Source organism: Dactylosporangium sp. CA-139114 (genome assembly GCF_050955725.1).
Classification (GTDB): Bacteria; Actinomycetota; Actinomycetes; order Mycobacteriales; family Micromonosporaceae; genus Dactylosporangium.
This window is the reverse complement of the sequence record NZ_CP192080.1, coordinates 6254884-6368395: the sequence shown is the minus strand read 5'-3', so window position 1 is coordinate 6368395 and position 113512 is coordinate 6254884. Positions and strand designations below refer to the sequence as shown.

Here is a 113512-nt window from a genome sequence, read left to right as displayed (position 1 = left end):
AGGGCGCGAAGGCCCTGGTCCAGCAGGGCGCCGGGCCGGGTGAGCCGGCCGGACATGGCGGCCGCCGCCAGTAGCAGGCCCCAGCGAAGCTTGTGCTGGCGCCCGAGCAGATAGCCGGCTCCGGCCGCCAGGGCAACCTGTGTCTTGCAGTTCATGGCCTCTCCCTCGGCGTGTGGCCGACCGGCACCTGGCCTGTACGACGCCGTCGCGGTGGACGGCCGGCGTGAAGATGAACTGACGTGTGAGCCTTACAAGAGCGGCCAGCTACCCCCAGCCCCCGGGGTGAAACCGTGAACGGTTCGCCGGCCCGGCCGCCGCCCGGCCGCCGTCCGTGTCGCGACCGGCCGGCTCGCGGGCCGCAGATCGGCTGATCGGCGCCCGTCGGTGTCCGTCCGGCTGCACCATCGAGCCGATCGGTCGATGCGATCCGGGTATCGCCTCGCCGTCGAATGGATAGTCAGTTGTCGCTGTCTGCCGGCGCGGCCGATCGGACCGGCCGGGAGGGTGCCGTGATCGACGTGATCAACGCCGCCGCCGTGGTGCGGGACGTGGCACGGTTGCATGCCGTCGTCGCCACCGGCCTGCATGCGCAACCGACGCCCTGGTGCGACCGCCTCGCCGAGCTGGCGAGCCGGATACTCCAGGTGCCGGTCGTCCTGCTCGTCCTGGTGGAGCGCAGCCGGCAGATCATGCCCGGATCGGTCGGACTGCCCGAGCCGTGGCAGCGGCGGCGGGAGACGCCGCTGACCCACTCCATCTGCCAGTACGTCGTCGGCTCCGGTCGCCTCCTCGCGACCGCCGACGTGCGCCGCGACCCGGTCCTGCACACCAGCCACGCGATCCGTGACCTCGGCGTCGTCGCCTACGCGGGCGCCCCGCTGCTCGGCCCCGGCAACCAGGTCGTGGGCACGCTGTGCGCCATCGACGTCAAGCCCCGCACGTGGACCGAGGCGGAGCTGAGCACCCTGCACCGGCTCGCGGCCCGGTGCGCGATCCGGCTCGGGGCGCCGGGCGAGGCCCGGCCGGTCGCCCCCGACAACGGTGGCGTGCTGTGGGAGCCGGCCTTCCCGCCGGCCCTGACCCTGGACCGAAGGCCACCGGCGGCCGGCGGGACCGGTGAGCTGGCCCTGGCCGGCCGCTGGAACGGCGAGCCCGTCACCGCGATCGTCCGGACCGCGGACAGCCCCGGTGCCCTGCGCCGGTTCCGTCGCCGCGCCGAGATCGCCGTGGCGATGCGCCGCGACCCGCCCCGGGTGCCGGTCGAGGAGCATCGCTGGCACGACGATCGCGTCCTCGTCGTCAGCCGGGCCGTGGGCGAACCGCTGCACCAGCGCCCCGACCGCCGCCCGCGGCTCGGCGGCGCCGACTGGGCGGCGGTCGTGCGAGCCGCGGCGCTGCTGTCGACCTGGCAGCCCCCGGCCGAGGACGCCCGGCGGTGGACCGTCGACTACACCGCCTGGATCGACCGGCACGAACGCGCGGGCCGCCTCACGCCCGACGAGGCCGGGCGGCTCACCACGCTGCTGCACCGCTGCGAGCGGGACCGGACCTTCGCGCACGGCGATCTCACCCTGCGCAACGTCATCCGGCTCCCGTCACGCCGGCTCGCGCTGACCGGCTTCGCCGACGGCGGGATGTACCTCGCCGGGCTCGACCTCGCCGCGCTCGCGCACGCGGCCCCCGACGCGGCGTGCCGCCGGGCGGTGCTGCAGCGCGCGGTCGACGCCGACATCGTCGAGCCGTTCGCGATCAACCTGCTGCTGCGCACGGCGGGCCAGGCCGCCCTCGCGCGTCCCGTGGCCTCGGCCGACCGGCTCACCGGCCTGCTCCTCGTCCGGCGCGACGCCCTTCGTCTGCTGCGCGACCTCGGCGTGTGACGTCTTCGCCGCCGCGGGCGGGGCGCCCGCGGCCCCGCCCGCCGTCGTGTCGGACATCATCGGAATTTTCCCGTTGCCGCGCCGATCGGACTTCGGCGCGGCGATCCGGTGACTACCCGTCCGGCGCCGCCGAACCTCACACCACCGGGCGATGTGACGACCCTGGCACCAGCAGGCCCGGGCTAACGGACCGCCCTTCGCCGAGCGAGCCGGTGGCGGTGGCGGTAGGCGGTCCGGCGTGTGGGTGCCGTGCTGACGAAACGCCGCCGGTCGCCGGGGTCGCGGCTACGTCGGGCCCACCTTGCATGAGCAATTCGGCCGTGTCAGCCGTTTGCCCGGGTGGCAGTCCACGGACGGTGCGCACTCATGGCGCCGATGACAGCGCACGGGATCATGACGCTGGCCCTGCACGCGGCCGCTGGCACGGAGCCTGGTCATGCAGATGGCAGGATCAGCACGAGTACGACGTGCGTAGCAACAATCCTCTGTCGGGGAGTTCGGGGGTGCAGATGACGCTGGCTGAAGTGTTTCGTCACGTCGAGACGCTGGACGGTGACCCGTGGCCGGCAGCTCACAAGCTGGCCAAGCACGAGTGGTACGGCCGGGATTTGATGGTGTACATCCTGGCCGGCCTTCGCGGGGTTGCCGCGTTCCCGCTGCTGCTGCGCGCCTTCGCCCGTCCCTGGCGGAGCGACGACCGCGACAATTTCTGCGCATGGCCGGCCGACATCATGGAGACGGACCCAGCGGCCTGCCGTCCCACCATGCGGTCGTTCATCGCTAGCGGGCATCGCGACCTGCGAAGTGCCGGGCTGTGGGCCCTCGGCTATGTCATCCAGCCCAGCGATGTGGAACTGCTGCGGCAGGCGCTGGCCGCCCCGGACCCGAAGATCCGTCGAGATGCGCTCGTCGCGCTGAACAGCCTCAAGGGTGACCGGCGCGCCTGCGAGCTGGTGCTGCCCGCCGTGAACGACCGCGTCGAGACCAGCCACTATGCTGGATGAAAATGGCTCAATGGTGACGATAAGACGGTTCGACATCGCCGATGCCCTCGCCGTGGCGGGCCTCATCGAACGCTGCCTGCGTGAGGTCAACAGTCGCGACTATCCGAGCGAGATCATCGAGCGAATGTGTGACCACTTCACCGAACAACGCATCAAGGAACTCGCCACGCAACGGCAGATGTTCGTCGCCGAAGCGAACGGGATCGCCGGCACGGTCTCTCGCGACGGCAACAAGGTCTACACCATGTTCGTGCACCCTCGGGCCGCCGGTCGCGGTATAGGACGGCTCCTCATGCGCCACATCGAGGCGCTGGCCGTGATCGACGGCTACGACTACATGGAAACCGGCGCGAGCATCACTGCGCATGACTTCTACCGCCGGCTCGGCTACATCGACGTCCGCTCCACCGAGACAGAGTTCGGCTTCAACTACGTCCTGCGCCGCGATCTGCCCTGACGGAAACGGCCACCGAAGCCGGACGGCAGGTGCGCGCTCATGCCGCTGTTCGTGGGCGCAGCAGGTCGCCGCTCCCCACGACCTGTGACCTCCCCAGCGGAGCCGATGACGCCCGCAACTGCCGAATAGTGGTTGCCGTCATAGCTACAGATGCCCGGTGTCGTTGAAGCTGACCAGAGTCGGCGGTCGATCGGAGTCCCACTGCACGATGGTGATTGCGCAGTTGGCTTGGTTGAGGCCGATCCAACGCCACACCGGGGCGTCAAGCACGTGTCGAACGAACCAGCCGATGACGAAGTTGTGCGTGATCAGCAGTTCGTGCCGGTCCTCCTTGCCGGTGACGCCCGACGAGGACGGCATTGCCCTGCAGGCCGCTGTCGAACCGCGTTGCCCGGCGGAGGGCACCGGCGTTCGGTCCGCCACGAAGTCGGCCAACCGGTCGAGCGTCTTGACCTCCATGATGACCGCGTTCCGGTTCGCTTGACGAACGCGTTCCGAATCTGGTGGTAAAGCTCGTAGCAGTACACGCGCTCCCGGTACACCGCTGAGGGCTGGGCGGCCGGATCGACATCCTGATGCGGCAGGAGGAACCACGGGTCCGCTATCGACCGGGTTGCTCTGGCGAGAAGACCGAGGAACTCGACCGCAGCCTGCTGATCGCGCTGGTGTCGCCGATTTTTGAAAATTGACCCCTTTTGGGTTCGGGAATTTTGACCCCTCCGGTGGTTGGTCAGTTGTGGTTGGTGCGGTCTTTGTTGAGGAGTTCGCGGCGTTGGCGGGTGCGGTAGGAGTCGCCGGTGAGGGTGAGGACTTCGGCGTGGTGGACGAGTCGGTCGATCATGGCTGCGGCGACGACGTCGTCGGAGAAGGTCTCGCCCCAGCGTCCGAACGGCAGGTTTGCGGTGACCATGACGGAGCCTTGTTCGTAGCGGGATGCGATGAGTTGGAAGAACAGGTTCGCGGCGTCCTGGTCGAACGGGATGTAGCCGACTTCGTCGATAATGATCAGCTTGTAGCGGCGGATCTTCTTGAGTTCGGCCTCGAGGCGTCCGGCGTGGTGGGCTTCGGCGAGGCGGGTGATCCAGTTGCTGGCGGTGTCGAACAGCACGGAGTGCCCGGCCTGGGTGGCTTTGACGCCGAGGGCGATGGCGAGGTGGGTCTTGCCGAGGCCGGGCGGGCCGAGCAGGATCACGTTCTCGGCCTTGGCGACGTAGGTGCTGGTGGCCAGGTGCGCGAGGACGTCACGGCGTAGTGAGGGCAGGTGGTCGAGGTTGAAGTCCTCGAGGGTCTTCACGGTCGGGAAGTGCGCGGTGCGGATGCGCATGACGGTGCCTTTGGACTCGCGGTCGGCGACCTGCCGTTGCAGCAGCGCGGCCAGATACTCTTCATGCGACCAGTTCTCGTCGCGGGCCTGTCCGGCGAGCTCTTCCCAGAACGCGCCGATGGTCGGGGTCTTCAGCACCCGGGTGAGGTAGGCGATCATCGACGGCATCCCGTCTTTGACCCCGCCGCTCGGGCCGGTGGTGGCGGGTCTGGTCTTGGTGGCGCTCATTCGTTGCTCGCTTTCACGGTTGTTGGGCTGAAGTCGACGCCGAACAGGGCGTCGTAGTCGTGCAGGGCCCGCAGGGTGACGGGGTGCCCGTCTGCGTGGTGGCGGGTGGCCGCCTGGCGGCGTTGACGGTCCTCGGCGAGGGCGTGGCGCATCAGCTTCGCCGTTGCCGTGTGGCCGGGATCGGTGATCACGCCGTGTTTGGCCCAGGACCGGTCGTGCCGGGCCACGATGGTGCCGTCGCAGGACACGGTCACCACGTCCGGTGAGGCGGTGACCTCGACGAACCGGCCGATGACGCGTGGGTCGACGGAGTAGTCGACGGTGTCGACCCGCACGTAGTAGTCACGGCCGAGCCGGATTCGTTGCTGCAGACCGATCTGCGGGCCGACCGGAGGCAGCGGCAGCATCGCCGGCCGGTCGGTTTCCAGAAGGTCCACGGGCCGGCCCTGGATCGACCGGACCGTGCGGGTGTTCGCCGTGGCCGCCAGCCAGTCACTGAGCTGGGCGTTGAAGTCGGTCGGTGAGACGAACCGGCGTCCGGGCAGGAACGACGTCTCCAGATAGCCGTTCGCGCGTTCCACCATGCCCTTGTGTTCCGGGTCGCGGGGCGGGGCCAGCTGGATGCGGGTGGCGAGGGTCCCGGCGAACGCCGCCGCCGGCGCGCTCACCCTGCCGGTCCCGCCGATCGCGGACTCCCGGTCCCAGACCAGGGTCCTGGTCACCCGGCCGATCTCGCAGATCAGCAGCCACATCCCGGACAAGATGTCACCGGCCTGCCGGGTCGGGATCATCGTCGCGGCCATGAACCGGGAGAACCCGAGCGTCATCACCAGCACCGGCAGCACCCGGTCCTGACCGGCAGCGACCGGGATCCGCGGCTGCGGGAACCACAGATCGCACTGGGTGATCTGCCCCGGCTCATACACCGTCCGGTCGACCGGATCGACACCTACGTACTCCGGGCGGATCTGCGCCAGCCGCTTCTTCAACGGCGACAACGAATACGGCCACCCGATCCGCTGTGCGATCACCGGGACCGGCATCCGCGGCCAGTCCTGCAACAGCACCCGGATCTGCGGCTCGAACGCATCCACCACCGACCCACGCGACGCCCGCTGATACCGCGGCGGACGATCCGAGGCCAACGCCGCACGAACCGTGTTCCGAGCCACCCCCAACCTGCGGACGATCTCCTTGATAGGCACACCCTCCGCCCGGTGCAGACGGCGGATCTCTGCCCAGTCCTCCACGCTCAACACCCTCCAAGATCATCAAAGAGGAGGGGGTCAAGATTCAAAAACCCGCTGGGGGTCAGTCTTCAGGAAGCCGCGACAGCTGGTCCATAGCAGCAGTTTTATCAGCGAATCCCGGGGACGGACGGCAGCTCGCAGCCGGGCCGAAGCGGCCGGGCCCGGGAGCCGGCGGGGCGGGTGACGTGGCCGGAGAAGGGCACGAAAAAGACCTACGAGGCGGTTTCCCTTCGCCAGTGTTACCTGGCTCCGGTAGTTGGATCGCCGTTCGACCTTTCGATCGTCGGGCTTCCAACTCGTCCCGTAGGCCCACGTCCGAAATTACCCCCCGGGGGTGGGTGACCGGGGTGAGCCGGAGGGTGATCGTGCACCGCCGGCAAAAGGGTGAGGCGAGTTGAGGGCGCCCTTGGGGACAACCGGTATCCGCTGGTGCCGAAACCCGCAGACGCAGAGTCCCGCGTGCGGCAAGGTGGTCGGCCATCCGTACGAGAAACGTGGACTCAGTCGCCCTGCACACCCCCACCGTTGGACAGGTGATCCACGATGACGAACACGACTTTCCAGCTTGACCCGGTCCTCGCCATGGCGCTGTTCGTCTCGGACACGCCGAGGTCCGGCGACCTGGACGACGCCACGATCCGGGCCACGGTCGACCGCACGCTGGAGCAGCTCGGGCCGGACGAGTGCTACGCCCGCGCCGCCGAGGTGTTCGGCGATCGGCCCGAGACCGCGCTCGAGCGCATCCAGTGGGCACGCGAGCGGTGCGCCCGCGCCATGGCGCCGGCGCTGGCCGGCTGACGAGGCCGCGCGAGGCCGCGCCAAGCCGCGGGCCCCCCGTCAGCCGAGGGCCCGGTCCAGGTTGAACGCGGCGCTGATCAGCGCGAAGTGCGTGAACGCCTGCGGGGAGTTGCCCTGTTGCTCGCCGGTGCGGGCGATCTGCTCGGCGTACAGCCCGAGGTGGTTGGCGTAGGTGAGCATCTTCTCGAAGGCCAGCTGCGCCTCGTCGAGCCGGCCCGCGCGGGTGAGCGCCTCGACGTACCAGAACGAGCAGATGGAGAAGGTGCCCTCCTCCCCGTGGAGGCCGTCCTGGCCGCTCGTGGGGTCGTAGCGGTACACCAGGGAATCGGAAACCAGCTCCGCGCCGAGTGCGTCCAGGGTGGAGAGCCACTTCGGGTCGGTGGGGGCGATGAACTTGGTCAGCGGCATCATCAGCAGCGCGGCGTCGAGGACGTCGTTCTCCTCCTGCTGCACGAACGCCCGCCGCGTCGGGGACCAGCCGTGGCGCATGATGTGCCGGTAGATCTCGTCCCGGGACCGGCCCCAGGCCAGCAGGTCTGCGGGCAGGCCGCGGCGGCGGGCCATCCGCATGGCGCGCTCGATCGCCACCCAGCACATCAGCCGGGAGTACAGGAAGTTCCGCCGCCCGCCGCGGGTCTCCCAGATGCCTTCGTCCGGCTGGTTCCAGTGGTGGCAGACCCATTCGACGATGGCGCAGACGGCGTCCCACTGGTCGCTGGAGATCGGCTTTCCCCACTTGTCGAAGAGGTACACCGAGTCGAGGAGCGCGCCGTAGATGTCGAGCTGGAGCTGGTCGGCGGCGGCGTTGCCGATGCGCACCGGCGCGGAGCCCCGGTAGCCGTGCAGGTGCCTCAGCTCGATCTCGGGCAGGTTGGTGCGCCCGTCGATGCCGTACATGACCTGCAGCGGCCCGGTGGCACTGGTGCCGGGCCGGGCGATGCGCTCGGCGAGGAACGACATGAAGGCCTCGGCCTCGTCGGTGAAGCCCAGCCGGAGCAGCGCATAGGCGCAGAAGGCGGCGTCGCGGATCCACACGTACCGGTAGTCCCAGTTGCGTTCGCCGCCGATCCGCTCGGGCAGGCTTGTCGTCGGCGCGGCCACGATCGCGCCGGTCGGTGCGTAGGTGAGCAGCTTGAGGGTCAGCGCGGAGCGGTGGACGGTCTCGCGCCAGCGGCCGCGGTACCGCGAGGCCGAAAGCCACCGCCGCCAGAACGCGACCGTGGCGTTGAACTGGGTCTCGGCCTCGGCGTGCGGGCACCCGCGGGGCATGACGTCGTCGCCGATCCGGTCGAGCGCGAAGACCGCGGACTCGCCCTCCAGGAGCTTGAACGTCGCCGTCGCGTCCAGGGCCTCGTGCTCGACCGGCACCGTGGCGGTCAGCGCGAGCGCGAGGCCGGCGGACTCGAAGCGGGTCTGCCCGGCGCGCCACCTCACGGTGTGCGGCTGCCTGGCGTAGTCGAACCGGGGCGCCACCCGCGCCCGGAAGGGCATCGTGCCGCGCACGCACAGGACGCGGCGGATCAGCCGATGGCGGGCGGTGTCGCGGGCGTCGCCGGTGATCGGCATGAAGTCCTGTACCTCGCCGACGCCCTCCTCGGTGAAGAACCGGGTGATCAGCACGTTGGTGTCGGGGAAGTAGAACTGCTTGGTCGTCGCGGGCGCGTCGGCGGCGAGCTCGAAGCACCCGCCGCGGTCCTCGTCGAGGATCGAGGCGAAGACGCTCGGGGCGTCGAAGCGGGGGCAGCAGTACCAGTCGATGGTGCCGTCGGTGCCGACCAGCGCCACCGTGCGCAGGTCGCCGATCAGGCCGTGCTCGGCGATCGGCAGGTAGGTCATGCCTGGGCGCTTCCCCGTTCCGGCCCTACCTAACGGGGTCCGCACGCGAAGCCCGACAGCCCTTGCCGGCTTGGCCGGCGGCGACGGGGGTAGCGGGTGGGGATGCCCGTACAGCTCAATCACACGATCGTCGCGGCCCACGACAAGGAGACGTCGGCCCGGTTCCTGGCGGCGATGCTCGGCGTGCCGGTGCGCCCGCGCTTCGGCCCGTTCGTCCCGGTCGAGGTGAGCAACGGCGTCACCCTCGACTTCGCCGACGTCGGCGGGCGGCCCATCGCCTCGCAGCACTACGCGTTCCTGGTTTCCGAGAGCGAGTTCGACGCCATCTTCGGCCGCATCAAGCAGGCCGGGGTGGCCTACTACGCCGATCCGCAGCACGGCCAGCCGCAGGAGATCAACCACCGCGACGGCGGTCGTGGCGTGTACTTCGACGACCCCAACGGGCACAACCTGGAGATCCTCACCCGCCCGTACGGCAGCGGTCCCGGCTGAGCCGGCAACGACGCCGGTGCCGCTCCTCCGGCGCAGGAGCGGCACCGGGCGTTGGCCTGCGGTTCAGTCGGCGGGGCCGAAGAGAGCGTCCTGGACGAGGCGCTGGGCGGCGGTGTCGAGCCGTTCGAGCGCCCGGTGGATGCGCTTGAGCGTGCCGATGGCGGTCTTCGCCGCGTCGACGCTGTCCTCTCGGAAGGGGAATTGGTCGAGCTGCCAGACCCCGTTCCAGTTGTTCTTGCGCAGGGGGTGGAGGAACTCGAAGATCTCGGTGAGGTGGACGGTGCCGACGACCAGGTCGTCGTCCCGCGCAGGTTGTCGTTGACGTCCATGCCGAAGCGGCGACCGTGGTCGATGATGAGCTGTGCGGCGTCGGCGGGCGACTCGCCGCCGTAGAGGCTGTGGCCGTCCAGCAGGATGCCGACGTTGTCGAGGCCGATCTGCTGGATGCCGGGCAGGGTGCGCGCGGCGGAGTCGAACGTCATCTTCACGCGCGGCTCGCGCGGCTTGTACTCGATGGCGAACTTGAGGTCGGGGTGGGCGCCGGCCAGCTCGCGCATGCCATCGACGGCGAGCTTCCACAGGGTGCGGTGATCGACCTGGAACGGGTAGTCCCAGCCGTCCTGGCCGGGCCAGAGCTTGACGTAGTCGGCGCCGAGCTCGCGGACCACGCCGGCGGCCTCGTGCATGAGGTCCAGCGCCGCGGCCCGGGCGGCGCGACCTCGCCCTTGCCCTCGACCGCGCCCTCGCCCGCGACGTCGCCCGCGCCCACCACCGCGCGCCCGCGACCTCGCCCGCCGCGACCTTGACCTCGCCCTCGATCGCGGCCTCGCCCTCGACCGCGACCTCGGCCTCGCCCGGAATGACTTCACGAAGGGCGACCTCAGTGGTGTGGATCTGAGCAGGATTTCGCTCACTCGCGTGCGCTGGTATTTTGCCAGGGAGATGGGTCGATGATCCACCGCTACCGGTTCATCTCCGAACACCGCGCCATCTACGGCGTCACGCGGCTGTGCCGTGTCCTGGCGGTACCGCGGCGGCAGGGCTTCTACGAGTGGCTCGCCGCCCAGCCCGCCCGCGAGCAGCGCACCGCCGCCGACGACGACGACGAGCTGACCGCCGAGATCAGGGCCATCCACGCCGAGCGTCGTGGCCGCTACGGCTCGCCGCGGGTGACCGACGAACTGCGCCGCCGCGGTCGCCTGGTCAACCGCAAACGCGTCGAGCGGCTCATGCGGCAACGCCGCATCACCGGGATCACCCGCCGGCGACGACGATCACTGACCAGTCCCGACCGTGCGGCTGATCGGCCGGGACTTCACCGCCGACGCGCCGGGCCGGCGCCTGGTCGGTGACATCACCTACCTGCCCACCGGCGAGGGCTGGCTCTACCTGGCCACCACGATCGACCTGTTCAACCGGGAGGTCATCGGCCACGCCATGGCCGAACACATGCGCGCCGACCTTGTCTGCGACGCCGTCGAGCTGGCCCACCGCCGCGGCCTGACCCGCCCCGGCGCGATCTTCCACGCCGACCGCGGATCGCAGTACACGTCCGCCCGGTTCCGCGCCACACTGACCGCTCTGCGGATGCGGCCGTCGATGGGCCGGACCGGCTCCTGCTACGACAACGCCGTCGCCGAGTCGTTCTTCGCCAGCCTCAAAGCCGAGATCGGCACCCGGATCTTCACCACCCGCGCCGAGGCCCGCCGCACCGTGTTCGCCTACCTCACCTACTACAACCGCAACCGTCTACACTCGACACTCAACCGGCAGACCCCATACGAAGCACGCGTCTGCTACCGTCCAACCACCGCCCTCGCGGCATAAAACCCGGTGTCCGATCCTGGGGTGGAACTTCACTATGCCCCGACCATCAGCGGTGTCGGCTTGGCGAACACCGCCCGTAGCGCATCCGACAATCCCGGACGGCTATGGCGCGGGTGCCGGTAACCGGCCAGCCAGCGCACGTTCGCCGTCGTGATCACATCCGGTGCACCGACCAACCGGTATTCCCATCCCAGCAACTGGCATACCTGCCTGATTACTCCGAACACGGCCAGATCCGCAGCCTTACGGCGCTGGACCGGCCGACAGTCCACCACCAGCGCGGAGCCGTCATCGCGCCGTGCGAAAAAGTCCGGCACGTGCGCGCGGGCCCCACCCTCCTCGTCGGTCCAGGTCAGCCAATACGGTTGTGAGGAAACGCCGACCACGCTCGGGTCGAAGTCGAGCAGCATCAGATGATCACGTTCCAGCCACGACTCGAACCCGACGTGGCGGCCCATCGTCGCGGTCCACCAGCGGCCCGGAAAGTGCCGCTGTCCTCGGTACGAGGTAAACCGACGCGCCGGTGCCGCCGACTCGAACCGCACCGCCCAGGCGTCCGTCCACGGCAGCTGGCACTGCGTGCCGTCCTCCACCACGAAGCGGACCTCAAACCCGGCGGCCGGTCCGCGCGTCGACTTCGTCACGTCGACCATGCGCTATGGGGCCTTGTCGATGGTGGCCTGGTCGACCCATCGGGCCAGGACCGAGAACGCTGCCAACTGCTCCAGCGCCTCATCGGCGGGCAACTCGCCGAGCACGCTGTGGTTGGCGGGGTTGCGGATCGCCGCGTAAATGCCCTCGGCGTAGCACATCGCGCCGCGGTGCAGGTTCTTGTACGTCTCCGACCCGTCGTCAGCCATCAGCCGCAGCCGCGGCTTGCCCGTCTGGGGCGCATCCAGGGTGAAAACCTCCTTGAAAGGTTGGTCTCACTGACATCGCGCCGGTCCACTTTGGTCTGAGTAAAGGCGTTCACCGCTCGTGCCGGCGCGGAGACCGCCTCCCGGTAGTGGCCGCTCGACCACATCGTCCTGGCCGACTCCCACACCCGGGGGTGAAGGTGACCGGCTGACCCCTCCCTGTCACGCTGATGTGAGACAGCCCGCCTACCAGGGGATACTCTTCCTGGACGGTTGTGAGGAGAGATCATCAGCATGACGTTGAGACCCAGTTCGAGCCCGGATCCGGACGCCCGGCCCCAGCGGCGGACATTCACCGCAGCGTTCAAGGCTCGGATCCTGGCCGAGTACGACGCGGCGCCGGATGCGGCGGCGCGTGGGGTATTCTGCGCCGGGAACGGCTGTACGGGTCACACATTCTCGACTGGCGCAAGGCCCGAGACGCCGGAGCGGCGGCCGGCTTGACGGACCGCCGTCAAGCGGCCGCTCGGGCAGGCAAGAAGGCCGAGAACGCCGAACTTGCCCGGCTGCAGCGGGAGAACGCCCGGCTGCAGGCCAAGCTCGCCAAGACCGAGACCGCGTTGCAGATCATGGGAAAAGCGCACGCGCTCTTGGAATTGCTCTCCGAGAGCGCGGATGCCGCGCCGTCGCCGAACCCGTCCTCGCCGAGGCGCAGCAGGCGCTGACCGACCTGTGGGGTGTCGCCGCGGCGTGCCGGCTGACCGGCCTGTCCCGCGCCACCCTCTACCGGCACCGCAACCCACCGGCACCACCGAAACCACGGACTCCGCGCAGGCCACCACCTTCGGCACTGTCCGATGTGGAACGCCAGCAGGTCCTGGAGCTGTTGAACCGGCCCGAGTATGTCGACATGGCGCCGGCGCAGGTGTGGGCCCGGGAGCTCGACGAGGGCCGCTGGTGGTGTTCGGAGTCCACGATGTACCGGATCCTGCGCGCCGCCGGCCAGACCGGCGAACGCCGGGCTCAGGCCACGCATCCGGCCCAGACCAAACCCGAACTCGTCGCTGACGCACCGAACCAGGTCTGGTCCTGGGACATCACGAAACTGCGCGGTCCGGTCAAGGGCGTCTGGTTCAACCTCTACACGGTGATCGACATCTGGTCCCGGTACGTCGTCGGGCATCTGGTCGCCGCCTACGAGGACGGCCAGCTCGCCGAAGCGCTCATCGCCGACGCCGCCGCCCGGGAACGCGTCGACCCCGACCAGCTGACCGTCCACGCCGACCGCGGCGCCGCGATGATCAGCAAAACCGTCACCCAGTTGCTGACCGATCTGAAGATCGGCCGCAGTCACAGCCGGCCGAAGACGTCCAACGACAACCCGTACATCGAGGCCAGCTTCAAAACGTTGAAGTACGACCCGACGTTCCCGGAACGGTTCGGATCGATCCAGCACGCCCGGCAGCACTGCGAAGCGTTCTACACCTACTACAACCACGAACACCGCCACTCCGGGATCGGCCTGCACACCCCGGCCTCGGTCCACCACGGCACCGCCGGGCAGACCCGCCAACAGCGGCAACGCACCCTCGACGCTGCCTGGACCGCCCACCCCGAACGGTTCGGCCGCCGCCGTCCGCAGCCACCCCGGCTCCCGTACCGGGCATGGATCAACAAACCCGACACCAACGACCCGCACCAGGCCGTCACCCCAGCCGGAACCGCCCCTCCACCAGCACAAAGCTAAACAAAATCAAGAAACTGTCTCACTTGACTTGACAGGTTCCGGACAGTCGCGGTGCGTTGTCGCCCAGCTTCTCCGCCAGCTCCTCTTGCCGCTGTAGCTGCGCCTTCGCGTGGGTAGCCGCCTCCATGTGCTGGCACCACCGGTTGACCGACTTGTTCCGATCCTTCGGCACCAACGTACGCCAGTCCGGGATTACCCGGTCGACAATCTGCTCGACCGCCTGGGCGCTGGCCCGGACGTCCTCCTGGCTCCCTCGGTTGCTCATGGAAGCGGAGAAGCTGACGATGCCAGGCGGGTCCGGCCGCCGGTACAACTCCGTCAGCTCCAGAAAACGATCAATCTCCTTGATCGCCCAGTCAGTGTCCACGCAAAGATTCTCGCCGCGCGAAGGCCAAGCAGCCCGGCATGACTCGCCAGGTAAATCTGAAACTCGCCAAGATCTTCGCCACGTAAGTACGAACTTCGCCACTTCGAAGCGGAAAGGACAACTGCTGTCGCGTCCGTCTGCAGGTTGCGGATGATCAAGGCGCTGACCAGCGGCTCACAAAGTAGGTCCGGACGTCGACGAGCCGAAGTGTCCGGACCTAGTTTGTGGTTTCCCGGCTTGATCACTGGCGCCGTCCGCCTGGACATTCGCGTCGTAGCTGGGTCACGGCGTTGCTCGCAAAGTTGAGCGGACGGCTCGCAAGATCACTCGCAAGGAAACCCGGACACTCGCAAGGTTTGAGTGGATGCGACACGACAACCGCCGTGCCACGGGCAAACCGACCGGGTCGTTGAGCGCCAGGTATTTGTCCGAGGTCACGCCAGCTAAATGTCCGCCAGTCACCCTGTCGGGCAACGGGTAACACCCTGGTGGGCAGCGACGGCGGGATCTTCAACTACGGCGACAGCCAGTTCAAGGGCCCGATGGCGGCCAAGCCGCTGAACAAGCCGATGGTGGCGGTCGTGCCGACCGGGTCCGGCCGGCTACTGGGAGATCGGCGCCGACGGTGGCGTGTTCGCCTACGGCGACGCGCAGTCGCCGGCGAACAACCCGCCGCCCAGCATGCGGCTCAACGCCCCGGTCGTCGACGCGGTCCGCACCGGCGCGCAGGGGGTGGGGGTGCTGCTCGTCGCCGGCGACGGCGGCGTGTTCGCCCTGGGCGGCGCCCAGTCCTACGGGTCCATGGGCGGGCAGCACCTCAATGCCCCGAGTCGGGCCGCGCTACGGCATTTAGTTGGGCGTTTGAATACTATTTGCAGGCGCCGCCGAAATGCATCGTTTCCCGGTCGGCTCTGGCGGCCAGCAAGTCGCATCAAGAACACCAAGGACATAGCATTTCGCGACCACCGCGGCGCGGTTGGCCACCTGCATCCGCCGCATCGCCGTCTCAAGGTACGACGCCACGGTGTGCGAGCTGAGGTACAGCACAGTACCGATGCGCTGGTTGGACAAACCAGCGGCCACGCAACACAGGACATCCACTTCCCGGATGCTGAGATGTTCTTGGTCACAGCAACACTGCCATTCGTTCGCCACGCATGCACCCCCGCCGTGTCGACGTATTGCTATATGGGTGGCCCCTCGTGGAGCGCACACCCTTTGGGAACGCAGTACCCCTGATCGTCGGTCCTTTCGCAGACGATTGCGGGTAACACCAACCCATCCATGTATATCAAATCGACTGGTCAGCAACGTTCCTGCAGAGAGGCCATAATGTTGATCAGACAAGTGCTCGTGGTCGGGTCGGTGTGCGCCGCGATCATCGCTGCGGCGGGCGCGGCGGGCGTCGCTTCGCCGGGCGGGGACCTGGTGATATCCGAGCAGCGGCTGGGCGACGTCCACCGCGCGACGGACGGTCAGGTCGACCAGTACGCCGGCATGACCCTCGATGAGGGTCAGAAGGTGCTCACCGTGTACGTGACCCGAGGCCAGCAGGCGGCAGCTTCCCGCTCGCTCCGCGGCCTGGCGGCCGGCCAGGCCACGGACGGGCTGCGCGTGAAGTTTGTGGAAGTGGCGCACAGCGCCCGTGAGCTGTCGGCCACGATGCACGCGGTTGAGTCCAGTGAACCCTGGGCTTCGACGGTCGGCGATACGCTGTCGAACTGGTACCCGGACTACCGCACGAACACCGTGCACGTGGGTTTGACCGAGGTGACCGACCAAGCGCGCAAGGCCGCGTCGGCCGCGTTCGGCGACCGGGTGGTGCTCGAGCAGCAGTCCCGGTTCAGCACCGCGACGAAGCCGGTGCCGTTCACCGGAAAGGTCGTAACGGTCACGCCGAGCGGGAAGCGCAGCACTACGTCGGCCGGGTCCTCCCCAGCGATCGCGCCGTCGCCGGGACGGCTGTTGGACGCCACCCCCTACTGGGGCGGCGACCGGATCGTGCGGTTCTGGACCGACAGCTCCGGCCAGAACTGGATCACGCAATGCACGGTCACCGTCCGCGCCAAGAGCAACAACAGCAGCACCTACTACATGATCACCGCAGGGCATTGCGGCCCGACCGGGTCGGTGTGGCGGCAGGGGTACCTGGACCCCGACGGCACGGTCTATGTCACTGGCGTGATGGGTAACGCGGTGAGTACCCAGTGGGGCAACAACCTCATCGACGCTCAGATCATGTCGTCGGGCTCGACGTACGACAGCTACGTGTACAACCAGCCCACCAGCGGCATCCTCGACGCTGGCAAGGCCACGCCCACCGTCGGGCAGTACGCCTGCTTCGACGGGTCGGTCAGCAACAACGGCAGCGAGGACTGCTCCTCAACCATTCTGACCGTCAATGGCTGCGTCAACGTCAACGAGAACGGCACCACGGTCCACGTCTGCGGACAGGCCTCCGCAGGTTCCAACACCAACACCATCTGCCATCCAGGCGACAGCGGCGGCCCGGTCCTCAACTACGGCAACAACCGCTATCCAGCGTTCGCTCTCGGCGTCATCAGTTCGGTCAACTCAAGCTTCACCATCTGCAACTTCACGCAGATGCCGAACGTGGTCTCTACCTTCGGCATCACCGTCCTGTAGCTGCGGTACTTGATGCATCAGCCGCCGCGTGCTCGATCACGTGCCCAGCTGCTGCATCAGGAAGCCGGACGTAGATCACCGCGGCCTTCGCCGCCGACGGCGCGCAACTCGTCGCCGGCGGCGTAGGGTCTCCCATCACCGCGACAACGACGGTGGTCGCGGTCACGGCAGCGGTAACACCCCGCACATGGGGCACGCAGCCGGTCACCGGCACGCTCACCGTGAACCCTCGCCCGCTCGGCGCGACCTGCGGCGAGGAGTCCGGTGAGAACGGCGTCCACGGCAGGCTCACCAGGCCTTTCGCCTCCTCATCGGACAGGATCGGCACCGGTGGCTGCTGCGTCGTCAAGGGTGGATTCGCGGCCGGAGCCGACGCACAGCCGGCCAGCCCAGATAGCAACGCCAACGCGGAGCCCCCCACTGCCATATCAAGACGGATCATGTCGTCGCACCCCTCCACTGAGATGTCTCAACGTTGTGACGCGCTGGCTCCGTCGCACGTTCCTATTGCGCGCGGATTCTGCACCATCGTCGATGCCCGCTCTTGTTCGCCCCACAAAGTAAATCCGGACTCCACAAGATCATCCACAATGTAGGTCCGGACTCCACAAGGTTCGCGCGGACGCGACAACTGCTGTCCCGTCCGGTTCTACTTGTCGGCGTTCGGTGCGCTCATGTCGCGTCGGACAACTGTGTCTGGACGGTTGGGCGGTGAAGTGTCCGGACTTACTTGGCACTTTCTTCGCCGTCAGCGCCGACCGGATCCCCGGCCTCCCCACGCCAGTCGGCGTAGTTGTGGCGGGTTTTGAGCGTTTCGGGGTGATCCGGGCCGAGGACCCGCAAATAGTCGGCGAGCAGCTGCTCGAACGCGGCCGCGGCACCCGCTGCATCCCCGGCCCGCCCACGCCAGAAGGCGAAGCTGTGGCGGGTGATGAGAGTGTCGGGGTGATCCTGGCCGAGCACCCGCACCCGGTCGGCGAGCAACTGCTCGAACGCGGCCGCGGCACCAGCCGGATCCCCGGCCCGCCCACGCCAGAAGGCGAAGCTGTGGCGGGTGATGAGAGTGTCGGGGTGATCCTGGCCGAGCACCCGCACCCGGTCGGCGAGCAACTGCTCGAACGCGGCCGCGGCACCCGCCGCATCCCCGGCCCGCCCACGCCAGAAGGCGAGGTTGCCGCGCGTGGTGAGAGTGTCGAGGTGGTCCGGGCCGAGGTGGTGCAGGGCGGTGGTGCGCAACTGGTGGAAGTAGTCGCGGGTGGCGGCGACAGGGCCGGTGGTGCCGAGGCTGTGCCCGGTGCGGAACAGGATGGGGTGGCCGCCGGTGGTGGTCCACAGGTGCCGGTCGGTGTGCTGGTGCAGGGTGGTGGTGTTGGCGCGGAGTGGTTGGGCGGTGCCGGCGTCGGGTTCCTGGGTGGGCCATACCTCGTTGATGGCGTCGACGGCGGCGACGGCGAGGTCGTGTTCCTCCTCGGCCGGGGTGTGCTCCCTCACGACGCGTTGCAGCAGCGCGTGGACCCGGATCAGCCCGCCGGCGCTGCTGCTGACGGCGGGTGGGGCGGCGATGAGGCTGAGGCGGTGCAGGGCATGCAGGGCGTCGTGGGTGTCGTCGCCGTCGACGGGTTGCCGGGTTCGGGTGGTGCAGTAGCCGGTGACCGCGGCGGTGGCGAACAGACCGGTGGGGATGCCGTTGGGGTCCAGCAGCCCGGCCAGCCGCAGCAGTATTCCCGCGACACCGCCGGTGGCCCCGTCGGCCAGGTCGATCGACAGGGCCCACGTGTCGGCGACCGGGGTGTGCTGGTCGTCGGGCAGGACCTGCGGGCGCAGCATGTGCAGGCGGCGCCGGGTGAGGCGACGGCGGTAGCCGGCACAGGTCAGGTCCTGATCGACGATGTAGGCGGCAGCCTGTGCTAAGGCGAGGGGGTGCCTACCCAGGTCGGCGGCGAGTTCAGCCGCCTCGTCGAGGCGGTGCGGCTGATCGCCGAGCCGACTGTGCAGGTAGTTGACCGCCTCGGCGGGAGTGAACACGCCGACATCGATTAACGCCCGGCCGGCCAGCAATGCCGTGCCGCGGCGCCGGGCGGTGACAATCGTGGCGCCGGGCGGTGACAATCGTGGCGCCCGCCGCGGTGACCGGCGGCCACAACCCTTGTAGATCAGCCGGGTCGGTCAGGTCGTCGAGCACCAGCAGCCACCGCCGGTGGGTGGCCGAAAGCCAGGCCAGCAGTCGTTGCGTGAAGTTCCACCCTGGGATCGGACACCGGGGTTTCATGCCGCGAGGGCGGTGGCCTGACGGTAGCAGACGCGGGCCTCGTACGGGGTTCGGTGGTTGAGTGTCGAATGTAGACGGTTGCGGTTGTAGTAGGCAAGGTATGCGAACACGGCTCGGCCGACGTCGGCCCGGGTGGCCCAGACCCGGGTGCCGATGTCGGCTTTCAGGGTTGCGAAGAATGATTCGGCGACGGCGTTGTCGTAGCACGATCCGACGCGGCCCATCGACCCTCTCATGTGCAGCGTCTTGAGCGTGGTGCGGAACTCGGTCGAGGTGTACTGACCGCGGTCGGAGTGGAAGATGGCCTGTGGCTTGACCAGGCCGCGGTGGTGGGCCAGCTCGACCGCGTCGCAGACGAGGTCGGAGCGCATGTGCTCGGCCATCGCGTAGCCGACGACCTCGCGGTTGAACAGGTCGATGGTGGTGGCCAGGTAGAGCCAGCCTTCGTGGGTGGGCAGGTAGGTGATGTCGCCGACGAGGCGGTGCCCTGGAGCGGGCGAGGTGAAGTCGCGGCCGATCAGGTCCGGCGCGGGCGCGGCGGTGCTGTCCTGCTTGGTCAGCGACCGCCGCCGGCGGCGGGTGATGCCGACGATGCGGCGTTCCCGCATGATGCGCTCGACGCGCTTGCGGTTGACCCGGCGGCCGCGTCGGCGCAGCTCGTCCGTCACACGCGGCGAGCCGTAGGAGCCGTGGTGCTCGCCGTGGATGGTGCGGATCTCGGTGGCGAGGTCGTCCTCGGCCTCGGCGCGCTGCTGCCGGGCGGGCTGGGCGGCGACCCACTCGTAGTAGCCTTGCCGGCGACCGACCGCCAGAACGCGGCACAGCCGCGTGACGCCGTAGGTGGCGTGGTGCTCGGAGATGAACCGGTAGCGGTGGATCAACGACCCATCTCCTTGGCAAAATACTGGGCCGCCTTGCGGAGAACCTCTTTCTGCAGCTCCAGCTCAGCGACCTTCTTCCGCAACCGGCGCAGTTCCTCACGCTCATCGGCGCTGACCTGCCCGTCGCGCCCGGAACTGCCCCCGCTGCCCGTGCCGGCCTGCTCAGCCTGCTTCGCGACGTTCACTCAGTTGCGCAGGGTCTCGTGGTTCACGCCGAGCTCTCGGCCGATCTCACGAATCGTCCGGCCGGGCGAGGAGCGGACCAGCTCGACCGCATCCCGGCGGAACTCCTCGGGGTACTTCGATGGACGTGGCACCAGGACATCCTTCCCCAGACCAACTGCCTGGTTTCAGGGTGTCCGGTCCGCGGGTGGAACTTCAGTCCTGTCCAGATCCGCTGACACTCACTGCAAAACGGTCAAACAGCGGCAGATGTACGAACCCGCGCCATGACGCCGGGAGTCCCCGTCGACCGCCCGACGGTGGATCTGGCGAGTGTCGATCAAGCTAGTGTGCGGGGATGAACAAGCTGCGCGAGGACCCGCTGCACATCGCTGCCCAGGCGGGCGATGCGCAGAAGGTAGCTCGGTTGATCGCCGAGGGCGCCGTGGTAGACGCAGGCAACATCCATATGTACACGCCGTTGCACATCGCCGCCGGTATGGCGGCGTCCGAGGTCGTCGCGATGCTGCTGGACGCCGGCGCGGACGTCGGGGCCCTGACGGTGTTCCAGGACACGCCGCTGCATCGGGTGGCCCATGGTCTAGTCGGCGCTGCCGATGCTCGACTGGAGATCATCGACAGGCTCCTCGACGCCGGCTGTCCGCTCAACGCGGTCGACACCGCTGGGCGCACCGCGCTGTGGTATGCAGCGGGCACCGGCACCACGCCGTGGACGCCCGAGCAGCAGACCACCCGCTTCCGCGTCCTGCAGCACCTGCTGGATCGAGGCGCTGATCCCAGCATCGCAGCGCGCGGCAAGCAAGGCCGGCCGATCGATGCTGCTCGGGGTCTACACCAGTTGAAGAAGTACCGAATCGAGTGGGCTGAGGGCGCCGCGCTACTGGAGCAACACGGCCAGTAGACAGATCAATTCCAGATCGGTGAAACCCAGGCGCTCGACGCACGCTGCATATCAAGCAGATCCGCGCGCCGAACCGCCGGCTGGGCCGTCACGGCGGCCTGCAGCGCGCGGGTCGCGGCATGGGCGCGCACTCAGGCGGTCGGCGCGCCTTCGGGTGGCGGCCTGAGCTGGTCCGCGATCCGCAGGACAAGATCCTGGAAGTCCTTGCATTGCTGTTCGGCGTCGTCCCACGCGGCTTGTAACCCGTCCTCCTGGGGAAGTCCGTCGTCGGCGGATTACCAGAAATAGATACGCAGCACGGCCAGCCGGAGGAACGCGCGACGGTCGGCAAGCTCACGCCATGGGTGGTTTTCCGGGGCACAGCGGCTGCATGGTAGGAGCGCGGCAATACGGGTGATGGTTTCCTGGCACCGCCACGCTCCCCGCGTAGTGGGCTCGCGCCTGCTCTGTCCGCCACGCTCGCCACTCCATCTCGTCAACGCCGGTTTCCCGTAAGGCCGGCCGTTGTGGCGCAGCCCGAGGGTGGCGCCGCTGAACTCGTCGGCAGCGCCGGCAGCTGCTCCTTCACGAGTGCGACCAGGTCGATCACGTCGCTGTCCCGCCGCTCGCACGAGATCTTGTCCACCACGACCGGTACAGTAAAGCTCCGATGCGTTGTGGCCCCGAGGACGCACTACTCTCTTCGCGCCGCGCAGGGGTAGCGGAGAATCGAACGCTATGAAGAGCGCGCCAACCGTGCGAATCAAGACGGCACAGCGACATACGGAGCGCGACGCTTGCCGACGGCTCGCGCTCGATCGGCGGCATGTGCGGATGCCTCGATCATTTCGTTGTCGAGAGTTGAGGGTCAGTCGACGTCGGCCCGGCGGCCGCGACGCCGATCGATCTCGCTCACGTCAACGTCGCTCGGCAGAGGGCAGCGTCCGGAGGGGTCCGACAGCAGTTCAGCCGAATCGAAGGGCGGCCTCGCGCGGCGCGATGTTCACGGCGTCGGCGCCGAACAGGCCAAAAGGCCGATCGCACGAGCGGTGCTGTGCGCTCAGGAGCCGACGTCCGTGTAACGCACCGCGCGGTCCAGAGGGATGAGGTCAATGCGGTGGAAGATCGAAGATCCACCGCGCCCACACATCGGCGGGACGTCCTGGGCAGGGGCTACGTCCGTGGCAGCGTTGCCGAGCGTCGGTGTCGCTCTTGGGGCCAGATCCGGACGAGGTACCGTTCGAGCCGTCCCGCTTCCTGCCATGCCGCGCGGGTGGTGTCGGCGTCGGCGTACATCGTCTCGGTCCCGACCTGAAGCGCGCGGGCGAGCATGTCGGCGCGGCCCTGGTGGCCGAGGGTCACCGCGCAGCGGCCGGGCCCGGCCCCGGCGTCGATGTCGAGCAGTGGCGGCGGTGCGGGTTCTTCGCCGCAGTCGACCTGGATGCGGCCGGTGGGCAGGTCGAGGGTGGTGATGGTCGCCCACTCCCATCCGGGTTCGTCGGCAGGTTCGCGGTCGAGGATCTGGAGGGTCAGGTGGGGGCTGCTGTACTGATGGGCGCAGCGCACGCGGAGGACCGCGCCTACCGCGGCGACCATTTTCCCGCCGCGGTGGCCGGGGATGCGCATGGCGCGGGCGGCGGGTCGCTGCGCCTCGGGCGTGTCCGCTGCGACGTCTCGGATTAGGAAGACGCCTTCGCCGGTTGGGATGTCGAACGCGAGGGATCGCACGGTGGGCTCGCTTTCCGGTCGCGGCTGGTCTTGGTTCCGGCCCGTTGTCTGGGGGCCGGAACCAGACCGTATCGCTAGCGGTTGATGGCGACGAAGTAGGCGTCGTTGTCGAGGATGCGGTTGGGTTTGTAGAACTGGTTGTTGAGGTATTCGCGGCCGGAGTCCTGGTTGTCCTCCTCGCCGATCAGGCGTGAGGAGCCGTTCCAGACCTGCCAGCCGCCGCTAGTGTCGCCGTCACGGGCGGGGCTTCCTTCGTAGGCGCCCTCGTAGGTGGTGGCGAAAGGGGTACTCGTCGCAGTTGAGGTTCGGCGTCGCGCCGCCCTGGCCCCAGACATCGGTGCAGACCTTGCCCGCGTAGTCGCGGTTCTTGTCCTGTCGTGCCTTGTCGCGGAGGCGGTGCAGCGGGCTCTGGTTGGCGCCGAGGGATGGCTTGAATTCGCCGGGGACACAGGCGCTTCCGGCAACGAACCGTGCGGCGCCGTGCGAACGCCCAACGGCGGCAGTTCCCGCGAGTCGCCGATGCGAGCGACTGGCCCGCCTCGGCAGCCTACGGTTTGTCGACGGCGGCGCTGCAGCCGGCGGTCGTAGCGCCCCCACGGCGCCATGCACGCCGACGCAGCGGCACGAACGCGAGATCACCCAGACGGATCGCCTCAACCAGCCGCTGCTCGGCCTTCTGCCGCCACAACGACGCCGTGCTGGCCGGAATCCCCATCCGCGCCGCCGCGGCACCGAGGGTCGAGTCCTCCAGCCGCGTCGCGGCAATGAGCAACGCCTCATCGACGTCGATCACGCCAGCGGCAATCGCCGGACCAGCACCAAATCCGGGTGATCCCACGGCTGCACCGGCGCGATCGGATCCACGGCGTGCGGCCGGACCAGAGACGCGGCGGACTCGGCATCACGCGCCTTCCTCGCCGCCCGGACCCCGGCCCCGATGAGCCGGCCGACCACCCGCGGCGGCACCAGATCGATCGTCTTGAGCCGCTCCACGAACCCGGCGAGCAGCTCCGCATCCAGATCACGGGTGTCCCCATGCCAACCCGACGCCAGCAACCCCGCCATACGCCGCAGCCCGGGCAGCGCGATACCCACCGCGGCCACCACCCACGCTGGGCCGTCCCGGCGGGCACGCACGACAAGCTCCCGCCATACCGCGTCACGCACCGCGGGCCCCATCTGCGGGTCCAGCAGCAGCGTCCGGAGGCCGTCCAACGACAGCAGCTCATCGGGCAGGCCGGCCACATCGCGGCCGTCGAAGACCAGACAGGTCGGCGGCTGCACCAGCAGCGTGAACGCACGGCCGGCTCTCAGGCGGCTACCGGATCTGACGAGACGAGTGCATTGCCGGGGTGCCGGCTCGGGCTCGATAGATGGATGCTTGGACGGTACCTTTGCCTGATATGACGGGGGCGCAATGAACGACCCGGATGGACCGGTCCACGCCGACGCACGGCTGTGGGCGCAGCAGGCCCTGGCGCGGTTGCGTGTCGAGGCGACCGCGGAGACACCGGTACCACTACGCCGCTACCCGCTTCCGGCGCCGTGGGGTATCTCGCTGTACTTTCAGGACGAGTCACAGCGTCCTACTGGAAGCCTCAAGCACCGCTTGGTCCGCCGGCTGATGGAAGACGCGGTCGCCCGCGGCGACATCGGCGAAGGAACAACCGTGGTCGGGGCGACAGCGGGCAATACGGCGGTTGCCACCGCCTACTTCGCGGCCATGCTGGAGTTGCCCTTCGTTGCCGTCGTGCCGGGCAAGACGCCACCGGCGAAACGGGAGCGAATCGAGCGATACGGTGGCCGCTGCCACCTGTTCGACCCACCCGTCGCCATTTATAACGAGGCCACCAGGCTCGCGACGGAACTCGGCGGCCACTACCTCGACCACCTGACTTCCGCGGCGCATATCGAGGACTGGCGCAGCCTCGACAGTGTCGGTGCCACCCTGACCGCCCAGGTGATCACGCGCGAAGGCAGGCCGCCCGCGTGGGCTGTCGTGGGCGCCGGCACTGGGACGACCAGCGCAACCCTGGGCCGGCACCTGCGTTATCACGGGTATCCCACGCAACTTGTGGTGGTGGACCCGGAGAACTCCGCTTACTGGCCCAGCTGGGTCACTGACTATCCGGGATACGGAACCGGGATGCCGTCACGGATCGAAGGCATCGGCCGGCCCCGTGTCGAACCGGCATTCCTGCACGCGGTCGTCGATCTCATGATCCCCGTACCCGACGCGGCGAGCGTCGCCGCCATGCGTCATCTTGCGGCCACCACTGGCTGGTCGGTCGGCCCGTCGACCGGCACGAATCTCTGGGGTGCCCTGCGCATCGCCCACGGCATGCGCCAGCGCGGTGAAACGGGAAGCATCGCCACCCTGATCTGCGACGGCGCTGACGCCTACCACAGCACCTACTACGACGACGCCTGGACCCAGGAGAAGAAGCTCGACCCGAACCCGTACACGGAGGTGATCGATAGCTTCCTCGCTCACGGTGAGTGGGCCGAACCCTAACCGACGCTGAGGATCCGTGCACGCATCTGCCGCCGCCCGAGCGTCGCGTTGGTGGCCTCGGATTGCTGTTCAGGGATGTCGGTCAGCCAGAACCGCTCACCGGTCTCGGTGACGTCGACAGGTGTCGTCTGCGGCAGGCCGGCGTCCCGCAGGATGCGGGCCACGAGCTGTAGCCCGTGTTCCCGGGTCATGGAGCGGGTCGTCTGCAGGTGCATGATGAGGTCTGATTCGTCGTATCCGTGGGACGTGATGACGACGGTGTCCTCTCGCGCCAGGGCGGCAGCGATGTCGTCTTTGGCGGTCGGTGTGCTCGGTGTGTAGCCGACGGCCAGGTTCCCCTGCAGGTCCGCTCGTCCGGTGCGGGCCAGCGCGGTCGAGGCAAAGTAGCGCAGCGCGCGGCTCTGCCATGGTGGGCGGCGGTCATCCCAGCCAGGCAAGCGTGTCGGCTGCGGCAGGTCCGGGTCGGCGCCCTCCGGATCTGCGGGCCGTTGTCGCTCATGGCCAGCAGCACCGCAGCTCGTCATGGTCGGGTACGACGCCGCCGGCCAGCTCGGCCAGCAGAGGCCCGTCGAGCAGATTCGCCTTGCCGTCGGCCGCAAGCGTACGTCTGCGTCGCCGGGGCTCGAGCCGCGGCGTGACGGCGGGCTCCAGGTAGCGTAGAAGTATCAGATCGTTCGGGAGAGACTATGCCGAAGCGGACAGAACTCCTGGTGATCGGTGCGGGACCGTACGCGTACTCGGCCGCCGCCTTTGCGCGTGACAACGGAATCGACACTCACATCGTCGGCCATTCGATGGCCTTCTGGCGTGAGCAGATGCCGGCTGACATGTTCTTGCGCTCGGGTCCTGACTGGCACCTCGACGCAGGCGGCAACTACACCTTCAAGGCCTTCTTCGAGGACCGAGGGATGCGACCCGAGGACTTCGACCCAATTCCGATCGCCATCTTCATCGACTACGCCGAGTGGTTCCGTCAGCGCACGTCGCTCGAAGTCGACGAGCGGATGGTCACCGACCTGACCAAACCGAGCGGGATCTTTCTCGCAACCCTGGACGACGGCTCAACGATCACAGCGGAGAAGGTTATTGCCGTCCCGGGCATGTGCTACTTCGCCAACCTCCCGCGCTGGCACGAGGACGTACCGCCGACACTCCGATCACATACCAGCGAGCTCGTCACCTTCGAGGATCTCGCCGCCGCCCGTGTCGCCATTGTCGGAGGGCGGCAGAGCGCCTACGAGTGGGCAGCGCTACTGTGCGACCGGCACGCCGAGCAGGTGCACGTGGTGCATCGCCATCCCATTCCGGAGTTCGCCAAGGTCAGCTGGGCCTTCATGGACCCATACATCGATCAAACGCTGGCACAGCGAGGATGGTGGCGCCGACTCTCCGCGGAGGAACAACAGAGGATCGCCGGCGAATTCTGGCGAGCTGGCCGCCTCACCCTCGAGCCCTGGCTCGTCCCACGCCTCGCCACGGAGGTTGTCACCAGCCATCCCCACTGCGCGGTCATCGACGTGACACCCGGTGATCAAGATGTGCGACTGCAGCTCTCCGATCAGACAACGCTGATCGCGGACCATGTGATCTTCGCATGCGGCTACAAGGCAGACCTGTCTCGCATCCCCTACCTGCGCAGCGTCTCGCACCAGGTCAGGACGACAGATGGGTTCCCCGACCTGACCGAGGGCTTCGAGACATCGCTGGCGGGGCTCTACATGATCGGCTTCGCCTCCACCCGCGACTTCGGCCCCTTCTACGGTTTTACTAAGGGCTGCCCGTCATCCGCGCGCATCGCAGTCGACGAACTGATGCGCTGCGCCGCTTGATCGACCAGGGCTGAGCCGAGTGCTGCGTCGAGCGGACAGACGGCTGCGGTCTGGGCCGGCAGCCGCCAGCGGTCGGCGCTGCGTCCGCCGCACCAGCCGGGTTTCGATTCGCAAGGTCGTCGGCGGCCCCCGAACTCATCGACGTAGGACGTGAGGTCTTGGACGGGCTGAGGTCGCATAGGGCGGGAAGAGGGCCGGCGCTCCCACGGTCCAACCGACCGACTGGAGGGCGCCGCCGGGCGCAAGAAGTCCCCAGGCGGTGACCGGGTGGGGTCCACCGACGGTCTCCACGACGATGTCGACGGCCAAGATCCACAAACTGGGCAACGTCCACGGTGGACAGGCTTGGATCCTCCCCGGCCGCTCCGGATCCCCAAAAGTGGGCCAGAATCCAAATCAAGCCGTCCGGAGCCAATCCAAACCGTCAGTCCACGACGGCGACTCGACGCGAAGGGACCAAGTCAAGCCACCACAGTGGGGCCTACCCAGCGGTTCTGGCCCCCGTTAGTTGATCGACGGGTGCCGCTGTGCACGGGTCCGGGTCCACTGTGTACGGTCCTGCCGGTGCGCTGACGGATCGCTCGCTCAGCGGAGGAAGATCGCTCAGCGGAGGAAGATCACTGCGTAGCCGATGACCCAGGCGGGAACGGCGGCGAGGGTGCCGGCCAGCGCCCCGGAGCGCAGGCGCAGTGCCGCCAGGGCGCCGACCAGGAGGAGGCCCGCGATGAAGGCGACCACCATGGCCGGGAGCGCGCCGAAGGCCAGCATCAGCCCGTAGCCCTCGCGGTCGCTCATGGCGCAGTTGAAGCCGAGGCCTTCGTCCTGGCAGTCGGGGCCCGGCTGGGTCGTCGACTGGTGGAACCACCCGACGACCGCGGCCACGACCGGAAGCGCCTGCCACGCGAGGAGAGTCGCCACGCCGCGGGCGAAGACCTCACCGCGGGAGCGTCGTGCCGCATCCATGCCGATCAGGATACGGACCGGCCGAACGAGCCGTATCCGCACACGTACTCATGGGCGGTCTGAGTATCAGCGCCCGATCGCGCGTGCGGCCCGGACCGCGTCGGGTCCGGTCACGGCAGCGTGATGGCCATCGAGGGGCCGGGCTGCAGCTCGAAGCCGAGCTTCTCGTACAGGGGCAGGCCATCCTCGGAGGCGCGCAGGTTGACCCGGTGCACGCCGTTGGCGGCGAACCAGGCGAGCAGGGCCTTGCGGCAGGCGGTGGCGTGGCCGCGGCGGCGGTGGGCCGGGTCGGTGGCGACGCTGAAGACGTAGCCGGTCAGGCCGGACGGGTTGGCGGGGCTGCCGAGGCGCTCCTCGAAGATGCCGACCGCGCAGGCGGCCGGGCCGGGGCTAGCTGACAAGACCTGGCTGGACTTGTCTCGGGACGCGGTCCCGACCGGCGTGGGGACGTTGCGGACCAAGTCCGGTGAGATCAACGCCCAGGGCGCGCGGATCGCCGAGGACGGCGGGCTCACCGTGGTCGTGGACCGCTGCCTGAAGGTCGAGCACGCCCGGTACGTCGGACGGATGCACTGGCTCGGGTTCAACACCCAGCGCATCACGTGTGTCCGGGGTGGCCTGCAGTAGCCGTTCCCGCTCAGGTGTCGGGGCAGGTCGCGTGGGCGGCGGCGAGGATCTGGTCGGTGACGGCCTCCGGGTGGGAGATCAGGGTCAGGTGTGACCCGCCGGGGACCCGCAGGATCTTGGCGTTGGCGCGTTGCGCCATGGACTGCTGCGAGTCCGGCGTGATGATCTTGTCGGCGGTGCCGATGACGTACCGCGACGGGATCGTCTTCCACGCCGCCGCCTTCGACGGGGTGGTGAACGCGCTCATCGCGGCCGGTCGTTGCCCGGCCCACAGCGCCGTCGCGGCAGGCTTCGGCAGGTCGGGTCCGAACGACTGCAGGAAGACCGGCTGCTTCAGGTACAGCAGCACGTCGCCCGAGGGTGCGCCCGGGAGCGACACCTGGTCGTAGAGCGTGTCCGCCGGCCCGCCCAGCGCGGAGGTCTTGCCGCTGAGCTGCCCGGTGGTCTCACCGACGGCGGGTGCGGCCGCGTCGACGTAGACCAGCTGCTCGACGTTGGGGTTGCCCGCGGCGGCGTTGGTGATGACGGATCCGCCGTACGAGTGCCCGACGAGGACAATCGGCCCGTCGATCGTCTTGAGGAACGCGGCCAGGCCGGCGGCATCACTGGTGAGCCCGCGCAGCGGATTGGCGAAGGCGCGCACCTTGTACCCCTCCTGCTGCAGCCGCTCGGTCTCGCCGGACCAGCTCGATGTCCCCGCCCAGGCGCCGTGGACGAGCACGACGGTCGGTTTCACGGCGCAGGCGACGGCCGATGGGGTCGGCTGCGCGTTCGGCGGGCCGCTCACCGTGAACCCCGCCAGTGCCAGGACGGTCGCGAGGATCTGCTTGCAGCGCGTTTTCATCGCAATTCCTCCCGCTGCAGACGGTGCATGGTCGCGGGGATGCCGAGGTCGTCGATCGCGAGGTGGTCAGCTGCGGATGTGCCCTGGCGGCGAGCGCGGCCAGGGCGTGCCTGGGTGGTACCTGCACGGTGGTCGTGATGCCGGGCTCGGGCATGAGGCGCACGATGTCGAGCCAGCGGACCGGCCGCTGGACGGCCTGGGCGACGTCGTCCAGGACCGGGCCGGGGCGTCGAGGAGGCGCCGGCCCGTGATGTTGGCGAAGTACGCGCACCGCTGCTCGCCGTGCGTCTCGCCGGCCACCTCGGCGATCGTCGGCGAGTCCTCGGTGCTCGGCCCGGTGTACAGGTTGCCGTGCTGGTCCGCCGACGCGGCGCACAGCAGCGCGACGTCCGGCCGGAGGTCCACGAGCATCCGCGCCTACAGCTCGACGTAGGTGTGGATCGCGCCGACCGACACCGTGCCGTCCGCGACCAGCTGCGCCATCCGCACGCTCTGCGGCCCCGCGTAGGCCAGGTCCAGCTGCGTCGCCAGGTCCAGCTGCGTCGCCAGGCCCCGCTCGAACAGGTCGGGGTGCTCGGCGTGGGACACCGACCCGATCATCATGTGCAGGTCGTGCAGCCGGCCCGGGTCACAACCGGCCAGGGTCCGGCTCAAGAAGTCGGCCTGTTTCTGATTGTCACCCCCCAACGCCACCCGGTCGCCCGGGTGGATGACGGCCTCCAGCACCTGCCGCAGCGCGTCGGAGAGGATCACCTTGCCGTCGACGTGCTCTGTGGCGGCCGCGATCCGCCGCCGCTTCGTGGTGCGTCGCCCGTCCCAGACTGTCTCGCTCATCGGCTTCCCACCAATCAGGAGACTCCGTGTTCGGTCTCCTACCGTACTGCGCTAAATCCGTTACGCCACAACGTTTGTGCCGTGACGGCGGGGGCACGGTTGCTGGCAGACGCCGATGTGAATGTGCGCAATTCGGACAGACGGTGATGTCAGTAGTCCAGTTCGTGTCCGTCGGCGTGGGCGGCGCTCGGCGGTTCGGTCCCAGCGAAGCGGTCGTCCGGCGGGGGCCGGTGTGATGGTGGCTTCGGCTGCCAGCCCGCTGTCGCTCCGGCTGGAGGGTTGGTTGGTTGGCGAGGAGCCCCGGTAGTGCGTGCTGACGGGAGGACCCACGTGTCGCCGTCGAGCACCGCGCGGGACCGGCGGCAGGTAGCGCGCGCAGCTCGGGCGATCCGGCCAGGAGCAGGGGCATGGTGTCCAGCTTCGCGCCGGCAGGGCGACCTCCTCGACCACGATGACCGTGGCGAGGGCGTCCGCGCCGGCGGCGCGCAGGGCGTCGAAGGAGGCCTGCGGGGACTCGCCGGTCTCGTCCGCGGCCGCGGCGTTGGGGGCGACCTGGTCGTCGCGGAGCGCGCGCACGGGCGCCCGGACGGCGTGACGCTCCCCGGACGGCCCGAACACGCCCGGACGGTACCAGCTGGTCGGTATGCAACGGCAGTCTTGTATCGGCCCAGGTCGCATGGTAGATACCTTCCAGTCGGTATTAATGGCGGAGGGTGCGGTGACCAGGGCGACCCGGGCGGGCATGGAGTTCATCAGCGCGCTCGACCAGGGCAGCCTCGGCGGGCTCGGCCGGCTCTGCGCGCCGGGGGCGACCTGGTGGGTCGACACCGGACCCGACCGGCTCGGCGGGGACCCGCGCCGAGCCCCGCACGGCAGCGGCCGCTTCCCGCTGCACGGGCTCATGGCGATGGACCGCAAGCTCGCCCTCATGCGCGAACAGGGGCCGGGAATGTTCCCGTCCGGGTGCCGGCAGATCCCGCGCCGCGTGGTCGTCGGCGACGACTGGTGCGTCATCGAGGTCGACGGCCACGGCGTGCACGCGAACGGCCGCACCTACGCCAACCGCTACGGGTTCGTCTTCGACGTCGACGAGCGGGGCGCGATCACGTCCGTGCGCGAGTACCTGGACACCATGCACGCCCAGGACGTCATCGGCGGCGGCGCGCCGGTGCCCCGCACCGGCCTGGAGCGGGTGCCCGAGGCCGGCGAGCCGCTGCCGGAGCCCGTGGCGGCGATGTGGCCGGCGCTGGCCCGCGGGGACATCGACGCGTTCGGGGCGCTGTTCGCCGACGACGCCACCTGGTGGACGGACTCGGGGCGGGACCGGCGGCGCGGGCGCCACCACGGCCGGGGCGACATCGACGCGAACGGCCCGTTCCACGGCACGGTCGCGATGGCCGACAAGCTCGCCCAGATGCGCCGGCGACTCGCCGGCGGCGCGTACCGCTCGGCCGCCGTCACCGTGACCCCGCACCGCTGGCTCGCCGACGACACGCTGGTCGCCATCGAGGCGAGCGGCGACGCGCTGCTGCGCGACGGCGGGCGGTACCAGAACCGCTACCTCTGGATCGTCGACGTCCGCGACCACAGGATCGCCGCGGTCCGGGAGTACTGCGACACCCTGCACCTCGCCGACCTGATGGGCCTGCTGTGAACTCCAACGACCTGCGCCACGTGCTGACCACGACCCGCGCGATCCGGCGCCGGCTCGACTACGACCGGCCCGTGGACCTCGCGGTGCTCGGCGAGTGCCTGCAGCTCGCGCTCCAGGCCCCCACCGGCGGCGGGGCCGAGGACTGGCGCTGGGTGGTCGTCGCCGATCCCGCGTTGAAGGCCGATCTCGCCGCGCTGTACCTCGAGGCCTACCTCGAACACGTGCACAAGCCCCTGCACAGCGACGAGGGCACCGCCCACCGCACGGTCCGGGGGCGCCTCGGCGGCGTCGGCGCCGACGGCCGGGTCAACCCGCGAACCGCGCGGATCCTCGGCGGGGCCGAGCACCTGGCGCACAACATCGGCCGGGCGCCGTACCTCGTCATCCCCTGCGCCACCCGCCCGAACCCGGCGCACGGCGGCGCGGGCACGCACTCGGCGGTGTACGGCTCGCTGTACCCGGCGATCTGGCAGTTCAACCTGGCGCTGCGGGCCCGCGGGCTCGGCACCTGCATCACCACGCTCCACCTGCACCACGCCGGGCGGGCCGCGGCGCTGCTCGGCATCCCCGCCGACGCGCTGCAGATCACGCTGCTGCCCGTGGCGTACACCGTCGGCACCGACTTCCGCCCCGCCGCCCGCCGCCCGGTCGGCGAGGTCGCGTACCTCGACCGGTGGGGCACGCCGCTGCCCTACGAGGACCAGCCCTGGGGAGAGACCCACGCATGAGCGATCCCGTCATCCGCGACATCGACGAGGTGCTGAGCACCACCCGCGCCGTGCGCCACCGCATGGATTTCGACCGGCCCGTCGGCCGCGAGGTCGTGGAGGAGTGCCTGCGCCTCGCCCAGCAGGCGCCGATGGGCTCCAACCTCGAGGACTGGCGCATCGTCTGCGTCGACGATCCGGTCCTCAAGGGCAGGCTTTCGCAGCTGTACTCCGAAGTCTGGTACGAAACCGTCGAGGCGCCCCTGGCCGGCGGCGAGGCCGCGACCGTCACGCGCCTGTCCCCGTCGGCGCGACCCGACCCCGTCGCCGCGGCGCGGCAGCAGCGGGTGCTCGCGGCGGTGAAGCACCTCGTCGACCATCTCGCCGAGGTGCCGGTGCTCGTGATCCTGTGCAGCACCAAGCCGATCCCCGAGCGGCCGGTCGGCGGGGCCGCGTCCGGCTACTACGGCTCCGTCTTCCCGTTCGCGTGGTCCTTCCAGCTCGCCCTGCGCTCGCGCGGGCTCGGCTCGGTGATGGCCACCGCGATGGCGCACAAGGCCCGCAAGGTCCAGGCGGTGCTGGGCCTGCCCGACGACTGGCGCCCGATCACGCTGCTGCCGGTGGCGTACACGAAGGGCCTCGACTTCCGCCCGGCCGCCCGCGCCGAGCTCAAGGACGTGGCGTTCTGGAACGGTGCGGCATGAGGGCCGCCTATGTGGCCGAGCCGTCGGCCGAGGACCCGGCCGGCGCCGTGCGCGTCGGCGCGGTGCCGGTGCCCGAGGCGCCCGCGGGCTGGGTCGGCGTCGACGTGCGCGCCGGCGCGCTCAACATGCACGACGTGTTCACCCTGCGCGGCGTGACGACGCCCGCGGGCCCCGGGCCGCACGTCATCGGCAGCGACGCCGCGGTTGTCCACCATGGACGGGAGTTCGTGGTGTACCCCGTGCTGCCGGCCGGCACCGGGGGCCGCACGGTCGCCCACGCCACCCTGCTGCCCGACGCCGGGCACGGCGTGCTCGCCGAGCGCATCGTGGTGCCCGAGGCCCACCTGGTGCCCAAGCCGGCCGGGCTGTCCTGGGAGGAGGCGGCCTGCTTGCCGACCGCGTGGCTGACCGCCTACCGGATGCTGTTCACCAAGGCCCAGGCCGGTCCCGGGCGGGTCGTGCTCGTCCAGGGCGCCGGCGGGGGAGTCGCGACCGCCGCGACCGCCCTCGCCGTCGCGGCCGGCGCCACGGTCGTCGTCACGTCCCGCTCGGCGGCCAAGCGCGAGCGGGCCCTGGCCCTCGGCGCGAGCGCCGCGCTGGACAGCGGGGCCCGGCTGCCGCAGCTCGCCGACATCGTGGTCGAGACCGTCGGGCCGGCCACGTTCGAGCACTCGATGGCCTCGACGCGCGCCGGCGGGACCGTCGTCGTCTGCGGCGGCTCGACCGGCTTCACCGCACCGCTGCACCTGGCCCGGCTCTTCGCCCGCGAGGTGACCGTGTGCGGCTCGACGATGGGCACGCTGGAGGAGTTCCGGGCGCTGGTCGAGTTCGTGGACGCGCACGGCATCCGGCCCGCGGTCGACAGCACCGTGGAGCTCGACGGCGTGGGGCGGCAGGCCGGGCGCATGCTCGCCGGGGACGCGTTCGGCAAGCTCTGCGTGCGCGTGTCATGAGCGGGCCCGTCGAGATTTCCCGGCGCGGTGCCGCGCTCTGGGCACGCATCGACCGTACCGATGCCGCCAACGCCTGCGGGTCGACGGTCATGGCGGGGCTGGAGTCGTGGCTGGCCCGCGCCGGCGAGCCCGGCGTGCGCGTGCTCGTGCTCACCGGCACCGGCCGGCACTTCTGCGCCGGCGCCGACATGGTCGAGGGCGCGGCGCTGCTCGGCGACCAGCCGGCCCTGCGCGCGTACCTCGACCGCGGCCGCCGGCTGGTCCGCGCGGTGCGGGACAGCCCGGTGCCGACCATCGCCGCGGTCAACGGCGTCGCCTTCGGGGGCGGCCTGGAGCTGCTGCTGGCGTGCGACCTCGCGATCGCCGCCGACACCGCCCGCATCGGCGACCGGCACATCGCCGCCGCCCAGGTGCCCGGCTGGGGCTCCAGCGTGATGCTGCCCCGCGCGATCGGCCCGGCCGCGGCCCGCCGCCTGCTGCTCACCGGCGAGACATGGACCGGCCTGGAGGCCATGGCCCACGGCCTGGTCAGCGCGTGCGTGCCGGCCGAGACGCTGCCGGAGCGGGTGACCGCGCTCGCCGAGCACCTGGCGTCCCTCGACCCCGCGGCCGTGGCGCGCATGCTGCGCGTGGCCCGTCCCGTCATCGACGAGGCGGCGTGGGACCGCGAGTGGCAGACCCTCACCGAGCATCTCGCGTCCCAGGAGTAGCCCATGCGCAGCCCGCACAAGACCACCGTCGCGAACCCCGCCGCCCTGCTGGAGCTGGTCGGCGCCGAGCTCGGCGCGAGCGGGACCCGGAGCATCACGCAGGACCAGGTGCACACCTTCGCCGACGTGACCGGCGACCACCAGTGGATCCACGTGGACGTGCAGCGCGCCCGCTCGGGCCCGTTCGGCACGACCATCGTCCACGGCTTCTTCACCCTGGCCCTCGTCCCGCTGCTGCTGGCCGACATCCTGGAGGTCGAGTCGTACTCCATGGGCGTCAACTACGGCCTGGACCGCGTGCGGTTCGTGAAGCCGCTGCCGCCCGGCACCGAGATCCAGGCGACCGCGACCCTGGTCTCGGCCACCCCGATCGACGGCGGCGTCCAGGCGAAGGCCGCGGTCGTGGTCGAGTTCGCCGCCGACGGCCAGACCTGCTGCGCCGCCGAGTCGGTGTTCCGCTACTACGCCTGACCCTTGCGAACCGGCCGGGGTGGGCACCGACGGCGCGCACCGGGCGCAGGGCTCGCGGCCCGGGTCAACGATCTCCGGCGAGGTCTGCGCCGAAGAGGCCGTCCAGGATGAGGTGCAGCTCCGCCGCCTCGCCGGGTAGCGGCTACTGCCGCTTTCCCGACAGCACAAGTCGTTCATTAGTGGGTTGCAAGTCGCCATTTCTAGCCTCCTGACAGGCCGCGATCGCCGGGCCCGTCAATTGGAGGACAGACATCATGAAGCACATAGCGGTCGTACTCTCCGGAGCCATCGTGCTCACCGCGCTCGCCGGCTGTGGCGTCGAGATCCCTTCGACACCCGGCAACGCCCGACCGGTGTCGGCGGCCCCGTCGCGGCCGCCGAAGGAGGTCCTCACCGACTCGCTGCAGGTGCTGGACCGCACGGCGTACAACTTCGCGATCAAACAGGGCGACAAGAGCGGCGGTGGCCGCGTCGACCCCGGCGCCCACGCCGCCTTCCTGGAGCAGGGCGGCGACGTGGCCTTGCCCGACGGCAGCACCATCCACGTCTCGGTCGCCTACACGATCGTGGCCCCCGACTTCTACATCCAGGCCGACTTCGGCGAGCGGATCAACCAGCACTACGGCATGGTCCCGGGCACCTGGATGAGGATCGACCAGAAGAAGATCACCGGCACCGCGATCCCGATCGACGAGGCCGGCAATCCGGAGCCCGGCATCGGCGAGCTCCTGGCCACCCTCGGGGACGTGCAACGCCCCGACACGACCCGTCTGGCCGGCACCGTCGACCTGACCGGCGTCGAAGGCATCATGGCCCCGAGCGAGCAGGCCGTGAAAAACGCCGGCGCCAAGGCGTCGGCCGTCCCCTTCACCGCCACGCTCGACGATCGCAACCGCCTGACCGGCATCCACATCGACGGCTCCAAGCTCGACAAGAACCTGAGCACGGAGCTGACGTTCACGGGCTACGGCTCGGTCGCCCCGATCACCGCCCCGGCCAACGCGGTCGCCGCCCCCGACGCGGTCTACGAGCTCATCGGCTGACCCGCCCACCGGCGCGGAGGCCGGGGCCCTGCGGCGGCCCTACGCCCCGCGGTACGACTGGCAGGGCGTCTCCGACGAGGCCGAGATGCAGCGCATCCGCGACAGCATCCCGGGCTACGCCAACGCCTGACCGCGCACCGCGCCGCGGGTCACTCCGCGACGTCGGCGTTCGGGGCGACGAACCGGCCCCGGTAGAACGACAGCGCGGGGACCCGGGAGGGTTTGAGGTGGACGTGGTCGATGTCGAGCAGGACGATCACGTGGTCGCCGCTCGTGATGACCTCGTCGCGCCGGCCCGCCAGGACGGCCGGGGTGGCGGGCAGGAGGGGCACGCCGTCGGGGCCCGGGACCCAGGCGACGCCGCCCAGCTTCTCGGGGCCGGTCAGGCCCGACGTGGCGAAGCGCCGGGCCACGTCCTCCTGCTCCTGGCTCAGGATGTGGATCGCGATGCGCTGCGACTCCATCAGCACGCGGAAGCTCGAGGAGGAGGTCGCGACGCAGAACAGGACCTTCGGCGGGGTCAGCGACACCGAGGTGAAGGAGTTCACGGTCAGCGCGGCCACGGCGCCGTCGGTCGCGACGGCGGTCACCGCGGTCACCCCGGTGGGGAAGTGCCCGCAGACCTGACGGAACTCGGCCGAGTCGAACAGGGGCTCAGTCATCATCGTTGCACCGCCGGGTCGCAGGGGTGATCGGGGCGCAGCCCGGCTTCGAGTTCGATCAGGCACAGCGTGTGCCCGCCGGGGTCCTTCACCAGCTGCAGACGGCCGTGGGGGCTGTCGACCGGGCCGACCGTCGGGGTGCCGCCGAGTGCGGTGACGCGGGCGAGGGCGGCGTCGAGGGACGCGACCGTGAAGTACGTGATCCACTTCGACGGCAGCAGGTTCGGCCACTCGTTGTCCAGCTCCAGCACGCCCGCGACCGGGACCTCGCCGAGCGTGAGCACGGTGTAGGGGCGGGCCGTGGGGGAGTCCTCGCGCTGCTGCGTGGTGTAGCCGAACAGGGAGCGGTAGTAGCGCACCGAGCGCTCCGGCTCGCCGGTGTCAAGCTCGTTCCAGCACAGGGCGCCGACCGAGTTCAGGGCCTGGACGCCGGCCCGCGACTCGCCCTGGTAGAGGCCGAAGACCGCGCCGTATGGGTCGACGACGACGGCGCCGGTGCCGGCGGCCGGCAGGTAGCGGGGCCGGGTGACCAGCTCGCCGCCGAGGTCGACCGCCTGGCGGGCGGAGCGCTCGATGTCGTCGACGGCGAAGTAGGTGATCCAGCCGCGGGGGCGCCCGCCGTGCAGGGCGGCGGCGTCGGAGATGCCGGCGACGTCGCGGCCGTCGATACTGCACATCCGGTACGTCCCGCTGCCGAGCGGCTCGTGACGTACCGACCAGCCCAGCAGGGCCGCGTAGAACTGCTCGGCCTTGTCCGGGTCGGGGGTGCACAGCTCGACCCAGACGGCCTCACCGGCGTGGAAGCGGTGGTTCATGCGTGAACCTCCCGGGAGGTGATGGTCGCGGCGGAGATCTCGTAGGCGCGCTCGGGGCTGCCGGTGGCCAGGCTGGCCTCGACGACCCCGACGACGCCGCGCAGGGTGTCGCCCGGCACCGCGGCGAGGGCGGCGACGACCTCGTCCACCGCGGCGTCGAGGTCGTCGTCGGCGACCACGCGGGCGACCAGGCCCCAGCCGAGCAGGTCGGCCGCGGTGGCCTCGGTGACGCCGGTCAGCAGCGCGTAGGCCTGCGGGCGCGGCAGCCGCCGGGCGATCGTGAAGCCGACGCCGGCCGGGGCGAAGCCGAAGCGGGCCTCGGGCAGCGTCAGGCGGGCGTTCTGCCCGGCGACGGGCAGGTGCAGCGCGGCGAGCAGCCCGGCGCCGAAGCCGATGACCCGGCCGCGGACGGCGGCCACGACCGGGACGGGCAGGTCCCGGATGCGGCCGAGCTGGGTGTCGCTGTCGCGCAGGCCGGCCGCGACCGACTCCGCCGTCGCGCCCGCGAGGCCGGCGAACGAGGAGGTGTCCCAGCCGCCGCAGAAGTGCCGCCCGGCCATGTCGAGCCGCACGACCGCGCAGGCCGGCTCGGCCGCCGCGGCCTGCATGGCGGCGACCAGCTCGCGCAGGGCGTGGTCGTCGAAGGCGTTGCCGCGCCCGGCGTTGTCGAAGCCCACCCGGGCGACGCGGCCGTCGTGTTCGCGGGTCAAGGTGATGGGCACGGCCGGATCATACATACCAGTCGGTATGAAGGCAACGCAGGCCTCTGACCGGCGGTTTGTCACATCGATGTCACGGACGCGATACCGGTTCGACCTGTTGACTTGATACCGGCTGGTCGGTACTTTGTGGCGAGCGTCACGGGCTCGATTCGCAGTGACACATCAGCCTCATCGCTGTGAAGGACATCCATAATGATGAAGCACCCCCGACGGTCGTTGTCGCTGCTCACCACGGTTGCCGTGGCGGCGCTCGGCCTGGCCGCATGTGGCGGCACCACGGACTCCGGCGCCAGCGGCAACACCCCCAACACCGCCCCGATCCGGGCGCTGCTGGCCGCGCAGCCGGCCACCCTCGACCCCATCGTCGGCGCACGCTCCGCCCAGATCGTCTGGGCGACGATGCTCGAGCCGCTGATCAACACCGACTCGTCGCTCAAGCCGGTCGACACCGGCATCGTGACGAGCTGGACCCGCACCGACCCGACCACCTGGACCTTCAAGGTGCGCGACGGCGTCTCGTTCAGCAACGGCGAGAAGGCCGACGCGGCCGCCGTCGCCAACACCCTGACACTGACCCGCGACGCGCCCTCGTCCCAGCTGAAGTCGTACTTCGCCAACGTCGCCAGCATCGAGGCGCCGGACGCGACCACGGTCGTGATGAAGACGAAGACGCCGCAGTACAACTACCCGGACCTGCTCACCACGGTCTACCTGGTGCCGCCGGCCTACTACAAGGAGAAGGGCTCGGAGGGCTTCGCCGCCGCTCCGATCGGCACCGGGCCCTACGTGTGGGACGGCGCCCACGCCGGGCGCGACATGTCCGTGAAGAAGAACGACAACTACTGGGGCCCGAACAAGGCGCAGAACAGCGGCATCACGTTCACGTGGGCCAACGAGGCGTCCCAGCGCCTGGCTCTGATCCAGAGCAAGAGCGTCGACGTCTCCTTCGACCTGCCGCCCGCCCAGACGAGCGAGGCCAAGAAGGCCGGCATCACCGTGGTGAGCACCGAGACCGCGATGAAGATCATCGCGTTCCTCGACTCGACCAAGGCGCCGTTCGACGACCCGAAGCTGCGGGAGGCGGCCGCCCTGGCCATCGACCGCGACGCGATCGTCAAGGGCATCTTCGACGGCCAGGCCGTCGCCGACTCCGGGCTGCTCAACATCAACCCGGGCTCGAAGCCGGCGTCGAGCGTGACGGCCGACCCGGCCAAGGCCAAGGAGCTCGTCGGCTCCGCGGCGCCGGCCGTGCAGATCACCTACCCGGCGAACCAGTACACCAACATCGCCGAGGTCAGCCAGGCCGTCGGCGGCGCGCTGGAGAAGGCCGGCTTCAAGGTGAGCTACGTGCCGATCGACTACGGCACGCTGGTCAAGCGGGTCGTCGGCCGTCAGGTCCCCGGCATCGCGATCTTCGCCGGCGTCCCGAACGTCGCCTCGCCCGACTACTTCGTCTCCGGCTTCATGCGGACCAAGTCGATCACCGGCAACTGCGCCGACCCGCAGATCGACGACCTGGCCACCAAGGCGCTGGAGCAGAACGACGCCGCGGCCGCCGCCCCGATCTACGAGCAGCTCAACACGATCGGCGTGGTCGACAAGCACTGCTACGTGCCGCTGTACCGGCAGATCTTCAACTACGCGACCGGCGCCGGGGTCAAGGGCGTGGTGTTCGGCCCGCTGAACACCGTCGACTTCACCAAGACGACCCACTGACGATGCCCGAGGCAGCGAAGACGGAGGTGGCGGGCCGCATCAGCGACACGGCCCGCCACCCCGGCACCCCCGAGACCGACGCACCCGTCCTGGTGGTCGACCAGCTCGTCGTCGACCACCGCAACCGCACGACCGGCGAGACCTTCCGGGCCGTGGACCACGTGTCGCTGCGCATCGAGGCGGGCGAGAGCGTGGCGGTCGTGGGCGAGTCCGGCTCGGGCAAGACGACGCTCGCCCTCGCCGCGACCGGGCTCGGCCCGCGCGGCGGGGGCGACATCCGCCTGCTCGGGCACTCGCTGTCCTCGGTCGGCCGCCAGCAGCTGCGCCGGCTGCGGCCCGAGGTCCAGGTCGTCTTCCAGGACCCGCACGGCTCGCTGGACCCGCGCCAGTCGGTGCGCTCCGGCCTGAAGGAGCTGCGGGCCCTGCAGCCGCGGCGGACCGCCTGGATCGACGACGCGGCCCTGCTCGGCCGGGTCCGGCTCGCCCCCGAGCTGCTGGAGCGCTACCCGCACCAGCTCTCCGGCGGCCAGGCCCAGCGGGTGTGCATCGCCCGCGCCCTGCTCATGCGCCCGCGGCTGATCGTCGCGGACGAGCCGACCTCCGGGCTGGACGTCTCCGTGCAGGCCGACGTGCTGGCCCTGCTGCGCGAGATCCGCACGGCGACCGGCGCGGCCCTGCTCATGATCAGTCACGACCTGGCCGTCGTGCGGTCCGTCTGCGACACGGTGCACGTGATGCACCGCGGCCAGGTGGTCGAGTCCGGCCCGTGCGAGCGGGTCTTCGCCCAACCCGAGAACGACTACACGCGCGAGCTGCTGGCCGCCATGCCCGGCGCGCGCTGGAGGGCCCGCCGATGATGTCGAACGGTACGCAGCCGTCGCGTAAGGCGTTGTCATTGAAGGCCACCACCGTCCGCCGCATCGGCGGCCGCCTGGCAGCGCTGCTCGCGTCGCTGCTCATCGCGCTGAGCATGGCGTTCCTGCTCGGCCGGCTCTCGGGCGACCCGACCGCCACCATCCTGGGCCCGATGGCCCCGCAGGAGCAGCGCATCGAGCTGCGCCACGAGCTCGGCCTCGACCGGCCGCTGCTCGTGCAGTACCTCGACTACCTCAAGGGCGTCTTCACCGGCGACCTCGGCCACTCGCTGCAGTTCTACCAGCCCAACACCTCCATGATCATGGACCGGCTGCCGTTCACCCTGCAGCTCGTCGCGGCCGGCATGGCCCTCGCCGTGCTCGTCGGCGTGCCGCTCGGCGTGCTCGCCGCAACCCGCGAGGGCACCTGGTGGGACCGGGCCGCCTCGACCGTGGCCCTGCTCGGCCAGTCGGTGCCGGTGTTCTGGTTCGGCATGATGCTCGTGGTGCTCTTCGCCGTGCGGCTGGGCTGGCTGCCGGCCGGGCAGTCGGGCACCCCCGCGCATCTCGTGCTGCCGGCGCTGACGATGTCGGTGTACCCCATGGCCCAGATCGCCCGGCTCACCCGGGCCTCGATGAGCGACGCCCTCGCCGAGCCCTACATCGACTCCGCCCGGGCCCGCGGCATCCTGCGGCGCCGGGTCGTGTGGCGGCACGCGTTCAAGAACGCGATGATGCCGATCCTCACCATCGTGGTGCTGCAGACCGGCATCCTGCTCTCCGGCGCCGTCGCGGTGGAGTACGTCTACTCCTGGCCCGGCCTCGGCCAGCTCGCGCTGCAGGCCATCCAGTTCCGCGACTTCCCGCTGGTGCAGGCGATCGTGGTCTTCGGGGCCCTCGTCTTCGTCCTGCTCAACCTGCTCGTCGACGTGATCCATTCGATCGTCGACCCGAGGGTGAGGTGACCGCCGTGACCGAGGTCGCGCTCGCGCCCGATGTCCGCCCCGCCGCGCCGAAGCCGCGACGCCGGACCTCGGCGTTCTGGCTGGCGGTACCGATCGCCGTCATCGTCGCGGCGGTGCTCGTCCTGCCGCTGACCGGCCTGCTGCCCGACACCGGGCAGGACCTCGCCGCCACCCGGCGCCCGCCCGGCTGGTTCGGCGGCGGCTCCTGGTCGCACCCGCTCGGCACCGACAAGCTCGGCCAGGACGTGCTCACCCAGTTCGTCTCCGCCGGCCGGCTGACGATCCTCATCGGCCTGGTCGGCGCGCTCGTCGCGATCGGCCCCGGCACCCTGCTCGGCCTGCTCGCCGGCTACTTCCGCGGCTGGGTCGACCGCCTCATCTCCATCCTCATCGACGCGCAGCTGGCCCTGCCGTTCATCCTCATCGCCCTGGCGATCATCTCCAACCGGGGCAGCTCCCTGCCCGTGCTGTTCCTGGTGCTGTCGCTGACCGGCTGGGCGATCTGCGCCCGGGTCACCCGCTCGGCCACGCTCGCCATCCGCGAGCGGCAGTTCGTGCTCGGCCTGCGCGCCGCCGGGGCCTCCGAGGCGCGCATCGTGTTCCGGCACATCCTGCCCAACCTCGCCGGCACCATCGTCGCGCTCGGCACCCTGCAGATCGGCACCGCGATCCTCGTGGAGAGCGCGCTGAGCTTCCTCGGGCTCGGCGTCGTCCCGCCGATGATCAGCTGGGGGTCGCTGCTCGCCTCCGGCCAGAACGAGCTCAGCCAGGCGTGGTGGATCGCGTTCTTCCCCGGCCTGGCCATCACGGTCCTCGTCGTGCTGGTCAACCTGCTCGGCGACGCCCTGCTCACCCACCACGACCCGCGGAAGAGGCAGCGATGACGAGCCTGCTGGAGGTCGCCGGGCTGTCCATCACCGCCCGGGTCGGCGCGCGCGACGTGCCGCTGCTCGACGACGTCGACCTGCGCATCGGCCGCGGCGAGATCGTCGGCGTCGTCGGCGAGTCCGGCAGCGGCAAGACGACCCTCGCCCGGTCGGTCGTCGGGCTGCTGGAGCGCAACGTGCGCGTCGAGCGCGGCTCCATCGAGCTGTCCGGCGAGCAGATCGTCGCCCCCGGCGCCGACCGCACCGGCAAGGTCCGCGGCACCGCGGTCGGCATGGTGTTCCAGGACGCCTCGCGCTCGCTGAACCCGCTCATGAAGGTCCGCACCCACCTCGCCGAGGTGCTGCGCCGCCACGTCCCCGGCATCACCAGGGCCGAGGTCGAGCGGCGCAGCACCGAGGTCCTGGAACAGATGCGCATCACCGACACCGGCCGGGTGCTGGCCGCCTATCCGCACCAGCTCTCCGGCGGCCTGCGCCAGCGCGTCGCCATCGGCCTCGCCGTCGTCACCCGGCCCTCCCTGGTCATCGCCGACGAGTGCACCACCGCGCTCGACGTCACCACCCAGACCAAGGTCGTCGGGCTGTTCCGCACCCTCGTCGACGAGCTCGGCATCGGCCTGCTCTTCGTCACCCACGACCTGATGCTCGCCAGCGACCTGTGCGACCGCATCGCGGTGATGAGCGCCGGGCGGGTCGTGGAGCAGGGTGACGTCACCCACGTGCTCGACCACCCGGAGCAGGAGTACACCCAGCGCCTGCTCGCCGCCATCCCCTCCTGGAGCTGACAACCATGGCAGGCATCGACGCCTACGCGGCCTACCTCCCGGCGTACGTGCTCATCGACAACAGCCTCGAAGGCCCGCCCCGGCCGCGCGGCATCGCCCGGTCGGTGGCCGGCTTCGACGAGGACGTCATCACGATGGCCGTCGAGGCCGCACGCCACCTGCCTCCTGCGCAGGACCGCCTGCTGCTGGCCACGACGAACGCCCCGTACGAGGTCAAGACCTCCGCCGGCGTGGTGCACGAGGCCCTCGGCCTGGACCCAGGGGTGGCCGCGATCGACCTGCGCGGGCACCGCTGCGGCGCCACGGCGCTGGACCTCGTCGTGCGGACCGGCGGCAGCGCGGCCCTGGCCGACCTGCGCACCACCCGCCCCGGCGCCCCCGACGAACTGGCCCAGGGCGACGCCGCGGCCGCGTTCACCGGCGGCAGCGGCCGCGCCGCCGACCTCCTCGCCCGCGCCGGCCACACGACCGAGCTGCTGGAACGCTGGCGGCTGCCCGGCGAGCGCCACGACCGCGTCTGGGACGAGCGGTTCACCGCCGACATCCTCGCCGCGGCCGGGCTGGACGCGGCCCGCCGGGCGCTGACCGAGGCCGGGCTCGACGCGGCCGACCACGTCGTCGTCTCCTCCTCCAACGCCCGCGCGGCCGCGGCCCTGCGCCGCGCGCTCGGCGCCGCGAGCGAGGCCGGCGACCTGGAGCAGGCGACCGGGTTCACCGGCGCCGCGCACCCGGGGCTGCTGCTGGCCGACGCGCTCGACCGGGCCGGGCCGGGACAGACCATCCTGCTGGTCTGCGCGACCGAGGGCGCCGACGCGTTCGTGTTCCGGGTCGGCGACGGCGTGCGGGAGGCCCGCTCGGGTCCGTCCGTGCGCGAGCAGCTGGCGGCGCGGCAGACCATCGGCTACGGGCGGTACCTGCGCTGGCGGGGCCTGCTCGACGTGCAGGGGCCGTCCCGCCCCGCGGCGCCCGCACCCGCGTCGCCGCCGATGCACCGGCGCGCCGGCTGGAAGTACCGCCTCGAGGGCAGCCAGTGCGGCGCCTGCGGGAAGGTCACCACGCCGCCGAGCCGGGTCTGCGCCGCCTGCGGGATCACCGGCGACGGCACCGCCAAGGTCTCCCTGCGCGACAGGACCGCGACCGTCGTCTCGGTGACCCGCGACCACCTCACCACCATGCCCGAGCCCGACGTGACGATCGTGGTCGCCGACTTCGAGGGCGGCGGACGGCTGAGCGCCTACGCCACCGCCGACGCCGGCGAGATCACCGTCGGCACGGCGATGACCCCGACGTTCCGCCGCATGTGGACGACCGACGGAATCCACAACTACTTCTGGAAGCTCGCGTGCGGGCCCCGCCCGGGAAAGGACACCGCCACCGATGGCGAGTAGGCGCATGACCCACGACGTCGCGATCGTCGCGATGGGCTGCACCCCGTTCCGCGACCACTGGAACTCCTCCGCCGACGACCTGCTCGTCGACGCCGTCCACGAGTGCGTGGGCTCGCTGCCCGACGTCGCGCTCGACGACATCGACGCGTTCTGGGTCGGCACCCAGGGCTCGGGCATGTCGGGCCAGACCCTCGCCCGGCCGCTGCGGCTCGTCGGCAAGCCCGTCACCCGCGTCGAGAACTACTGCGCCACCGGCTCGGAGGCGTTGCGCAACGCGGCCTTCGCCGTCGCGTCGGGCGCCTACGACATGGTGATGGCGACCGGCGTCGAGAAGCTCAAGGACGCCTCGCAGTCCGGGCTCTCGGCGGTGTACCCGCCGGCCGACGGTACCGACGTCGACTGGACCGCCCCGGCGGGCTTCTCGCTGCTGGCCCCGGCCTACCAGGAGGCCTACGGCGTCGACGACCGCGGCCTGCGCGACGCGCTCACCCGGGTCGCGATGAAGAACCACGCCAACGGCGCGCTCAACCCGCGGGCCCAGTTCCGCAAGGCGGTCACCGCCGAGGCGGTCGAGCGCGGCCCGCGCATCGCCGGACCGCTCGGCGTCATGGACTGCTCCGGCGTCTCCGACGGGGCCGCGGCCGCGATCCTGGTCCGGGCCGAGGACGCGTACCGCTACACCGACAAGCCGGTGTTCCTGCGCGGCATGGGCTTCGTCGCCGGCTCGGGCGCCGGCCTGGCCACCGACGGCTACGACTTCACCACGTTCCCGGAGGTCGTCGCGGCCGCCGGGCAGGCCTACGAGCAGGCCGGCGTGACCGACCCGGCGACGCAGATCTCGCTCGCCGAGGTGCACGACTGCTTCACCCCGACCGAGGTGGTGCTCATGGAGGACCTCGGATTCTCCGAGCGCGGCAAGGCCTGGCGGGACATCCTCGACGGCCGCTACGACCTCGGCGGCGCGCTGCCGGTCAACACCGACGGCGGCCTGAAGTCGTTCGGCCACCCGATCGGCGCGACCGGGCTGCGGATGGTGTTCGAGTGCTTCACCCAGCTGCGGGGCGAGGCGGGGGAGCGGCAGGTGCCCGGCGCCCGGCTCGCCGTCGCCCAGAACCTGGGCGGCCAGCCCGGCTCGTGCGTGGCCTTCGTGGCGGTCCTGGGCAGTGAGCGATGAGCGTTCGACTCGACGGCCGCGTCGTCATCGTCACCGGCGCGGGCAACGGCATCGGCCGCGCCCACGCCACGTCCCTCGCCGAGCACGGCGCGCAGGTCGTGGTCAACGACCTCGGCGGGGCCCTCGACGGCACCGGCAGCGGCGGCGCGGCCGAGCGCGTCGTCGAGCAGATCAGAGCGGCCGGCGGTACCGCCGAAGCCTCGACGGACTCCATCGCCACCCCGGACGGGGGCGCCGCGCTCGTGCGCCGGGCCATGGACGCCTTCGGACGCGTCGACGCCGTCATCCACAACGCCGGCATCCTGCGCGACCGCACCCTCGCCAAGCTCTCCGACGACGACGTCCAGTCCGTCATCGACGTGCACCTCACCGGCGCGTTCAACGTGCTGCGCCCCGCCTGGCCGCTCATGGCCGGGCAGGGCTACGGCCGGATCGTGCTCACCAGCTCCTCGTCCGGCCTGCTCGGCAACTTCGGCCAGGCCAACTACGGCGCGGCCAAGACCGGCCTCATCGGGCTCATGCACGTGCTGTCCCTCGAGGGCGCCCGCCGCGGCATCCTCGTCAACACCATCGCGCCGACCGCGGCCACCCGGATGACCGACGGGCTGCTCGGCGAGCTGGCCGACCGGTTCGACCCGCGCCACGTCGCCGCCGTGGGCACGTTCCTCGCCTCCGAGCAGCGCGAGATCAACCGGCACATCCTCACCGTCGGCGGCGGCCGCGTCGGGCGCATCTTCCTCGGCGTCACGCCCGGCTGGTACTCCGGCCGCGAACCGGCCAAGCCCGACGACATCCTCGCCAACCTCGACGACATCTGCAGGCTGGACGACTTCATCGTGCCCACGTCGGGCGCCGACGAGATCGCGCTGATCCAGAAGGTTCTCTCCCAGTAACACGGAAAGGCTGACCCCCCATGCCGGTCTCCGAAGTGCACCACGTGGCCATGACCGTCTCGGACGTCGAGCGGGCCGCGGACTTCTACGAACAGGCCCTCGGCTACCGCCGCACCCTGCGCAGCGACGTCGGCGGCCCCGGGATCGAGGTCTCGCTCGGGCTGCCCGCCGGGACGACCGGCAAGGTGCAGTACATGCAGGGCCCGAGCCGCGTCGGGCAGCTCGAGCTCATCGAGTGGAACGGCACCAAGACCCGCACCGCGACCGGCGGGCACCTCGAGCTGGGCACGTTCCTGCTCAGCTTCGAGGTGCCGCTGGACGAGATCGAGCAGCTGCACCGGCGCATCACCGACCTCGGCGCCGAGGTGCTCGGCCGGCCCAACCGGGTGCTGCTGGAGCACTACGGGTACATCACCGCCTTCGCCGCCCGCGACCTCGACGGCAACCTGCTGGAGTTCGTGTCGCTGCCCAGCCGCGAGGAGATCCTCGCCTACCGGGCCGAGCACGGCAGCTGATGGCCACCAGCAACTTCGCCGAGGTGCTGCGGGTCCAGGCGCTGCGCCGCGCGGACCGGGAGGCGCTGGTCGACGGCGACGCCCGCTGGACCTACGCCGAGCTCGACGCCGAGACCGACCGGCACGCGGCGGCCCTGCTCGCGGCCGGCATCACCGCCGCCGACCTCGTCGGGATCCTCGCCCGCAACACGGCCACCTACGTCATGCAGCTGCTGGCGCTGAGCCGCATCGGCGCGATCGCGGTCCCGCTGAACTGGCGGCTGCACGCGACCGAGCAGTCCTACGTCATCTCGCAGGCGGGCATCGCGGCACTGCTCTACGACGACGACTTCGCGCACGTCGCCCAGGCCCTGCCCGGCCTTCGGGTGCTCGTCGCCAACGGATCGTCCGTGGTGGACGGCGCCCAGCGGCTCGAGGCGCTCCTCGCGGGCCAGCCGCGGGGGATCCGCGTCGCCGACGCCGAGAAGGCGCCCGGCGACGTGCACCGGCTGCTGTACACCTCCGGCACCACCGCCCACCCGAAGGGCGTCATCCACACGTGCGGCAACGTCGCCGCCAACCACCGCGCCCAGGTCCTCGAGCTCGAGCTCACCCAGCACGACCGGATCCTCGTCTCGGCGCCGCTGTTCCACGTCTCCGGCCTGGAGGCGCCGGGCCTGGCCGTCTTCGTCGCGGGCGCCACGATGGTGCTCACGCCGACGTTCAAGGCCGCCGGCATCGCCGCGATCGCCGAGCGGGAACGCATCACCGGCATGGTGCTCGCCGCGCAGATCCTCTTCGGGATGCTCGACCTCGACCCGGCGCCGGACCTCTCCGCGCTGCGGTACCTCCTCTTCGCCGGCGTCGCCCCGAGCATCCGCCGCAAGGTCAAGGCGCGGCTGCCGCACGTGCGGCTCATCGACACGTTCGGCATGACCGAGTGCTGCAACGGCGCCACCTACATGGACGCCGCCCACGAGGACTCGAAGCTGGGCGCGCTCGGCGCGCCCTTCCCCGGCGTGCACATCCGCATCGTGGACGAGTCGTTCCGCGAGGTCGCGCCCGGCGTCGAGGGCGAGATCATCGTGCGCGGGGAGAAGATCTCGCCCGGGTACTGGCGCGACGAGGAGACCACCAGGCGCACCCGCCGCGACGGCTGGTTCCTCACCGGCGACGTCGGCCGGATCGACGAGGACGGCTACCTCTGGTTCGTCGACCGCCGCACCGACCTCATCAAGTCCGGCGGGGAGAACATCGCCAGCGCCGAGGTCGAGCGCGTCATCGCCCAGCACCCGGACGTCGCCGAGGTCGCGGTCATCGGCGTCGCCGACCCGCAGTGGGACGAGGTGCCCAAGGCGTTCGTCATCCTGCACCCCGCCTCCCGCGCCACCGGCGAGGACATCCGCGCGCACTGCCGCGCGAACCTGGCCGGGTTCAAGGTGCCCAAGTACGTGCAGATCGTGGAGTCGCTGCCCCGCAACGACTCCGGCAAGATGCTCAAGAAGAGCCTGCGGGAGACCTCATGACGACCGCGAACATCGCCGCGATGCTCGCCGGCAACGCGCTGCGCTTCGCCGCCGAGGACGCCCTGGTCTTCGAGGGCCGGCGCTGGACCCACGCCCAGCTGGACGCGGACGTCAACGCGCTCGCGGCCGGGCTGCTCGACCTGGACGTCCGCCCGGGCAGCCGGGTGGCCATCATCGCCGACAACGTGCCCGAGTTCCTGATCCTCTCCCTCGCCCTGTCGAAGATCGGTGCGGTGTTCGTACCGCTCAACTACCGCCTGACCGCCGGAGAGCTCGCGCAGCTGCTGGGCCACGCGCGGGTGCAGGCCGTCGCCACCGTGCCCGGGTTCGCCGCCCTCACCGCGGCGGCCTGCGCCGCCCTGCCCGGCGTCCGCCGGTTCGCCCTCGAGCCGATCGACGCCGGGTGGACCGACCTGGGCGGGGTCATCCTCGGCAACGCCGGCCGGCGCGTGCCGGACGCCGAGCTGGGCGACGACGCCCTCCAGCGCATCATCTACACGTCCGGCACGACGAGCCTGCCCAAGGGCGTCATGCTCACCCACGGCAACGTGAACATGAACATGCACGCCCAGATCGTCGAGCTGGGCCTGCGCGCGGGCGACCGCATCCTCAACTTCGCGCCGCTGTACCACGTCGGCGGCACGGACCTGCCCGGCTACGGCATCTGGCACGTCGGTGGCTGCATGGTCCTGCAGCGCCGCTTCGACCCCGCCGCCGTGCTGCGCGCCATCGAGTCCGAGCGGATCACCGGCATGGTGATGGCCGCGACCATGCTCGACATGGTCCGCCGCGCCGGCGAGACCTCCCCGGCCGACCTGACCTCGGTGCGCTGGATCATCTACTCGCAGGTGACCACGGCCCTGTTCGGCGTGGCCCGCGGGCTCTTCCCGAACGCGCGGCTCATCGAGGGATACGGCCTGACGGAGACCTGCAGCGGCCTGACCTACCTGGACGCGGCGCACATGGAGTCGAAGCAGGGCTCGGTCGGCATCCCGGTGCCGTGGGTCCAGGTCCGTGTGGTCGACGCGTCCGACCAGGACGTCCCCGCCGGGGTCGACGGCGAGGTGGTGGCGCGCGGCCCGAAGGTGAGCCCCGGCTACCTGGACGACCCGGAGGCGACCGCGACCGCGTTCCGCGACGGCTGGTTCCACACCGGCGACGTGGGCTGCTTCGACGAGGACGGCTACCTGTACATCCGCGACCGCCTGAAGGACATGATCCGCAGCGGCGGCGAGAACATGTCGAGCGCCGAGATCGAGAACGTCCTGTCCGACCACCCGCTCGTGCTCGCCGCCTCGGTGGTGGGCGCCCCCGACCCGAAGTGGCAGGAGGTGCCGGTCGCGTTCGTGATCGGCCGCCCCGGCCTGACGCCGGAGGCGCTGATCGCCCACGCGCGGGAACGCCTCGGCAAGTTCAAGGTCCCGAAGGAGATCTACCTCGTCGAGGAGTTCCCGACGAACCCGTCGGGCAAGGTCCTGAAGCGCACGCTGCGCGACCTGCGCCCGTCGATGACCCCGGACTGGACGTACACGCCGGCCACCTGACGGGGGAGTCAGGCGGTGACGGCGGCGCGCAGGCGGGCCGCGTGCTGGAGCAGGGCGATGAGCACGTCCTTGCCGGACTGCCGCTGCCGGGCGTCGCACAGCACGATCGGGACGTCCGACTCGAGGTTCAGGGCGAGCTTCAGCTCGTCGAGCTCGTAGCGCCGCGCGCCGTCGAAGCAGTTCACCGCGACGACGAACGGGGTGCCGCGACGCTCGAAGTAGTCGATGGACGGGAAGCAGTCGGCGAGACGGCGCGTGTCGGCGAGGACGACCGCGCCGGTCGCGCCGAGGGCGAGCTCGTCCCAGATGAACCAGAAGCGGTCCTGGCCGGGCGTGCCGAACAGGTACAGCACCAGCTGCGGGCTGATCGTGATCCGTCCGAAGTCGAGCGCGACCGTGGTGGTCGCCTTGGTCTCCACGCCGGTGAGGCTGTCGACGCCGGCCCCGGCCTCGGTGAGGACCTCCTCGGTGCGCAGCGGCCCGGTCTCGCTGACCGCACCGACCATCGTGGTCTTGCCCGCGCCGAACCCGCCCGCGATGAGAATCTTGATCGCGGTGGGGACGTCGTCAGAGTGCCCGTAGGCCATTGATCGCCGCCTCGATGATGTCCGCGCCGGGGTGCGTCCCGGCCGGATCGGGTTCACGCACCTGGACCAGGTGCCGGTCGAGCAGATCGCCGAGCATGACCCGGACCGTCCCCAGCGGCAGGTCCAGATGGGCCGCCAGCTCGGCGACCGACAGCGGGTGCCGGCACATCCGCAGGATGGCGAGGTGCTCGGGCTCCATCCAGACGTCGGGCGTCGTGACCGTCACGGCCGCCGTCACCTGGGCGATGCGGTTGAACGTGCCGCGACTCGGCCGCGTCCGCCCGCGCGTCATCGCATAGGGACGCACGACCGGGCCGGCGTGGTCGTCGACCCACTCGTCGTCCTTCGGCTCGTCGCGGTCGGTCATCGGCTCGGGTCACGCTCCTTCGGCCGGTTCGTGCCGCCGGGGCGGCGAGCCGAGGTACTTCCCGGCCCGGGTCGCCAGCATCGCCATCTCGTAGGCGAGCAGGCCGAGGTCGGCCTCCTCCCCGGCGAGCACGGCCAGGCACGATCCGTCGCCGGCCGTGGTCACCAGCAGCGAGGTGCGCTGCATCTCCACGATCGTCTGCTGCAGCGGCCCGCCGTCGAACCGCTTGCCGGCGGCGCGGGCGAGGCTCTGGATGCCCGCCGCGATCGCGCAGAGGTGCTCGGCGTCGTCCCGGCTCAGGGCCTGCGACGACGCCTTGAGCAGGCCGTCGACCGACAGCACGATCGCGTGCCGCGCGTGGTCGATGCGCCCGATGAAGTCGTCCAGCAGCCAGGTCAGGTCCGCGTTGGCCGTGGTGTGCGGTGCCACAGATGTCCCCTTACGTCAGGCCTCGGGCGGCGTGGAGTCGTCGGCGGGCCGCCTGCCGTCGGCGCGTCCCCGGCGGCTCCCGTCCTGGTACGACGCGATGCGGCTGCGGACCTGCTGCGGGTCGCCGGGGCCCGCCGGCCGCTCGGCCGGTCCGGGGCCGGCCGGCTCCTCCCGCAGCGGCGCGGCGATGTTGGCCTGGCGCACCCGCACCGGCAGGCCGGTCGGGGTGAACGCGTCGTCGTGGACCGGCTCCGGGGCCTCGGCCAGGGCCACCGTGGCCGGCCGGGCCGGCGTCGCGACGGGCGCCCCGGGCCGCTCCGCGCGGTCCGCTGCCGGTGGCGCGGCGGCGGCGGCGAGGCCGGCCGCGGGTGCGGCACCGGCCGGGGCGGCGCCATCGAGCAGGCTCTTCGGGATCAGCACGATGGCCGTGGTGCCGCCGTACGGCGACTCCTTGAGCTGGACCCGGATGCCGTGCCGGTCGGCGAGCCGGCTCACCACGAACAGGCCGAGCCGGGCCGCGCTGGTCAGGTTGAACTCGGGGCGGCTGGCGATGCGCCGGTTGAGCTCGTCGAGCTCGTCCGCGCCGATGCCCAGGCCGCGGTCCTCGATCTCCAGGACGTAGCCGTTGCCGACCGCCTGCCCCTTGACGTGGACCTCGGTGTGCGGCGGGGAGAACGACAGCGCGTTCTCGATGAGCTCGGCGATGAGGTGAATGACGTCGCTGACGGCCCGGCCGGCGAGCTCGGCGGGGCCCAGCTGGCGAACGGTGACCCGGGTGTAGTCCTCGACCTCGGCCACGGCGCCGCGAACGATGTCGACGATCGGCACGGTGCGGCGCCAGACCCGGCCGGGGCTCGACCCGGCCAGCACGATGAGGTTCTCCGCGTTGCGCCGCATGCGGGTGGCGAGGTGGTCGACCCGGAACAGGTGATCGAGCTTGGCCGCGTCGGCCTCCTGCCGCTCCATGCCGTCGAGCAGGGACAGCTGGCGGTGGATGAGCGACTGGGACCGCCGGGCGATGCTGAGGAAGACGTCGCGGACGCCGCGGCGCAGGTCGGCCTGCTCGACGGCGGCGCGGATCGCGGTCTCCTGCACCGCGTTGAACGCGTGGCCGACCTGGCCGATCTCGTCGTGGCCGAACTCCAGCGGCGGCGCCTCGGCGGCCACGTCGACCGTCTCGCCGCGGCCGAGGCGGGCCACGACGCCCGGCAGCTGGTCGGTGGCGAGGCGGCGGGCCGCGTCGCGCAGCCGCTCCAGCTGGCGCAGCATCGCCCGGGCCGTGGTGATGGAGACGATGATCGAGGCGATGACGGTGATGAGCCCGAGGCCGGCGGCGAGCAGCAGCCGGACGACCACCCCGATCGCGACCGGGGCGGCGCGCTGCACGACGGCGTCGCCGCCCTGCAGCACGATGTCGAGAATGCGTGCCTGGGCCGCCCCGGTCGCCGCGCTCCAGCCGTCGGCGTCGACCGGCAGCCGCAGGCTGGTGCGTGACCCGGAGACGACCTGGTCCTCGATCTGGCGCAGGCGGGTCAGTTCGCCGGCGGTCGCCGCCGCGTCGTACCGGGCCTTGTCGGCCGCGGGCAGCTTGGCCGTGACCTGGCCGGCGAGGAACCGCTGGGCGCCGACGAGCTGCGCGAACTGGCCGTACTCGGCGTCGGTGAACCGCCCGGCAGCCAGGGCCCCGGCCAGCAGCGAGTCCTCCTGGGCGACGAGCTCGCGGACCTGGTTGAGCTGGATCAGCGTCACCGTGTCGTCGGCGATGGCCTGGTCGTCGAGCTTGCCCAGGGAGTAGTACACCTGGAAGATCGACTCGACCGCACCCGTGTAGACGCCGGCCGCGGCGGCGCGATCGACGGTGCGGGCGTCGATCGCGGCGCGGGTGGACCGCAGCTCGTCGAGGCCGTGCACGACGACGTCGACGCGGGCCTCGAGCTCGGCGTCGGCGGCGACCTCGGCCCAGCGGCTCAGCGCGGAGCTGCGGAACTGCGCGGCGAGGTCGTCGACCTTGCGGCGCTGGGCGTCGAGATCAGCGCGCTGGACGGCCCCGGCGTTGCCCAGGAACACCACCGACATCCGCCGCTCGACCTGCAGCTGCAGCAACAGCGGCTCGCTGGGCTCGTAGATGCGGCTGTTGTAGGTCTGCACCCACAGGAGGTTGACGCCCTCGCGCAGCGTCACCCAGGCCGCGAACACCCAGAGTGCGGTCAGCGAGAGCAGCAGGGCGGTGATTTTCGTGCGGAGCCGTGAACTGCGGGAAGCCATTACACCGTCCCAGTCGGCATTTCTTGAACCGGCCGGACGGATGTTGCATTGATGTCGGACAACGCCGGCCTGCGGAGCACTGGGGCACGCTAGCAACTTCCCGCCGGGATTCTCAAATCCGGTGCGGTCAATTCCGGCGGTGTTCGAGCAGATGCCGCGCGGTGAGCACCGCGCCGCGTACGATCGCGTGGGGGGCGTAGAGGTCCTTGTCGTGCCACATCGGCAGGTCGGGCGGGTGCGGCCCGGCCAGGTAGTGCCCGGCGCGGTCCAGATCGGTGCCGGCATCGGCCGCGAGCAGCACGTGCACCGCGTAGGCGGTCTCCTCGGGGGTGCCCTGCCAGCGGCCCCACGAGCCGTCGGGGCGCTGGGTCGCGGCCACCCAGCGGGCGGCCCGGCTCACCGCGGCGGACACCGCCGGCCCGCGGCCGAAGCGGCGCAGGGCGAGCACGCAGCAGGCGGTCGCGTAGTAGGGCGAGGCGTGCCACCGGTCGCGCCAGCAGCCGTCGGACTCCTGGCGCCGGCACAGCCATTGGGATATCCGCTCGGCGATCCCGCGGTGGCCGAATATGCCGAATGCGTCCAGCACATGGGCATTTGTGGTGACCGAGAATCCGTCTTCGCCGGGCCAGGTACAGAAGAATTCACCGGTGTCATAATGCTGTAACACGCCGGGATCGGCGTCGTGACCGAGCTCTGCCAGCGCGAAGAGCACGACGGCGGTGGTGTCGGCGTCGGCGGGCAGCCCGGGGCCGGCCGCGGTGCCGGCCGGTCCCCAGCCGGCGGTCAGGCTCTCGACCAGCCCGGGCGGGGCGGTGAACCCGACGCCGGCCCGGGCCAGGCCGCCGAGCACCCAGGCCCGCTCGAACACGGTGATGGGCGTGGCGACCGGCACCGGGCCGCCGTGGCGGCGGGCGGCCGCGGCCAGGTACGGATCCGGTGCGGCGGGCGGCTCGCCGAGCCAGGCGGCGGTCGCGGCGGGCGAGGCGCCGACGGTCCCGGGCCCGGCCGGCCGGACGCCGGGGGCGCCGCGGGCCGCGTCACCGAGGACCTCCAGGGCGTGCAGGAGCTTCGTCGGCACCGTCGCGCCGCTCGCGAGGCGCCGGCGCAGCGCGGCCAGCCGGGCACCGTCGATCCCGCTCGGCAGCGGCAGCCGGGTGCCGGTCCGCTCGGCGATCCGCTCGACGAGCACCGGGACGATGAGGTCGGCGGCGGGCGTGTCGGGGATGGGCCGCGCCCCGTGCATGAGGCCGCCCAGGAACGCGAGCCCGCGCCGCGCGGCCCGGCCGCCGCCCGCGGCCAGCAGCGCGTCCGTCGCGCTGAGCGTCGGCACGACCGCGTAGCCGCCCGGCGGCCCCCAGCCACCGTCCGCCCGCTGCCCGGCCAGCAGCCACCGCAGCCGCTCCGCGTGGCCGGGCAGCCACGGTGCCAGTGCGGCCAGCCGCGCGGTCTCGTAGACCGAGGCGGTCACCTGCCCCCAGGGTTCGGCGGCGAGGCCGGCCAGGAGGGTGTCGACCTGCCGGCCGAGGTCGCCGCCGGCCGCGGAGGAGGTGATCGTGCGCTCGGCGGTCACCGGGCGCCCCAGAAGTCGGTCAGCCGGTAGAAGCCGGTGCTGAACCCGATCTGGCGGCTGAGGTACGCCGCCTCGCGCGGGCAGGCGCCGGTCAGCGCCTCCGCCGCGGTGAGGGCATCGCGCGCCAGGGCGCCCATGCGCCCGGTCACCTCGTCGCGGCCGACGCCGAGCAGCAGCGCGTTGAGATCGCCCCACTGCACGTCGCGCTCGTAGGTCGCGAGGTCGTTGGCGAGCCGGAGCACCCGCTGGACGAGCCGTCCGGCCGTGGTGAGCCGGGGCAGGGCGTTGAGCGCCTCCGCGGTGGCACCGGACAGCCAGTGCGAGACGTTGACCCAGGACGAGCCGAAGTTGTCGGCGTTGTCGAGGTACTCCTCGAGCCCGGGGCGCTCGCCGGACGTCTTCCACCGCCATTCGCGCCGCATGGCCGTGAGCATCCGGCGCAGCTCCTCGCGCCAGGCCGGCCGGTGCTCGGCGAACGCCGGTCCGGCCGCGAGCTCGTCGCGCACCGCGGCGAGCATGCGCGCCAGCGCGTCGTCGTCGCCGGGCGCCGCGCCGTCCGCGGTCGCGAGGCAGCGCTCGACGACGCCGTCGACGTCGGCGGCCTCGCGGGCGAGGTAGTCGATGCGCCAGTCCACGGCGAAGACCCACAGCGCGGTCAGGTTCGCGATCCGCAGCTGCTCGCGGCCGCACCAGGGCGCGCCGAACGCGGTCGCCAGGGCGACGGTGCCGAACACCGCCGGATCGAACGGCCTGGCCGGGAACAGCTCCGGGTAGGCCGCGGCGACGGCCTGCAGGTCCCGCTGACCGCCGGCGGCCAGGGCACAGATGCGGCCCTGCTCGGCCGCCGCGGTCAGCTCGCCGGTGAGCGCCGGCGCCGGCGCGCCGATGGCCTGCGCCATCAGCGGGTGCGGGGCAGGAGCGTGAGCTCGACCGGCGTCTTCGGCCGCAGCGACGCCGCCACCTGCGGCTCGGGGATCACCGGATGCGTGAGCTCGAACCGGAACCGGCGCAGCATCGCGGCGACGATGAGCTGCGACTCCAAATAGAACAGGTACTGCCCGAGGCACTGGTGCGGGCCGCCGCCGAACGGGTAGTGGGCGTAGCGGTGGCGTCGTTCGGCGCGCGGCGAGGCGAACCGCTCCGGGTCGAACTCCTGCGGCCGGTCCCAGAACGCCGACATCCGCTGCGTGATGTACGGGCTGATGAGGATGTCGGCCCCGGCGGGAATGAGCGTCCCGTCGATGACGTCCGCCTCGGCCGCGACGCGCGGGATCAGCCACCCGACCGGGTACAGCCGCAGCAGCTCCTCGAGGACCATCCGCAGGTACGTCAGCTCGGCCAGGTGCTCCCGGCGGACCGGCCCGTCGCCCACGACCCGGTCGACCTCGGCGTAGAGCCGGTCGGCGACCTCCGGGTGGGCCCGCAGGATGGGCCACAGCCAGGTGAGCACGCCGAAGGTCGTCTCGGTCGTGGTGGCGAACATGGCGACGGTGTCGTTGCGGGCCTGCCGCTCGTCGATCGGGCGCCCGGCGGCGTCGACGGCCCGGCTCAGCGTGGCGATGATGTCGCTGCCGTCGTCGCCGCGCTCCCGGGCCGCCCGCACGATCGGCAGCAGCACGTCGTCGATCTGCTGCACCGCGGCCTGGAACGGCCGGTCGCCCGGCATCGGGATCGCGTTGGGCACGAAGGGCGCGATCAGCCGGTACACGATCGCGGTGGCGATGGTGTTCTGCGCGCTGACGATCCGCAGCGCCTCGGCCACGCTGACCTTGTCGGCGAAGAGCACCCGCATGATGGCGGCGCACACGATCTGGGACAGCTCGGCGCCGAGGTCGATCGCCCGGCCTTGGCGGGCGGGCTCGTCGAGGCGCTCGACCGACGCCTCGATCGACGCGGCGAGGCCGTCGACGAGGGCGTCGACGCGCTTGGCGGTGAACAGCGGCTGCAGCGTGTTGCGGCTGGCCGCCCACACCTGTCCCTCGGCGAGAATGCCCTCGCCGAAGAGCCGCTTCACCGGCCGCCACAGCATGCCCTTGCCGTCGCGCGGGTAGTTGCCGGCGTTGTCCCGCAGCACGTGCTGCACGTGGGCCGGGTGCGACACGAGGTAGGGCCGGAACGCGCCGAGATTGACGCGGACGACGTCGCCGCCGGCCGCCTCGGCGAAGCCCACCAGGGCATCGAGCGGATTGCGGGCGAGCTCGCGCACCGCGCGGTACAACGGGACGGCGGCGGCCTTGCGCGAGGCCTCCTGGACTGTGGACACCGGACCCCCAAAAGGCCGGGCATCGCGGCGCCCGGCCCGACTCGCAACTTGCATCGCGGAACGTGCAGGATCATGTCACGGGATGCCGACGGAACCGCTATCCATGTGAATATTTACCGCTTTTGTAACTTGTGGCAGACGGCCGCACACAACGGAAACATGCACAGTTGGTTGCCGGGTGGGGGAGGACCGTGGCCGGCGTCCCGCGGCAGCGGGCGCGGGTCGGCCAGCAGCTGCGGGATGCGCCGGTACCAGCCGCGGTGGTTGTGGCCCATCCGTTCGTCGCCGGCGGCGGCCGCGGCCGCGTCGGCGAGCCGCTGCCGGTCGAGGACGCCGGCCAGCGCCGGCCTGACCAGCGCGACGCGCCAGGTGTTGGCCGGGTTCCAGTGCCGCTCGGACCCTGATCAGCAAAGTCGGGACCACGGTGCCGGTGGGGACCCGGCAAGGAATCTGAGCAGGTGCAGGATTCGGCTCGCCGGCGGCGCCGACCAAAGCCGCCGGCCTGGCCGCGGTGCGGGATCGCGAAGCCTGCCGAGTGCCCAGTGCAGGTGGTACCACAGCAGGCGTGCCTCCCACTCGCCGTCGGCCGGCTCGGCTGTGGCGCGGTACGCCTCAACCATCGGGCCGATCTCGCTCAGCGGGATCTTGGCGAACTCTGTGGCCGGGTCGGCCCACATCGCGTCACCCCAGTCGACGATGCCGGCGAGCTCGCCCGTCCGCGGGTCGACGATCAGGTTCTGCGGTGCGATGTCGCCGTGCACCAGCACCTGGCCGGGATCGCGCGGCATGTGCTTCGACAGCCTTGTGAACCAGTCGGTCAGCCACCGCGCGGAGTCGCGGTCGATGCTGCCGGCGGCGGCGAGCTCGGGCACCAGCTCCCAGGGGCTCGGCGAGGTGTCCTCGACCGGCAGCGTGGTGAGAGCGGGCGCGTCGCCGGGCCGGAGCCGATGCAGCGCGGCGAGCTGCCCGCCGACGTCGGCGTACGCTCGTCCGGCGGCGGTGCTCGATGCGTCCCGCTGCTCGAGGTCGATGCCGATCACCCGTTCCAGGACGAGAAACGGCACACCGGCCTCAGCGCGTCCCCGCGTGTAGGACACGACCGCGGGCGTGCGAACCCCCAGCCCGCGGGCAACCGGAATGACCGCGGCCTCCTTGGCGAGATCCTCGACGAAATCGTCGGAGCGCGGAATGCGCAGCACAAGGTCGTCACCGAGGAGGAACGCGTGGTTGGCGACGCCGGAGGGGATGGGCCGCACCGCCTCGACCGGGTGGCCGTGCAACGCGGCGACGGCCGCCAGTGACTCCTCGCTGATATGGATGCTCTCCACCGCCCGACGCAGATCTTGTCAGTCGCCGCCGGCGGGCCTGCGGAGAATCGTTGCGCCAGCGCCGACACGTGCTGCTCCCAACCCGATCGCCATGCTAACAATCGGTTCGAGCGCCCGGCTGAGCGATGGCACGAGCGATGAATGACCATCGCTGTCGTGACGCTATGCTCGGCGGGCGTACCGGGTGAACACGGGAGGACAACGCGTGACGCAGGTGCGGATCCGCAAGGCGACCGAGGCGGATGTGCCGGCGATCGTGGCCCTGCTCGCGGACGACGCGCTGGGCGCCGGGCGCGAGTCGCCCGACGACCTGTCGCCGTACCAGCGGGCGTTCGCCGCCGTCGTGGCCGATGCCAACCAGGTGCTCGTCGTCGCCGAGCGGGACGGCCGCACGGTCGGCACGCTGCAGCTGACCCTGCTGCCGGGTCTGGCCCGCCGCGGCGCCACCCGCGGCCAGATCGAGGCCGTGCGGGTGGCCGGCGACGAACGCGGCAGCGGCCTCGGCGCCACCCTCATGCAGTGGGCGATCGACGAGGCCCGCGCCCGCGGCTGCCAGCTCGTCCAGCTCACCTCCGACGTGAGCCGCACCGACGCGCACCGCTTCTACGAGCGGCTCGGCTTCGCCCCGACCCACGTCGGCTTCAAGCTGAACCTGGCCTCGGCCACCGACTGACGTCCACGTCGGCGTTTCCAGTCCGTAGGTTCAGGGTTCGAGTCGCTGGCGGCCCACCATCTGACCTGTGCTTTTGCGCGCCGGCTGATCACCCGCGCGAGGGCCGACCAGTCCGTCAACACAAAGCTCCCCAGCGCTGGCGGCTCTCCGCGGAGCGGATCTGACCCGCACTGCACGGCCCCCCGTTGTCTGGATACGTCAGAGGGCTCCGGCGTCGCGCGCGGAGTACAGCGTCGGGTAAATGGGCCGGAAGCCGAGGTCCCGCCGGATCGCCGAGGTGTCCGCGATGCCGTCCCATGGGTCCTCCAGCACCCATGTGGCCGCGTCCTCGGCCGGTGTCTCGTTGTTGACCTGCAGCAGCTCCCATGCGGTGATCGGTGCGTCGTCGCCGATGTTGTAGATCTTGCCGTCGATGCCGTCGGCCTCCGCGAGGCGCAGCAGGGCCTGGCTCACGTCGACGTGGTGGACCAGGTGCAGGCGCTGGTGCAGGGGCCACTTCCGAGCCCAGTTCAGCGACTCGGCGAGGTGCGGGTCGCCGGCGCCGTAGACGAAGCAGAGGCGGCCGATCCTCAGCGGCAGGCCCTCCTCGCGCAGCAGCGCGGTCAGCGCCTGCTCGGCCGCCGCCTTGCTGGCCGCGTAGGCGCGCGGGCCGGGACGTAGCTCGTCGCTCTCCACGTTGGGCCGGCCGTGGCCGGCGCCGTAGGCGAGCGTGGTGCCGACGTAAACAAAGCGCGGCACGCCGGCGCGCTGGGCAGCACGGGCCAGGTCAACGGTGGCGACCTCGTTCACCACGCGCATCTCTTCGGCCTGGACACCGCGGAAGACGGCGCCGAGGTGGATCACGGCGGCCGCCCCGGCCACCGACTTGTCCACGGCTGCGGCGTCGCGCAGGTCGCCCACCACAACGTCCGCGCCGAGGTCGGCGAGGGGCTGGGCCTTCGCCGCGTCGCGCGCAAGGACGCGGACCTCCCGGCCCTGCTGCAACAACCAGGGAACGAATCTGCTGCCGACCCGGCCGGTCGCACCCGTCACGAGCATGGTCACTTGTCGAACCTCCGCGAGATGCGAATCGTCATCAGCATCGATCGTAGCAATGGTCACTAGTCGGACATAGACTAGCCGCCTAGCGAATCCCGCGTGCGCCCACCGCGTCGGGCTGCGGATCTCGCCCGGCAACCGGTTCCAGGACAGGTCGGAGTCGGACACCGCCGCGCTCTACTGCCTGCTGCTGGCCACCATCGCGCCGCTCGGCCTGGTCTTCCGGCACGTCTACGAGGTCGGCGACCGGGCGCGGACCAGGTCGCTGCGCGCGCAGTGGCCCTCGACATTCATGCTCAACCCGCACCCCGCTGTGCGAACCCGACCCGTCGACGTTCTACGGCGGCGACGGCCGCGGCTATGCGGACTATCCGGCGCTTTCCGTGGACGCGGTCGGCGAGTCGTCGTGACCGTCGTCGACGGAGTCGGTGCGCTGGACCGGGTAGGTCCGCAGGCCGTGCAGCACCAGGCCGAGCAGCCGCGCGAGCTCGTCACGGTCGGCCGGGCTCAAGGCGGCCACCGCGTGGGTGTCCAGATCGGCGAACGCGCGGTCCATGGGCTTGCGCAGGCGGCGGCCGTAAGCCGTGAGGTAGACGCGCACGAGCCGGCCGTCGTGGCTGTCCCGGCGCCGCTCGAGGATGCCGCGGGCCTCCATCCGCTGGGCCATGCGCACGGCCGTCGGGCCGGCGATGCGCAGACGGTCGGCGATCTCGCCGGGCGTGAGGCCGTCCTGCTTCCACAACTCCTCGAGCAGGAGGTTCTGGCCGAGCCGCACGCCGAAGGGGTACAGCACCGCGCTCCCCACCTCACGCAGCTTCTTGCTGGTCTCGGTGAGTAACCGCATCACCTGCTTCTCATCCACGTTTCCTCCAAAACGTCACACAAGCCACAACCCGGGCGCCATCGAAGGGAGACGTCATGCAGCGAAGGACGCTGGGTCGCAACGGCCCGCCGATCAGCGAGATCGGGCTGGGCACCGTGGGCATGGGGGCATCGTACGGGCCGGTTGACGAGGCGAAGGCCGAGGCCACGATCGACGCCGCCCGCCGGGGCCGGTCTGCTCGACACCGCCGACTTCTACGGCGGCGGCAGCGTCGAGGAGCTCGTCGGGCGGGCGGTACGTCGCGCATCTGCTCGGGTTCGTGGTGATCGCGAACCGGCGGCACACGGACCTGTTCGCGTGGGGGCAGCGCACCACGCCGTGCAACCTGTCGGCGGAGATCCGGCGCCGGCTGCTGCCGGGCGCCTTCACCCTGTCCGGGTGGCTGGAGCCGGCGGCGGGCATCGGCGGGGACACGTTCGACTACTCCCTGGCGCGGGACCTGCCGCATTGCATCGTGACCGATGCGCTGGGCCACGGGGTCGCCGGTGCGCTGACCGCGACGCTGTCAGCGCCGATGTCGCGTTGCGGGCCGGGGACCAGCTGGTGATCGTGACCGACGGGATGACGGAGCGTCGGGCAGGAGGTTCGTCCACGAACACCGTGACCGGTACGCGGTCGCACTCCTGCCGGGCGGCCGGCGTCAGGACGCTGGGGCGTAAGCTGCAGGTGGTTGCCGGAGATCCCCGCGAGCGGTGTCGCCTCTGCTCAGCTTGATGCTGTGCCGCCGCGCGGCCGGTATCCCTGGGCGTCGGGCACTTCGGCTGCCGCACCTGCACCCGCTCATCTCATTTTGGAGCCGAACATGACCGATACGGCAGCGTCTCCGCATGCCGCCCGCCCGCCCGTGCCGGACAGGTCGCCCTTTCTGGCGGTACCGGAGACCGAAACACCGCAGCCGCCTCTGCCTGCGCCCGACGAGAGCGAGGCCGCCCGGAGTCGGCTGCGAGCACCGTTCGACATCGGGTCCGGTGAAGCCGGTGCCTGAAGACCGCGCGTCGGTCCCGTTCAGCTCCGGATGACCGTGCCGCCGATCGGCTCGGGAGTCCCGTTGTATCGCCCGGGCCGCATCGCCGGTGCTGCCCGGTGCCGTTCAGCCGGCGTGCTGAAGGCGCCGGCGGAGCGCGAGACGTCGTGGACCGGGTGCGGCAGGAGTCGCTGACAGGGGGCGGCGCCGAGCCGCCGGCCGGGTTCGCCGCGGAGTGCGAAGCGGCCGGCATCGACCGCACCCTGGCCGCGCCTGCGTAGCCTGACGCCGACGGTGCCGGTGTGGCGCTACCGGGTTCGCTGGACGTGGCGGAGCAGGGCCAGGGTGTGCATCAGGGCGAAGCGGCGGGTGCCCGGGCCGAGCAGCTCCCACGGCTTCTTCCACGTCAGCCGCGGCGCGATCGTCCACGCCGTCGCGCCCTCGTCGGCCAGGGCGCGCACCTGCTCGACCTCCGCCGCGTGGAAGGCGCGCAGCTCGGCCGCGCGCGTCGCCACGTGCTCGTAGGGGAACTGGTGGGCCGGGCAGGCGATGGCCGCGCCGAGGCCGGCGAGGTGGTCCAGGGTCGCGAGGAGGTCGCCGGCCGGGTCGTCGGCGGGCCGGCTCACGATCGCCAGCTGGGTCGGGCCCTCGGCCATCATGGTGTCGCCGGTGAACAGGACGCCGCGGGAGTCCAGGAACACCGTGTGGCCGTAGGTGTGGCCGGGGGCCGGGACGGCGCGGATCGTCACGTCGCCGAAGTCGAACTCCTGTTCTGCGGACAGCAGGACGTCCAGCGACAGGGACTCGTGGTGCTTGGCGACGTCCAGGGCCTCGGTGTACATCGCGTCCGTCACCGGCGCCGGGGCGCCCGTCAGGTCCAGGGAGCGGCGCAGCTGCTCCAGGAAGCCGCCGCGGTCCACTCGCACCGTGGCGAAGTCGTCGGCCCGGCCCATGGCGACGGTGGCGCCGGACGCGGCCCGCACGCGGTCGGCGAAGCCCACGTGGTCGGGGTGGTTGTGGGTGAGCAGCACGGCGCGGATGGTCTCGATGCGGTGGCCGATGACGGCCAGCGCGGCCTGGAACGCGGCCCAGCACGAGGAGTGGGCGTAGCCGGCGTCGATGAGCACGGGGCCGTCGCGGGTCTCGGCGAGGAAGACCGTGATCGAGCGCAGGGCGTGGCCGTTGAGCGGGATCGGCACGGCCCAGACACCGGGCACGACCTGGGCGGGTTCCGGCACCTCACGGGCGCGGTAGCTCGCCTCGTGCGCCTCGGTCGCGGGTATGGACATCGTCGGAGCGCTCCCTTACTGTTGGCGCAAACATACCGGATGGTCGGAATCAAACTCAAGCAACCGCAAGTGCAGGAGGACGGACGATGAGCGACGAGCGGACCGGCTTCCGGCTCTGGGCCGCCGCCGAGCCGGACCTGTGCGCGATCGTGACCGCCGACGATCAGCGGATCACCTACGGCGAGCTCTACGCCGAGGTGAACCGCATCTCGCACGGGCTGCGCACGCGCGAAGGTCTCGAGGTGGGCGACACCGTCGCGGCCGTGATGACCAACAGCCCGGGGGTGGTCGCGCTGTACCTCGCCGCGATGCAGTCCGGCCTGTACCTGGTGACCCTGAACTACCACCTGACCGAGCCCGAGGTCGAGTACATCGTGCGCGACAGCGGGGCCAAGGTCGTGGTGGCCTCGGATCGGGTCGAGGCCGTGGCCACGGCCGCCGCCGGGCCGGGCGTGAAGGTCTACGTGGACGGCGAGCCGACGAACGCCGCCGCGCTGGAAGAGCTCACCGCGGGAATGCCCGAGACCAGTCCGGCCGAGACGCCGGCGGGTTCGCTCATGATGTACACCTCCGGCACCACGGGACGGCCGAAGGGCGTCAAGCGGCCGCTGAGCGGGATCGACGCCGACACCGGGGCGCTCACCTATGTGTGGCTGTTCAAGGAGTTCGGCATGCAGCGGCCCGCGTTCGGCAGCTGGCTGGTCTCGGCGCCGCTGTACCACTCGGCCAACATCACGCCGGCGATGGGCGCGCTGCACGCCGGCGGCACGATGGTGCTGATGGACGGCTGGACCGCGGAGGGCTTCCTGCGCCGCGTCGAGCAGCAGCGCGTGACCGGCACGAGCATGGTGCCCACGCACTTCTACCGGCTGCTGCAGCTGCCCGCGGGGGTGCGGGAGCGGCACGACATCTCGTCCCTGCGGTACGTCCTGCACGGGGCCGCCCCGTGCCCGCGGGAGATCAAGCAGCGCATCATGGACTGGTTCGGGCCGGTCGTGTACGAGTACTACGGCTCCACCGAGGTCGGCACCACGATCGCGCGGCCGCACGAGTGGCTCGCCCACCCCGGCACCGTCGGGCGCCCGGCCTCGATCTCCACGCTGCGCATCCTCGACGCCGAGGGGCACGAGGTGCCGGTGGGCGAGACCGGGATCGTCTACATGCGCCAGGGCGAGGACCGGGTCGAGTACCACAACGACCCCGGCAAGACCGACGGCGCCCGCCGCGACGGGCTCATGACCGTCTGGGACGTCGGCCACGTCGACGCCGACGGCTTCCTCTACATCACCGGCCGGGCCGCGGAGCTGATCCTCGTCGGCGGCGTGAACGTGTACCCGGCCGAGATCGAGGCCGAGCTGGTCGCGCACGAGTGGGTCGCGGACGCGGCCGTCATCGGTGCGCCCGACCCCGAGTTCGGCGAGGTCCCGCAGGCCCACATCGTGCTGCGCGAGGGCGCGCCGGAGCCGGACGAGGCGGTGGCGGGGCTGCGGGCGCACCTGCAGCAGCGGCTGGCCAAGCCGAAGCGGCCGGTGTCGTACGTCGTGAGCCCCGCCCTGCCCCGGGACCCCAACGGCAAGCTCTACAAGGCACGGCTGGAGGTATCGCATGGACTTCGATGACAGCGAGGCCGATCTCGCGTTCCGGCGCGAGGTCGGGGACTGGCTCGACGGGGCGCTCGCGGACGTGCCGGACCAGGAGGAGCTGAGCCAGGACGAGCGCGAGTCGTGGTCGCGGGTCTGGCAGGACCGCCTGTGCGCGGGCGGCTGGGCCGGGCTGTCGTGGCCGGTCGAGCACGGCGGGCGCGGGCTGGACGCCCTCGCGCAGGCCATCTTCAACGAGGAGGCCGCGGTCCGCGGGGCGCCGTACCCGCTCAACGGCGTCGGCATGATGCTCGCCGGCCCCACGATCATCGCGCACGGCACGCCCGAGCAGCAGGCCCGGCACCTGCCGGCGATCCTGTCCGGGGAGACGTACTGGTGCCAGGGCTTCAGCGAGCCGGAGTCCGGCTCGGACCTGGCCAGCCTGCGCACCGCCGCGCGCAAGGTCGACGGCGGCTGGCTCGTCAACGGGTCGAAGATCTGGACCTCCAACGCGCATAACGCGTCCAAGTGCCTGCTGCTGGCCCGCACCGACCCCGACGCGCCGAAGCACCAGGGCATCTCCTACCTCCTGGCGCCGATGGACCGGTTCACCGTCCGGTCCCTGGTGATGATCAACGGCGACACCGAGTTCAACGAGATGTTCCTCGACGACGTGTTCGTGCCCGACGAGGACGTGCTCGGCGGCGTCGGCAACGGCTGGAAGGTCGCGCTCACCACCCTGGCCTTCGAGCGGGGGAGCATGGCGCTGAACCTGTGGGTGTGGGCCCGCCAGGCCGTCGACCGGATCGTCGACCTCGCCATCGAGCGCGGGATGGACGGCGACGTCGCCTTCCTCGACACCGTCGGGCAGCTGCAGTGCGACGCCGAGGCGGTGCGGATCGGCTCCATGCGCATGGTCGGCGAGAGCCGGGCCGGGGGCGTGCCCGGGCCGGAGACCTCGGCGCTCAAGAGCCTCTGGGCCGCGACCGTCCAGCGGGCCAACCGCCTCGCCGTGCAGCTCGACGACGCGGGCGGGGTGCTGCTCGACGGCGACGGCGCCGCCGCCCGGATGCGCCGCTACCTGCGCTCGCGCGCCCACACGATCGAGGGCGGCACCGAGGAAGTCCAGAAGTCCATCCTCGCGGAGCGGGTCCTCGACCTGCCCCGCTCCCGCTGAGCGGAGCCGGTGCGATGCGAGCCACCTTCACCCAGGAACAGCTGGAGATCGCCAAGACCGTCCGCGCCGTCGCGGAGACCGCGGACTTCACCGCCCGCGACGCGCTGAACGCCCCGTGGCGGGCGCCGTCCTGCGACGCGCCGCTGCTGCGCGACTTCGGGCTGCTCGGGGTCCCCGAGGCCGCCGGCGGCGTCGGCTCCGCACTGATCGACCTCATGGTCGCCGTCGAGGTCCTCGGCGAGCTGCTGGTGCCGAGCCGCTTCCCGTCCCACGCCGCCGCCGTGCAGCTGCTGCTGGGCACCGAGCTGCCCGCCGACGTGCTGGAAGGCCGCCGGGTCCTCACCCCGGTGCTGGACTCCTTCGCCGCCTACGCCGAGCAGGCCGACGGCTTCGCGGTCGGGGACCGCCTCGTCGATGCCGCCGAGGTCACCCCGCGGCGCTCGTTCGACCCGTCGGTGCCGTTGTCCGGCGTCGCGCTCGACCCGGTGCCGACGGACACGACACAGCGGGCGGTGCTGGTCCTCGCGGCGCAGCTGTGCGGGGTGGCCCAGGGCGCGATCGAGCTCGCCGCCGCGCAGGCCCGCACCCGCAGGCAGTTCGGGCGGATCATCGGCTCGTTCCAGGGTGTGGCGTTCCAGCTCGCCGAGGCGGCCGTGGCGCGCAAGGCGGCGTGGGACCTGACGCTGTACGCGGCCTGGGCGGTCGAGCACGGCCGGCCCGACGCGGCGATCCAGGTGCACGCGGCCAAGGCGGCGGCCGGGCACGCGGCGGTCTTCGCGGCCGAGCGCTGCGTCCAGGTCCACGGCGGCATGGGCATCACGATGGAGGCGGATCCGCATCTGTACCTGCGCCGCGCCTTCGTGCTGGACGCGCTGGGCGGACGCGGGTCGTGGCACCGGCGCCGCACGGGCGAGCTGCGGGTCCAGTCTCGCCGCCGGTAACCGTCGACATCTTGCAGGTCAGGCTCTTGTGGCATTAACATACCGGCTGGTCGGAATAGTTTGGGAGACGTCGTGAAGTTCGGCATCATGAACCTGTTCCCGGTGGGCGACGGCGTGTCCGACCACCAGGTCCTGCGCGAGACGCTCGAGGAGATCGGGCTGGCCGACGAGCTCGGCTTCGACTCCGTGTGGCTCGCCGAGCACCACTTCTCGAAGTACGGCATCCTCGGCAGCCCGGTGCACTTCGGCATGGCGGTCGCCGAGCGCACCAAGCGGATCACCATCGGCACCGCCGTGCTGGTGCTGCCCCTGCACGACCCTCTGCGCCTGGCCGAGGACATCGCCGCGCTCGACGTGCTCAGCGGCGGCCGCGTCTCGATCGGCGTCGGCCGCGGCTACCAGCCCTCGGAGTTCGCCGGCTTCGGCATCCCGCTCGCCGAGTCCAAGGAGCGCTACCAGGAGACCCTCGAGGTCCTGCGGCTGGCGCTGTCGCAGGAGAGCTTCTCGTACCACGGCAAGTTCTTCACCTACGACAACATCACCACCTACCCGCGGCCGTACACCCCGGGCGGCCCGCCGATCCTGCAGGGCACGGTCTCCCCGGACAGCTTCCGCGACCGCGGCGCCGTCGGCGAGTCGATCATCACGTCGCCGAACTTCACGCCGTTGGGCATCATGCAGAAGAACTACGACCTGTACCGGCAGGCCATGACCGACAACGGGTTCGACATCGCCGCCTACGACGTGCCGTTCATGCAGCAGGTCTGGGTCGGCGACGGCGACGAGGGCCTGCGGGAGGCCGCCCAGGCCGCGCTGCACTACTACAAGTCGGTCGGCAAGGTCATCCCCGGCTCGGAGGAGGCCATGGAGCAGGAGAAGAAGTACTACGCGGCCGTGGCCAAGAACATCGACCTGCTCACCCTGGAGCAGACGCTCACCCACGGCGGCAACTTCGGCTCCGCCCAGCGCGTCATCGAGACCATCGAGATGCTCGGCGAGCAGCTCGGCGTGAACCACTACATCGGCTGGCTGCGCATCCCGTCGCTGGAGCGCAAGGCCGCGCTCAGGTCGATGGAGGAGTTCGCCACCAAGGTCATCCCGCACTTCCGCGCCAAGGACGCCGTCGAGCCGGCCGCCGAGGCGGTCGTCGGGTGAAGATCAGCTGCTTCCTGAGCGCTCAGTTCGACCCGTCCGCCGACCCTTCGGCCGGCATCGACGACGTCATGGCTCAGGCCGCCGCGGCCGAGGCGGCCGGCTTCCACGCCGTCTACCTCGGCCACCACTACCTCGCGAAGTCGGCGTTCGTGCAGCCCGTCCCGCTGGCCGGCTACCTCGCCCACGCCACGACCCGCGTCCGGATCGGCTTCGCCGTCCTGCTCGCGCCGCTGCACAACCCGATCGGTCTCGCCGAGGACCTCGCCAGCCTCGACGTGCTGAGCAACGGCCGGCTCACGGTCGGCATCGGCGCCGGATACCGCAAGCGCGAGACGACCGCGTTCGGCGTCGCCTGGGACGACCGCCTGCGCCGCATCCGCGAGTACGTCCCGCTGCTGCGCGCCCTCTGGAACGGCGAGACCGTCGACGCCGCCGGCTCCTGGGGCGAGGTGCCCGGCGCCTCGCTCGCGCTGCGCCCGGTCCAGCCCGGCGGCCCTCCATTGTGGATCGGCGCGTTCGCGGAGCCCGCCATCCGCCGCGCCGCCCGCCTCGACTGCCCGTGGCTCATCGGCCCGAAGGGCAACGACGACGAGCTCAAGCGCCTCCTGGACGTCTACCACGAGGAGCGCGGCGGCCGGCCGGTCGAGCAGCCCATGAGCCGCGAGGCGTACATCGGCGACTCCTACGAGCAGGCCGCCGCCGCGGTCCGCCCGGACCTGCAGCGGCAGTACGCGGGCTACAAGTCGTGGGACGACGCCCAGAACATCGACGTCGACCGGTACATCGCCGAGGACTGCCTGGTCGGCGCGGCCGACGAGATCGTGGCGAAGCTGCGCCGCTGGGAGGCCGTGCTCGGCATCACCGAGGTGTCGCTGCGCCTGCAGTTCGTGGGCGCCGGCCAGGAGGAGACCATGGAGCAGATCGCCCGCTTCGGCGCCGAGGTCATCCCGCAGGTGCGCTCATGAGCGGTCCGGAGCGGAGCGGAGGGGCCGCTCATCATGAAACACAGTTTCCTCGTGCCGGCGCCGGAGCTTGCGGAGGTGTCGGCATGAGCGGTCCGGAGCGGAGCGGAGGGGCCGCTCATCAGATGCACAGTTTCCTCATGCCGGCGCCGGAGCTTGCGGAGGTGTCGGCATGAGCAATCTCGCGCGCCTGGTCGAAAAGCGCGGCGACCGGCCCGGCCTCTACGGCGAGGACGGCCGCAGCTGGAGCTTCGCCCAGGTCGACCGCATCGCCGGCGGGGTCGCCGAGGACCTGCGCGAGGCCGGCGTCGGCCCCGGCGACCGGGTCGCCTGCCACCTCACCAACGGCCCGGAGATCGCCTTCTTCCTCTTCGGCGCCTGGAAGCTCGGCGCCGTCCCGGTGACGATCAGCAGCCTCTACAACGCCGACGAGCTCGCCGAGTCCGTCGCCAAGACCAACCCCCGCCTGCTGATCCGCGACGGCACGCTGGGCTGGACCCGCGAGGCCGACGTCCCCGCGGCCGGCGTGGAGCCCGACGCCGAGGCCTGCATCCTGTTCACCGGCGGCACCACGACCGGCCGGCCCAAGGCGGTCTCGGTCACCCACGGCGGCACCCGCGCGTCCCTCGCCCGGCTGGCGAAGGTCTCCACCGGCACCGAGGCCGAGCTCACCGCCGCCCCCGGCGCCAAGCCGAACCTCATCGCGCTGCCGCTGTTCCACAGCGGAGGGCAGCACTCGCTGCTGTTCGCGTTCCACGTCGGCCGCGCCGCCGTGGTCTGGGAGCGCTTCGGCGTCGACCGGCTCGCCACGCTCATGGAGCGGTTCCGGTTCGACAACTTCTTCTTCCTGCCCACGATGGTCTTCGACATCGTGCACGCCGAGCGCGACCTGCCGTTCGAGGGCGTGAAGTCGGTGCTCGTCGCGGGGCAGGCGATCTCCTGGCCGGTGCGCAAGGCGTTCGAGGAGCGCTACCGGGTGCCGATCCTGGTCAACTACGGCTCCACCGAGGCCGGGCACATCGCCGGCTGGACCGGGCGCGACATGCGGGAGGGCCGGTGGAAGCCCGGCTCCGCGGGCCGCGTCTACCCCGGTGTCGAGCTGGAGATCCGGGCCGAGGACGGCACCGCGCTCCCGGTCGGCGAGGAGGGCGAGGTCGTCGTGCGTTCGCAGCTCACGAAGGGGTACGTCGACGACGACGCCGCCTCGCGGGAGCTGGTCCGCGACGGGTGGGTGCACACCGGCGACACCGGGTACGTGGACGCCGACGGCGTGCTGTTCCTCGTCGGGCGCAAGCGCGACATGATCAAGTGCGGCGGGTTCCAGGTGTGGCCGGAGGAGATCGAGGACGAGCTGCGCGGGCACCCGCTCGTGCACGACGTGCGCGTGCTCGGCCGGCCCGACGAGCGCCTCGGCGAGATCCCCGTCGCCCTCGTCGTGCGCGAGGCCGACGCCGCCGTCTCCGACGACGAGCTCGCCGGGCGGCTCGTCGCCTTCGCGCGGGACCGCCTCGCGCACTTCAAGACCCCGCGGCGCATCGAGTTCGTCCCCGCGCTGGAGCGCAGCGCGGCCGGCAAGGTCAGCCGCACCAAGGAGGCCACGGCATGAAATTCGGCATCATGGCCTCGCACCAGTACCCCCACGACGAGGACCTCGGCAAGCACCTCAGCGAGCTGTTCGGCACGGTGGAGCTGGCCGCCGAGCTCGGCTACGACTCGGTCTGGACGATCAACCACTTCCAGTCCAACCTCGCCACCCCGCAGCCGATCTCGATGATGGCCGCGCTCATCCCGCGCACCGGCACGATGCAGATCGGCACCGGCATCCTGCTGCTGCCGCTGTTCCACCCGGTGCACGTGGCCGAGGAGTTCGCCACCCTCGACCACCTCTCCGGCGGGCGGGTCATCCTCGGCGTCGGGGCCGGCTACCGGGAGAACGAGCTCGCCGCCTTCGGGGTCGAGCCCGACACTCGGTTCCGGCGCATGGACGAGAGCCTGCGGGTGATCCGCGCCCTGTGGTCGGGCGAGCCCGTCACCCACGAGGGCGAGTACTTCCCGCTGCGTGACGCCACCATCGGCATCCGCCCGCGCACCCCCGGCGGCCCGCCCATCTGGGTCGGGGCCGGCGGCAAGCGGGCCGTGCGCCGGGCCGCCCGGCTCGGCGACGCCTGGTACGCGCCCGGCAACGCGCCGAGCAAGAGGTTCCTGCCCGAGCACATCGCCGTCTACGACGCGGCCCTGGCCGAGTACGGCAAGGACACCGTGCACGTCGAGCGGCCGGTCGGCGTCGAGCTGTACTGCGCGCCGAGCACCGAGCAGGCCGTCGCCGAGGGCCTGCCGCACGCCCGCAGCGAGTACGCCACCTACGCCGAGTACCCGGCCCTGCGCTGGCAGCGGGACCGCTTCGACGAGCTCGTCCTCAACACGCTGCTGCTCGGCTCGCCGGAGATGCTCATCGAGCGCATCGGCCACCTGCGCGACCTCGGCTTCAACCACCTCATCTTCCGGCCCGGCTGGATGGGCCTGCCGGCCGAGCGGGTGCGCGCGTCGCTGCGCCTGTTCGCCAAGGAAGTCTTCCCCGCCTTCAACCACTAAGGACTACGCCGTGAAGAAGACCGAAGCCGAGCTGCTGGAGCACCAGTGGGACGTCGAGAACATGGAAGTCGACCCCGAGGTGCTCGCGAAGTACGTGCGCTACGACGTCGACGAGGCGCGGGCCGTCGCCACCATCACCTTCGACCGCCCCGAGCGGCTCAACGCGATCCCCGTGGCCGCCTTCGAGCGCGTCGGTGACCTGGTGCGGGAGGCCGAGACCGACGACCGCGTGAAGGTCATCGTGTTCAAGGGGGAGGGGGATCACTTCGGCACCGGCGCCGACGCCTCCGAGCTGGGCCACTACATCGGCTACAAGTCCGGCACCGACAAGGCCTCGCGGCGCCGCCCCGCCCAGCGTCAGCGGATCCTGCCCGACCGCAACGTGCTCAGCTCCGGCTTCACCCGCCCGATCATCGAGTCGCTGAAGGCCACGATCTGCCAGGTGCAGGGGTACTGCTACGGCGGGCACTTCCAGATCGCGCTGTCCGCGGACATCGTCATCGCCACGCCCGACGCCCGCTTCACCCACCCGGCGTTTCGCTACCTCGGCCCCGGCCCGCAGGACATGTACCACTGGATCGAGAAGGTCGGCCTGACGACCATGAAGGACGTCATGCTCACCATGCGCGCGATCGGCGCCGAGGAGGGCGAGCGCAAGGGCCTCGTCACCAAGGTCGTCGAGCGCCACGAGCTGCAGCGGTGGGTCGACGACTACGCCGACGCCATCGCCGTCATGCCGCTGGACTCGCTCATGATGGGCAAGTCGATGATGCAGATCGTGATGGAGGCCCGGGGCAAGGGCCTCGGCGCGATGACCGGCTGGGTCGGGCACGGCTGGGCGACGAACGTCAGCTTCGAGGACGGCGACTGGAACTTCCTCAAGGAGCGGCGCGAGAAGGGCGTCGCGCAGGCCCTCGCCGACCGCGACCGGCTCGTGGCCCCGTACTTCCGCCTCAGCCAGTCCCGCTCCCAGCAGGACGACACCAAGTGAAGTTCGGGATCCTGCTGGACCACCAGTACGAGCCCGGCGACGACATCCAGCGGCGCACCGGCGAACTGGTCGAGTACGTCCAGCACGTGCGCGACCTCGGCTTCGACTCGGTCTTCGGCATCCACCACTACCTGTCGTCGCTGAGCACCCCGCAGCCGCTGCCGCTGCTGTCCCGGCTCATCGAGCACTCCGGCACCATGCAGATCGGCACCGGCATCCTCATCCTGCCGCTGGGCCACCCGGTGCACTGGGCCGAGGAGATCGCCACCATCGACCAGATGTCCGGCGGCCGGTTCGTGCTCGGCATCGGCTCGGGCTACCGCGAGGACGAGTTCGCGTCCTTCGGCGTCGAGCGGCGCACGCGGGTGTCGCGGATGAACGAGTCCCTCGAGGTCATGCAGCGGCTGTGGACGGGGGAGCCGGTCAAGTACGACGGCAGGCACTTCCAGTTGGACGGCGTGCGCTGCAGCGTGCTGCCGGCCCAGCGGCCCGGCCCGCCGGTGTGGGTCGGCGCCAACGGCCCGATCGGCATCGCCCGCATCGCCAAGCAGGGGCTGCCCTGGCTCGCCCCGTCCAACGTGCGGCGCAACTGGGCCGTCGGCAACCTCAAGGACTACCGCGAGCAGCGCGCCGCGGCCGGGCACCCCGAGCAGGGCGCGGTCTTCCCGATCCACCGGGACCTGTGCGTCGCCGACTCCTTCGACGAGGCCTACGCCCTGGCGGGGGAGGCGGTGCGGCGCTCCTACGGCGAGTACGTCCAGTACGGCATGGACTACTTCGAGTCGCAGTGGGAGGGCATCAAGCACAAGGCCCTCTTCTTCGGCTCGCCCGACGACATCGCCGCGAAGATCACCGACTTCGCCGCCGGCGGCTACAACCACTTCGTGTTCCGCTCGCAGTGGCTCGGCCTGCCGATCGAGCGCTCGATGGAGATCGTCGAGCGGTTCGCCCGCGAGGTCATGCCGAGGTTGCGCGCATGAAGATCGGCCACCTGATCGTCCCCGCCGGGGACCTCGACGCCCAGGAGGCGTTCTACACCGGCCTCGGCCTCACCACCCGGTTCCGCGACGGCGACCGCTACGCGGCCCTGACCGACGGCACGGTCACCATCGGCCTGGCCGACGCCTCCCAGCAGCCCGTCCCGGGCCGGGTCGTGCTGAGCATCCAGGTCGACGACCTCGACGCGTGCCTGGCGAACGTTCCCGGCGCCGTCGTCGAAACCGGCCCGCACGAGCGCCGGGCGCTCGTCAGCGATCCGGCGGGAAACCCGGTCGTGCTCTATGAGAGGCTCCCCGCATGAGCGTCGCCGTCGTCCGCCTGGAGGGCCCCACGCTGACCCTGACGGCGAAGCTCAAGCTGCTGCAGGCGCTGCGCAAGGCGGCCGCCGACGACAGCGTGCGGGCCGTCGTGCTCACCGGCACCGGGGACGTCTTCAGCCGCGGCCAGGACCTCAACGAGCTGGCCGCGGCGCTGCGCGACAACCCGGCCTCGGCCGGCGACACCGTCGAGGCCCACTACAACCCGATCACCACGCTGCTCGCGACGATGCCCAAGCCGGTCGTCGCGGCCGTCAACGGCACCTGCGCCGGCGCCGGCCTCGGCTTCGCGCTCGCCTGCGACCTGCAGGTGTGGTCGTGCGCCGCCACGCTTGCGACGGCGTTCACCAAGATCGGGCTGACCTGCGACTCGGGCCTGTCGCTCACCCTCACCCGGGCCGTCGGCCACGCCCGCGCGGCGCGGCTGATCCTGCTGGCCGAGCCGTTCACCCCGCAGCAGGCGGTCGGCTGGGGCTTCGCCGGCGACGTCGTGCCGCCCGAGGAGGTCGAGCCGCGCGCCCTGGAGCTGGCGACCCGCCTGGCCGGCGCCTCCGCCCCGGCCGTCGCGGCCTCGAAGCGGCTCCTGGCCGCGGCCGCGCTCGCCGAGACGCTGCGGGCCGAGGCGCGGGAGCAGGTCGCGCTGGGCCGGACCCCGCAGCACGCCGCGCTCGTGGAGGAATTCTTCCGTGACCGTTCGTGACCGTACGATCGTGGTGCGCGATGCTCGCGCATCGGGCCGGGGCGCTCACCGCTACCCTGATCTGCGTCAACCGCCGTTACGAGGCCCACGCGGGCCTGCGCATCACCGACGTTGAAGGAATATTGGTCGATATGGAACTCGCCGGCACCGCCGCCATCGTCACCGGCGCCGCTTCGGGTCTGGGCGCCGCCACCGCGGCCGCCCTGACCGCTCGCGGCGCCAAGGTCTACGGCTTCGACCTGCAGCCGTCCACCGAGGACGGGCTCGTGGTCGACGTCACCGATCCCGACTCCGTCCGCGCCGCCGTCGCTGCGGTGGCCGGCGGCCCCGCACCGCTGCGCACGGTCGTCAACTGCGCCGGGATCGCCCCCTCGGAGCGTATCCTCGGCCGCTGCGGCCCGCACGACCTCGCCAAATACGCGAAGGTCATCCAGGTCAACCTCATCGGCAGCTTCAACGTGCTCACCCTCGCGGCCGAGCACATCGCCCAGACCGAGCCCGACGACCAGGGGCAGCGGGGCGTCGTGGTCAACACCGCCTCCGTCGCCGCGTTCGACGGCCAGATCGGGCAGGCCGCGTACTCCTCCTCGAAGGGCGGCATCGCCGGGCTGACGCTGCCCGCGGCCCGGGACCTCTCGCAGTACGGCATCCGGGTGATGGCGATCGCCCCCGGCATCATGGAGACCCCGATGATGCAGACGGTGTCGGAGGAGTACCGCACCGGCCTCGCCGCCGGCGTGCCGTTCCCGCACCGGTTCGGCACCGCGGACGAGTACGCGAAGCTGGTCCTGTCGATCGTGGACAACGACTACCTCAACGGCGAGGTCATCCGCCTCGACGGCGCGCTGCGGATGGCCCCGCGGTAGCGCCGATGTTTTCCTTGAACCGGGGCCGGGGGCGCCGATAGCCAGACAGTGTTCAGCGTGACGAGAGCCGCCGTCCGGGGCCGAGGCCTGCTGTTCGCGGCGTGCCTGCTGTTCGCCGCGCTCGTGGTGGTCCGCCTCGGTGATGTGAACAACACCGGGGCGGCCGGCATCTCGATCTGCACGCTGGAGGTCGTCGCGCTGGTCCTGCACCTGCGCGCCGCCCGCCGCCTCCGTGCGTACCGGTACACCAGCGCGGCCCTCGGCCTGCTCATCGTCGCCGGGATCGGGTTCTCGGTCGCGTTCACGACGGGCGACAAGTCCTGGGGCCCGGCGACCGTCCTGGCGATCGTGCCCCGCACCCTGGCCACGCCGGTGCTGCTGCTGGGGTTGCTGTCCTTCGCCGCGCAGCCACTGGGCCGCCGGGCGCGCTGGAAGCTCGCGATGGACGTCGCCACCGTGCTCGGCGCCGGCGCGATGCTGATGTGGTACCTGGTGCTCGGCCCCGTCCTGCAGGGCGGCGGCCTGCTCGACCCGCTGCGGCTCGGCGCCGTCTTCTTCGCCGTCGGCGACGTCGTCCTGCTCGTCGGCGTCGGCACGGTGCTGCTGCGCGGCGCGGCCGGCGCGGCCCGGACACCCCTGATCCTGCTGCTGGGCGGGACGGTCGGCTACCTGGTGGTCGACACCGTCTTCCTCTACTTCAGCGTGCGCGACACCGGCCCGGACGCGCTCGTGCCGACGCTGCTGCACCTGCCGATGTTCCTGATCCTGCTCGCGCCGGTCCTGCAGCCGCGGCCCGCCGTGGCCGGGACGGACGCCGTCCGGCCGCTGCGCCGCAACGCCTGGCTGCCCTACGCCGCCCTCGCCGGGGGCTACCTGCTGCTCGTCGTCGCCGCGGCCCGCTCCGGCCTGTTCCCGTGGCTCGGCCTGATCGTCGGCGCCCTCGTCATGACGGCCGGCGTCGCCGCCCGGCAGATCCTCGCCTCGCGGGAGAACTACTCCCTCGTCGTCACCGACAGCCTCACCGGACTCGCCAACCGCATCCAGCTGCGCGACGTGCTCGCCGCGGCCGCCGAGCGCCGCCGGCGCACCGGGGCGCAGTTCGCCGTGCTGCTGCTGGACCTCAACGGCTTCAAACAGGTCAACGACACCTACGGGCACGAGGCCGGCGACCGGATGCTCGTCGCCTTCGCCGACGTGCTGCGCGACAGCGTCCGCGACGGCGACGTGGCCGCCCGCCTCGGCGGCGACGAGTTCGCCGTCGTGCTGGCCGGCGTGCGGGACCACGCGGACGCCACCGCCGTCGCCGAGCGGATCCTGGCCGGCTGCCGGCCGCCGCTGGAGGTGTCCGGGCACACGCTGCGGCTGCGGGCCAGCATCGGCGTCGCGACCAGCCTCACGGCCGGGGACGACCTGCTGCACCAGGCCGACGTCGCGATGTACTCGGCCAAGCGCCGCGGCACCCCCGGCTGGGCGCTCTACTCGCCCGAGGCCGAGACCCCGCTCGCCGGAGACCTCACGAGGGCGGTGTCCGAAGGACAGATGCGGGTGTTGTACCAGCCGATCGTGGATCTGGTCACCGGAGAGCTCGTGGCCGTGGAGGCCCTCGTCCGCTGGCAGCACCCGACCCGCGGCCTGCTCGGCCCGGACGCGTTCATCCCGGCCGCGGAGGCGAACGGCGCCATCCACGACATCGGCGCCTGGGTGCTGGCCGAGGCCTGCCGCCAGGTCACCCGCTGGCGGGACGACCTGCCCGGCGGCCGCTCGCCGCACCTGAGCGTGAACCTGTCCCCGGTCCAGCTGCAGCGCGACACCCTCGCCGACGACGTCCTGGACACCCTGGACGCCGCCGGCCTCGACCCGCACCACCTGGTCCTCGAGATCACCGAGAGCACCCTGCTGGACGAGCAGACCGCCGTACCGCACCTGGAGCGTCTCCGAGCCCGCGGCGTGCGCGTCGCCCTGGACGACTTCGGCACCGGCTACTCGTCGCTGCAGCGCCTGACCCGTCTGCCGGTCGACATCCTGAAGCTCGACCGCTGCTTCGTGGCCGAGCTCAACGGCGACCCGGAGCGCGCCGCCGTCGCCGAGGCCGTCATCCGGCTGAGCCAGATCCTGCGCATGGAGACGGTCGCGGAGGGCATCGAGGACGGCGACCAGGCGACGGAGCTGACGCTGCTGGGCTACCGCAACGCCCAGGGCTACCACTTCGCCCGCCCGCTGCCGGCGGAGGGCGTCGAGCGGCTGCTGTTCGGGGCCACCGCTGAGAGCCTGAGCTGACCCACCCAGCGGGCGCCTGCGCAACGCCACTGCGATCAGCCAACAAACTTCAACATTTCCTTGTTGGATATTGTTCTGTGGCGATTTAGTGGGACACACTGGGCGTTCCTGACCCGTCCGCCAGCGGGAGATGCCCATGTTTCGAATCAAGTTCAGGCCGCGGCTCAAGGTCCTTGCCATGGTGGCGGGGGCTTTGCTGGTCGTGGGGATCGGTACGGCGCCCGCGTGGGCGCAGCAGCAGCGGCAGGGGCCGCCGGACCCGACGATTCCGGCGAATGACCATGCGCGGGGTCTCGTGTACGACGGGTTCAAGGTCGGTACGGGGCGGTGCAAGGGGTTGTTCGAGCTCAAGAGCGTCGCGGGGGCGTGTACGCACGGGCCGGATGCGGCGTTCGCGGGCACCGATGTGACGCGGTCGGTGGCGCCGCTCGCGGAGTCCAAGAGTGCGGTGCAGGCCGCGGGTGCGGCGAGCATCGTGTGTGACGGGGACGGGCAGTCGGGGAACCGGGTGCAGGTGCTCTACATCCACGGTTCGGGCAACGCGGATCGGTACAGCCAGTATGTGGCGTCGATCCGGACCTGGACGCAGGGTGTGGACGACATCTACAGTGCCAGCGCGGCGCAGACCGGCGGGGTGCGGCACATCCGGTTCGTGACCGACGGTTCGTGCAACATCTCGGTCACCGACGTGGCCATCGACAACGGGTCGCTGTCGGACTTCGGCAACTCCGTCAACGCGATCAAGGCGCAGGGGTACAACCGGGCCGACCGGAAGTACCTGATGTACGTCGACGCGACCGCGCTGTGCGGGGTGGCGTACGTGACGCTGGACGACCGGCCGGGGCAGGACAACGCCAACAACTCCGGGGCGAGTTTCAGCCGGGTCGACTCCGGGTGCTGGGGTTCGGGGCCGGCGGCGCACGAGCCCACGCACGCGATGGGTGCGGTGATGAGCAGTTCGCCGAACCACACCGCCTACGGTCACTGCACGGACGACTACGACATCATGTGCTACAACGACGGGCCGGGCACGGTCCTGCGGGTCGTGTGCGCGGACCAGGCCCAGGACAATCGGCTGGACTGCAACAAGGACGACTACTTCAACACCAACCCGCCGGCCGGGTCCTACCTGGCCACGCACTGGAACACCGCCAACAACCGCTTCCTGATCACCGGCGGCGGCAGCGCTCCGGCGGCGTCCGGGACCATCACCGGTCCGGGCGCCAAGTGCGTGGACGTGAGCGGCGACGACAACGGCGCCAACGGCACGGCCGTGCAGCTGTGGGACTGCCAGTCCTACGCGGTGGACCAGCACTGGACGCACAACGCGAACGGCTCGCTGTCGACGCTGGGCCGGTGCCTGGACATCATCGGCAACGGCACGGCCAACGGCACCCAGGTCGAGCTGTGGGACTGCAACGGGGTCGGCGGGCAGAACTGGGTCCAGCAGGCCGACGGCTCGCTGAAGAACCCGCAGTCGGGCCGCTGCCTCGACTCGCCGAGCGGCGCGACCGGGAACGGCACGCGGCTGCAGATCTGGGACTGCAACGGCAGCGGCGCGCAGAAGTTCTCCGTCAACGGCGGCGGCACGATCAACGGCCCGGGCGGCAAGTGCGTCGACGTGGCCGCGGACGACTCGGGCACCAACGGGGCGGCGGTGCAGCTGTGGGACTGCCAGTCCTACGCGGTGGACCAGCACTGGTTCCACCAGTCCAACGGCTCGCTGCGCACGCTGGGCCGCTGCCTGGACATCATCGGCAACGGTACGGCCAACGGCACCCAGGTCGAGCTGTGGGACTGCAACGGGGTCGGCGGGCAGAACTGGGTCCAGCAGGCCGACGGCTCGCTGAAGAACCCGCAGTCGGGCCGTTGCCTCGACTCGCCGAGCGGCGCGACGGGCAACGGCACGCGGCTGCAGATCTGGGACTGCAACGGCAGCGCGGCGCAGAAGTTCGCGCTGGTCTGACGTTCGGCACGTGGGTGGCCGCCCGGCCGGGCGGCCACCTCACGCGTGCCGGGGGAGCCCGGGCGAGCGGGAACATCACCCGCCGCGCTCACCCGATGGATGGCTAGGCTCCCGCCATGCTCAAGAGCCGAGCGCCCTGGGTCGTGCTGGCTGGCGCCTATGCGCTGCTCGTCCAGGAACTGGTGCGCATCTCGCTCACCGGCCAGATGCACACCATGGACAACCTGCTCGTGGTCGACGCGGTGCGCCGGCTGCTCGGCGGCGGCTCGCCGTACGAGTCGGACCGGTTCCTCTACCCGCCGTCGAGCGTGCCGTTCGCGCTGGTCCTCACCCCGCTGTCCGACACCCAGCTGGAGCGGCTGTTCCCGTGGGGGCTGGCGGTGCTGCTGCTGGTCGGCTGGTGGGCGGCGCTGCGGCTGTTCGGCGTCGGCCTGCGCTCGTGGCTCGGGGTCGCCGGGGTCGCCGCGTTCGCGCTGTTCAACCCGGCCGTCAGCGTCGTCGAGCTGGGCAACTGGACCGCGCCGGTGGCGGCCCTGATGGCGGTCGCGCTGCTGCTCATGGGGCGCGGGCGATGGCTGGCCGCCGGCGTGGTCATCGGTGTGTCGATCGCGGTCAAGCCGATGCTGGTGCCGATCGGGCTGGTGTTCCTGCTCGCCCGCAAGTGGCGCGGGCTGGCCGCGGCGGCCGGGATCCCGGTCGTCGCCTGCGCGGTGGTCACGCCGCTGCTGCCGGAGCCGGAGCTGTTCTTCACCCGGACGCTGCCGTTCCTGCTCGGCGGCCAGGACGAGTTCGCCCGGCCCTACGACTCGTCGCTGCCGGCGATGCTGCCCCGGATCGGCATCGACGGCGCGCCCCTGGTCGTCGTGCGGGTGGCGGTGCTTGCCGTCGCCGTGGCCACCGCGGTGCTGCGCTGGCGCAACGGCGGCGATGAGCGCCTGCGCCTCGTCGACACGTCGGCGATCGTGATGATCGGGACGTTCCTGGTGAGCACCCCCGCGTTCGGCTACTACCCGCTGGTGGTGCTCCTGCCGCTGGTCGCGAGCGTGGTGGTCCGCGGCTCCGCGGCCCGCTCGGTGTGGTTCTGGGTCGCATCGGTACCGCTGGTGCGTCCACTGCAGTTCATCGGCGTGGACTTCCTCGACGGCGGGCACGCCGGGTATCGGCAGGCGGCCAAGCCCCTCGCCTGGATGGTCGTCGCGGGTACCCTGCTGCTGGTGCGCACCCTGCGCGGCGATCCGGCCCCGCCCCGCCCGGAACTGCCGGTCCAGCCGGCCGCGCGCGAGCCGGAGCGGCTCGCGGCCACGTCGTCCCCGGGCTGAACGAAAAGGACCCCGACCCTCCTCGTCCCTTCGCGAGGACTCGCGAGGGACGATCTACCTGGTCGGGGTCCTGGTCAGACCGGCCTCGGCACCCTGCTCGTGCCGGTCGGCCGGCCCGAACCCACCCTGCTGCGCCGGCGTGCGCCGCGGCTCGGGACTCGCCGGCCTCCGCGATCGCGTTGCCGCGCTCGGCGGCCGGGCTGGAGATCTCCAGCCCGGCCGGCCACGCAACGGCACTCGAGGCCGAGATCCCGACCGGCGGCCGGTTGAGATCGCACTCAGCCCTTGCGCGGATGGGCGCTGAAGAACTGCCAGATCGTGTCGGTCGCGTTCAGCGCCGTCGACGGCGGCGGCAGCCCGAGCAGCTTCTCCACCGCCGGCATCGGGGTGCCGCCCGGCCACTGGTGCCCGGCGCCCGCGACGGTGATCAGCTCGACGTCACGCCCGCCGGGGCAGTGGGCCAGCGACGTGGTGACCGAGCCCTTGGTGCTCGCCTGCGGTGCGGAACACCGCTCGGTCTTCCGCCAGCCGGCGATCTGGTCGGGCACCGAGCCGCCGTCGATCTTGACCGGGATCAGCCCTATGCCGTCGTTGTTCATCTTCCCCGGCTTGCCGTCGTACGGGACGATGTCGTCCCCGGTGCCGTGGACGTGGATCACGGAGATGGGCGCCGGCGACGGGCAATCCCCGAGCAGCTTGCCGGCCACCACCCCGATCGCGGCGAACGTGGTGCTGTCGCAGGCCAGCCGGTAGGCGAGCATCCCGCCGTTGGAGATCCCGGTGGCGTAGGTCCGGGCCGGGTCGATCGGCAGGTCGTTGGAGACCGCCGCCACCATGTCCTTGATGAACGCCACGTCGTCGACGCCGCCGCGGACCGACGGGCCGCAGCACTCGCCGCTCACGACCCAGGATCGCAGCAGCCCGTCGGGGTATGCGACCACGAAGCCCTTGCGGTCGGCCTCGGCGTTCCAGCCGTACGCCATCTCCGCCTGGACGCCGTCGCCCAGCGCGCCGTGCAGCATCACGACCAGCGGCACCGGCTTCGACATCGACAGGTTGGCCGGCCGGTACAGCCGGTAGGTGCGCTTCGTGCCGCCGACGGTGATGGTGTGGTCGGTCGAACCCACGGCGACGGCCGGGCTGCGGACCTTGCCCGCGGTCGTCCTGGTCGTGGCCGGGGCGGTCGGGGTGGCCGTCCCGCGCCCCTGTGGCTGCCCCGCGTCGCAGGCGATCAGGACGATGATCGCGCACGCGGCCGCCACCGCCCACACGGTACGCCTGACGGACGCGGTACTGCTGGTTGGCCAATGCATGAGGCCTCCGCCTCTCCCGGCAACGCGTGCCTCGTCGGTGGTGGCCGCCGGCCGGTCGGCGCCGTGCGCTGACCGGCCGGCGGGACATGGATGCCGCATGCCCGAGCGGTCAGTGGCCCCGGCCCGGACGGTAGGCCGCCGGCCGGTTGTTGCCGGTGGCGCGCAGCCGGATCAGCTCCCAGCCACCCTCGGGGACGTTGTCGCCCTTGTCGGTGCGCAGGTTCATCGGGTTGGCCATGCCGAGGTAGATCGTCGATCCGTCGGCCACCATGTTGCGCACGCCGTAGTTGAAGTAGTTGCCGAGCCCCGTGGTGTCGACCGGGCGGGCCGGCGACTGCGGGCTGTCGAACGCCCACAGGTCGGCGCCGTAGGTCTTCGGGTCGGGCGTGCCGAACGCGGCCCGGACCCCCGGCAGCGCCTTCGCGGGCGCGTACTGGCTGATCTGGCCCCAGTCCATCGTGCCGACGTACAGCGAGCCGCCGGCGACCACCATCGACCAGGTGTAGTTGTTGTAGACGTTGCCGAACCCGGACGAGCCCCACTTGGGCGTGTAGCCGGTCGAGGCGAGGTGCCAGGCGCCGGCCCCGTTGTTCGCCTTCGGGTCGTACGCGGGCAGCTGCGACGCCCCGTAGAGCAGGTCGACCGTCGGGCGGCCCTTGTCGAAGTCGGCGGCGCGGAAGATGCTGACCGTGCGCTGCGTGTTCTTCACGGCGAGGCCACCCTGCTGGTCGTTCGCGGGCGGGTACTGCTTCACCATGGCCGCGGTGGCCTGCAGCGGCACGTGCATCGTGCCCCAGTACAGGTAGCCGCCGTACGAGGCCAGCGAGCCGAGGCCGTACGTCTTGGCCACGATCGGGTCGGGCTCGTACTGGCTCACGCCCCACACCTGCCGCCAGCTGCCGGCGTCGTCCTTGGTCAGGCCGCGCTGCCCCTTGGCCAGCGGCGCGCTCATCCACAGGCCCGCCGCGGTCGCCTTCGTGCTCCCACCGGCGCTGGGCCAGGTGGTGACGAAGAGCCGGCCCTGGTGCACGACGAGATCCGCGACCTGCGACGGCAGGTAGCCCACCGTCGTGAACTTGAACGGGTTGGACCTGTTGCCGGTCCAGCGCAGCACGGCGCCGCCGCCCTGGCCCTCGGGGCCGATGCCGACACCGGCGTAGAGCGCACCGTCGGCCACGACGAAGTGCCGAATGTTGCCGTACGTGTTGAGGGTCGTCGACCCGAGGTACTTGCCCGAGTTGCTGTCGAAGGCGAAGAGGTTGATGCCGAGCAGGCCCGGGCCGCCGAGCAGCACCACGCCGTTGTACGTGCCGGCGGCGCGCATGCCGACGGTCGTGTTGAGCCGCATGCTGTCGTTGCTGGACGCGTTGTTGATGTCGGCGGTCTTGTCGGTCAGCTTCTTCGCCGACGTCTGGTAGACGTACACCTTCGGTGCGCGCCAGTCGCCCAGCCCCGCCGCCAGGCTGCCCGCGCTGCCCAAGCTGTCCTTGAGGTTGCCGAGCTTGCCCCCGACGCCGCCGATCTTCTGGGTCAGCTGGTTGCCCAGCTGGCTGGAGCCGTACTCGCACACGTAGTCGTCGTTCTGGGTCGGCGTCGTCTGCGCGAGGCTCGTGCCGAGCGTGAGGCACTGGACGTTGGCGCCCGTGCCGAACCAGACCCGGTCGCCCGACTGGGCCAGGCCCCACACGTAGGACTGGTTCACCTTCGCCTTGCCCTCCTGGCAGGGCGGCCCGGGCGGGTACGGCTGGCCGATGCCGGCGAAGCACTCGTCCGGCGTGGCCTTCGCGAGCAGCTCCGGCGCCGAGGCCGCCCGCGCCGTCTGGGCCGTGATGGCACCGCTGGCGGCCGGCGCGGCGACGAACACCGGGATGGCCGCCAGGATCGCGGCGGGTAGCAGAGATCGGGCGAAGAACCGGATCCTGTGCATGCTTGTCCTCTCATCAGGTACAGGTCCGTCGGCGGCAGCCGCGCGGACGTCGAAAAGGGCTGAGAGATAAGGGATCCAGCGACGGGCAGGGGCGGCTGCCGTCGCGGGCGGATGACGGGTACAGCGATGTGCGCACCCCGAGCCGAGCGGGCGGGAAGGGTGCGTGCCGACGGGCGGTGCGGCATTGGCGGTCCGGCTGGAACCCAGCACCTCGGACGCGCTGTGCCCTGCGGGCGTCTCGCCGATCGCGGAAGGGTCCGCGGCGGTTCAGCCCAAGGCATCTACAACCAGGTTTGTATCAGACCGCCGTCGCGCGAAGGGGAGGATCGGCGAAGAGAGTCCTGAATAGCCGGACAAACCCGCGGGTCGTGTTGTACGAATAACGTGTCGCGGCCACAGCGTGCTGGAAGACGCCGCGGACGCGCCGGCTGCGGACGCCGGCGGCGCGCACGCCGGACGTGAGCCTGTCTCGGCCCGACGGCCATGAGTTCGCTCTGGTGAAGACCCGACTGATTCGACGCACAAGGCTGCGTCGTGGGGTCAGTGTGCGCCTGCGCAATCGAACGCTGCACACCTGACCCATCGACGGGAGCCTGATGAAGACTGCATTCGGCGGCAACGACCTGGTTGTCGCCATCAATCCGTGTGGAGCGGTGGAGCCCGGTCCACGGCTCGTGGCGGCCGCCGTCGCCGGTGGCGGACGCGGGGTCTTCGACCTGGCTCGGGGCGACAGCGCGGCCCTGCGGGCGCTGGAACAGGCGGTGTCGTGGTCGGCGGGGCCGATCGGGGTCCGGGTGCCGGCCGGTTGCCGCGCCACCCTCGCCGACGTGGAGCGCGTCGCCGGGCATCGGGTGAATCTGCTGGTGATGTCCGCGGACGGCGCCGGGTGGCCGCTGCGGGAGGCGGCGCGGCGGTATCGGGTGCTGGTGGAGGTGAGCAGCCGTGCGCAGGCCCGGGCCGCGGCCGAGGCCGGCGCGCACGGGCTGATCGCGCGCGGATGCGAGGCCGGCGGCCGGGTCGGCGAGCTGAGCGCCTTCGTCCTGCTGCAGCAGCTGCTGGCCGACGAGGCGCTGGCGCTGCCGGTGTGGGTGGCCGGGGGCATCGGGCCGCGCACGGCCGCCGCCTGCGTGGTCGGCGGCGCCGCCGGTGTGGTGCTGGACAGCCAGCTCGCGCTCATGCCGGAGTCGGACCTGCCGGAGGACGTACGGGCCGTGATCGGGCGCATGGACGGCTCGGAGACGGTGCTGTCCGACGGCGTGCGCGGCCTGCGCCGCGACGGCCGCCCGGACGGCACCGGCGAGCTGCTGCCGGTGGGCCAGGACGGCTGGATGGCGGCCGTGTTCCGGCACCGCTGGCGCACCACCGCCGCGGCGGTGCGCGGCATCCGGGCGGCGATCGAGGCCGCGGCCGGCGACGACGCGGCGGGCGCGCTGCTGGCGCCGGGCGCGCCGCTCGCGCAGGCGCTGGGTGTGCGGATCCCGGTGGCGCAGGGGCCGATGACGCGGGTCAGTGACGTGGCCGGGTTCGCCGCCGCGGTCGCCGACGACGGGGCGTTGCCGTTCATCGCGCTCGCGCTGGCCACCGGCGAGCAGTCCCGGCGGATGCTGCGGGATGCCGCGCGGCAGCTGGGCGGGCGCCCGTGGGGTGTCGGCGTCCTCGGCTTCGCCCCGGAGGAGGTCCGGGCGGCGCAGCTCGCCGCGGTGATGGAGGTCCGGCCGCCGGTCGTGATCATCGCGGGTGGCCGGCCCGCACAGGCCAAGGCCCTCGAGGCCGACGGCCTCAACGCGTTCCTGCACGTGCCGTCGCCCGGGCTGCTGCGGCAGTTCCTGTGGGCCGGCGCGCGGCGGTTCGTCTTCGAGGGCGCCGAGTGCGGCGGGCACATCGGGCCGCGCACGAGCTTCGCGCTGTGGGAGGCCCAGGTGCTGGCGTTGGAGGAGTTCCTCGACGAGGCGCCGCCCGGCACCGCCGCGCAGGTGCAGGTGTTCTTCGCCGGCGGCATCCACGACGCGCGCTCGGCGGCGATGGTAGCCGCGATGGCCGGCCCGCTGGCGCGACGCGGTGTGCAGATCGGCGTGCTGATGGGCACCGCCTACCTGTTCACGAGCGAGGCGGTCGAGTGCGGGGCGATCCAGCCGCTGTTCCAGCGCGAGGCGCTGGACGCGACGGTCACCGCGCTGCTGGAGACCGCGCCCGGGCACGTGACGCGATGCCTGCACACGCCGTACGTCGACGACTTCCACCGGATGCGGCGGGAGCTGGACGCGGCGGGGGTGGACGCCCGGCAGGTGTGGGAGCAGCTGGAGACGCTCAACGTCGGCCGGCTCCGCATCGCCAGCAAGGGCCTGCGCCGCGACGGCGACGCCCTGGTCGCCGTGGACGAGCCGGGCCAGCGCGCCGAGGGCATGTTCATGGCCGGCCAGATCGCGGTCCTGCGCGACGCCCAGACCACCGTGGCCGCGCTGCACGCCGACGTGACCGTGGGGGCGCGGCGCTTCCACGCCGGGCAGATCGCGGCGCTCACCGCGGTGCTCGGGCCGGACGCCGCGGTGGCCGAGCCGGCCCCGGCGCCGCTGGACGTCGCCATCGTCGGCATGTCGTGCGTCTTCCCCGGCTCGCCGGACCTGGCCGCGTTCTGGCAGACGATCCTCGGCGGCCGCGACGCGGTGACCGAGGTGCCCGCCGAGCGGTGGGACGCCGACACGTACTACGCGCCCGAGGTGGAGCCGGGACAGACGGGCCGGATCAGCGTGTCGAAGTGGGGCGGCTTCATCGAGGCGGTGCCGTTCGACGCGATCGGCTACGGCATCCCACCGGCGGCGCTGGCCAGCATCGACCCGGCCCAGCTGCTGGCCCTGGAGGCGTCGCGGCGGGCGCTGGCCGACGCCGGCTACCACCCCGGCTCACCCGCGGCCGACCACTCGCGGACCGGGGTCGTGTTCGGCGCCGAGGCGGGCAGCGACCTGGGCAACGCGAAGGTGATCCGCACCTCGCTGCCCGGGTATCTGGGTGAGGTACCGCAGGAGATGGCCGCGCAGCTGCCCACGGTCACCGAGGACTCGTTCCCCGGCGTCCTGGCGAACGTGATCGCCGGGCGGGTGGCGAACCGCCTGGATCTGGGCGGCCCGAACTTCGCCGTCGACGCCGCCTGCGCCTCCTCGCTGGCGGCGATGGACGCCGCCTGCAAGGAGCTGGCCACCGGCGGCAGCGACCTGATGCTCTGCGGCGCGGTGGACCTGCACAACGGCATCCACGACTACCTGATGTTCAGCTCCGCGCATGCGCTGTCGCCGACCGGCCGGTGCCGCACGTTCGACTCCACGGGCGACGGCATCGCGCTCGGCGAGGGCGTCGCGTGCGTGGTGCTCAAGCGCCTGGCCGACGCGCGGCGCGACGGCGACCGTGTCTACGCGGTGATCAAGGGAGTGGGCGCGGCCAGCGACGGCCGGGCGCTGGGGCTGACCGCGCCGCGGGCCGAGGGGCAGCGCCGGGCGCTGGACCGGGCGTACGCGCAGAGCGGCTTCTCGCCGGCGCAGGTCGGCCTGCTCGAGGCGCACGGCACCGGCACCGTGGTCGGCGACCGCACCGAGCTGCAGACGCTGACCCGGCTGTTCCTCGACGCGGGCGCGGCGCCGGGCAGCTGCGCGCTCGGCTCGGTCAAGTCGCAGATCGGGCACACCAAGTGCGCCGCCGGCCTGGCCGGGGTGATCAAGGCGGCGCTGGCGCTGCACACCGGCGTGCGGCCCCCGACGATCAACCTGACCCGGCCGAACCCGGCCTGGGACGCGCAGCACAGCCCGTTCGCCTTCTACACCGAGGCCCGCCCGTGGGCGGCACCGGCGCGGGAGCGCATCGCCGGCGTCAGCGCGTTCGGCTTCGGCGGGACCAACTTCCACGTCGTGCTCGCCGCGGACCCGCACACGCCCGAGCCGCGCCACGCTCGCGACGAGTGGCCGGCGGAGCTGTTCTGCTTCCGTGGGCGGGATCGTGCGGTGGCGCACCAGGCGGTGGGGCGGCTCGCCGAGCTGCTGCGCGGCACCGACCGGTTTGACCGGCCGTGGCGGCTGCGGGACCTGGCCGCCACCGCCGCCGCCCAGGCCGACCCGCGCTCGGGACCCGTCCAGGTCGCGATCGTCGCTCGCGACGCCGCCGAGCTGGAGCAGCTGCTGCGCCGCGCGCTCGCCGGTGAGCACGACCCCGGCCTGGGCCTGGTCCAGCCGGAGCCGGGCCCGGCCGAGGGCCGCGTGGCGATGCTGTTCCCCGGGCAGGGCAGCCAGCGCCCGGGGGCTCTGGCCGAGCTGTTCGTGACCTTCCCCGAGCTGCGGGAGTACCTCGAGCTCGGGCCGGAACCGGCGCGGCGGCTGTTCCCGCCGGCCGCGTTCGACCCGGCCGCACAGCGCGAGCAGCAGCAGCGCCTCACCGACACCCGGGTGGCCCAGCCGGCGCTCGGCATCGGCGGGCTCGCCGTCGCCCACCTGCTGCGGCGCCTCGACGTCCATCCGGACCTGGCCGCCGGGCACAGCTACGGCGAGCTCGTCGCGCTGAGCGTGGCCGGCGCCCTCGACCCGCCCACCCTGCTGCGGCTCAGCCGGGAGCGCGCCGAGGCGATCGTCGGCGCCGCCGGCGACGATCCGGGCACCATGGCCGCGGTCAGCGCGACCGCCGAGCAGGTCGCCGCGGTCCTGGCCGACGCCGGTCTCGCCGAGCGGGTGGTGCTGGCCAACCGCAACGGCCCCACCCAGCAGGTGATCTCCGGCCCCACCGCGGCGGTGCGCTCGGCGGTGACCGCCCTGAAGACCGCGGGCCTGACGACGCACCGGCTCAACGTCGCCTGCGCCTTCCACAGCCCGCTCGTCGCCGGCGCCGCGGACCGCTTCGCGCGGGTGCTCGCCGACGAACCGGTGGCGGCGCCGCACATCGAGGTCTGGTCCAACCGGACCGCGGCCGCCTACCCCGCGGACGCCGACGGGGTCCGGCGCGAGCTGGCCGCCCAGGTCGGCGCGCCGGTCCGCTTCGTCGAGCAGATCGAGGCCATGTACGCCGCCGGCGCGCGGACCTTCGTCGAGACCGGCCCGGGGGAGGTCCTCACCCGCCTCGTCCGGTCCATCCTCGCCGATCGGCCACACCTCGCCATCGCCTGCGACCGCAACACCGGCGAAGGCCTGCGCGACCTGCTGACCGCGGTGGCGCAGCTGGCCTGCGCCGGGGTGCCGGTGCGGACCGGCTGGCTGTTCCACGGCCGCGACACCGTCGAGGTCACCCGGACCGTGCCGTCCGATCGTCCCTTCTGGACAGTGGACGGCCAGCTCGTCCGCGACCGGGAGGGTGCCTGCATCCCCGGCGGCCTGACGCCGCCGCGACGCATCAAGGAGCTGTCCATGACCCCAACCATCCGACCCGCCACCGACGGCCACGACGACGGGGCCCGGCGACCGGGCCAGGATGAGCTGCTCGCCGAGTACCTGCAGACGACTCGCGAGCTGATCGCCTCCCAGCGCGAGGTCATGCTCGCCTACCTCGGCAGCGACGCCGTCGAGGCGCGCGGCCCGGCGCCGGCTCCCGCGCCGCCGCCACCCCTGGCCAGCGCGCCCGTGTCCTCCGCGCCCGTGTCGTCCGCGCCCGTGCCGGCCGCGGCGGTGACGATGCCGGCCAGGATGCCGGTGTTCACGCCGTCCGGCAACGGCGGCCCCGGCAACGGCGACGCCGTCAACGGCAAGGTGAGCAGCCTGACCGCGACCGCCACGCTGGTGGTGGAGGCGCCGACGCGCGACTTCCGGGGTGCGGTGCTGGCGGTCCTCAGCGATCGCACCGGCTACCCGGTCGACCTCATCGACTTCGACCTGGACCTCGAGGCGGATCTGAGCATCGACTCGATCAAGCGGGCGGAGGTCGCCGGGGACGTCGTGGCGCGTCTCGGGCTGTCGGGTGAGGGCGAGGAGTCGGAGCTGGAGGAGCTGGTCAAGGCCCGGACCGTGCGGGCCATGGTCGACTGGCTCACCGCCCGGCTGGGCGCCGCGCCGGCCGAGGCGCCCGCCGAGGTGCCCGCGGCCCGTCCGACGGCCGTCCAGCCGGTCTCGTCCGACTGCAAGGAAGCGGTGCTGGCGGTCCTCAGCGATCGCACCGGCTACCCGGTCGACCTCATCGACTTCGACCTGGACCTCGAGGCGGATCTGAGCATCGACTCGATCAAGCGGGCGGAGGTCGCCGGGGACGTCGTGGCGCGTCTCGGGCTGTCGCGTGAGGGCGACGAGTCGGAGCTGGAGGAGCTGGTCAAGGCCCGGACCGTGCGGGCCATGGTCGAGTGGCTCACCGCCCGGCTGGGCGCCGCGCCGGCCGAGGCGCCCGCCGAGGTGCCCGCGGCCCGGCCGATACCCGCCCAGATCCGGACCGAGGCGCCGAGCGGCGGCGAAAGCAGGCGGCCGGGCATCGCGCCGTCGCGCCTGCTCCCCATGCTGGTTCCCGTCGCCGACGCGCCGACCCGGCCGGCGACGACGCTCGCGGGCGCCACGCTGGTGCTCACCGGGGCCGGGCCGGTGGCCGACCGCGTCGCCGAACTGCTGCGCCGGCACGGGGCGACCGTGCGAGCCGGCACGCTCGCCGAGCCGGGCCCGGCCGACGGGGCCGACGGGGCCGACGGGTTCGTCCTGCTCGACGGGCTCGAGACGCCGGCCGGGGGACCGGCGCCGCTGCTGCCCGACGCGTTCGGGCCGATCAAGCAGGCCCTCGCGGGCGGCCCGCGCACCCTGCTGGTGGCCGCGGACGCGAACGCCGGTGCCCGCACGGACGGGCTGCGGGGCCTGCTGCGCACCGTCGCCCGTGAGTACCCCTCGACCGCAGCGCGGCTGGCCGTCGTGGACGGCACGCAGCCCGCGGACCAGCTCGCCCGGCAGCTCGTCGACGAGCTGCTCGCCGGGGGCGACGCGGCGGTGGTGCACCACAGCGCCGGCGTGCGGCAGACGTACGAGACGGTCCCGGCGAGCCTCGGCCCGCTCGCGGCCGGCGGCGCGGGCCCGGCCGGAGACGGTGTGGCGGAGGCCCGGGCGGTCGGCCTCGACCGCGACTCGGTGGTGGTCCTGATCGGCGGCGCGCGCGGCATCACGTCCTGGTTCGCCAGGGCGCTCGCCGGGTCCGCCGGGTGCCGCATCGAGCTCATCGGCCGGACCCCGGAGCCGCAGGGGCCGCAGGACCCGGCGCTGGCGGCGGCCACGGACGAGATCTCGCTGCGGGCCGCGCTGGCCCGCCAGGGTGGCGCCACGCCGGCCGAGCTCGCCCGCCGGGCGCAGGCGATCCTGGCCGGACGGGAGGTCGACGCCACCCTGCGCGAGCTGGGCGACCTCGGGGCCCAGGTGCGCTACCACAACCTCGACGTCCGCGACGCGGAGGCGACCGACCGGCTCATCGCGGCGATCCACCGCGAGCACGGCCGCATCGACGGGATCGTGTACGCGGCCGGCGTGATCGAGGACAAGCTCATCGCCGACAAGGACCCGCAGTCGTTCGCCCGTGTCTTCGGCACCAAGGTCGCCGGGGCCCAGGCGGTCCTCGACGCGCTGGACCGGCTCGGCTGCGCGCCGAAGTTCGTCGTCTTCTTCGGCAGCGTCGCGGCCACCTACGGCAACCGCGGCCAGGCGGACTACGCGGCCGCCAACGACGCCCTGGAGGCGATCGGGGACCGCTGGGCGGCCCGCTCCGGCAACCGCTGCCTGACCGTCCACTGGGGACCATGGGCGCCCGCCGAGGGCCGCAGCGGCATGGTCAGCGCCGAGCTGAGCCGGGAGTACGCCCGTCGCGGCGTCGCGCTCATCGACCCGGAGGAGGGCGCGCTGAGCCTGCTGAGCGAGCTGGCCTGGGGGGATCCGGCGCTCACCGCCGTCGTCTACACCGCCTCGGCCGGGTGAGCGCGGTGCACGGCGACGAGACGGCGATCGTGGGCATGGCGGCGCTCCTGCCCGGCGCCGCCGACCTGGACAGCTACTGGCGCAACCTGGTCGAGGGCACCGACGCGATCAGCGAGGCGCCGCCGGCCAGGATCGATCCCGAGTTCTACGACCCGGCGCAGGCGCACCGCCCGGACCGGCTGTACTGCCGCCGGGGCGGGTTCGTCGACGAGCTGGCCACGTTCGATCCGCTGCGGTTCGGCATCATGCCGGCGTCGATCGCGGACATCGAGCCGGATCAGCTCATCGCGCTGCAGGTGGCCGCGGCCGCCATCGACGACGCGGGCGGCCCGGACCGGCTGCCCGCGGGCGACCGGGTCGGCGTCATCGTCGGCCGGGGCGGCTTCCTCAGCCCGGGCCAGATCCGCTACAACCAGCGGGTCCGGGCGTCCAACCAGGTGATCGAGGTGATCCGCGAGCTGATCCCCGACCTGCCGCAGGAGCGGCTCGAGGCGGTCCGGCACCGGTTCGAGGGGCGGCTCGGCAAGCACCAGCCGGAGGGTGCCATCGGGGTGGTGCCGAACCTGGCCGCGTCCCGGATCGCCAACCGGCTCGACCTGCGCGGCGGGGCGTACACGCTGGACGCCGCCTGCGCCTCCTCGCTGGTCGCGGTCGACCAGGCGATCGCCGAGCTGAGCCGCGGCCGGCTCGACGTGGTGCTGGCCGGCGGCGTCCACCACGTGCACGACGTCGGCCTCTGGTCGGTCTTCAGCCAGCTCGGCGCGCTGTCCCGGCGGGGCGAGATCCGGCCGTTCGACAGCGCGGCCGACGGCCTGCTGATCGGCGAGGCGACCGGCATCGTCGTGCTCAAGCGGCTGGCCGACGCGCGCCGCGACGGCGACCGGATCTACGCGGTGATCCGGGGCAGCGGGGTGTCCAGCGACGGGCGCGCGGTCAGCATGGTCAACCCGGCCACCGCCGGGCAGGTGCTGGCGATCCGCCGGGCCTGGGAGGCCGCGGGCCTCGACCCGGCCGCGCCGGACGCCCTGGGCCTGCTGGAGGCGCACGGCACCGCCACGCCGACCGGCGACGCCGCCGAGCTGGACACCCTCGCCGAGGTGTTCGGCCCGCCCGGCGAGGGGCCGGCGCCGGTCATCGGCTCGGTCAAGTCGATGATCGGCCACGCCATGCCCGCGGCCGGCATCGCGGGGCTCATCAAGGCGGCCCTGGCGGTGTACCGCGGCGTGCTCCTGCCGACCCTGCACTGCGACGATCCGCGCCCGGAGCTGGCGCGCACCCGGTTCGCCCCGATCGGCTCCGCCCGGCCGTGGGAGAGCGACGGGCCGCGCCGCGCCGGCGTCAACGCGTTCGGCTTCGGCGGCATCAACGCCCACGTGATCCTGGAGGAGACGCCGGAGGCGTTCGCGGCGCGCCGCGGCGGCACGGGCACTGCCGTGGCATCGCCCGCGGCGGCGAGCGTCGCCGAGCCGGACGAGGTGCTGTGGCTGGCCGCGGCCGACCCGGCCGCGCTGGCCCGGCTGCTCGACGCGGACGACACCACGGTCCGCGGCCTCGGCACCGCCCGGGCCCGGCAGGGCGGCGGCACCGAGGGGCGGGCCGCCGACGAGGGCTGCCGGATCGGCATCGTCAACCCCGACGCCAAGCGGCTCGCGACCGCCCGCGGCGTCGTGGCCAAGGGACAGGCCTGGCGCGGCGCGCGCGACATCTGGTTCAGCCCGGACCCGCTGCTCGCCGGCGCGGCCCCCGGGCGGCTCGCGTTCGTGTTTCCCGGGCCGGAGGCCGAGTTCGGCCCGCGCACCGCGGACGTCGCGGCGCACTTCGGCCTGCCCGACCGGCCGTGGTCCGCCGCCGACCTGGGGCGGCACAGCGCCGGCCTGATCGAGCTGGGCAAGCTGCTCAACGACGCCCTGGAGCGCATCGGGATCGTCCCGGACGCCGTCGCCGGATACAGCATCGGCGAGTGGACCGCCGCGATGAGCAGCGGGCAGGTCAGCGTGTCGTCCCTCGACGACGTCATCGCCGCGCTCGACCCGGCGTCGGTCGACGTCCCCGGTCACGCGTTCGCCGTCGTCGGCGGCGCCGCCGAGCGGCTCGGGCCGTGGCTCGCACGGCACCCGGGCGTCGTGCTGTCCCACGACAACGCACCGGCGCAGTGCATCGTCAACGGACCGGAGCGCGAGATCGACCGGCTCGTCGAGGCGCTGCGCGGCGACGGCGTCGTGTGCCAGAAGCTGCCGTTCCGCTCCGCCTTCCACACCCCGCTGTTCGCCGCCGGGCTGGAGTCGATCGGCGCCGCGCTGCGGCGCTGGCAGGTGCACCCCGCCCGGGTGCCCGTCTGGTCGGCGACGCTCAAGGCGCCGACCCCGAGCGACCCGGAGAGCGTCCGTGAGCTCTCCGTGCGGCACATGCTCGAACCGGTCTGGTTCCGCGAGACCGTCCAGGCCATGTACGACGCCGGGTTCCGGGTGTTCCTGCAGGTCGGTGTCGGGCAGCTGGCCTCGGTCATCGACGACAACCTGCGCGGCCGCGACCACCTCGCCATGCCGGTCAACGTCGCCCAGCGCAGCGGCCTGAGCCAGCTGCGCCGCGTCGCCACGGCGCTGTGGGTCGAGGGGGCCGCGCCGGACCTGCGCAGGCTCGACACGGGCCGGGCGCGCACCGCGGCGGCGGTGCCCGCCACCGCGCGGGCCGCCCGCCGCGGCCCGGCCGTGCGGCTCGACCTCGGCGTGCCGCTGGTCCGCCTCGGCGAGGGGGCCGGTGAGCTGCTCGGCGTGCCCGCGGCGCCGCGGGGTGACCGTGCGGTCGCGACGGTCGCGGTGGCGGCGCCGGCCGTCGTGCCGGAGCCCCGATCGCCCTCCACTCCGTCCCCGTCGTCCAGGCCGTCCACGTCGTCCAGGCCGTCCACGTCGTCCACGCCGGCCCTCGCGGCGCTGAGCAGGCTCGCCGGCCAGTCGAGCGCCGCCGCCGAACTGGCCTCGCTGCTGGGCGGCGACGGCACCGGCGGGAGCGGCTCCGGCACGCCTCCGCCACCGCCGCCACCGCCGCCGGAGGTCCACCGCACGGTCCTGCGGGTCGGCCTCGACACGATGCCGTACCTGCGCGACCACTGCTTCTTCGCCCAGCCCGAGGACTGGCCCGACCCGCAGGACCGCTGGCCCGTGGTGCCGGCGACCACGGTCATGCAGCACATGATGGACGCCGCGCGGCAGGCGGTTCCCGGCGCGCGGGTGGTCGCCGTGCGCGACGCCAGGTTCAACCGCTGGTGCGTCGCCGCGCCGCCCCAGGACGTCGAGATCACCGTCAAACCCGCCGGGCCGGGCCGGCTCTCGGTGATCTTCGGCGGCTTCTCCCGCTCCACGGTCGAGGTGGCGCCCGACTACCCGGCCGAGCGCCCGCAGGTGTGGCGGCACGACCCGGCCACGGAGCAGCCACCGAACATCAGCGCCGAACAGATGTACGCCGAACGCTTCGTCTTCCACGGACCCTCCTTCCAGGGCCTGACCGAGGTCCGCGCCATCGGCGACGCACACGTGCGCGGCGTGCTGACCGCACCGCCCTCGCCCGGCGCGCTGCTCGACAACGCGTCGCAGCTCATGGGCGACTGGCTGTTCACGACACAGCCGTTCGGCGCACTGCCGGTCGCGATCGGCCACGCTCGGTTCTTCGGCCCCGAGCCCGCCGCGGGCACCGCGGTCGAGTGCGTCGTGCACATCCGCTCGGTCGGCACCGAGCAGATCGTCTTCGACGCCCAGCTCGCCGTCGGCGGCCGGGTCTGGGCGCAGCTCGACGACTGCGTCCACCGGCAGTTCGTCAGCCACCCGGCGGCCCGTGCCGCCGAGCGCTTCCCGGGGCGCAACGCGATGTCGCTGCGCCAGCCGGAGGGCTGGACCGTCGCCTTCGACCGCTGGCCCGACCTGGTCACCCGCGGGCTGGCCGCGCGCGGCATCCTCGGCGCCGCCGGCGCGGCCGACTACGAGCGGCGGCCGCCGAAGGGGCGCAAGCAGTGGCTCCTCGGCCGCATCGCGGTCCAGGACGCCGTCCGGTTCCAGCTGTGGGACGACGGCCACACCGACGTCTACCCGATCGAGCTGCCGGTGCGCAACGATCCCAACGGCCGGCCCCGGGTCCACCCGCGCGCCGGCCGCGGCTACCGGGAGTGGACCGTCTCGCTCGCCCACGTCGCGGAGATCGCGGTCGCGATCGCCCGGCCGAGCGTCCCGGGCACGCCGCCCGACGCCCCCGGCGTGGGCATCGACGTCGCCGAGATCACCGAGTGCACGGACAGCACCATCGCGTTCGCCATGACCGACGCCGAGCGGCGGCTGCTGCTCGAGTCGGCGGCGGCGACCGGCGAGGACCAGCATGTGTGGTTCACCCGCTTCTGGACCGCGAAGGAGGCCGCCGCCAAGGCGGAGGGCACCGGCCTGGCCGGCGATCCGAAGCGGTTCACCGTCGTGGAGGCCACGCCGGCGGCGCTCACCGTGGCGGTGGCCGGCCGCGTCTACGTGGTCGCCCATCGCGAGATCTCCAACCCCGAGGGCCTGCCGCCGCGGCGTTACGTCGTCGGCTGGACATGGGGGCCGGAGCCCGTCAACCCGACCGGCCGCGCGCAGCGGCCCGAACCATCAGAAGGGACATCCCATGCCTGTTGACCAGACCGCGATTCTCGCCGAGGTCGCCGAGATGCTGTACGCGATCCGTGACCACGCCGGCGTCGACGACGAGATCACGATGGCGAGCACCTTCCAGGACGACCTCGGGATGGAGAGCATCGACGTGGTGTCGCTCGCCGGCCGCCTGCAGGCCCGGTTCGGCGACACCGTGAACTTCGCCCAGTTCATCGCCGGCCTGGACCTGGACGAGGCCCGGCACCTGCGGGTCGGCCAGCTCGTCGAGCACATCGCGGCCTCGATGGACGGCGCGGACGCCGGCCCCGGCCGGGTGGGCACGCCGGCATGAGCACCGTGCTGGCCAACGGCCTGTCCGTCCACGTGGAGCGGCTCGCCCCGCCCGAGCCGGCGCCCGGCGCGCACCGCACCGCGCCGACCGCGGTGCTGATCCATGGCCTGGCCCTGGACACCCTGGCCAGCTGGTACCTCACCCTGGCCAACCCGCTCGCGGCGGCCGGCCTCGACGTGGTCATGTACGACCTGCGCGGGCACGGGCACACCGACCGCCCGGCGGAGGGCTACGCCCTGGACGACTTCGTCGACGACCTGGCGGCGCTGCTCGCCGCGCTGGACATCACCGGCCCGGTCGTGCTGGTCGGCAACTCGTTCGGCGGCACGATCGCGTTCGCCTACGCGGCGCGCCACCCCGAGCGGGTCGCCGCCATCGTCGCGGTCGAGGCCGCACCGCCCATCGCGGCGTGGCGCGAGCAGATGCCCCGGTGGCTCTCCAGCGCCGCCGCCTACCTGCCCGACGACACGCTGGCCGGGATCGACGGGCGTGGCGGACTCGGCCGGCGGGCCCGGAGCATCCGCGAGGTGATCACCCAGACCAGCCTCATGCGCGATGTGCCGGCCAGCCGGACATCGCCGGAGGAGCGCATCGCCGCGATCGGATGCCCGGTCCTGTGCGTGTACGGCGGCGCCGCGACCGTGGGCGAACTCGCACCCGAGGTACGCCGGCTGCTGCCGCAGGCGCGGATCGTCACCGTGCCCGGGCAGCGGCACACCGTCCTCGTCGACCAGCCGGACTCCGTGCGCGACATCGTCCTGCCCTGGCTGCTGCAGTCCGGCGGCCTCCACCCCGGCCATCACCAACTGGCCTGCGCCGACCAATAGGAAGACCCATGGATGCAACGACCCACGACCACACCATCATCATCAACACCGGCCGGTGCGGCTCGACGATGCTCTCCGACCTGATCGCCGAGCAGCCCGACACCCTGTCGGTCCAGGAGTACCTCATGTGGGTGACGCCCGGGATCGACGGCGAGAAGGTGCTCACCGGCCCGGCGTTCTGGTCGGCCCTGAGCGCGCCCAGCACCCAGCTCGCCACCCTGTTCCGGACCGGACTCGTGCCGCCCGAGGTGCGCTACCCGGCGCACGGCCGCTGGGCCGGCAACCTCGCCGAGCTGCCGCAGATCCTCGCGATCACGCTGCCGAAGATCTCGGCCGACCCCGACCGCCTGTTCGACGTGCTCGCCGGGCTGGTGCCCGCGTTCCCGGAGCAGCCGCTGGCCCGCCACCACCGGATGCTGCTGGACCTGCTCACCTCGCTCGCCGGCCGGCGGCGCTGGGTCGAGCGCTCCGGCGGCTCCAGCAACATCGCGCCGCGCCTGCTGCGGGACTTCCCCGGCGCGAGGGTCGTCTACCTGACGCGCGACCGTGCCGACACCGCCCGTTCGATGAGCCGGCACTCCTGCTTCCAGCTCATGCAGCTGCGCGTGGAGCTGGTCGGCCGGTACGGCCTCGACCCGTTCGAGATCGTCCCCGGCCAGCGGGTGCCGGCGGAGGTGGAGCGGTACCTGCCCGACCGGCTGACCGCCGAGGCGCTGCGCGAACGCGGCCAGGACGTCCGGCGTTTCGAGGGGCTGTGCGCGTTCCTCGCCAGCCAGGCCGAGCAGGCCATCGCCGACGTGCGGCCACGGCGCCTGCTGCGGATGGCGTACGAGGACCTCGTCGACGATCCGCTGCCGCAGCTGGAGCGGCTCGGCCGGTTCCTCGGCTTCGAGGACTGGCAGCCGTGGGCGCGCCGGGTGGCCGGATCGGTCCACGCGCGCGGGGGCGCTCAGGCGGCGGAGGGGCGGGCATGAGCGACTTCACGGACCGGGCCGCGCTCGTCACCGGGGCCGGCTCGGGCATCGGCGAGGCGTGCGCGACGCTGCTGGCCGCTCGGGGCGCCGGCGTGCTGGTCGCCGACGTGGACCTCGACGCGGCGACGCGCGTCGCCGAGGCCATCGGCGCGTCGGCCGTGGCCCACCGAGTCGACGTGCGCGACCCCAAGGCGTGCGAGGCGATGGTCGCCGCCGCGGTGGACTCGTTCGGCCGGCTCGACGTCGCCGTGAACAACGCCGGCATCGGCGGGCCGCGGGCGCTCACGGGGGAGTACCCGCTGGACGGCTGGGACGACGTGATCGCGGTCAACCTCAGCGGGGTGTTCCACTCGATGCGGGCCGAGATCCCGGCCATGCTGGGCAACGGCGCCGGGTCCATCGTCAACGTGGCATCGGTCATGGGGTCGGTCGGCTTCCCGCGGTCGGTGGCCTACGTGGCGGCCAAGCACGGGGTCGTCGGCATGACCAAGAGCACCGCCCTGGAGTACGCCAGGCAGGGCATCCGGGTCAACAGCGTCGGGCCGGGCTTCATCGAGGCGCCCATGCTGCGGCGGGAGAGCGCGATCGGCGTGGCCTACCTGCACCCGACGTGCCGGCTGGGCCGCTGCGAGGAGGTTGCCGAACTGATCGCGTTCCTCGCCTCCGACCGCGCGTCCAACACCACCGGCTCGTGCTTCGCCACCGACGGCGGATACACGGCGCAGTGACGGCGATGCCGTACGCCGACCTGGTCGTGCCCGATCCGCCGTCGCCGAACGCGGCGCTGGTGCGGCAGATGCTGCGGCAGGCGGCCCGGCGACGTCCGGCCACGCTCGAGCAGTGGCGGATCGCGTACGAGCGGTCCGCCGTTTCGTTCGCGGCGGTGCCGGCCATTGCCGAGGCGGTACCGGTCGGGGCGGCCGCCGGGATCTGGCTGCGCCGGCCCGCCGCGAACCGGCCCGTCCTGCTCTACCTGCACGGCGGCTTCTACTGCCTGGGCTCCGCCCGGACCCACGCGCACCTCGCGGGCCTGCTGGCCGACGCCGCCGGGGCGGCCTGTCTCGCGCTGGACTACCGCCGGGCCCCCGAGGAGCCGTTCCCGGCCGCGGTCGACGACGGCCTGGCCGCGCTGGAGGCGATCCGGGCCGCGGCGCCGGACAGCCCGATCGTCGTCGCCGGGGACTCGGCCGGCGCCGGCCTGGCCCTGTCGGTGGCGATGCGCGTGCGCGACGACGGGGGCCGCCCGCCGGACCTGCTGGTGCTGCTGTCGCCGTGGACCGACCTGACCTGCTCCTCGCCCAGCCATCGGGAGCTGGCGGCGGTGGACCCGGTGCTGGCCACCGGCGAGCTGCGGGAGATGGCGGCCCGCTACGCCGGCGGGGCCGACCCGCGCCGGCCGGGCATCTCGCCCCTCTTCGGCGACCTCGCCGGCCTGCCACCGGTGCTGGTCCAGGCCGGCGGCCAGGAGGTGCTGCTCGACGACGCGCTGCGCCTCGTCGACGGCATCCGGGCCGCCGGCGGGCGGGCCGTGCTGCACCACTGGCCGCACATGTTCCATGTCTGGCAGTGGTACCACCCGATCCTGCCCGAGGGCGCCCGTGCGCTGCGGGACGCCGGCGCGGTCATCCGGGCGGCTACGGCAGGTGGAGGTACTCGGCCGGATGGAACCGCCGGGTGCGCCGCCAGTAGTCGTGCGGCGGGAACGGCCAGTTCTGCGCCGACCGTCCGGCGCGGTTGACGTACCAGCCGCCGGTCTTCGAAAATCCCCAGGCGCGCTCGGCGTTGGCCGCGTCCACCTCGGCCGTGAAGGCGTCGCAGACCTCGCTTCGCACCTCGACCGCCCGGTGCGTCGAGCCGAGCAGGTGCCGCACCGCGTCGAGCAGGTACGTGACGCCGCACTCGGACATGTGGATGATGCTGCCGCCGTGCCCGGCGAGGTTCGTGTTCGGCCCGTAGAGGCAGAACAGGTTCGGGAAGCCGGGCACGGTGAGGCCGAGATGGGCGCGGGCGTCGCCGTTCCAGGACCGGTGCAGGTCGACGCCGCCGCGGCCGGTGACCGTCATCGGCGCGAGGAACTGCGAGGCGGCGAAGCCGGTGCCGTAGACGATGACGTCCGCGGGGTGCTCGGTGCCGTCCTGGGTCCGGATGCCGCCCGGCGTGACCCGCTCGATCCGCTCGCCCACCAGCCGGACGTTGGGGCGCTTGAGCGTGGCGATCCATGCGCCGTTGTCGCGCAGGACCCGCCGGGCGCCGACCGGGTAGGCGGGGATCACCAGCGGCTCGAGGTCGGGCCGGCCGGCGAGCTGGCCGCGCATGTGGCCGGCGAGCGTCACGCGCAGCGCCTCGTTCATCGCCGAGACGGCCCGCTCGGTGGGCGGGTAGTCGCGGTCGACGACCCAGCCCTCCAGCACCCGGTGCAGCCCCGGTGCGAGCAGCCAGAAGCGGTGCCAGGCGAGGTAGTACGGCACGTGCTCGTAGAGCCAGCGCAGCCCGTCGGCGACCGGTTGGTGGTAGTGCATGGTGGGCCGCAGCCACGGCGGCGTGCGCTGGAAGACGCGCACCTCGCCGGCCGTCTTGGCGATCTCGGGGACGAACTGGACGGCGCTGGCGCCCGTGCCGACGACCGCGACCCGCCGTCCGGCCAGTTCGACGTCGTGATCCCAGCGCGCGGAGTGGAACGCCGGGCCCGTGAACTCGTCGCGTCCCGCGATGTCGGGCAGCCGGGGCCGGTTGAGCTGCCCGACGGCGGTCACGAGCACGGTGCTGGTGACGGTGCGTTCGCCGTCGGGCGTGGCCAGGGTGAGCCGCCAGCGCCCCGCGGCCTCGTCCCAGGCGGCCGCGCGGACCTCGGTGTCGAACCGGATGTGGTCGTAGAGGCCGTGCTGCTTGGCGAACTCGGCGAAGTACTGGCGCACGCTGTCGTGGGTGCTGAAGTGCAACGGCCAGTCGGCGCGCTGCGCGAAGGAGTAGCTGTACAGCTGGCTGGGCACGTCGACCCGGCAGCCGGGGTACGTGTTCTCGTACCAGGTGCCGCCGACGTCGCCGTTCTTCTCGTACACGGTGACGGACACCCCGGCCTGGGTGAGCCGGTGCGCGGCGAGCAGCCCGCTCATCCCTGCGCCGACGACGGCGACCTCGAGGTCCGGCGCGCCGGGCAGGTCGTCGCGGCTCCAGCCGGGCGCCCTGGGATCCGCGCCGGGCAGGATGATCTCCTCGGCCAGCATCGGTACCAGCTCGGCCGTGTCCACACCCAGGGCCCAGCCGGTGATCCGGCCCAGCATCGGCGCGTCCGGCGGCGGCACCGCGGCACCGTCGCCGAGCCGGGCGAGCACGCCGGCCGCGAGCGCGCGGGCCTCCTCCCGCTGCCGGGCGGTCAGCCCGCCCTGCGGCAGGAACAGCCAGCCGTCGCTGCGCAGGTCGTCGCGCAGGATCGAGGTGTCCCCGGTCAGGTGCGCCAGCGTCATGAGGAGTGCGGGAACCTCGGCGTCGCGGAGGTGATGGCGTAGTTGGGCGTCGTCGGCATGCATCGTCATCGCAGATGTCTCCGGTAGATCGGCGCAGCCGGCGGCGGATCAACCGTCCGATGTGGACATCCGCTCGCGGCCTGAACCTCGCCGAGCACCGTCGTTGCGCCTGTCCGCGCGCTGCTGCAGCGCTTGCGCCCGCGGTGCGCGCCGATCGTAACACCCGGCCGGCGCCGCCCGTGGGAAACCTCCGTGCGGCTCATGTGCCGGCCGGCGTTTAGGCCGACCGGGCGGCGGTAGAGGTAGCGCCGATGGAGCCGTCACAGTTGCTGCCCGCGCGTGAACAGATGGCGTTCACGCTCGGCTTCCACATCATCCTCGTGCCGTTCGGGCTGGCGTTCACGTTCCTGATGCTCGTCGCCGAGTGGCGGGGGCTGCGCCGCGGCGACCGGGACGCGCTGGTGCTGGCCCGGCGGTGGTCGCACGTGGCGGCGGTGCTCTTCGCGGTCGGCGCGGTCTCCGGCACCGTGCTCAGCTTCGAGCTCGGCCTGCTGTGGCCCAGGCTGATGGGGCGCTACGGGGCCGCGTTCGGCCTCCCGTTCGCGGTCGAGGGGCTGTTCTTCTTCCTCGAGGCGATCTTCGTCGCGGTGTACGTCTACGGCTGGGACCGCCTCCCCGGCTGGCGCCACTTCTGGACCGGGGTGCCGGTCGTCCTCGCCGGCATCGGCGGCACCCTCTCCGTGGTCGCCGCCAACTCGTGGATGAACCAGCCCGGCGGGTTCACCCTGCGCGACGGGCGGGTCGTCGCGGTACGCCCGCTGGAGGTCTTCTTCAACGGGGCGTTCTGGTACGAGAGCGTGCACATGCTGCTGGCCGGATACATGGTCGCCGGGTTCCTCACCGCGGCCGTGTACGCGCGCGGGCTGCGCCGGGCCGGCAACGACCGCATCGTGCGGCTGGGGCTGATGATCCCGCTGACCGTGGCCGCGATCGTCACCCCGGTGCAGATCTTCGTCGGGGACGTGGCGGCGCGGGAGGTGTTCCACCGGGAGCCGGCGAAGTTCGCCGCGATCGAGGCGTTGCCGACCACCGGCACGCACGTGCCCGAGGTCCTCGGCGGCGTCTACAGCCGCGGGCGGGTCCTCGGCGGCATCCCCGTGCCCAACGGGGCGTCGCTGCTGTCCGGGTACCGCGCCGACACCCGCATCCAGGGCCTCGACGCGATCCCCGAGCAGGTGCGGCCCACCGACCGGGAGGTGACGATCGTGCACCTCGCCTTCGACGTGATGGTCGGCGCCGGGATGTACCTGCTGGCCCTGTCGGCGTGGTTCGGCCTGGCCTGGTGGCGCCACCGCGGCCCGCCCGGCAGCCGCTGGTTCCCGCTCGCCACGATCGCCGGTGGCGTCCTCGCGGTCGTCGCCCTGGAGGCCGGGTGGGTGGTCACCGAGGTCGGCCGCCAGCCCTGGACCGTCGTCGGGCACCTGCTGACCCGGGATGCGGTCACGCGCTCCGGCAACGTGTGGTTCTTCTTCGCCGCCACGCTGGTGTTGTACGCCGCCGTCGCCGTCGCCACCGTGTACGTCCTGCGCGTGCTGCGTCGCCGCTGGCGTGACGGCGCCGTCGATGCGGCGGACGTCCCGTACGGCCCGCCCCGCGCCGGCGACGCGGCCCGTGCCGGGGAGGACCCGGCGGTGACCGACGGATGAGCACGTTCGCCGCGGCGGTGCTGTTCGCCGGCGTGCTCGCCTACGCCGTCCTGGGCGGTGCCGACTACGGCGCCGGGTTCTGGGACCTCACCGCCGGCGGTGCGGAGCGCGGACGCCGTCCACGGCAGCTCATCGACGCCGTCCTGGCCCCGGTCTGGGAGGCCAACCACGTCTGGCTGATCTTCTGCCTGGTGATGCTGTGGTCCGCCTTCCCGACGGCGTTCGCCGCGATCATGACCACGCTGTACATCCCGCTGGGCGTGGCCGGCCTCGGTGTCGTGCTGCGCGGCTCCGGTTTCGCGTTCCGCAAGGTCCTCGTCGTCACCGATCACCAGCGCGCCGCCGGCGCCGCGTTCGCCGTCTCCTCGGTCATCACCCCGTTCTGCTTCGGTACCGTCGCCGGCGGCATCGCTTCCGGCCGCGTCCCGTCCACCGGCGGCGGCGACCCGGTCGGCTCCTGGCTCAACCCGACGAGCGTGCTCGGCGGCGTCCTCGCGGTGCTGGCCTGCGCGTTTCTCGCCGCCGTGTTCCTCACCGCGGAGGCCCGGCGGCGCCGCGACGAGCCCCTGCGCCGCTGGTACGCCCGCCGCGCCCGCCTCGCCGCCCTGGTGACCGGCGCCGTCGCCCTGGCCGGCATCGCCGTGCTGCACGCCGACGCGCCACGGCTGTTGGACGGGCTGCTCACCCGCGGCCTGCCCCTCATGATCGTCTCCGCGCTGTGCGGGCTGGGCTCACTGACCCTGCTGCGCCACGCCTCGCCGCGCGCCGCCCAGGCGGCCGCGGTCGGCGCCGTCGGCACGGTGGTCGCCGGCTGGGGCGTGGCCCAGTACCCGTACCTGCTCGGCGACCACCTTCGCATCACCGAGGCCGCGGCGCCGACGCCGACGCTGGCGGCGCTGACGGTCGTGGCCGCGGCCGCCCTGCTGCTCGTGGTGCCGTCGATCGCCCTGCTCTTCGTCCTGCACCAGTCCGGCCGCCTCGACAGCCACTGACGCGGTGCCCCAGGGGCACGTCGGATCCGCGCCGGGAGCCCTACTGCGTCGTGTCGCCTTCGCCGGTGTGTTCCTTCGCCGCCTGGACGCCCTTGTGCACCTGGTCGGTGTACCGCTGATCGGTGCGCCGGTCGGCCTGCTCGCCGGCTTTGTCCAGCCCCTCGTCGACCTTGTTGTCGTGTTTGCCGAGGAATTCCTTCGCCTTGTCCACAATCTTGCTCACGGCTGACCCCTCCTGCCGTCAGTGGGATGTTCGACGTTTCGGCGATTGCTTTGGCCGCCCCTTCGACGGTAGCGCGCAAGGCCGGTCGGGCCGTGCTAGATCCGGAACGGCCTGATCTCGCGGGCGTTACGGGCGATTGACAGATCGTCGGATCGGCTGGTCGTGGGCACCTCGCTGTCGGTGGTCGTGGACCTCGCAGCGATCTTTGTTACAAGAAAGTTTCGCGAAGGTGTTGCTCGTCACGTGGTCCGAAGTCCAGACTCTATCGCTACCGAGCGAGCGCTCGGACGGTATCAAGATGCTACGGACGGAAGGGCGCGTCAATGGCGACGGAGACACACCAGGCCATCGCGGCCGAGGTGACGGCAGAGGCCACGTTCGCCGGGTGGCTGGACCGGTTCACGGCGGCACTGCAGGCCGCCGACGTTGCGGGAACTACCGCGCTGCTCGCCGACGACTGCTGGTGGCGTGACCTGCTGGCGCTCACCTGGGATCTGGGCACCTGCCGCGGCCGGGACAAGGTCGCGACGATGCTCGGCGACCACCTCGCGCCGGATTCGTTCGCGAACATCCGGATGACTACCGAGTTCGGTCCGAGGTACCAGGGTGGCGACAACGAGATCGTCGAAGGCTTCATCACCTTCGAGACCCCGCTCGGCTTCGGACGGGGAGCCGTCCGGCTCCTCCAGGAGGACGGCGACTGGGTCGCCTGGACCGTGATGACCGAGCTCGACGACCTGCGCGATCACGAGCGGGCGATCGGCGCGCACCGGTCCAGGGGGCCACGGCACAACTCCGCCGGCAGCGGCGGGCGCAACTGGCTCCAGAAGCGGCAGGAGCATGTGCGCTACGCCGGCTCCGACCCCGACGTGGTCGTCATCGGGGCCGGTCAGGGCGGTCTGAGCGTTGCCGCGAACCTGGGGCTCATGGGCGTTGACACGCTGATTCTCGAGAAGAGCGAACGGGTGGGCGACGGGTGGCGCAAGCGCTACCACTCGCTGGTCCTGCACGACCCGGTGTGGGCTGACCACCTTCCCTACATGCCCTATCCGGACTCATGGCCGGTGTACTGCCCCAAGGACAAGATCGCCGACTGGTTCGAGTCGTACGCCTCGGCGATGGAGCTCAACGTCTGGACGTCGGCCGAGATGACCTCGAGCGCCTACGACGAGGCGACCGGGCGGTGGACGCTGCGCGTCCGTACGCCGAACGGGGAGCGGGAGCTGCACCCGCGCGACGTCATCCTCGCGACGGGCGCCGCCGGCGAGCCGAACGTTCCCGCCGTCCCGGGGCGCGACCGGTTCGCGGGCACGAGCTACCACTCGAGCCAGCACAGTTCGGCCCAGAACTGGGCCGGGAAGAAGGCCGTCGTCGTCGGCGCTTGCAACAGCGGCCACGACATCGCGCAGGACCTCTACGAAGCCGGCGCGGACGTCACGCTGGTGCAGCGCTCGTCGACCCACATCATCAGCCAGGAGCACGGTATCCCGGCGATCTTCGGCAGCAACTTCGTCGAGGGCGGCCCGCCGACCAAGTACGCCGACCTGCTGGCCAGCGGCACACCGTGGCCGCTTGTCCTCGAGATGGCCAAGGAAGGCGTCAAGGAGACCGCGAGGAAGGACGCGGAGCTGCTCGCCGCGCTCGACGCGGTCGGCTTCAAGCGCAACGACGGGCCCGACGGCACCGGGCTGATGGGCTACGCGCTGGCGTACGGCGGCGGCTACTACATCAATGTGGGCTGCTCGCAGCTCATCGCCGACGGAAAGATCAAGCTCGCGCAAGGCTCCGGGCTCGCGGAGTTCACGCCCGAGGGCATCCGCCTCGAGGACGGCCGGACCCTAGAGGCCGATCTCGTTGTTCTCGCCACTGGCTACAAGAACATGCGCGAGACGGCCCGCCGGCTCTTCGGCGACGAGGTCGCCGACCGGCTTCCGCTCGTCCTCGGCATCGGCGCGGACGGCGAGATCGGCGGGCTCTACCGGCGCACGGGCCATCCGGCGTTCTGGTACATGGGCGGACCGCTCGCCTGGGTCCGCATCTACTCCAAGCACCTCGCTCTGCAGATCACCGCGAAGCACGCGGACCTCCAGACGCCCTGACGGTCGTCACGACGGCAGAGGGTGGCCCGGCACCGTTCGGGCCGCCTCGATGCCGCGCGCCCACCGCCCTGGGCCCGATCCACACCCCCGCTCCAGCAGAGGAGTACCAGTGAAGCGTAACCGTGGCGTGATCCTCCGGGCAGTCATCGCCGGAGGCGCATGCGCCAGCATCCTTCTTGCCGCCGCCTGTGGCAGTAACGACCCCGCCACCGGCAACAGCGGATCGAAGTCCAAGCTCGTCTACTTCATGGCCCCCAACACCACGCCGACCCGCTACATCCAGCAGGACGGCCCGGCGTTCGAGAAGGCGATCAAGGCGCTGGACCCGAGCGTCGAGGTCAAGTTCGTCAACGCGGGAGGTGACTCCAACCAGCAGCTCGCGCAGGCCAACGCGGCGATCGCCGCCGGCGCCAAGGCGCTGGTCGTCGTCGCCGCCGACCCGAACACCAGCGCCGGGCTGCTCCAGGCCGCCGCGCAGGCGAAGGTCCCGGTCATCGGGTACGAGAACCCGCCCGTCAAGGGCACGCTGTACGGCCAGGTGGTCTTCGACCCGGAGAAGGTCGGCGCCCAGCAAGCCAAGTACTTCGCCGAGCAGGTCGCCAGCGGCAAGCTCGGCGCCAAGCCGGTGAAGGTCGCCCGCCAGTACGGCAACAAGGGCGACGTGTACACGACCCAGATGCTCGCCGGGCAGAACAACGTCCTCGACCCGCTCATCAAGAGCGGCGACATCACGGTGGTCTGCGAGGACTACATCAAGGACTGGGCGCCGGACAACGCCACCAAGGCCACCGAGCAGTGCCTCACCAAGACGCAGAACAGCGTCGGCGCATTCCTCGGGTTCTACGACGGCATCACCGCCGGCATCATCGCCGCGCTCAAGGGCAAGAACCTCAAGATCCCCGTGTACGGCGGCCAGAACCCCGAGCTGACCGGCCTGCAGTACATGCTCACCGGCGACCAGCAGGACAACGTGCTCAAGGCGTTCAAGGTCGAGGCGGAGGCGGCGGCGAAGATCACGGTCGCGGCGATCAGCGGCCAGCAGCCCCCGGCCGACCTCGTCAAGGACACCATCGACAACGGTGCGATGAAGGTGCCCACGGCCAAGCTCGACGCGACGCTCATTCACCTCGAAGACGGCAAGGACCCCGGTGACGCGGTGCAGCAGGCCGTCGACCTCGGCATGTTCACGTGGCAGCAGATCTGCACGGGCCCGGCCGCGGCGACCGAGACCTGCAAGACCAGGAACAAGTAGCCCAATCCCATCGGCAGCGTGCGGTCGGCAGCCGCCGGCCGCCCGCGGAGGAAACCATGACCGCGGACAGCGAACCACAGCTCCCCGATCCGTCGCACGGCGGGTCGTCGCGTGGGACTCCCTTGCTCGAGCTCACGAAGGTCTCGAAGCACTTCGGTGGCGTACGCGCCCTGAACGAGGTCGACATGTCGGTGTACGCGGGCGAGGTTGTCGCTCTCGTCGGCGACAACGGCGCCGGAAAGTCCACATTGGTCAAAATCGTGTCCGGAGTGGAGTCTCCAGATACGGGCGAGATCCGGGTGCGTGGCGAGACCGCGCGCCTGGAGTCGCCGCGGGCCGCGGCGGAGGCCGGGATCCGTACCGTGTTCCAGGACCTGTCGCTGTGCGACAACCTCGACGCCGTGCAAAACCTCTTCCTCGGGCAGGAGCACTGCGGCCCGGTGTGGTCCGGGCGGCGGGTCCGTCGCCACCTCATGGAGGAGCAGGCCCAACGTGTGCTCGCGTCGCTCTCGGTCAAGCTCCGCTCGCTCACGACCCCGGTCGTCGCGCTCTCTGGCGGCCAGCGTCAGGGCATCGCGATCTGCCGCGCGCTCATCAGCGACCCTGCGGTGGTGATCCTCGACGAGCCAACCGCGGCCCTCGGCGTCTCACAACGCGGTGAGGTGCTCGACCTGATACACCGCCTGCGCGACCAGGGGCGGGGCGTGGTCGTGATCTCACACGACATGAAGGACGTGCGGCAGGTCGCCGACCGGGTCGTGGTCCTGCGGCTCGGCTCCAAGGTCGCCGAGTTCCGGCGCGGCGCCTACACACCGTCCGACCTGGTCAGCGCGATGACCGGCGCGGACGAGTCGACGAACGATTGAGGACGGAAGACCTGTGACCATCTCGACATCCTCCGCGGTCGGCTCACCGGCGGCCCGCCGCACCTCGGTCGGCCGGGCGATCGAGTCGGCGGCCCGCGCGCACCGGAGCATCCCGGTGCTCGTCGTCTTGGCGATCATCTGGGCCGTCTTCTACAGTCAGAATTCGGCGTACCTCAGCTTCCAGAACCTCACCAACCTCACCTTGCAGATCGTGACGACCGCGATTCTCGCCCTCGGCGTGGTCTTCGTCCTGCTCGTCGGCGAGATCGACCTGTCGTCCGCCGTGCTGTCCGGGGTCTGCGCCGCTGTGGCCGCCGGGCTGACCGTCAACAGCGGCCTGCCGCTGCCGGTCGGCATCGCGGCCGGGGTGGTCGCCGGCATGGCCGTCACGTTCGTCGAGGCCCAGGTGATCATGTTTGGCATACCGTCGCTCATCGTGACCCTGGGCGGGATGGTCATCCTTCAGGGACTCATCCTCGTCGTGCTGCCGCCCGAGTTTACGGTCAGCGTCGCGGGCACGCCGTTTGCCGAGATCGCGAGTACGACGGTACCGGCGGGTGCGAGCTACGCGCTGGCCGCGGCCGGGACGGTGGCGTTCGCGGCGTACCGGCTGTTCCAGCACCGGGAGCGGCTGTCCACGGGTACGTCGACCTCGGTGGTCGCGGTCGTCCTGCCCTCCGTGATCGTCGCCGCCGTCCTCTTCGGCGGAGTCTTCACGTTGACGCAGCAGCGAGGGATGCCGATGCCGCTGCTGATCCTTACGGCGATGCTGCTGATCGCGTGGTACGCCACGACACAGACCCGCTACGGCATCCACCTGTACGCGGTGGGTGGCGACCGCGAGGCGGCTCAGCGTGCCGGCATCCCGGTGCGTCGCATGGTGCTCTACTCGTTCCTCGTGCTCGGCGCGTGTGCGGCCGTCGCCGGAATGGTCGACGCGTCCCGCCAGCTGGGCGTATCGGTGACCTCCGGTTCCGGCCCGCTGATGCTGAACGCGATCGCCGCGGCCGTCGTGGGCGGCACGAGCCTCTTCGGTGGGCGCGGATCGATCTGGTCGGCACTGCTCGGCGCTCTGATCATCGGGTCGATCAACAACGGCGTCCAGCTGCTGGGTCTCTCCACGGAGGTGCAGTACTTCGCGACAGGGTCCGTCCTCATTGTCGCCGTCGCCATCGACGTGGTCCTCGCCCGCGGATCGCTCCTGCCCAGGCGGCGCTGAGCAGCGTTGCGCCGGCACGAGACGCACTGATCACGAAGGAAGGTCGACGATGACTGCCATCGAACCGAGTTGGCTGCCGGACCCGGCACGGGCCCGGGCAAGCCGGATCGTGCGGTTCGCGACGTGGCTCGACACGCAGCGCCGCGCGAGGCTCGACGACGTGACCGACTACCGCGCGCTGCACGCGTGGTCGGCCGCCAACCCCGGGGAGTTCTGGGCGGCGGTTGCCGACTTCTTCGACGTCGACTGGTCCACCCGGCCGCGTAGCGCGCTCGCCGAACGCCGGATGCCGGGCGCCGTCTGGTTCCCCGGCGGCACGCTCAATTTCGGACAGCATCTGCTGCGCGCCGGCGACGACGACCAGGAATCCGTGATCCTGGTCGCGGAGACCGGCGAGCGGTCGTCGATCACGTACGCCGCGCTGCGCGCGCAGGCCGCCGCCGTAGCCGGCCGCCTGCGCGCCCTCGGTGTCGAACCGGGCGACCGCGTCGCCGCGTACCTGCCGAACTGCATCGAAGGGGTCGTCGCGTTCGTGGCGACCGCGATGGTCGGCGCGGTGTGGGCGCAGACGGGCCTGGACTACGCGGCGCCCTCGGCCGCGGACCGGATGGCGCAGTTGTCACCCCGGGTGCTCATCGCCGGCTCGGGCTACCGGTACGGGGGGAAGGTGCACGACCGCCGCGGTGACGTGCGCGACCTGCGCGACCTGCTTCCCGGGCTGCGGCACACGATCACCGTCGAGACCGCGGGGGTCGCTCACCCGGCCGTCGGTCCTGGCGCCAGCACCTGGGCGGACGCGCTCGCCGCCGAGCCCGATCCGATCGGCGTGGTCGTGGGGTTCGACCATCCGCTCTGGGTCCTGTTCACGTCGGGTACGACCGGCAAACCCAAGGGCATCGTGCACGGGCACGGGGGAGTGCTGCTGGAGCAGCTGGTGTCGCCGGGCCTGCACATGGACCTGCACGGCCGCGACGTATTCTTCTGGTTCACCACGCCCAACTGGATGATGTGGAACGCCCAGGTCTGCGGGCTGCTCCACGGCGCGACCATCGTGCTGTACGATGGGCGGCCGACATCGCCGAGGACCGATGCGTTGTGGCGGCTGGTCGCCGATCTCGGCGTCACCGTGTTCGGCACGAGCCCGGGCTATCTCGAAGCCTCCGAGCGGGCGGGCCTCGAGCCGGGGAAGGACCTCGACCTCTCGGCGCTGCGGCTCGTCGGCGTGACGGGGTCAGTGCTGCCCGGCACTGCCAACACATGGTTCCGTGACCATGTCAGCGTGGACGTTCAGCTCGCATCGATGAGTGGAGGCACGGACATCGTCGGGATCTTCGTCGCCGCCGCACCCACGACCCCGGTGTACGACGG

The 113512-nt window shown here is 71.9% G+C and carries 106 protein-coding genes and 3 pseudogenes (2 of these 109 running past the window's edge); 64 read left to right on the top strand and 45 right to left on the bottom strand.

Annotated elements, in window-relative coordinates:
- Positions 1–155 carry the beginning of a hypothetical protein gene (locus tag ACQP2P_RS28170; protein ID WP_433605737.1) on the bottom strand. Its footprint begins 385 nt before the window's first position, so 155 of the gene's 540 nt are visible here — the first part of the coding sequence; its start codon is at positions 153–155; the stop codon falls past the left edge of the window.
- 354 nt (positions 156–509) lie between these two features.
- On the opposite strand from ACQP2P_RS28170, the gene ACQP2P_RS28165 reads away from it, so the two are divergent.
- The 3 genes from ACQP2P_RS28165 (at position 510) to ACQP2P_RS28155 (ending at position 3338) form a co-directional block, all read left to right on the top strand.
- Complete coding sequence (locus tag ACQP2P_RS28165) at positions 510–1877, top strand: GAF domain-containing protein (RefSeq protein ID WP_433605735.1); 1368 nt, start codon at positions 510–512, stop codon at positions 1875–1877.
- 503 nt (positions 1878–2380) lie between these two features.
- Complete coding sequence (locus tag ACQP2P_RS28160; RefSeq protein ID WP_433605733.1) at positions 2381–2881, top strand: HEAT repeat domain-containing protein; 501 nt, start codon at positions 2381–2383, stop codon at positions 2879–2881.
- The gene (locus ACQP2P_RS28155; RefSeq protein WP_433605731.1) at positions 2871–3338 is read left to right on the top strand and encodes a GNAT family N-acetyltransferase; all 468 of its coding nucleotides are present in this window, start codon (positions 2871–2873) and stop codon (positions 3336–3338) included. Before ACQP2P_RS28160 ends, ACQP2P_RS28155 begins: the two co-directional genes overlap by 11 nt.
- A gap of 144 nt (positions 3339–3482) precedes the next feature.
- Here the strand turns inward: ACQP2P_RS28155 and ACQP2P_RS28150 are convergent, their stop codons facing one another.
- The 3 genes from ACQP2P_RS28150 to istA form a co-directional block, all read right to left on the bottom strand.
- Entirely contained in the window at positions 3483–3797 is a 315-nt protein-coding gene (locus tag ACQP2P_RS28150) for a histidine phosphatase family protein (RefSeq protein WP_433605729.1), read from the bottom strand.
- 271 nt (positions 3798–4068) lie between these two features.
- Positions 4069–4830: an IS21-like element helper ATPase IstB gene (gene istB, locus ACQP2P_RS28145; RefSeq protein WP_433619302.1), complete on the bottom strand. Its 762-nt coding sequence runs from the start codon at positions 4828–4830 to the stop codon at positions 4069–4071.
- Positions 4831–4886: 56 nt separating this feature from the next.
- Positions 4887–6149 (bottom strand): IS21 family transposase, encoded by a 1263-nt coding sequence (gene istA / locus ACQP2P_RS28140; RefSeq protein WP_433605727.1) that lies wholly within the window; start codon positions 6147–6149, stop codon positions 4887–4889.
- A 534-nt stretch (positions 6150–6683) separates the two neighbouring features.
- Between istA and ACQP2P_RS28135 the strand changes: the two genes are divergently transcribed.
- Positions 6684–6938 carry a hypothetical protein gene (locus ACQP2P_RS28135; RefSeq protein WP_433605725.1) on the top strand — a complete coding sequence of 85 codons (255 nt, stop codon included), beginning with the start codon at positions 6684–6686 and terminating at the stop codon, positions 6936–6938.
- 39 nt (positions 6939–6977) lie between these two features.
- Here ACQP2P_RS28135 and ACQP2P_RS28130 read toward each other — a convergent pair whose 3' ends face one another.
- A complete protein-coding gene (locus ACQP2P_RS28130) occupies positions 6978–8774 on the bottom strand; it encodes a glycoside hydrolase family 15 protein (protein WP_433605723.1) in 1797 nt (598 codons plus the stop codon).
- A 102-nt stretch (positions 8775–8876) separates the two neighbouring features.
- On the opposite strand from ACQP2P_RS28130, the gene ACQP2P_RS28125 reads away from it, so the two are divergent.
- Together ACQP2P_RS28125 and ACQP2P_RS28120 are read left to right on the top strand one after the other, a co-directional pair.
- Positions 8877–9266: a VOC family protein gene (locus tag ACQP2P_RS28125; RefSeq protein ID WP_433605721.1), complete on the top strand. Its 390-nt coding sequence runs from the start codon at positions 8877–8879 to the stop codon at positions 9264–9266.
- 51 nt (positions 9267–9317) lie between these two features.
- The gene (locus ACQP2P_RS28120) at positions 9318–9659 is read left to right on the top strand and encodes a hypothetical protein (RefSeq protein ID WP_433619588.1); all 342 of its coding nucleotides are present in this window, start codon (positions 9318–9320) and stop codon (positions 9657–9659) included.
- Here ACQP2P_RS28120 and ACQP2P_RS28115 read toward each other — a convergent pair.
- Positions 9635–9952: pseudogene (locus tag ACQP2P_RS28115) on the bottom strand (sugar phosphate isomerase/epimerase family protein); the annotation flags it as partial. The gene ACQP2P_RS28120 and the pseudogene ACQP2P_RS28115 sit on opposite strands and share 25 nt — an antisense overlap.
- A gap of 264 nt (positions 9953–10216) precedes the next feature.
- On the opposite strand from ACQP2P_RS28115, the gene ACQP2P_RS28110 reads away from it, so the two are divergent.
- Both ACQP2P_RS28110 and ACQP2P_RS28105 read left to right on the top strand, forming a co-directional pair.
- Positions 10217–10618 carry an IS3 family transposase gene (locus ACQP2P_RS28110; RefSeq protein WP_433605719.1) on the top strand — a complete coding sequence of 134 codons (402 nt, stop codon included), beginning with the start codon at positions 10217–10219 and terminating at the stop codon, positions 10616–10618.
- Positions 10560–11093 carry an IS3 family transposase gene (locus ACQP2P_RS28105; RefSeq protein WP_433605718.1) on the top strand — a complete coding sequence of 178 codons (534 nt, stop codon included), beginning with the start codon at positions 10560–10562 and terminating at the stop codon, positions 11091–11093. Before ACQP2P_RS28110 ends, ACQP2P_RS28105 begins: the two co-directional genes overlap by 59 nt.
- 32 nt (positions 11094–11125) lie before the next feature.
- Here ACQP2P_RS28105 and ACQP2P_RS28100 read toward each other — a convergent pair whose 3' ends face one another.
- Genes ACQP2P_RS28100 through ACQP2P_RS28090 form a run of 3 tightly spaced genes read right to left on the bottom strand, consistent with a single transcriptional unit; the run spans position 11126 to position 12117 of the window.
- Positions 11126–11746 carry a TnsA-like heteromeric transposase endonuclease subunit gene (locus ACQP2P_RS28100; protein WP_433605716.1) on the bottom strand — a complete coding sequence of 207 codons (621 nt, stop codon included), beginning with the start codon at positions 11744–11746 and terminating at the stop codon, positions 11126–11128.
- 3 nt (positions 11747–11749) lie between these two features.
- Entirely contained in the window at positions 11750–11953 is a 204-nt protein-coding gene (locus tag ACQP2P_RS28095; protein WP_433605714.1) for a TIGR02391 family protein, read from the bottom strand.
- Positions 11953–12117 (bottom strand): hypothetical protein, encoded by a 165-nt coding sequence (locus ACQP2P_RS28090; RefSeq protein ID WP_433619300.1) that lies wholly within the window; start codon positions 12115–12117, stop codon positions 11953–11955. Before ACQP2P_RS28090 ends, ACQP2P_RS28095 begins: the two co-directional genes overlap by 1 nt.
- Positions 12118–12450: 333 nt before the next feature.
- On the opposite strand from ACQP2P_RS28090, the gene ACQP2P_RS28085 reads away from it, so the two are divergent.
- Together ACQP2P_RS28085 and ACQP2P_RS28080 are read left to right on the top strand one after the other, a co-directional pair.
- Positions 12451–12675 carry a hypothetical protein gene (locus ACQP2P_RS28085; protein ID WP_433619586.1) on the top strand — a complete coding sequence of 75 codons (225 nt, stop codon included), beginning with the start codon at positions 12451–12453 and terminating at the stop codon, positions 12673–12675.
- Positions 12672–13697 carry an IS3 family transposase gene (locus ACQP2P_RS28080; protein WP_433619298.1) on the top strand — a complete coding sequence of 342 codons (1026 nt, stop codon included), beginning with the start codon at positions 12672–12674 and terminating at the stop codon, positions 13695–13697. The genes ACQP2P_RS28085 and ACQP2P_RS28080 overlap by 4 nt, the downstream gene beginning before the upstream one ends.
- A gap of 19 nt (positions 13698–13716) precedes the next feature.
- Here the strand turns inward: ACQP2P_RS28080 and ACQP2P_RS28075 are convergent, their stop codons facing one another.
- Positions 13717–14064, bottom strand: a complete 348-nt coding sequence (locus tag ACQP2P_RS28075) for a hypothetical protein (protein WP_433605712.1) — start codon at positions 14062–14064, stop codon at positions 13717–13719.
- Positions 14065–14913: 849 nt separating this feature from the next.
- Positions 14914–15147, bottom strand: coding sequence for a LuxR C-terminal-related transcriptional regulator (locus ACQP2P_RS28070; RefSeq protein WP_433619296.1), 234 nt, complete (start codon positions 15145–15147; stop codon positions 14914–14916).
- A 249-nt stretch (positions 15148–15396) separates the two neighbouring features.
- Here ACQP2P_RS28070 and ACQP2P_RS28065 point away from each other — a divergent pair, with 249 nt between their 5' ends.
- Positions 15397–16710 carry a hypothetical protein gene (locus ACQP2P_RS28065; protein ID WP_433605710.1) on the top strand — a complete coding sequence of 438 codons (1314 nt, stop codon included), beginning with the start codon at positions 15397–15399 and terminating at the stop codon, positions 16708–16710.
- Here the strand turns inward: ACQP2P_RS28065 and ACQP2P_RS28060 are convergent.
- From ACQP2P_RS28060 to ACQP2P_RS28040, 5 genes are all read right to left on the bottom strand, one after another.
- Complete coding sequence (locus ACQP2P_RS28060) at positions 16697–17059, bottom strand: hypothetical protein (RefSeq protein ID WP_433605708.1); 363 nt, start codon at positions 17057–17059, stop codon at positions 16697–16699. The two genes, ACQP2P_RS28065 and ACQP2P_RS28060, sit on opposite strands and share 14 nt — an antisense overlap.
- A gap of 377 nt (positions 17060–17436) precedes the next feature.
- Positions 17437–18735 carry a tetratricopeptide repeat protein gene (locus tag ACQP2P_RS28055; protein WP_433605706.1) on the bottom strand — a complete coding sequence of 433 codons (1299 nt, stop codon included), beginning with the start codon at positions 18733–18735 and terminating at the stop codon, positions 17437–17439.
- 240 nt (positions 18736–18975) lie between these two features.
- Positions 18976–19860: an IS3 family transposase gene (locus ACQP2P_RS28050; RefSeq protein WP_433605704.1), complete on the bottom strand. Its 885-nt coding sequence runs from the start codon at positions 19858–19860 to the stop codon at positions 18976–18978.
- Positions 19857–20045, bottom strand: a complete 189-nt coding sequence (locus tag ACQP2P_RS28045; RefSeq protein WP_433605702.1) for a hypothetical protein — start codon at positions 20043–20045, stop codon at positions 19857–19859. The genes ACQP2P_RS28050 and ACQP2P_RS28045 overlap by 4 nt, the downstream gene beginning before the upstream one ends.
- The gene (locus ACQP2P_RS28040; protein ID WP_433605700.1) at positions 20046–20177 is read right to left on the bottom strand and encodes a transposase; all 132 of its coding nucleotides are present in this window, start codon (positions 20175–20177) and stop codon (positions 20046–20048) included. It abuts the gene before it with no gap.
- Positions 20178–20380: 203 nt separating this feature from the next.
- Here ACQP2P_RS28040 and ACQP2P_RS28035 point away from each other — a divergent pair, with 203 nt between their 5' ends.
- The gene (locus ACQP2P_RS28035; RefSeq protein WP_433605698.1) at positions 20381–20944 is read left to right on the top strand and encodes an ankyrin repeat domain-containing protein; all 564 of its coding nucleotides are present in this window, start codon (positions 20381–20383) and stop codon (positions 20942–20944) included.
- A 475-nt stretch (positions 20945–21419) separates the two neighbouring features.
- Here ACQP2P_RS28035 and ACQP2P_RS28030 read toward each other — a convergent pair whose 3' ends face one another.
- The 5 genes from ACQP2P_RS28030 to ACQP2P_RS28010 all read right to left on the bottom strand — a co-directional run bounded on the left by ACQP2P_RS28030 (position 21420) and on the right by ACQP2P_RS28010 (position 23935).
- Positions 21420–21572: a hypothetical protein gene (locus ACQP2P_RS28030; RefSeq protein ID WP_433605696.1), complete on the bottom strand. Its 153-nt coding sequence runs from the start codon at positions 21570–21572 to the stop codon at positions 21420–21422.
- 524 nt (positions 21573–22096) lie between these two features.
- The gene (locus tag ACQP2P_RS28025) at positions 22097–22651 is read right to left on the bottom strand and encodes a hypothetical protein (protein ID WP_433605694.1); all 555 of its coding nucleotides are present in this window, start codon (positions 22649–22651) and stop codon (positions 22097–22099) included.
- A gap of 74 nt (positions 22652–22725) precedes the next feature.
- A complete protein-coding gene (locus ACQP2P_RS28020) occupies positions 22726–22986 on the bottom strand; it encodes a hypothetical protein (RefSeq protein ID WP_433605692.1) in 261 nt (86 codons plus the stop codon).
- A 212-nt stretch (positions 22987–23198) separates the two neighbouring features.
- Entirely contained in the window at positions 23199–23444 is a 246-nt protein-coding gene (locus ACQP2P_RS28015) for a hypothetical protein (protein ID WP_433605691.1), read from the bottom strand.
- Entirely contained in the window at positions 23441–23935 is a 495-nt protein-coding gene (locus ACQP2P_RS28010) for a hypothetical protein (RefSeq protein WP_433605688.1), read from the bottom strand. Before ACQP2P_RS28010 ends, ACQP2P_RS28015 begins: the two co-directional genes overlap by 4 nt.
- A 133-nt stretch (positions 23936–24068) precedes the next feature.
- On the opposite strand from ACQP2P_RS28010, the gene ACQP2P_RS28005 reads away from it, so the two are divergent.
- A complete protein-coding gene (locus ACQP2P_RS28005; RefSeq protein WP_433605686.1) occupies positions 24069–25166 on the top strand; it encodes a PLP-dependent cysteine synthase family protein in 1098 nt (365 codons plus the stop codon).
- Here the strand turns inward: ACQP2P_RS28005 and ACQP2P_RS28000 are convergent.
- The gene (locus tag ACQP2P_RS28000; protein WP_433605684.1) at positions 25163–25690 is read right to left on the bottom strand and encodes a hypothetical protein; all 528 of its coding nucleotides are present in this window, start codon (positions 25688–25690) and stop codon (positions 25163–25165) included. The genes ACQP2P_RS28005 and ACQP2P_RS28000 overlap by 4 nt on opposite strands.
- Positions 25691–25852: 162 nt before the next feature.
- Here ACQP2P_RS28000 and ACQP2P_RS27995 point away from each other — a divergent pair, with 162 nt between their 5' ends.
- Positions 25853–26995 carry an NAD(P)-binding domain-containing protein gene (locus ACQP2P_RS27995; RefSeq protein WP_433605682.1) on the top strand — a complete coding sequence of 381 codons (1143 nt, stop codon included), beginning with the start codon at positions 25853–25855 and terminating at the stop codon, positions 26993–26995.
- A gap of 603 nt (positions 26996–27598) precedes the next feature.
- Here ACQP2P_RS27995 and ACQP2P_RS27990 read toward each other — a convergent pair.
- Positions 27599–27958: a hypothetical protein gene (locus tag ACQP2P_RS27990; RefSeq protein WP_433605680.1), complete on the bottom strand. Its 360-nt coding sequence runs from the start codon at positions 27956–27958 to the stop codon at positions 27599–27601.
- A 110-nt stretch (positions 27959–28068) separates the two neighbouring features.
- Positions 28069–28359: a GNAT family N-acetyltransferase gene (locus ACQP2P_RS27985; protein ID WP_433605678.1), complete on the bottom strand. Its 291-nt coding sequence runs from the start codon at positions 28357–28359 to the stop codon at positions 28069–28071.
- 40 nt (positions 28360–28399) lie between these two features.
- Here ACQP2P_RS27985 and ACQP2P_RS27980 point away from each other — a divergent pair, with 40 nt between their 5' ends.
- Positions 28400–28585 carry a hypothetical protein gene (locus ACQP2P_RS27980; RefSeq protein WP_433605676.1) on the top strand — a complete coding sequence of 62 codons (186 nt, stop codon included), beginning with the start codon at positions 28400–28402 and terminating at the stop codon, positions 28583–28585.
- A gap of 10 nt (positions 28586–28595) precedes the next feature.
- Here the strand turns inward: ACQP2P_RS27980 and ACQP2P_RS27975 are convergent, their stop codons facing one another.
- The 3 genes and pseudogenes from ACQP2P_RS27975 to ACQP2P_RS27965 form a co-directional block, all read right to left on the bottom strand.
- Positions 28596–29429, bottom strand: a complete 834-nt coding sequence (locus tag ACQP2P_RS27975) for an alpha/beta fold hydrolase (RefSeq protein ID WP_433605674.1) — start codon at positions 29427–29429, stop codon at positions 28596–28598.
- Between the two features lie 66 nt (positions 29430–29495).
- A pseudogene (locus ACQP2P_RS27970) lies at positions 29496–30263 on the bottom strand (malonate decarboxylase subunit alpha).
- Positions 30264–30636: 373 nt separating this feature from the next.
- Positions 30637–30941 (bottom strand): annotated as a pseudogene (locus ACQP2P_RS27965) (hypothetical protein); the annotation flags it as partial.
- A gap of 40 nt (positions 30942–30981) precedes the next feature.
- Here ACQP2P_RS27965 and ACQP2P_RS27960 point away from each other — a divergent pair.
- The 7 genes from ACQP2P_RS27960 to ACQP2P_RS27930 all read left to right on the top strand — a co-directional run bounded on the left by ACQP2P_RS27960 (position 30982) and on the right by ACQP2P_RS27930 (position 36505).
- Positions 30982–31917 (top strand): nuclear transport factor 2 family protein, encoded by a 936-nt coding sequence (locus ACQP2P_RS27960; protein WP_433605672.1) that lies wholly within the window; start codon positions 30982–30984, stop codon positions 31915–31917.
- The gene (locus tag ACQP2P_RS27955; RefSeq protein WP_433605670.1) at positions 31914–32645 is read left to right on the top strand and encodes a nitroreductase family protein; all 732 of its coding nucleotides are present in this window, start codon (positions 31914–31916) and stop codon (positions 32643–32645) included. The genes ACQP2P_RS27960 and ACQP2P_RS27955 overlap by 4 nt, the downstream gene beginning before the upstream one ends.
- Positions 32642–33328 carry a nitroreductase family protein gene (locus ACQP2P_RS27950; protein ID WP_433605669.1) on the top strand — a complete coding sequence of 229 codons (687 nt, stop codon included), beginning with the start codon at positions 32642–32644 and terminating at the stop codon, positions 33326–33328. Before ACQP2P_RS27955 ends, ACQP2P_RS27950 begins: the two co-directional genes overlap by 4 nt.
- Positions 33325–34281: a zinc-binding dehydrogenase gene (locus ACQP2P_RS27945; protein WP_433605667.1), complete on the top strand. Its 957-nt coding sequence runs from the start codon at positions 33325–33327 to the stop codon at positions 34279–34281. The genes ACQP2P_RS27950 and ACQP2P_RS27945 overlap by 4 nt, the downstream gene beginning before the upstream one ends.
- Complete coding sequence (locus ACQP2P_RS27940) at positions 34278–34991, top strand: enoyl-CoA hydratase/isomerase family protein (protein WP_433605665.1); 714 nt, start codon at positions 34278–34280, stop codon at positions 34989–34991. The genes ACQP2P_RS27945 and ACQP2P_RS27940 overlap by 4 nt, the downstream gene beginning before the upstream one ends.
- Positions 34992–34994: 3 nt before the next feature.
- Positions 34995–35462, top strand: a complete 468-nt coding sequence (locus ACQP2P_RS27935) for a MaoC family dehydratase (protein WP_433605663.1) — start codon at positions 34995–34997, stop codon at positions 35460–35462.
- Positions 35463–35716: 254 nt separating this feature from the next.
- Positions 35717–36505 (top strand): hypothetical protein, encoded by a 789-nt coding sequence (locus tag ACQP2P_RS27930; protein WP_433605661.1) that lies wholly within the window; start codon positions 35717–35719, stop codon positions 36503–36505.
- 149 nt (positions 36506–36654) lie between these two features.
- Here the strand turns inward: ACQP2P_RS27930 and ACQP2P_RS27925 are convergent, their stop codons facing one another.
- Genes ACQP2P_RS27925 through ACQP2P_RS27915 form a run of 3 tightly spaced genes read right to left on the bottom strand, consistent with a single transcriptional unit; the run spans position 36655 to position 38704 of the window.
- Entirely contained in the window at positions 36655–37170 is a 516-nt protein-coding gene (locus tag ACQP2P_RS27925; RefSeq protein WP_433605659.1) for a flavin reductase family protein, read from the bottom strand.
- A complete protein-coding gene (locus ACQP2P_RS27920; RefSeq protein WP_433605657.1) occupies positions 37167–37982 on the bottom strand; it encodes a VOC family protein in 816 nt (271 codons plus the stop codon). The genes ACQP2P_RS27925 and ACQP2P_RS27920 overlap by 4 nt, the downstream gene beginning before the upstream one ends.
- On the bottom strand, positions 37979–38704 hold the full coding sequence (locus ACQP2P_RS27915) for an enoyl-CoA hydratase/isomerase family protein (protein ID WP_433605655.1): 726 nt from the start codon (positions 38702–38704) through the stop codon (positions 37979–37981). Before ACQP2P_RS27915 ends, ACQP2P_RS27920 begins: the two co-directional genes overlap by 4 nt.
- A gap of 192 nt (positions 38705–38896) precedes the next feature.
- On the opposite strand from ACQP2P_RS27915, the gene ACQP2P_RS27910 reads away from it, so the two are divergent.
- Genes ACQP2P_RS27910 through ACQP2P_RS27860 form a run of 11 tightly spaced genes read left to right on the top strand, consistent with a single transcriptional unit; the run spans position 38897 to position 50930 of the window.
- Positions 38897–40420: an ABC transporter substrate-binding protein gene (locus ACQP2P_RS27910; RefSeq protein ID WP_433605653.1), complete on the top strand. Its 1524-nt coding sequence runs from the start codon at positions 38897–38899 to the stop codon at positions 40418–40420.
- A 2-nt stretch (positions 40421–40422) separates the two neighbouring features.
- The gene (locus ACQP2P_RS27905) at positions 40423–41277 is read left to right on the top strand and encodes an ABC transporter ATP-binding protein (RefSeq protein ID WP_433605651.1); all 855 of its coding nucleotides are present in this window, start codon (positions 40423–40425) and stop codon (positions 41275–41277) included.
- Between the two features lie 38 nt (positions 41278–41315).
- Positions 41316–42239 carry an ABC transporter permease gene (locus ACQP2P_RS27900; protein WP_433605649.1) on the top strand — a complete coding sequence of 308 codons (924 nt, stop codon included), beginning with the start codon at positions 41316–41318 and terminating at the stop codon, positions 42237–42239.
- A 5-nt stretch (positions 42240–42244) separates the two neighbouring features.
- Positions 42245–43123, top strand: a complete 879-nt coding sequence (locus ACQP2P_RS27895) for an ABC transporter permease (protein ID WP_433605647.1) — start codon at positions 42245–42247, stop codon at positions 43121–43123.
- Positions 43120–43911, top strand: coding sequence for an ABC transporter ATP-binding protein (locus ACQP2P_RS27890; protein ID WP_433605645.1), 792 nt, complete (start codon positions 43120–43122; stop codon positions 43909–43911). Before ACQP2P_RS27895 ends, ACQP2P_RS27890 begins: the two co-directional genes overlap by 4 nt.
- 5 nt (positions 43912–43916) lie before the next feature.
- The gene (locus tag ACQP2P_RS27885; protein WP_433605642.1) at positions 43917–45299 is read left to right on the top strand and encodes a zinc ribbon domain-containing protein; all 1383 of its coding nucleotides are present in this window, start codon (positions 43917–43919) and stop codon (positions 45297–45299) included.
- 4 nt (positions 45300–45303) lie between these two features.
- Positions 45304–46473, top strand: a complete 1170-nt coding sequence (locus tag ACQP2P_RS27880) for an acetyl-CoA acetyltransferase (RefSeq protein WP_433605640.1) — start codon at positions 45304–45306, stop codon at positions 46471–46473.
- Positions 46470–47366 carry an SDR family NAD(P)-dependent oxidoreductase gene (locus ACQP2P_RS27875; RefSeq protein WP_433605638.1) on the top strand — a complete coding sequence of 299 codons (897 nt, stop codon included), beginning with the start codon at positions 46470–46472 and terminating at the stop codon, positions 47364–47366. The genes ACQP2P_RS27880 and ACQP2P_RS27875 overlap by 4 nt, the downstream gene beginning before the upstream one ends.
- Positions 47367–47386: 20 nt before the next feature.
- Positions 47387–47881 (top strand): VOC family protein, encoded by a 495-nt coding sequence (locus tag ACQP2P_RS27870; RefSeq protein ID WP_433605636.1) that lies wholly within the window; start codon positions 47387–47389, stop codon positions 47879–47881.
- Entirely contained in the window at positions 47881–49386 is a 1506-nt protein-coding gene (locus ACQP2P_RS27865; protein ID WP_433605634.1) for a class I adenylate-forming enzyme family protein, read from the top strand. The genes ACQP2P_RS27870 and ACQP2P_RS27865 overlap by 1 nt, the downstream gene beginning before the upstream one ends.
- Positions 49383–50930, top strand: a complete 1548-nt coding sequence (locus ACQP2P_RS27860) for a class I adenylate-forming enzyme family protein (protein WP_433605632.1) — start codon at positions 49383–49385, stop codon at positions 50928–50930. Before ACQP2P_RS27865 ends, ACQP2P_RS27860 begins: the two co-directional genes overlap by 4 nt.
- Positions 50931–50938: 8 nt before the next feature.
- Here ACQP2P_RS27860 and ACQP2P_RS27855 read toward each other — a convergent pair whose 3' ends face one another.
- The 8 genes from ACQP2P_RS27855 to ACQP2P_RS27820 all read right to left on the bottom strand — a co-directional run bounded on the left by ACQP2P_RS27855 (position 50939) and on the right by ACQP2P_RS27820 (position 59739).
- Entirely contained in the window at positions 50939–51517 is a 579-nt protein-coding gene (locus tag ACQP2P_RS27855; protein WP_433605630.1) for a GTP-binding protein, read from the bottom strand.
- Positions 51498–51884, bottom strand: a complete 387-nt coding sequence (locus ACQP2P_RS27850) for a DUF742 domain-containing protein (protein WP_433088518.1) — start codon at positions 51882–51884, stop codon at positions 51498–51500. The genes ACQP2P_RS27855 and ACQP2P_RS27850 overlap by 20 nt, the downstream gene beginning before the upstream one ends.
- Before the next feature lie 9 nt (positions 51885–51893).
- Complete coding sequence (locus ACQP2P_RS27845) at positions 51894–52313, bottom strand: roadblock/LC7 domain-containing protein (RefSeq protein WP_433605628.1); 420 nt, start codon at positions 52311–52313, stop codon at positions 51894–51896.
- A 15-nt stretch (positions 52314–52328) separates the two neighbouring features.
- Entirely contained in the window at positions 52329–54578 is a 2250-nt protein-coding gene (locus ACQP2P_RS27840) for a nitrate- and nitrite sensing domain-containing protein (protein WP_433605626.1), read from the bottom strand.
- Between the two features lie 127 nt (positions 54579–54705).
- The gene (locus ACQP2P_RS27835; RefSeq protein ID WP_433605624.1) at positions 54706–56148 is read right to left on the bottom strand and encodes a prenyltransferase; all 1443 of its coding nucleotides are present in this window, start codon (positions 56146–56148) and stop codon (positions 54706–54708) included.
- Entirely contained in the window at positions 56145–57047 is a 903-nt protein-coding gene (locus ACQP2P_RS27830; RefSeq protein ID WP_433605622.1) for a terpene synthase family protein, read from the bottom strand. Before ACQP2P_RS27830 ends, ACQP2P_RS27835 begins: the two co-directional genes overlap by 4 nt.
- Positions 57047–58411, bottom strand: a complete 1365-nt coding sequence (locus ACQP2P_RS27825; protein ID WP_433605620.1) for a cytochrome P450 — start codon at positions 58409–58411, stop codon at positions 57047–57049. The genes ACQP2P_RS27830 and ACQP2P_RS27825 overlap by 1 nt, the downstream gene beginning before the upstream one ends.
- A gap of 404 nt (positions 58412–58815) precedes the next feature.
- Complete coding sequence (locus ACQP2P_RS27820; protein ID WP_433605618.1) at positions 58816–59739, bottom strand: phosphotransferase family protein; 924 nt, start codon at positions 59737–59739, stop codon at positions 58816–58818.
- Positions 59740–59944: 205 nt separating this feature from the next.
- Between ACQP2P_RS27820 and ACQP2P_RS27815 the strand changes: the two genes are divergently transcribed.
- Positions 59945–60412: a GNAT family N-acetyltransferase gene (locus ACQP2P_RS27815; RefSeq protein WP_433605616.1), complete on the top strand. Its 468-nt coding sequence runs from the start codon at positions 59945–59947 to the stop codon at positions 60410–60412.
- A 198-nt stretch (positions 60413–60610) separates the two neighbouring features.
- On the opposite strand, the gene ACQP2P_RS27810 is transcribed toward ACQP2P_RS27815, so the two are convergent.
- Positions 60611–61450, bottom strand: coding sequence for an NAD-dependent epimerase/dehydratase family protein (locus ACQP2P_RS27810; protein ID WP_433619294.1), 840 nt, complete (start codon positions 61448–61450; stop codon positions 60611–60613).
- 367 nt (positions 61451–61817) lie between these two features.
- The gene (locus ACQP2P_RS27805; RefSeq protein WP_433605614.1) at positions 61818–62312 is read right to left on the bottom strand and encodes a MarR family winged helix-turn-helix transcriptional regulator; all 495 of its coding nucleotides are present in this window, start codon (positions 62310–62312) and stop codon (positions 61818–61820) included.
- A gap of 280 nt (positions 62313–62592) precedes the next feature.
- Between ACQP2P_RS27805 and ACQP2P_RS27800 the strand changes: the two genes are divergently transcribed.
- Positions 62593–62880, top strand: a complete 288-nt coding sequence (locus tag ACQP2P_RS27800) for a hypothetical protein (protein WP_433605612.1) — start codon at positions 62593–62595, stop codon at positions 62878–62880.
- Positions 62881–63605: 725 nt separating this feature from the next.
- On the opposite strand, the gene ACQP2P_RS27795 is transcribed toward ACQP2P_RS27800, so the two are convergent.
- A complete protein-coding gene (locus ACQP2P_RS27795) occupies positions 63606–64586 on the bottom strand; it encodes an MBL fold metallo-hydrolase (RefSeq protein ID WP_433605610.1) in 981 nt (326 codons plus the stop codon).
- A gap of 86 nt (positions 64587–64672) precedes the next feature.
- Between ACQP2P_RS27795 and ACQP2P_RS27790 the strand changes: the two genes are divergently transcribed.
- The 15 genes from ACQP2P_RS27790 (at position 64673) to ACQP2P_RS27720 (ending at position 82428) form a co-directional block, all read left to right on the top strand.
- On the top strand, positions 64673–66205 hold the full coding sequence (locus ACQP2P_RS27790) for an AMP-binding protein (protein WP_433605609.1): 1533 nt from the start codon (positions 64673–64675) through the stop codon (positions 66203–66205).
- Complete coding sequence (locus ACQP2P_RS27785) at positions 66192–67343, top strand: acyl-CoA dehydrogenase family protein (RefSeq protein WP_433605607.1); 1152 nt, start codon at positions 66192–66194, stop codon at positions 67341–67343. Before ACQP2P_RS27790 ends, ACQP2P_RS27785 begins: the two co-directional genes overlap by 14 nt.
- A gap of 14 nt (positions 67344–67357) precedes the next feature.
- Positions 67358–68284 carry an acyl-CoA dehydrogenase family protein gene (locus ACQP2P_RS27780; RefSeq protein WP_433605605.1) on the top strand — a complete coding sequence of 309 codons (927 nt, stop codon included), beginning with the start codon at positions 67358–67360 and terminating at the stop codon, positions 68282–68284.
- Positions 68285–68356: 72 nt separating this feature from the next.
- Complete coding sequence (locus tag ACQP2P_RS27775; protein ID WP_433605603.1) at positions 68357–69439, top strand: LLM class flavin-dependent oxidoreductase; 1083 nt, start codon at positions 68357–68359, stop codon at positions 69437–69439.
- Positions 69436–70404, top strand: a complete 969-nt coding sequence (locus ACQP2P_RS27770) for an LLM class flavin-dependent oxidoreductase (RefSeq protein ID WP_433605601.1) — start codon at positions 69436–69438, stop codon at positions 70402–70404. Before ACQP2P_RS27775 ends, ACQP2P_RS27770 begins: the two co-directional genes overlap by 4 nt.
- Before the next feature lie 169 nt (positions 70405–70573).
- Positions 70574–72007, top strand: a complete 1434-nt coding sequence (locus ACQP2P_RS27765) for a class I adenylate-forming enzyme family protein (RefSeq protein WP_433605599.1) — start codon at positions 70574–70576, stop codon at positions 72005–72007.
- Entirely contained in the window at positions 72004–72993 is a 990-nt protein-coding gene (locus ACQP2P_RS27760) for an LLM class flavin-dependent oxidoreductase (protein WP_433605597.1), read from the top strand. Before ACQP2P_RS27765 ends, ACQP2P_RS27760 begins: the two co-directional genes overlap by 4 nt.
- A gap of 10 nt (positions 72994–73003) precedes the next feature.
- Positions 73004–73984 (top strand): enoyl-CoA hydratase/isomerase family protein, encoded by a 981-nt coding sequence (locus ACQP2P_RS27755; protein ID WP_433605595.1) that lies wholly within the window; start codon positions 73004–73006, stop codon positions 73982–73984.
- Positions 73981–74964 (top strand): LLM class flavin-dependent oxidoreductase, encoded by a 984-nt coding sequence (locus tag ACQP2P_RS27750; RefSeq protein ID WP_433605593.1) that lies wholly within the window; start codon positions 73981–73983, stop codon positions 74962–74964. Before ACQP2P_RS27755 ends, ACQP2P_RS27750 begins: the two co-directional genes overlap by 4 nt.
- A complete protein-coding gene (locus ACQP2P_RS27745) occupies positions 74961–75284 on the top strand; it encodes a VOC family protein (protein WP_433605591.1) in 324 nt (107 codons plus the stop codon). Before ACQP2P_RS27750 ends, ACQP2P_RS27745 begins: the two co-directional genes overlap by 4 nt.
- Entirely contained in the window at positions 75281–76000 is a 720-nt protein-coding gene (locus ACQP2P_RS27740) for an enoyl-CoA hydratase/isomerase family protein (RefSeq protein ID WP_433605589.1), read from the top strand. The genes ACQP2P_RS27745 and ACQP2P_RS27740 overlap by 4 nt, the downstream gene beginning before the upstream one ends.
- Positions 75997–76866 carry an SDR family NAD(P)-dependent oxidoreductase gene (locus ACQP2P_RS27735; protein WP_433605587.1) on the top strand — a complete coding sequence of 290 codons (870 nt, stop codon included), beginning with the start codon at positions 75997–75999 and terminating at the stop codon, positions 76864–76866. Before ACQP2P_RS27740 ends, ACQP2P_RS27735 begins: the two co-directional genes overlap by 4 nt.
- A 57-nt stretch (positions 76867–76923) precedes the next feature.
- The gene (locus ACQP2P_RS27730; RefSeq protein WP_433605585.1) at positions 76924–79143 is read left to right on the top strand and encodes a putative bifunctional diguanylate cyclase/phosphodiesterase; all 2220 of its coding nucleotides are present in this window, start codon (positions 76924–76926) and stop codon (positions 79141–79143) included.
- Between the two features lie 136 nt (positions 79144–79279).
- A complete protein-coding gene (locus ACQP2P_RS27725; protein WP_433605583.1) occupies positions 79280–81109 on the top strand; it encodes a ricin-type beta-trefoil lectin domain protein in 1830 nt (609 codons plus the stop codon).
- Positions 81110–81225: 116 nt separating this feature from the next.
- Positions 81226–82428, top strand: a complete 1203-nt coding sequence (locus ACQP2P_RS27720) for a glycosyltransferase family 87 protein (RefSeq protein WP_433605581.1) — start codon at positions 81226–81228, stop codon at positions 82426–82428.
- Positions 82429–82706: 278 nt separating this feature from the next.
- Here ACQP2P_RS27720 and ACQP2P_RS27715 read toward each other — a convergent pair whose 3' ends face one another.
- Together ACQP2P_RS27715 and ACQP2P_RS27710 are read right to left on the bottom strand one after the other, a co-directional pair.
- Positions 82707–83690, bottom strand: a complete 984-nt coding sequence (locus ACQP2P_RS27715; RefSeq protein WP_433605579.1) for an alpha/beta hydrolase family esterase — start codon at positions 83688–83690, stop codon at positions 82707–82709.
- A gap of 160 nt (positions 83691–83850) precedes the next feature.
- Positions 83851–85668: a hypothetical protein gene (locus ACQP2P_RS27710; RefSeq protein WP_433605577.1), complete on the bottom strand. Its 1818-nt coding sequence runs from the start codon at positions 85666–85668 to the stop codon at positions 83851–83853.
- Positions 85669–86264: 596 nt separating this feature from the next.
- On the opposite strand from ACQP2P_RS27710, the gene ACQP2P_RS27705 reads away from it, so the two are divergent.
- The 7 genes from ACQP2P_RS27705 to ACQP2P_RS27675 are packed head-to-tail and all read left to right on the top strand — an operon-like array spanning position 86265 to position 102061.
- Positions 86265–93563 (top strand): SDR family NAD(P)-dependent oxidoreductase, encoded by a 7299-nt coding sequence (locus ACQP2P_RS27705; RefSeq protein ID WP_433605575.1) that lies wholly within the window; start codon positions 86265–86267, stop codon positions 93561–93563.
- The gene (locus ACQP2P_RS27700) at positions 93560–98215 is read left to right on the top strand and encodes a beta-ketoacyl synthase N-terminal-like domain-containing protein (protein ID WP_433605573.1); all 4656 of its coding nucleotides are present in this window, start codon (positions 93560–93562) and stop codon (positions 98213–98215) included. Before ACQP2P_RS27705 ends, ACQP2P_RS27700 begins: the two co-directional genes overlap by 4 nt.
- On the top strand, positions 98205–98522 hold the full coding sequence (locus tag ACQP2P_RS27695; protein WP_433605570.1) for an acyl carrier protein: 318 nt from the start codon (positions 98205–98207) through the stop codon (positions 98520–98522). Before ACQP2P_RS27700 ends, ACQP2P_RS27695 begins: the two co-directional genes overlap by 11 nt.
- Positions 98519–99349, top strand: coding sequence for an alpha/beta fold hydrolase (locus ACQP2P_RS27690; RefSeq protein WP_433605568.1), 831 nt, complete (start codon positions 98519–98521; stop codon positions 99347–99349). The genes ACQP2P_RS27695 and ACQP2P_RS27690 overlap by 4 nt, the downstream gene beginning before the upstream one ends.
- 8 nt (positions 99350–99357) lie before the next feature.
- Complete coding sequence (locus ACQP2P_RS27685; protein ID WP_433605566.1) at positions 99358–100323, top strand: hypothetical protein; 966 nt, start codon at positions 99358–99360, stop codon at positions 100321–100323.
- The gene (locus ACQP2P_RS27680) at positions 100320–101051 is read left to right on the top strand and encodes an SDR family NAD(P)-dependent oxidoreductase (RefSeq protein ID WP_433605564.1); all 732 of its coding nucleotides are present in this window, start codon (positions 100320–100322) and stop codon (positions 101049–101051) included. The genes ACQP2P_RS27685 and ACQP2P_RS27680 overlap by 4 nt, the downstream gene beginning before the upstream one ends.
- Before the next feature lie 5 nt (positions 101052–101056).
- On the top strand, positions 101057–102061 hold the full coding sequence (locus tag ACQP2P_RS27675) for an alpha/beta hydrolase (RefSeq protein ID WP_433605562.1): 1005 nt from the start codon (positions 101057–101059) through the stop codon (positions 102059–102061).
- Here ACQP2P_RS27675 and ACQP2P_RS27670 read toward each other — a convergent pair.
- Positions 101958–103856, bottom strand: coding sequence for a flavin-containing monooxygenase (locus ACQP2P_RS27670; protein WP_433605560.1), 1899 nt, complete (start codon positions 103854–103856; stop codon positions 101958–101960). The two genes, ACQP2P_RS27675 and ACQP2P_RS27670, sit on opposite strands and share 104 nt — an antisense overlap.
- 242 nt (positions 103857–104098) lie before the next feature.
- Here ACQP2P_RS27670 and ACQP2P_RS27665 point away from each other — a divergent pair, with 242 nt between their 5' ends.
- Entirely contained in the window at positions 104099–105493 is a 1395-nt protein-coding gene (locus tag ACQP2P_RS27665; RefSeq protein ID WP_433605558.1) for a cytochrome ubiquinol oxidase subunit I, read from the top strand.
- The gene (locus ACQP2P_RS27660) at positions 105490–106485 is read left to right on the top strand and encodes a cytochrome d ubiquinol oxidase subunit II (protein WP_433605556.1); all 996 of its coding nucleotides are present in this window, start codon (positions 105490–105492) and stop codon (positions 106483–106485) included. Before ACQP2P_RS27665 ends, ACQP2P_RS27660 begins: the two co-directional genes overlap by 4 nt.
- Positions 106486–106525: 40 nt before the next feature.
- On the opposite strand, the gene ACQP2P_RS27655 is transcribed toward ACQP2P_RS27660, so the two are convergent.
- The gene (locus tag ACQP2P_RS27655; protein ID WP_433605554.1) at positions 106526–106708 is read right to left on the bottom strand and encodes an antitoxin; all 183 of its coding nucleotides are present in this window, start codon (positions 106706–106708) and stop codon (positions 106526–106528) included.
- A gap of 323 nt (positions 106709–107031) precedes the next feature.
- Here ACQP2P_RS27655 and ACQP2P_RS27650 point away from each other — a divergent pair, with 323 nt between their 5' ends.
- From ACQP2P_RS27650 to ACQP2P_RS27630, 5 genes are all read left to right on the top strand, one after another.
- Positions 107032–108807: an NAD(P)-binding domain-containing protein gene (locus tag ACQP2P_RS27650; protein WP_433605552.1), complete on the top strand. Its 1776-nt coding sequence runs from the start codon at positions 107032–107034 to the stop codon at positions 108805–108807.
- 109 nt (positions 108808–108916) lie between these two features.
- Positions 108917–110059 (top strand): substrate-binding domain-containing protein, encoded by a 1143-nt coding sequence (locus ACQP2P_RS27645; protein ID WP_433605550.1) that lies wholly within the window; start codon positions 108917–108919, stop codon positions 110057–110059.
- Positions 110060–110181: 122 nt separating this feature from the next.
- Positions 110182–110925 carry an ATP-binding cassette domain-containing protein gene (locus ACQP2P_RS27640; RefSeq protein ID WP_433605548.1) on the top strand — a complete coding sequence of 248 codons (744 nt, stop codon included), beginning with the start codon at positions 110182–110184 and terminating at the stop codon, positions 110923–110925.
- 13 nt (positions 110926–110938) lie between these two features.
- Positions 110939–112144, top strand: a complete 1206-nt coding sequence (locus ACQP2P_RS27635; protein WP_433605546.1) for a sugar ABC transporter permease — start codon at positions 110939–110941, stop codon at positions 112142–112144.
- Positions 112145–112193: 49 nt separating this feature from the next.
- Positions 112194–113512 carry the 5' portion of an acetoacetate--CoA ligase gene (locus tag ACQP2P_RS27630; RefSeq protein ID WP_433605544.1) on the top strand. The gene runs 661 nt beyond the window's last position, so the window shows 1319 of its 1980 coding nt (coding positions 1–1319); the start codon lies at positions 112194–112196; the stop codon falls past the right edge of the window.

Coding starts and splice junctions, on each gene's coding strand:
- ACQP2P_RS28155 (WP_433605731.1), top strand. CDS start 2,871: ATGCTGGATGAAAATGGCTCAATGGTGACGATAAGACGGTTCGACATC.
- ACQP2P_RS28150 (WP_433605729.1), bottom strand. CDS start 3,797: ATGGAGGTCAAGACGCTCGACCGGTTGGCCGACTTCGTGGCGGACCGA.
- istB (WP_433619302.1), bottom strand. CDS start 4,830: ATGCCGTCGATGATCGCCTACCTCACCCGGGTGCTGAAGACCCCGACC.
- ACQP2P_RS28135 (WP_433605725.1), top strand. CDS start 6,684: ATGACGAACACGACTTTCCAGCTTGACCCGGTCCTCGCCATGGCGCTG.
- ACQP2P_RS28130 (WP_433605723.1), bottom strand. CDS start 8,774: ATGACCTACCTGCCGATCGCCGAGCACGGCCTGATCGGCGACCTGCGC.
- ACQP2P_RS28125 (WP_433605721.1), top strand. CDS start 8,877: ATGCCCGTACAGCTCAATCACACGATCGTCGCGGCCCACGACAAGGAG.
- ACQP2P_RS28110 (WP_433605719.1), top strand. CDS start 10,217: ATGATCCACCGCTACCGGTTCATCTCCGAACACCGCGCCATCTACGGC.
- ACQP2P_RS28100 (WP_433605716.1), bottom strand. CDS start 11,746: ATGGTCGACGTGACGAAGTCGACGCGCGGACCGGCCGCCGGGTTTGAG.
- ACQP2P_RS28095 (WP_433605714.1), bottom strand. CDS start 11,953: ATGGCTGACGACGGGTCGGAGACGTACAAGAACCTGCACCGCGGCGCG.
- ACQP2P_RS28090 (WP_433619300.1), bottom strand. CDS start 12,117: ATGTGGTCGAGCGGCCACTACCGGGAGGCGGTCTCCGCGCCGGCACGA.
- ACQP2P_RS28065 (WP_433605710.1), top strand. CDS start 15,397: ATGTTGATCAGACAAGTGCTCGTGGTCGGGTCGGTGTGCGCCGCGATC.
- ACQP2P_RS28035 (WP_433605698.1), top strand. CDS start 20,381: ATGAACAAGCTGCGCGAGGACCCGCTGCACATCGCTGCCCAGGCGGGC.
- ACQP2P_RS28020 (WP_433605692.1), bottom strand. CDS start 22,986: ATGTCTGGGGCCAGGGCGGCGCGACGCCGAACCTCAACTGCGACGAGT.
- ACQP2P_RS28005 (WP_433605686.1), top strand. CDS start 24,069: ATGAACGACCCGGATGGACCGGTCCACGCCGACGCACGGCTGTGGGCG.
- ACQP2P_RS28000 (WP_433605684.1), bottom strand. CDS start 25,690: ATGACGAGCTGCGGTGCTGCTGGCCATGAGCGACAACGGCCCGCAGAT.
- ACQP2P_RS27995 (WP_433605682.1), top strand. CDS start 25,853: ATGCCGAAGCGGACAGAACTCCTGGTGATCGGTGCGGGACCGTACGCG.
- ACQP2P_RS27990 (WP_433605680.1), bottom strand. CDS start 27,958: ATGGATGCGGCACGACGCTCCCGCGGTGAGGTCTTCGCCCGCGGCGTG.
- ACQP2P_RS27975 (WP_433605674.1), bottom strand. CDS start 29,429: ATGAAAACGCGCTGCAAGCAGATCCTCGCGACCGTCCTGGCACTGGCG.
- ACQP2P_RS27950 (WP_433605669.1), top strand. CDS start 32,642: ATGAGCGATCCCGTCATCCGCGACATCGACGAGGTGCTGAGCACCACC.
- ACQP2P_RS27945 (WP_433605667.1), top strand. CDS start 33,325: ATGAGGGCCGCCTATGTGGCCGAGCCGTCGGCCGAGGACCCGGCCGGC.
- ACQP2P_RS27940 (WP_433605665.1), top strand. CDS start 34,278: ATGAGCGGGCCCGTCGAGATTTCCCGGCGCGGTGCCGCGCTCTGGGCA.
- ACQP2P_RS27935 (WP_433605663.1), top strand. CDS start 34,995: ATGCGCAGCCCGCACAAGACCACCGTCGCGAACCCCGCCGCCCTGCTG.
- ACQP2P_RS27930 (WP_433605661.1), top strand. CDS start 35,717: ATGAAGCACATAGCGGTCGTACTCTCCGGAGCCATCGTGCTCACCGCG.
- ACQP2P_RS27925 (WP_433605659.1), bottom strand. CDS start 37,170: ATGATGACTGAGCCCCTGTTCGACTCGGCCGAGTTCCGTCAGGTCTGC.
- ACQP2P_RS27920 (WP_433605657.1), bottom strand. CDS start 37,982: ATGAACCACCGCTTCCACGCCGGTGAGGCCGTCTGGGTCGAGCTGTGC.
- ACQP2P_RS27910 (WP_433605653.1), top strand. CDS start 38,897: ATGATGAAGCACCCCCGACGGTCGTTGTCGCTGCTCACCACGGTTGCC.
- ACQP2P_RS27905 (WP_433605651.1), top strand. CDS start 40,423: ATGCCCGAGGCAGCGAAGACGGAGGTGGCGGGCCGCATCAGCGACACG.
- ACQP2P_RS27890 (WP_433605645.1), top strand. CDS start 43,120: ATGACGAGCCTGCTGGAGGTCGCCGGGCTGTCCATCACCGCCCGGGTC.
- ACQP2P_RS27885 (WP_433605642.1), top strand. CDS start 43,917: ATGGCAGGCATCGACGCCTACGCGGCCTACCTCCCGGCGTACGTGCTC.
- ACQP2P_RS27880 (WP_433605640.1), top strand. CDS start 45,304: ATGACCCACGACGTCGCGATCGTCGCGATGGGCTGCACCCCGTTCCGC.
- ACQP2P_RS27875 (WP_433605638.1), top strand. CDS start 46,470: ATGAGCGTTCGACTCGACGGCCGCGTCGTCATCGTCACCGGCGCGGGC.
- ACQP2P_RS27870 (WP_433605636.1), top strand. CDS start 47,387: ATGCCGGTCTCCGAAGTGCACCACGTGGCCATGACCGTCTCGGACGTC.
- ACQP2P_RS27865 (WP_433605634.1), top strand. CDS start 47,881: ATGGCCACCAGCAACTTCGCCGAGGTGCTGCGGGTCCAGGCGCTGCGC.
- ACQP2P_RS27860 (WP_433605632.1), top strand. CDS start 49,383: ATGACGACCGCGAACATCGCCGCGATGCTCGCCGGCAACGCGCTGCGC.
- ACQP2P_RS27855 (WP_433605630.1), bottom strand. CDS start 51,517: ATGGCCTACGGGCACTCTGACGACGTCCCCACCGCGATCAAGATTCTC.
- ACQP2P_RS27850 (WP_433088518.1), bottom strand. CDS start 51,884: ATGACCGACCGCGACGAGCCGAAGGACGACGAGTGGGTCGACGACCAC.
- ACQP2P_RS27840 (WP_433605626.1), bottom strand. CDS start 54,578: ATGGCTTCCCGCAGTTCACGGCTCCGCACGAAAATCACCGCCCTGCTG.
- ACQP2P_RS27830 (WP_433605622.1), bottom strand. CDS start 57,047: ATGGCGCAGGCCATCGGCGCGCCGGCGCCGGCGCTCACCGGCGAGCTG.
- ACQP2P_RS27810 (WP_433619294.1), bottom strand. CDS start 61,450: ATGCTCGTGACGGGTGCGACCGGCCGGGTCGGCAGCAGATTCGTTCCC.
- ACQP2P_RS27795 (WP_433605610.1), bottom strand. CDS start 64,586: ATGTCCATACCCGCGACCGAGGCGCACGAGGCGAGCTACCGCGCCCGT.
- ACQP2P_RS27790 (WP_433605609.1), top strand. CDS start 64,673: ATGAGCGACGAGCGGACCGGCTTCCGGCTCTGGGCCGCCGCCGAGCCG.
- ACQP2P_RS27785 (WP_433605607.1), top strand. CDS start 66,192: ATGGACTTCGATGACAGCGAGGCCGATCTCGCGTTCCGGCGCGAGGTC.
- ACQP2P_RS27780 (WP_433605605.1), top strand. CDS start 67,358: ATGCGAGCCACCTTCACCCAGGAACAGCTGGAGATCGCCAAGACCGTC.
- ACQP2P_RS27765 (WP_433605599.1), top strand. CDS start 70,574: ATGAGCAATCTCGCGCGCCTGGTCGAAAAGCGCGGCGACCGGCCCGGC.
- ACQP2P_RS27760 (WP_433605597.1), top strand. CDS start 72,004: ATGAAATTCGGCATCATGGCCTCGCACCAGTACCCCCACGACGAGGAC.
- ACQP2P_RS27745 (WP_433605591.1), top strand. CDS start 74,961: ATGAAGATCGGCCACCTGATCGTCCCCGCCGGGGACCTCGACGCCCAG.
- ACQP2P_RS27740 (WP_433605589.1), top strand. CDS start 75,281: ATGAGCGTCGCCGTCGTCCGCCTGGAGGGCCCCACGCTGACCCTGACG.
- ACQP2P_RS27725 (WP_433605583.1), top strand. CDS start 79,280: ATGTTTCGAATCAAGTTCAGGCCGCGGCTCAAGGTCCTTGCCATGGTG.
- ACQP2P_RS27720 (WP_433605581.1), top strand. CDS start 81,226: ATGCTCAAGAGCCGAGCGCCCTGGGTCGTGCTGGCTGGCGCCTATGCG.
- ACQP2P_RS27710 (WP_433605577.1), bottom strand. CDS start 85,668: ATGCACAGGATCCGGTTCTTCGCCCGATCTCTGCTACCCGCCGCGATC.
- ACQP2P_RS27705 (WP_433605575.1), top strand. CDS start 86,265: ATGAAGACTGCATTCGGCGGCAACGACCTGGTTGTCGCCATCAATCCG.
- ACQP2P_RS27695 (WP_433605570.1), top strand. CDS start 98,205: ATGCCTGTTGACCAGACCGCGATTCTCGCCGAGGTCGCCGAGATGCTG.
- ACQP2P_RS27690 (WP_433605568.1), top strand. CDS start 98,519: ATGAGCACCGTGCTGGCCAACGGCCTGTCCGTCCACGTGGAGCGGCTC.
- ACQP2P_RS27685 (WP_433605566.1), top strand. CDS start 99,358: ATGGATGCAACGACCCACGACCACACCATCATCATCAACACCGGCCGG.
- ACQP2P_RS27680 (WP_433605564.1), top strand. CDS start 100,320: ATGAGCGACTTCACGGACCGGGCCGCGCTCGTCACCGGGGCCGGCTCG.
- ACQP2P_RS27675 (WP_433605562.1), top strand. CDS start 101,057: ATGCCGTACGCCGACCTGGTCGTGCCCGATCCGCCGTCGCCGAACGCG.
- ACQP2P_RS27670 (WP_433605560.1), bottom strand. CDS start 103,856: ATGACGATGCATGCCGACGACGCCCAACTACGCCATCACCTCCGCGAC.
- ACQP2P_RS27665 (WP_433605558.1), top strand. CDS start 104,099: ATGGAGCCGTCACAGTTGCTGCCCGCGCGTGAACAGATGGCGTTCACG.
- ACQP2P_RS27660 (WP_433605556.1), top strand. CDS start 105,490: ATGAGCACGTTCGCCGCGGCGGTGCTGTTCGCCGGCGTGCTCGCCTAC.
- ACQP2P_RS27650 (WP_433605552.1), top strand. CDS start 107,032: ATGGCGACGGAGACACACCAGGCCATCGCGGCCGAGGTGACGGCAGAG.